Origin of the sequence: Halobacillus litoralis (assembly GCF_004101865.1) — a bacterium.
GTDB classification, from domain to species: Bacteria; Bacillota; Bacilli; order Bacillales; family Halobacillaceae; genus Halobacillus; species Halobacillus litoralis_A.
The window spans coordinates 403,700-519,042 of sequence record NZ_CP026118.1; the positions used below are offsets into that span (position 1 = coordinate 403,700).

The following is a 115,343-nucleotide window of genomic DNA, read 5'->3' on the forward strand; positions in this document are numbered from 1 at the left end:
GGTAAGAATCGTTTCTTTGGCTTTCCCTCCAGGTTCCCTTAAATGGACATGGACATCTACTAATCCCGGTAAAATCAGGTTACCCTTCGCATCAATCGTGGCATCTGCCTCTCCCACTTCTTCGCCAGTTTCGACGATCGTACCTTGATCGATCAGCACCTCACCGTTAATATAACTCCCATTTTCCAAGAGCTTTCCATTCGTTATTTTCATTTTCATTTATAGTTCCCCTTTCATAAGTGCTTCGATTACGGCCATTCTTACATTTACTCCATTGGCCATTTGCTTGAAAATCCTCGACTTTCCTGATTCGACGAGCGAGCCGTCAATCTCGACTCCCCTGTTCACAGGTGCTGGATGCAGGATAATGCTGTCAGGTTTCATTCGAGCTTCTCTTTCTGTCGTCAGGCCGAATTCCTTCAGGTAGGAAGATGTCGCATCCCCTTTCTCATGCCTCTCATGTTGGATTCTCAGCAGCATCAAAACGTCACAACGATCAACCGCCTCATCCATCGTAATGTAATGGTTGGAAAGTGAATCATCCTGCCATTCAGGTTTGGTTACAAAAAACACATTGGCGCCCAGCTGTTTTAATGCAAAGGCGTTGGACCTGGCTACACGACTGTGTTTCAAATCACCAGCTATGCAGACATCTAAGCCTTGGAAATATTGAAAATGTTCATGGATCGTGTACAGGTCGAGCAGTGACTGCGTCGGATGCTCCCCGCAACCATCACCGGCATTAATTAAGGAAAGGTTCAATCCTTCTGCACAATGGTCTAACAGCCCGGATTCCGATTGACGGACGACAGCGAGCTCCACACCTATGGACTCAAGTGTCTTCAAGGTGTCGTATAAACTTTCTCCTTTTACAAGGCTTGAGTCCGTACCGTCCAATTGGAGCACATCCATTCCAAGTCTCCGTTGGGCGATGTGAAAACTGCTCTTAGTCCTTGTGCTTGGTTCAAGAAACAAATTGGCAGCGAACTTCCCCTTAAAGGAGGGAATCTCATTCATCTGTTCCATTTTCCTTGCAATGGAAAACAGGTGGTGAATTTTGTCGTTCGTCATGTGTTTCATTGACAACAAGTGATGCAATCTCTTAATTGCAGGCATTCTCATCTCTCCGATCTATTATTAATAGATATATCAAAGGATAAAAAGAGCACCCCCTGGTGTCGGGGGTGCTCTGCTCGTCGCATGCCGAACGAGCCAATCCCTCGTACACCTTTTGAGCCTCACGGGACCCGGTTAAAACGTGTTTGAGTGTTGGTTGTATTTACGCTACATATTCCTTGTTCTTTTCATTTTCAAGCTCCGGCGCTTCAAACATGCTGCCGTTTCCACGCCCTTTCTCTTTACCTGGGAGGATCAGATTCAAAATAACTCCGATGATAGCTGCAAGAGCCATTCCAGCAATCTGCACCCGATCTGTCACTTGGATATATGCGCCGCCTACCCCGATGACCAGGATGACAGAGGCGACAATCAAATTCCTTTTTTCGCCGAAATCAATTTGATTGTCGATCAGCATACGGAGCCCGCTTGAGGCGATGATTCCGAAAAGCAGGATGGATACGCCTCCCATGACCGCCGTCGGGATCGAACTGATGACTGCGGTCACCATGCCGATAAATCCGAAGACTATGGCAATGACAGCCGCTCCTCCGATGACGAAGACGCTGTACACACGAGTGATAGCTAATACACCGATGTTCTCACCATAAGTCGTATTTGGCGGTCCGCCAAGGCATGAGGCGATGAATGTTGCGACACCGTCCCCAAGAATTGATTTATCAAGCCCAGGGTTTTTCAAAAAATTCTTCCCGACGACTTTGGATAAGACCATTTGATCCCCTGTGTGCTCGGTGATCGTCACAAGGGCGAATGGTACCATCAGAAAGGCTATTTCCCAGCTGATCACATCCATCGGAGAAAAATCGACGAAAGGGACGACAAACTCGGGCATTTTGAAAATGGCTGAAAGGAGACCAGCTAATGACCCCGCGCTGGTAATGGCATTCCATTCCGCTTGGATTGCGCTTGTATCGACAATTCCCTGAGTGAAGGCAAAGGCATATCCCCCGCAAATCCCGAAAAGAATCGGCAGTAAGGAGAAGAAGCCTTTAAAGAAAATCGAAGCAATGATCGTGATGCCTAAGGTCACTAAGGCGACCATGAAGTGTGTGCCGCTATACACATTTTCTTCCTGGCCAGGCAGATACATCGCCATGTCAATGGCAGTTGAAGCAAGCCCGAGACCGATCACAATAATGACTGGTCCGACAACAATCGGAGGAAGTAAATTCATCAACCATTTCGTTCCGAATATAGAGATTAAGAGTGCGACTAAACCGTAAACCAGACCTGCGAGGAAGCTCCCGACCATCGCTCCTGCAACTCCGCTTGATTTTGATACTTCGATGATTGGATAAATAAAAGCAAAGCTCGAACCCAGATAGGCTGGGACTTTTCCTCTTGTGATCAAAAGATAAGCAAGTGTACCAAAACCGCTTGAAACAAGGGCTACCGATGGTGATAATCCTGTTAAGAACGGAACGAGGATGGTCGCTCCGAACATTGCGAATAAGTGTTGTAAACTGAGTGTCAGCCATTTATGCATTTTAGGTACTTCATTTACATCCAGAGCTGCTTCGTGTTGTTTCATGATTCATTTCCTCCTTTGTAATCAATGAAGGCCGCCTTGGGAAGCGAGCCTTTCATTCCCATCCAGCAATATTTTTCCCTTTGACCATCCGTTTCCCATAAAAAAACCTCTTTGCGCTTAAAAGTACGCAAAGAGGTAGCCATGTACAAAGACATGAGCATCATTACGAACCTTTTAAGCCTCACGGGACTTCTATTAAAGGTCAGAGATTATTTACTTATCGTAGATTTTCACTTCATCCATCTCGTCTGTTTCAGAGAGCGTGACAGTGATGATCTCATCAAGCGATGTCGGTACATTTTTACCGACATAATCCGCCCGGATCGGCAATTCGCGATGGCCGCGATCCACTAAGACGGCCAACTGGATTTGGCTTGGACGTCCAAGGTCGATCAGTGCGTCCATTGCGGCACGCACAGTCCGACCTGTGTATAGCACATCATCAATAAGGATGATTTTTTTCCCGTCGATATCTGCCTGGATATTCGTAGCTTTCAATTGTGGCTCGGCTTCGTTTTCCTGTGGCGTCAGATCATCCCTATACAGGGTGATATCCAGCTCTCCGTCTGGCAGATCCGCCCCTTCTATTTCCTGGATTTTATGCTTTAACCGCTGGGCGATCGGAACACCCCTGGTTTTGATCCCGACTAGTACGAGGTCTTCAATTCCTTTGTTCTTTTCGATGATTTCATGGGATATCCGCGTTAATGCTCTGCGAATCGCTGCATCATCAAGTACGGTAGCTTTTGGATTCATAACTGTTTCCTCCCTCGTCATAGAAAAAGCCCCTCTTCCGCATAAAGGCAGAAAAGGGGCTCCTGATACACACAGTTTGTGCATCCATCGTCACCTTTCCAGCCTCACGGGACTGTGTTTAAAGGTCTGTTCAATTCTATTGATGATTATGTCAAAGCTTTCATGCTTTGTCAAGGGTGCTTTGTATGTTCCTACCGGTAAAGTCAGCAATAATATTCGGCGGCTTACAATTCTTTTGTTTCTAAATAGGAGAGCGTTTCTTTGAAGTCCTGCGGTGGTTCGACTTCGAATTTCTTCCACTCGCCCGTTCTCGGGTGTTCAAAACCAAGAGATTTGGCATGGAGCGCCTGTCCGTTCAGATCCAATGTTTTTCGCGGACCATATTTAGGATCACCCGCAAGCGGATGACTGATATAGCGCATATGGACCCGTATTTGGTGAGTCCTTCCTGTTTCAAGAGTACATTCTACCAACGTAAAGTCTGTGAAGTGACGCAGTACCCTGAAATGTGTAACTGCATCTCTCCCTCCATCCACCACCGCCATTTTCTGGCGATCTTTCGTGTCACGTCCGATCGGGGCTTCGATGGTACCATATTCGTGATGGATTTCCCCATGCACGATGGCTTCGTATTTCCGCTCCACTGTTTTCTTTGAAAGTTGTTCAGCCAAAGATTTGTGGGCACGGTCATTTTTTGCCACCATGATAAGACCACTCGTGTCTTTATCAATCCGATGCACGATCCCGGGACGTTCAACTCCATTGATTCCTGAAAGGTCTGTACAATGATAAAGCAAAGCATTTACAAGTGTTCCTGAATGATGCCCTGCAGACGGGTGGATCACCATCCCGGACGGCTTATTGACGACAATGACGTCTTCATCTTCATACACGATATGAAGATCGACTTTCTCAGGGAGAATATCCATTGGCTCCGGTTCAGGTACAGCCCAGGTGATCGTATCATCTGGCTGGACTTTATAATTACTTTTCACAGGTTTCCCATCTACAAGGACGACATGATCTTTCAACCAGCCTTGGATTTGGGACCTGGATGAATCTGGAATGACTTCAGTCAAAAGTTTATCAATTCGTTTGGATTGATCGTTTTCTGTTACCACATATTTTTCACTCAAGAGTTCAAACTTCCTTTCTTTTTCCGCTCATCAATGAATGTAGCGATCATTACGAAAATGACGCCGATTACCAGAGCTGAGTCAGCAACATTGAAAATGGGAAAATTATAAGAAAAGAAATACGTATTCGCGAAATCGACAACCTCTTTCCGGACCACACGATCGATGAAATTACCGATGGCCCCTGCCAAAATCAAAGAAAGGGCGATGCCGATAAACCGGCTTTCTTTTCCGTATTGATGGAGATAATAAATGACAAAGCCTATGACAACGACTGTAATGATATAGAAGAACCACATTTGGCCTTGCAAAATCCCCCAGGCTGCACCCTGATTCCTATGTGAAGTCAAATAAAAGAAGTTCTCAATGATTTGTATGCTTTGTCCGATATCCATTTTTGTCACTACGAGCCATTTTGTCCATTGATCGATAAAAATGAGCAGAATGGCGATTATATAATACACATGCATAAGCGTCCTCCATGAAACTTATTCCCAGGTTATTGTATCATAAAAAGATAGGCCCTGGCTTAAAAAAACAAATAGGAAAGGTGCCGCTCCGGGGCGGCACCTTAGTAAAATAAAATGGATGATTTCAAATATGTACACCAACTCTTTACGACTGTTGAGAACTGTACTCTTTTTCCATTTCTCTTTTGACTTCTGTCTCATCCTCGATTTCTGTGTCAAACAAATGGTCCCAGTCATCATTTTCAATCATGTCGATTTGGGCTTCAACAAGCATCCGTAATCTCATCTTGAACACTTTCGCCTGTTTTTTCATCTCTTCCACTTCAATTGAAATGCGGCGTGATTTTTCCAATGCTTCATTGATGATGCGATCTGCATTCTTCTCCGCTTCCTTGACGATCAGCTTCGATTCTTTATTCGCACTGTTCTTCACATCTTCTGCTGTTTCCTGGGCAACGAGGATCGACTTGTTCAAAGTCGTTTCGATATTATTGAAATGACCCAGCCGTTCGTTCAGCTGATCCACCTCACGTTCTAACTCTTTCTTTTGACGGATGACAATTTCATAATCTTTGATTACCTGGTCTAGAAATTCATTGACTTCGTCTTCATCGTACCCTCTGAATCCTCTTGTGAATTCTTTGTTATGAATATCCAGTGGTGTTAAAGGCACACCATCCACCTCCTCAACTCAATCCATTACGTTAATGGTTCGACATGAACCTACTAAATCCTGCTTTCCGTAACAATTAATTTAATTTAGCTGTCGTCACTTTATACTTCTCTTTCTTAGTCTGACCGAGAACGTCATCCAAACGGCTTCTCCCTTTTCCCCGGAGAGAAATGAGATCCCCTGCTTCTAATGAAAATGCGGTATCTTCAACCGTACGGAAGTTGACCTTCACTTGGCCGCTTTCAATAAAAAGACTCGCTTTTTTACGGGACATTCCATAAATTTCCTTCACCATTACATCAAGTCGCAAGGAGGAGACCGTTGTTTCTTTCGTCAACCAGGTCTCTTCACTTTCCAAACGTTCTGCCATCGGCTTTTCTTCAAACTGGACAGTTGAACGTTTGATACCTGTGAGGTTCATTTTGATGTAATCACTGATTTCTTCAGCTGTGGTGATTTGTATTTTTCCATCCTGGACCACAAGGTCACCCAGTTTCTCACGCCTTATCCCTAGGGACATGAAAGCACCAAGGACATCCCTATGTTCAAGAGTTATAAATTTTACAGGATAGGTGGCTTCAAGTAATGTGAGCTTAAAGTCATCTGTTTCGACGACTTCATAATCCGGAGCAATAATCGCCCGTTTTCGTTCGCTCTGTTCACCTCCACCCTCCATTCCATACACTAGATCCGCATCATTACCCATAATGGCATGGAGAATCATCTGCTCCCTCGGGTTTAAAAAATCAGTCAGTTTACGTTGGTACTTCATGCTGACATCATCTTGCCAGGAAAGGACCTGCTCGATAAATGGGCGCTCTTCTTTTCGAAAATGCTGATAAATGTCTGACATCCGCAACAACCTCCATAATCACTAAAAGGAACAGATACCAGAGCGAGGTTAGTTGCTCTACAATCTGTTCCTCGTATTAAAGTCCCATGATCATTTGATACAATTCACCAAGACCTGCTGACGCGAAACGCAGTACAAGAATGGCGACGATCGGTGAAATATCGATCATACCTAGTGGAGGGATAATCTTGCGGAACGGTTCCAGGAAGGGTTCCGCCAATTTAGCCAGGACCTCTCCGAAGCTGGACTCTCTCGCTCCAGGAAACCAGGACAGCAGGATATAGATAATGAGAATCCAACTGTATATTTGTAGTGCTGTCATTAAAATGTTAAACAAAAACGCCATGGGTTACCACCTTCTATTCATGTCATCGTCTTCCTGTGAAATTATTTCTGAAATGGAACCAGAAATCTCCACATTATCTGGAGTGCATAGGAATGTTTGAGACCCCAATTTTTGAATGTCTCCCCCTATAGCATATACCGTCCCACTCAAAAAATCTACTATCCTTTTCGCCTGTTGATGATCGACACGTTGTAAATTGATCACAACAGCTTTGCGGCTCACCAGCTGGTCGGCAATGTTTTGAGCTTCATTATAACTGCTCGGTTCACTCAATACCATTTTGGATGAACTTTTGGCACTCTTCAAGCTTACTACATTACCTTGGTCCTGTTTTTTTGCATTTCGCTTTTGGTTATAATCCTCTTCCATCTCATCTTCGACTTCTTCTTCAACGTACTCATATTCATCGTCCAGCGTGAAAAAAGAACGGAATTTATTTTTCATACTCATCATGATCACCTCTGTTTAGTTTTATTCCCCGACAAGGCTTGATCCTATCCGTATATGTGTAGCACCTTCTTCAATGGCAAGAGAATAGTCATTGCTCATTCCCATAGATAAATATTCGCAAGGCGCATGGGCATAGTTCTTGGCCCTGACCCTGTCCCTGAGTGCTCTCAACTGACGGAAAACACCCCGCAGCTGCTCTTCATCATCCGTATGAGGGGCCATGGTCATCAAGCCAACGATTTTGACATTTTCATAATTTTGAAGGGTTTCCACAAATGCTTCTACTTCAGATGCTTGTACACCATGTTTCGATTCTTCCTCACTGATGTTGACCTGTAAGAAACATGGCACCGGTGAAACCGCCCTTTTATTGATTTCTTTCGCCAGCGATTTCCGATCGAGAGAATGGATCATCGATACTTGCTCGATTACATCTTTCACTTTTCTCGATTGCAGCGTACCGATAAAATGCCATGTTGCATTTGCACCAATGGCTTCATACTTCTCAAGCAGTCCTTCTTTACGGTTTTCACCTAAATGCTTGATCCCTGCATCCAAAGCTTCCTGCGCTCTTTCAGTCGAGACATATTTAGTCACTGCTATGATAGTGATTTCATTTATAGGACGTTCACAATTCTTACATGCTTGTTTGATTTTTTCTTTAATGGCTGCCAAATTCTCTTCGACCGTCATTCCGATACTCCTTCCCGTCAAATCAAGTCCTCAAACCAATGAAACCGAGCATCCGCCCCGTTTTTCCCTGGTCCCGCCGATGGGAATAAAATAAATCATTTTCCTCGTATGTACAAAATCCCGATACCTGGATATTTTCAGCAGGTATCTTTTTTTCTATCATCATCTGCCGGTGGAGGGTTTTTAAATCCAGTTGATATTTTCCGTTGGTATTTTGCGTAATACACTTGTCCCTATGAACATCCGGCACTTTATCAATAACTTTTTGGTCGACTTCATAATGTTTCATCCCGATGGAAGGGCCGATTACGATATGAATGTTTTCACGTAGACAGCCTTGCTCTGCAAGCGCTTCGATCATCTCCCCGGCCATTCCGTCGACGGTCCCCTTCCACCCCGCATGGGCGACTCCCACCCACTCGGCTTTGGAGTCGTAAAAAAATAAAGGAACACAGTCCGCATAGAAGGCCGCTAATAAAAGTCCAGGCTCATTAGTGATCAAACCATCCACACCCTGGACAGCTGTACTCAACGAGTCAGTCCCTGCCCCGGCATATGTGTGACCGACAGCTTTCACTTCTGTACCGTGGACCTGTTCTCCGAGGACCCACTGATCAAGGGACACACCAAGCTCCTTTGCAAGTGTCCGCCTGTTTTCTAAAACATTTTCCTTTTCATCATCGACATGGAGCCCCATGTTTAATGTTTCATAAGGCTTTGGGCTATGCCCGCCATTTCTAGTTGTTAAACCTGCTAGCACTCTCGAAGATCGGTCAAAGCAAGTAAGTCGTCTGTTGGATTTCTGTTTGAAGGGTTCCACTTTTTCACCACCTCAATTTCACTCCATTTTAACACATAATTCAGCTTATTTCTTGTTTTATTCGTCTGAATCTGTCTTTTGGGATGTGGAAATACCTTTATAGGCGGACTTTTTCACTAAAATCACATCTGCACCGATGTTGACAATTTGGTCCCATGGAATCACCATTTCTTCTTCTTTTCCAAAAAGGCCCATCGCCTTCCCTTTAAGAGTCAACACGAGCCCTTGCAGCCGGCCTCGCTGAGTATCGATATCCAGGTCACTGATATAACCTAAGCGTTCTCCTGTTTCCATTGCAATGACATCTTTCATTTGAAGCTCCGTGATTTTCATATTTAATCACACTCCTTACTTTTACTATATGCAGAGATAGCCGAGAATAGAAAAGCGTAAATGGGGTGCTTAGAAAAGCTATGTAAGGTTGATAATCCATAAACTCTTATTCCACAAAGAAACACTTCTGCAGAGACGAGGCCGCTGAAAAATCCTTTTCAATCTAGAGGAACTGTTATTGTTTGGTGTTGCTTCTCACGAATCGCTTGTCGGTGGGTAGGTGCCCGAATGTTTCATAGAAATGAAAAGAAGCCGAATTGGACGATAAAATCGTCCGACTCGGCTTCTTTATTTGATGCATAACTCTAGGGCTCCTAGAGACAGAAGCGTTTTCCATTATTGAAACATGGAAGAATTCATCTCTTTGATGGCCGCTTTTTCTAAACGGGACACTTGTGCTTGGGAAATTCCGATTTCTTCTGCTACTTCCATTTGGGTTTTACCCTGGAAGAAACGTTTATTCAAGATCATTTTTTCTCGGTCGTTCAGTTTCTTCATTCCTTCTCTTAATGACAGTTCATCAAGCCAGACGGAATCCTTTTCACGATCATCTTTGAGTTGGTCGACGACAAAAATCGGATCTCCACCGTCATTGTAAATCGGCTCAAAGAGAGAAACCGGGTCCTGGATCGCATCCATCGCAAAAACGACATCTTCAGGTGGAACTCCCATGCGTTCAGCAATTTCATGTGGGGCCGGATCTTTACTTGTTTCACTGATCATCTTCTCGCGCATCTGCAAAGCTTTGTAAGCGATGTCCCGAAGTGACCTTGAGACACGGATAGGATTATTATCCCGTAAGTATCTGCGTATCTCCCCGATAATCATCGGTACCGCGTAAGTAGAAAATTTCACATTATGGCTCAAATCGAAATTATCGATGGATTTCATTAGTCCAATACAACCGACTTGGAATAAATCATCCCCGTATTCTCCTCGATTATTAAAGCGCTGAATGACGGACAATACTAAACGAAGGTTTCCGTTGACTAATGTTTCCCTGGCCTCAGTTTCTCCACTTTGCAAGCGTTCAAACAGGGCCCTCATTTCTGGATTCTTCAGTACCGGAAGTTTTGATGTATCTACGCCGCATATCTCTACTTTATGTCGTGTCAATGTAAGACCCTCCCAGGAAGCTGTAATCAGTTCTCAGTATCTCCCTGGGAGGAAAATTTATGCATGGCTCACGACATTATAATTACACCATCTTATCGAATTCGCGCTGCAGCCTACGGATGATTTTCTTTTCAAGCCTTGATATATAAGACTGGGAAATCCCCATCATATCTGCTACATCTTTTTGGGTTTTTTCTTTTTTACCAATTAGTCCGAATCGCAATTCCATGATTTGTTTTTCACGATCGTTCAGCTGCTCAAGGGCTGACAACAATAATTTTTTATCGATTTTCTTTTCAATTCCCTTTGTGATGATATCCTCATCAGTCCCTAAAATATCCGAAAGTAACAATTCATTCCCGTCCCAATCGACATTGAGGGGTTCATCAAAGGAAACCTCTGTCTTAAGTTTATTGCTTTTTCTCAAATGCATTAAAATTTCATTTTCGATACAGCGGGAAGCGTAAGTAGCAAGTTTGATTTTTTTCTCAGGATCAAACGTATTGACTGCTTTGATTAAACCTATCGTACCGATACTTATCAGATCTTCTATATTCAACCCTGTGTTTTCGAATTTACGAGCGATATACACGACGAGTCGGAGGTTGCGTTCGATCAACATCGCCCTCGCTGCTTTATCTCCCTTTGGCAGTAGTTCCAGCAATTCCTTTTCTTCTTCTCTGGATAGAGGTGGAGGTAAAGCTTCACTCCCTCCGATATAATAAATTTCGTCCTGTTTGATACCCAGCTTCATAAGTAAACGATAATACCATAACCTGGCCTTAAAGAACCACTTGAACATTGAATCCCCCTCCTGGATCATGCTGATTTCCCTTTTACCATCAAGTGCGGATGAATAAGCATTTGATAAAGACGATCATGGGTCAAATCTTGATGCTGCACCCCGAGTAACGGGTGCTTCATCTCTAAATCTCCTTCACTTGTTTTCACGCTGATCTTGTCGACAAGCAAAGTCACCAACAACTTTCCACTGACACCAGCGGCTTGATACGGAACTAAACGTATCGAGGATTGAACCTCTTCAGACAGCTTATCCATAGATGTGAGCACATTATCTACTTCTAAAAGGTCCAGCTCATCTTTTGTGAAAAATTGGTTCCACACAAACGTGTCTGCGAGAAATACCATTCGGCGGCTGACCGGATCTATCAATTGGTTTCCGCTATCAACCAACCCTTTACAATGCGCTGAACGTCCGTTCCATTCCACTGTTACCTCATAAATATCCTCAAGCTTCATACGATGAACACTGACTTGGCTCAAACGCCATTTGGTAAAATAATAAGAACAAGGAAACCCGACTAGAACAAACAACCAACTGATTGGATCACCGTACCCACCACTGAATGTAACGACTGTTCCTCCCTGGACGTTGATTTCTGTCGCTAGAAAATAATGTACGCCCATCATACTTCCACCGATGGCAAAGGTAATAAAATAAAAGCTGATCCATTGAACAAAAAACGCGCGGAGAGAGGTAAAAGAAAAGGTAACCCAAATGATGAGCATTGAAAAAGTGATTTTCCCTACACTGCTCACCAACCACGAATCAGGCATATAAATTGTAATCGGGACAATCGCCGAGGCGATAAAAGCACCTGAGATCATTCGTGTTCTTGATGATTTCGCTCTTGTTATCCCCTGTGTAAGCGATAGAATCATTCCATCCATCAACAGATTGAGCAACCAAACAGCATCAAGGTATATAATCCCCTCTCCTCCTTCCATGTCTGCTGTTACCAAAAGTATAAGCCTGTCCACTTAAAAAGTCTGTCATAATCTGAACCTGTCACTAGCAAGTTTTGTAGAAGCATGGAAAGAATATTCCCAGCCTTCCCATGAAGGTCTAACTTCCCTCAACATGAATACTCAGTTTCGAAATACCTTGGCTTGGAGAATGGGTTGCGGGGAACCACTCGCTTTCCGTGGGAGTGCGGTGAGTCTCTTCAGGCTAACGCCTTCCGGGGTCTCACCATGCCCTTTTTTCCCACAGGAGTCTCGCGGTTCCCCACAACCCATTAGTCTAATGAGAACATCGAAACTGCCCTGCAAAAGAGATAGGGAGCTTCCATAAAATGGCTCTATCTTAACGATAATTCTACACATGGCAAGGTGCACGAGGGAACGTCCAGACTTCTGCGGGATGAGCGATTCAGGTGAGAACCCGGAGAGCGTAAACACTTAGCTTTAAATGGGCTGGTGAAGAAGCGTCCTTTTTCCACGATGGTCTTCGCCATGTTCGGATTTTCGAAAAGGAAGCGAGACTCCCGGGAGAGAAGGAGGTAGGCGAGATTCCGCTCGAGGAAGCTTGCCAGATCCTCCCGCAGGAAAGTGTTCAAATGCGGAATCGTCCTGGTAGACACTCCATATGACATTGAACCCCGGTCACCCCGGAATCGAGCCTTACGCTATCCTGCCAGATAGTTGAATGAAATGAAAAAATATAGAAAACATAAAAAACCCGCTACACATGGGAAAGTGTAGCGGGTTTTCATGATATTATCTGCGACGATTACGATTTCTTAAGAAAGTCGGAATATCAAGAGTGTCTTCTTCTTGATTCGGCTTTTGTTGTGGTTGAGGAGCTTGCCGGCGAGGTTGTTCTTCTCGTACGGGACGCTCTTGCTGTTGTTCGATCGGCTTAGATTGTTGCACAGGATTTGATGTCGGGCGATTTTTCTGTTGACCCTGTTCGATTTGTGCTTCATCAAACCCAGTAGCGATCACTGTCACTACGATTTCGTCTTTCAAGTTCTCGTTGATCACTGAACCGAAGATGACATTCACTTCCTGGTCTGCCGCAGAGGTTACGATATCAGCAGCTTCCTGGACTTCATAAAGGCTCAAATTCGCTCCTCCACTGATATTCATCAAGACGCCATGCGCACCATCAATGGATGTTTCGAGTAGTGGTGAGGAGATCGCTTTTTTCGCTGCTTCAGCTGCTCTGCTTTCTCCTGTAGCGATACCAATTCCCATCAATGCAGAACCTTTGTCGACCATGATTGTTTTCACGTCAGCAAAGTCTACGTTGATCAGTCCTGGTACAGCAATCAAGTCTGAAATACCTTGTACACCTTGACGCAGTACGTTATCCGCTTCACGGAATGCCTCAAGCATCGGTGTGTTTTTGTCAACGATTTCTAATAGACGGTCGTTAGGAATTACGATCAATGTATCTACTGCGCCCTTAAGACTTTCAGTACCACCACTTGCTTGTGTAGAACGCTTACGGCCTTCAAATGTAAACGGACGAGTAACGACACCGACAGTCAAAGCACCAAGTTCTTTGGCAACTTGAGCGATGACAGGAGCCGCTCCTGTACCTGTTCCGCCACCCATACCAGCTGTTACGAATACCATATCCGCGCCTTGGAGAGCTTCTTCTAGTTGTTCTTTGCTTTCTTCAGCAGCTTTGCGACCGACTTCCGGATTAGCACCTGCGCCTAGTCCGCGCGTCAGTTTGCCGCCGATCTGCATTTTCACTTCCGCTTTAGAAAGGTTCAATGCCTGTGCATCCGTGTTGACAGCGATGAATTCCACGCCTTGGACACCGTGCTCGATCATTCGGTTGACAGCGTTGCTTCCGCCGCCACCTACTCCGATTACTTTAATGGTTGCTAGTGAGTCCATGCTTGTATCAAAATCTAACATCTTCCGTTCCTCCTAATACACGAGATTACAAGATTTATTGGTTCGTCCGTCCATCGACCGACTCAAACTTGTTCATTAATCAAAGAAATACTTCAAAAGATTACTGAAGCCAGATTCCTTTTTCTTCTCTGATTTTTCATTTTCTTCCTTAGGCTGTTGTTGCTTAGCCGTACGTTTTTGCTTTTTAGGTTGCGGTTTTTCATGGTAGTCATCTGATACGGAAGGAAACATCTCTTTTCCTTGTATTTTCGCATTACGATACGCGAATTGCAAGATTCCTACTCCACTCGTGAACTGAGGTTCACGTACGCCGATATAATCCGGGATGGCGAGTCTCACATTGGCATGAAATACATCCTGGGCAAGTTCAAGAACACCCGGCATATTCATTGCGCCGCCAGTCAGTACAAAACCACCTGGCAACTCCCGTACACCCATCCTTTGAATTTCTTCAGCAGCAAAGACCAAAATTTCTTCTAGTCTAGCTTCAATCATATCAGAGATTTGCAATTGATTGAATGCCTGCTGCCGATTACTTCCGATAATCGTGACAGAAAAATTTTCCTCTTCATTGGCATCATCAAAAAATGCATGGCCATGCTCGATTTTCACCTGCTCTGCTTCTTCGGTCGATGTCCGCAGCCCGATCGACAAATCTTTGGTTAGATTATCCCCGCCGAACGGCACCATGCTCGTCCCTTTCAAATGACCTTCTTCGAAAACGGAGATGGTTGTCGAACCTCCCCCTACATCAATCAAGGCGACTCCGAGGTTGGTTTCATCTCCAGATAGTGAGACAGTTCCAGAAGCTAACGGTTGCAAGCATACATCCAACACTTCCAGCCCTGCTCGTTCCACACATTTAAGCGTATTATGTAAAACGGTTTTCGCGCAGGTAATGATCATGCCTTCCATTTCCAGACGGACGCCAATCATACCGCGTGGATCTGTAATTTCATCTTGTCCATCCACGATGAATTGACGCGGGATGACATCAATGATCTCGCGTTCTGGAGGAATAGACACGACCTGGGCAGCATCGATGACTCTAGTAATATCTTCATTACCGATTTCTCTGCTTTCACTGGAAACTGCCACTACACCATGACACGGTTGAAGTTGAATATGGTTTCCGTTCACACCGACAACGACACGATCGATTGTCATATCCACCATACGCTCTGCTTGTTCAACAGCGGATCGTATCGAATTCACCGTTTGATCGATGTCTACGATCGCGCCTTTTTTCATTCCGTTCGATTTGGCAGTGCCCACCCCAATGATATTGAGGCTGTCATTCATAATTTCTCCTATGATCACTTTGATTCGACTTGTACCTATATCTAAACTTACTAAAATTTCATTTTGATTCACCAGTGACGCACCTCCTGTAACAAGCCATATGAGTAGTTCAAAGCATATCGAATTCACGTCAAAAAAACAATCTTTGAAATACAAACGTAAATGAATTGATATATTGTGTGGAAAAATTGACCGGTTTATGAGAAAAAAACTAGTTCAATAGTTGTTTTCCACAGACTTTCGTGAATTTCCTCTTAATTACGCTTATTTTTTTCTGATTTTCGTTAGTAATTTCTGGTCGATGAGTTTTCTTCGGATAATGGCTAAATTTTGAAACAGCCGAAAACCGAAAGCGAAGACAGCTGCCAAGTACAAATCCACTCCTAATTGGACACCTATGAAAGCCAATAACGCTGCCAAAGAAATATTAAAGAAGAACCCCGTCAGAAATACTGTTTCATCGAACGCCTTCTCAAGGTGTGCCCGAATACCGCCGAACAATGTATCGAAAGCTGCCAAAACGGCGATGGACAAATAATCCGAATAGGCATCAGGAATCCGCATATCTGTCAAGATGCCCAAAGATAGACCGATGACTAAGAATAAAATCGGCAACCACACATTAACCACCAGCTTCTTCTAATATTTCTAAATGGAGCGGTGCATCGTATTGTGGTAAAGTCACCTGCTCCTTCAGCTCAAATTGAATTTCCATGTTGTCCATATTGAAAATGTCCTGAGTGGGACTACCATTCATATAATCTCTTAACTTTTGTGGGTTTTCTGCAAGTACCTTCATGGTGACAGGCAGTGAACCGACAGGTCTGTTGTTGACATATGTCGCACCATTCACATCCCTGATCGGTGAAATGTTTGTAATACGCTCATTCCCTATACTGACATCTGTAGCACCATAAGTGTTGAGCTCATTCAACAAACGAGTCAGTAGGTGTTGGGAAAGTGAGGGATAGGTTTGTTCCGTCAAGCTTTCCTCGAAGATAGGAGCAATTGTGATCACTACCCCCTCCCCTTCCTTCTTTTCCAGGCCGATTCTCTTTTCCAAAGATGCTATCGATTCTTTCAAAGTCCCCATCTGTTCTTCGGAGGATTGTTCCTCATAATCTTCTATAGTCTGATCGGCGACTGATATTTTTTCAAGAAGATCCTGTTGGGCATCTTGCTGACGTTTAAGCTCTTCACGGACTTCCCATTTATCTCTCGTATCCCGTATATCAGCTTCATGCGATGTAGTTTGGAATTGAACTGCCACCATGAAGCCGAAGAAAAGACAGACGAAAGAAACCAGCCACTTTGTTCTTCTTGGCATGTTGTTCACCCTTCAGTCGACAGCCTTGCATCCATTTCGATGCGTTGTTCTTCTGTAATCTTGACTTCTACATTTTCATTGCCGAGTTGATCCAGGACACCTCTTGTCAATTTCAAACTGGAGGAAAGGACATCTGAATCGCCGATAGCGGAAATTACAAAAGGAGCAGGATGCTGAACACCATCCACAGTAATGACAGGACCGGTACATGCAATATAGCTATCTTTCATATACCGCTGACCATTTATAGCAACCGCTTTTGCTCCTGCGCTCAGGAGTTCATTAAGAACTTTGTGGATATGACTTTCGTGAACGATGTATTGATTTGCCTGATCCTCTTCAGGGATATACGCCGCATCGCTAAGGGTTACTTGTACTCCCTCTCCCTGGATAGGAATTTCGCCTGCGAGCATCTGCAGTTTCTTCTTTCGTTCAACAAAATCTACGACCACCTGTTCACGGTCGGCCCATTCTTTTTCATACCCTTGAATGTCTTCACGTTTGCTCTTCAGTTCATCGCGGAGTTCCTTGTTCCTTTCCTCCATATCCAGCAGCTGTTGTTGGTAGAAATATTCTTTTTCCCATTGGGAATCGTTCAGCTGCACCATTTCAGGCTCACTTTTCGTCTGTTGATAGCTGAAACTGATGAGAAACCCCGATACGAGCAAAACCAAAGACAGGATGACAGATCTACCCTTCCGCTTCATCTGTACTCTCCTCTTCCTCTGCCGCGTTACTTTCTTCGGTTGGGAATTCCTCAAAATATGCGCCTACATCAATGTGTATGACCCCTTCAGCCCCTTCATCCAATTGAGAAACGATCGAAGGATAGGATGGCATTTTTGTTGAAAAGCTCCGGATTGATGCTTCGACCTGAAATCCATCATTCATATAAAGCATGATTTGATAAGGGTTTCCATCTTTTGGATCCCAATGAATTTCAGAAATCAAATGGGAAACACTTGCCGGGAGATCCTTCAGTTCTTTGGACATTTCTTTCAAATATGTTTCTTTGTTAAAGCCGACAAGGATGGGAGCATCCCCGCCCTGGACTGATGTCGCATCATCCAGTTTGGAACCGTCTTCCAGAATGGCATAGAACCCACCATCCTGTTGCACATAGCCGATTCGTTCAGCCTCTTCCACCTCTATTTTCACTGTGTTCGGAAATGACCTATCCACGGAAACAAAAGTGATTTCTTTGTGTGATTCAATTTGATTCTTCAGTTCTTCTTCATCAACTTTCCAGTAATTCGTATCTGTCGTAATTCCAGCAAGCTCAATAATTTCTTCTTCAGAGACGTGATATTGGCCTTCTACGCTGATATTTCGAACATTACTAAGTGGCGACTGGAGATAAACCACTGTCGCAATCAGTATAAATAGAATAGTCAAATACAAGATCAACCGACGATTCGCCTTTTTGCGCCTCGTCTGCTTCAGTTTCGGTATGCGATCTTCTATGGAAACCACTTTTCTCTCTTCCATAACGGGCATTTCTCCTTATTTCCAGACACCCTTCCGATGCGTTTCTACAGCTGTTTGAAAGAATGATATTCCTTGAAAAGATGTCGAGATCCGACTCTACATCTAGATGTACCCATTATATCACAAAAACAGACTCGCAGATTGAGAGAGTTTTACTAGTTTCCCTTCAAATTTTATACATAAAAAAGCTTATTTCGAGGGGAGGTACAAGATTTCGCTAAATTCATGTACCCAGTATAACCAATGTTCAAACAACTATAAAATTGATGACGAACATTCACAGGTGGAATAATGATAATAAAAATTTACCCACAGGGTGTAATCTTAATTCCCTGACACAAAAAAGACGTCGCCGACGGCAACGCCTTTCATCGATTGGAAAACCTGCTGACACTTAATAAAAGCCCAAGTGATGCAAGAGTCAAAGTAAGTGAGGAGCCTCCATAGCTGACCAGAGGTAAAGTGATCCCTGTGACTGGAATCAGCCCTGTAACAACACTTACATTGATCATGACCTGGATGGAAATCATACCGACGATCCCAAGTGCAAGAAGAGATCCGAACAGGTCGGGGGCCAACAAACTTGTCCTGATCCCCCTCCACAACAAAATGAAAAATAGACTCAAAACCAAAAACCCACCCAAAAATCCGAGTTCTTCAGCAAGGACAGCAAATATGAAGTCTGTTTGGGGTTCGGGTAAGTAAAAGAATTTCTGCATGCTGTTGCCAAGTCCTAATCCAAGCAACCCCCCAGGCCCGATCGCATACAGGGATTGTATGATTTGGAAGCCCGCCCCCAGAGGATCTTCCCATGGATGTAAGAAGGCTGTAATTCTTTTTATCCGGTACGGTGCAGAAGCAATCAATCCGATCATTCCCGCCATTCCCGCTGCAGCAATCCACATGAAGTGGCTGATCCGTGCCCCTGCTGTGAACATCATGACAAGGCATGTCCCGACCATAACCACACCGGTTCCTAAATCTGGCTGCAGCATGATTAGGCCGAATGGGATGAGGATGAGAGCCAGTCCAGGTAAAAAACCTTCTTGAAATGAATTCATTTTCTTTTGGCGGTCCGATAAGAAACGAGCCAGAAAGAGAATCAACCCTAATTTCATAAACTCAGAAGGCTGGATACTGAACATGCCGACACCGATCCAACTCCTCGCCCCTCCTCTTACCATTCCGACCCCGGGGATCAGTACAGCCAAAAGGCACACCAGGCAGATGATCATAATGAGTTTCGAGTGCCGATGCCACACATAATAAGGAATTCGGGATAAGACTACCATGGCGATCAATCCAGCCGTAGCAAAAAGAATTTGCCTTTTAGCATAAAACCATGGATCATCGAATTTGTACTCAGACCAAATACTTGAAGAGCTGTACACCATCACGATCCCGATCACAAGGATTCCGATAATCGCAATGACCAACCACAAATCCGGCTTTTTCTGTTCTTCCATAAAAAAAGCCCCACCTCCCATCTTTAATGGAAAACAGGGCTTAAGCTTGTCACATAAAGCCCTTACTTCAGCTTATGCACAGCTTCTATAAACATGTCGCCTCTTTCTTCAAACGTACGGTATTGATCCCAGCTTGCACATGCGGGTGAAAGCAGGATCACATCCTCTTCTTCCGAAAATTGATAGGCTTGATCGACAGCTTCCTTCATTGTATCCACTTTAACAGTTTTTTCGATTCCCGCTTTACCAGCCGTTTCCAGCATCCGGTCAGCCGTTTCACCGAAAACGACCATCGCTTTCACTGCTTTCAAATGGGGTACAAGCGTCTCGAAGCTTGTGCCCCTGTCCAACCCTCCAGCTAAAAGGATGACGGGCTGTCGGAAGGACTTTAAGGCATAAGAAGTGGCAAGTATGTTCGTTGCTTTGGAATCGTTGTAAAAGAGCCGCCCATTTTTCTCCGTCACAAACTGCAAGCGATGGGGCACCCCTGTAAAAGTTTTCAGAACATGCTCGATCGACTCGTTACGAATCCCGTTCACTTTCACTGCTGCTACGGCTGCAAGAATGTTTTGCAGATTTTGCTCACCAACGAGCACGACCTCATCCTTATTCATGATGGGCTCTTCTTTAAAGTAAATCATTTCATCATCTGCCCAGGCACCTTGACCTCTTTCTTTAATACTGAAAGGCACAAGTTGTGCTTTGACCTCTGGTAAAAACGACTTGATTTTTTCATCATCTGCATTATATACAAGCGTATCTTCCGGTGTCTGGTTTTCTGTGATCTTCGCTTTGGCGCGATGATAATTTTCAAGTGTATGGTGATAATCCAAGTGGGCTTCATATAGATTCAGCCAAACCGAAATACTTGGCCGGAACGTCTCTGTCCCTAATAATTGAAAAGAAGAAAGCTCTGTAACCATTGTTTCGTCAGCCGTGGTCGAGCGGGCAACTTCACAGGAAACATGGCCGATATTTCCCGCGACAGCCACTGGTTGCTGATCTGCTTTAATCATTTCATGAATCAATGTCGTTGTGGTTGTTTTACCGTTGGATCCAGTGACAGCTATGAGCTGTCCTTCATGTAGAAAGCCGGCCAGTTCAATCTCGGTGACAATTGGTATTTGCCTTGTCACCGCTTCTTCAATAATCGGGTTTTCATAAGGAATGCCAGGGTTTTTCACTACATACTCGATATCATCAAGGACGGAAAGTGGATGTCCTCCAGTGACGATGTCTGCCCCCTGATCGATCAATTGCCGGACTGCCGGTTGGTCAATGTCTGCCTTCAAATCATTGATCCTGACTTTTACGCCGCTGTCCAATAAAAGCTGCGCTGCGGCCGTACCGCTTTTTGCAAGCCCTAATACAAGCACATGAGCATATGGAAAGTTTTTCAATGTTTTCATCCGAACATCACCTCAATATAAATCCCGAGCACAGCAAAAATCAGTCCTACACTCCAGAACGTCGTAACAACACGCCATTCAGACCAACCTTTGAGCTCATAATGGTGGTGAAGCGGACTCATCTTAAACACCCGTTTCCCTGTCGTTTTAAAAGATATGACTTGTATGATGACAGAAAGCGTTTCTAATACAAATACTCCGCCTATAATGACAAGAATCAATTCCATCTTCGTCAAAATCGCTATGATGGCTATTGCGCCGCCTAAGGCAAGGGAACCGGTGTCCCCCATGAAAACTTTAGCCGGGTGGGCATTGAAAACGAGAAAACCAAGCAATGCACCAACAATCGCTAAGGAAAAAATCGTGACTTCAACATTCATTTGCCCTGTCCAGGCAAGAATTCCGAAAGCACCGAAGGCGATAGCCGCCGTACCTGCAAGCAGACCATCAAGCCCATCCGTAAGGTTCACAGCATTGGATGCCCCCACAAGCATGAACAAAATGAGTAATGCATACCCCCACCCAAGCTCAAGATCAAAAGAGGTCCCCGGTATACTGATATATGTCGGAAAATCAGTTTGCCTTAGAATGAAGTAAACGACAAGAGCTATGACGATTTGACCGAGCATCTTCTGTTTGGAAGTCAAGCCAAGATTCCTCTTCAGGGCCACTTTAATATAGTCATCCAAAAATCCAAGCAGTCCATAACCGAATAACACAAATAAAACAAGGAACAATTGGATGCTCCCTGTGTCAGGATTGAACAAATAAGAAGCGATGAGTGTCGTGGCGAGCACCGATATGATGATCATCACGCCCCCCATCGTAGGTGTTCCTGACTTCTTCTGATGAGACTCCGGCCCATCTTCCCTGATGCTTTGACCGAATTTCAATCGTCTTAAAAAAGGGATGATCATCGGCGATATCACGACGGTGAGAGCGAATGAAATAGCCATAGTGATTAGTAGTATGTATTCGTTCATTTATCTTTCTCCTCCTTATGCTTCATCATCATCGCCTATCGATCAATCCACAAGACCTGTAAGCAGCTCTTCCAATTTCATTCCTCGTGATGCTTTGATGAGTACGACAGTGTCCGTCGTTAACAAAGAACGGACATGATGACTTAGAGCTTGTTTATCGTTGTAATGGTGTGTTTCAATTTCAGCATGATGGTCCCTCAAAGCTTTTGATATTTCCTCAGAATGTTCTCCGATTGTGAAAACTGTGTGGATGTTTTCATCTATAGCCGCAGCGACACTCGCATGAAGAACCCTTGAATGCTCTCCCAATTCAAACATATCACCTAATACTAACACTTTTTTGCTTTTAGATGTCAAATCACGAATAACTTCGATAATCGCTTTCATGGAGGTCGGTGACGCATTGTATGCATCATTGATAATCAATGACCCATTATGACCTTCATGTTTCTCGAAACGCATAGCTGACATTTGAAGCTTTTGGAAACCTTCCTGAATTTCCGCTGGTGTCAACTCGAGACGTTCCGCTAAAGCAATCACAAAAGAAGCGTTTTTCACATTATGTTTTCCTGCCAATGGAAGTTGATAATGGTGTTGCCCGATTGTGAATTTGCTCATATCATCGGTCATCTCTTCTATGACAGCCACATAATCCGCTTGTTCTTTAAACCCGCAGGAAATGGTCTGTTTCTCTTGGGTCTTCAATTCCAGTAAAGGTTCATCGCCATCAATGATCAAAAGACCACTCTCTGATAGCCCTTCCGTTATTTCTAATTTCGCCTGCGCGATCGCCTCCCTTGACCCGAGGTTTTCAATATGGGATTCTCCGATATTTGTAATGATCGCATGATCCGGATGAGCGATTTTCGATAACACCGCGATTTCACCTGCGCGGTCCATCCCCATTTCCAGCACAACAGCCTCTGTCTCTTTCTCCATAGACAAGACCGTCAGGGGGAGCCCGATATGGTTATTGAAATTGCCTGCTGTTTTATGCGTGACAAAGCGGGTCGCCAATACGGAAGCGACCATATCTTTTGTCGTCGTTTTCCCGTTTGAACCGGTCACCCCGATGACGACCGGCTTAACTTCTTCTAAATAATAGGAAGCCAAATCCTGCAATGCCTTCGTCGTATCCTCTACGAAAAAGACCGGAAAATCCGTCGGCACCAGCTTGGGGAGCGGTCGGTCATTCTGCCAAAGTGCAGCGACAGCGCCTTGTTTAATCGCTTCACCAATAAACTCATGGGCATCGAAATTTTCACCGACGATCGGCACGAACAAACTTTGCTTTGCCGTTTTTCTAGTGTCTGTCATTATCCCATCTATGGTGATCTGGTCCGTTGCGGCTCCTTTATATTGCGAAAACAATCGAGTCAATTCTTTTACTTCTAAAATCATGATGGACGCTCCTTCATATCCCTTAATATCTCTCTTGCAATTTCACAGTCATCGAAGTAATGACGAATGCCTTTGATTTCCTGATACGTTTCATGGCCCTTGCCTGCGATCAGTACTACGTCGCCTTTTTTTGCTGCTTTGAGCGCTTTTTGAATCGCTTCTTTCCGGTCTTCGATGATGTCATGATATCCTTTAAGATGGTTCGTCATGTCTCTGAAGATCTGCTTAGGATCTTCAGAACGCGGGTTATCATTGGTGAAAATGACAGAATCGGCGAATTCCATACTCACTTCTGCCATCAGTGGACGCTTACTCCGATCCCGATCCCCACCACAGCCGATGACTATGATGATGGAACCGTGACAAATTTCTTTGATTGTCTTCAAAACATTCTCTAAAGAATCAGGTGTATGGGCGTAGTCGATGACCACTCCGAAATCCTGCCCTTCTCTTACCGGCTCGAACCGGCCCCGGACGCCTTTCGTCTGCCTGAAGGACTGTTGAATGGCGGGTAATGAGACACCAGATAAGAGGGCAGCCCCGGCCGCAGCTAACATGTTATAGATGCTGAACATCCCCATCAAGGGGCTATTAATAGGTATAGAGCCGACCGGAGTGATCATTGTAAATGTGGTACCCGTTTCGGTCAACGAATAATCCTCCGCCATTACATCTGCTTCCTCATGGATCCCATAGGTGAGGAGACCCTGAGAAGTCGAGCGGATAAAGCGATGGGCAGAGGGGGAGTCTTTATTTATGACTGCAAATTTCTCACGTTCTTTATTATACCCATTTCCTAATTGGGCGAACAATAGGGACTTAGCACGAAGATAATCATCAAAATTTTCATGATAATCCAGGTGATCACGTGTGAGGTTAGTGAAGATAGCGATGTCGATATCACACCCATACACCCGCCCCTGGTCTAAAGCGTGCGAGGAGACCTCCATGATAGCCTGATCAACTCTTGCCTTACGCATTTTATGGAAATAACGTTGCAGAGTCAAGGCATCTGGTGTGGTATTTTTGACTGGGAATGTCTTTCCGTCGATGTTCACCTGTATGGTACCGATGATTCCTGTCCGTTTTTTCTGAATACGGAATATTTCTTCCAGCAGATAGGTGATCGTCGTCTTCCCATTTGTCCCTGTTACACCGATGACGCGCAGGTGCTCTGAAGGTGTTTCATAGAAAGCGGCAGCAATCATGGCAAGTGCACGAGATGTATCATTCACCAGAATCACCGGGACCGCCACATCGACCGGTTTTTCTGCCAATATGACAACAGCCCCTCTATTGACCGCATCCTCAGCATAGCGATGACCATCCACTTCCACCCCACGCATGCAAATGAAAACATCACCAGGCTCAGTGGTTCTTGAGTCCATGGAGATCCCGGTGACATTCAAATCAGAAATCGGTCGATTTTCTTTATAAAAAGGAATGAATCGCAGCAGCTTCTTCATTTTCATATGCGTCACCCTTACCTACATGCAAGTTTTATTATAACAAAACCGGGCTTAATCCCCGAGATACACACGAATCGTCGACCCACTCGGAACCTTCACACCTGCTTCAGGCGCCTGTGTAATTACTTTCGAACCACTGCCACTTGCTTCAACATTCAGGTTCATCAGCATTTGACTTAAGTCTTTTTTCTCCATTCCTGTCACTTTCGGAACTTCGACTAACGGTTCATCAGGCCAATCGTATTCTTTTTCCAAGCCATCTTCCCTAGGCTCAACACCCATCGCACGCAGGCTGTCCCCCATAATATTCCCAACAATCGGAGCAGCAACAACTCCACCGAATTGCACGGTGTTTTTCGGGTTGTCGATCGCAAGGTATACGACTAGTTCAGGATCATCAGCAGGGGCAAAACCAATGAAAGACACGATATGATTATTTTCCATGTATCTACCGTCTGGTCCGACTTTCTGCGCTGTTCCTGTTTTACCACCTACACGGTATCCTTCAACGTAGGCGCCCCGCCCTGTTCCTTTTGCGACAACACTTTCAAGAGCACGCCGGACTTCTGCAGACGTCTTCTCGGAAATGACCCGTTCTTTTAAGTTCGGTTCATTTTTTTCGAGCACGTCGCCGCTGATCGGGTCAAGCCAGGCTTCCTGAATATAAGGCTCATAATAGTATCCACCATTCACTGCAGCTGCAACAGCCATGACCTGTTGAATCGGCGTCACGGAAACCCCTTGACCGAACGCTGTGGTGGCCTGTTCGACAGGTCCGACATTTTCCGGTTTGAATAAGATCCCTTTTCCTTCACCTTCAAGGTCAATGCCTGTCTTTTCTCCGAAACCGAAGCGATCGATATACTCGAACAACTTCTCTTTTCCTAAACGTTGACCAAGTGTAACGAATCCAGGGTTACATGAATTTTGTACGACTTCTAAATACGTTTGATCGCCATGGCCGCCGCTTTTCCAGCAGTGCAATGTAGCACCATCGACTTTGATCGCTCCTGAATCATGGAAATGCTCTTCATCAAGGTCTACGAGCTGCTCTTCCAAAGCTGCAGCCAGTGTGATGATTTTGAACGTCGACCCTGGTTCATACGTACTCCAAACAGGAAGGTTACGGTTGTATACTTCTGGCTTCACTTCTTGATAGTTCGCCGGATTGAAGTTCGGCCTTGTCGCCATCCCGACCACTTTTCCTGTGTCAGGGTCGACTCCCAAAGCGACCGCCCCATCTGGATTGTATTTAGCTACGGCTATGTCCAGCTCGCGCTCCATGATCGATTGGACTTTATAGTCAATGGTCAACTGCAGATCCTTCCCATCCACAGGAGGCTTATATATGTCAGCCATGTCGGGCATTCGCTTCCCTTTGGCATCAGAGAAAAAAGAGAGCGCCCCCTTTTCTCCTTTCAACTCTTCATCATAATAAGCTTCCAAGCCTAATAAACCCTGATTATCAATCCCACTGAATCCAAGGACGTGGGAAAGAAATGAACCATGAGGATAGTACCTCTCTGAATCCTCAGCAATATAAACCCCCGGCATCTGCAGCGACTGGATCGCTTCCGCCTGCTGTTCACTGATTTTTCGACCTTCAGGGTGAATCCTTTCAATCGAAGTCACCTTTGTCACATGGGTATAGGCCTTCTCAACGCTCATTTCTAAAATTTGAGCTAAGTTCTGGGCGGTCTTGTCCGGTTCTTTCACTTGCCTCGGTACCACCATCACCGTGGGTGCCGACTGGTTGCCGACTAACACTTCGCCATTTGTATCAAGGATTTCCCCGCGCTCAGGTTCAAACGTGATGTCACGGCTCCACGATTCTTCTGCCTTCGAAATCAAGAAATCACTAAGGAAAAACTGGACGTACCCGAGCCTGCCTGCAATAACACAAAAAATAACCATTCCAACAAGAAAAACAGTGACTAATCGTTTCTTTACGATCACTTGTGATACTCGTCTCATCTCGATAACTCCTTTTGCTAGTCGATAGAGTCAGCTTGTATCACTATATGCAATCTGGAAACGATTAGAACACTGCCTGGAATGGTGTCACTCTGACTGAGGCGGCGATAATTCTACCACTAAATATCCGTCTTCTTTTATTTTTGAACCTGCAGGAATGCTTTGTTTCTGTACATACCCGTTGCCCATTGTTTCAATATTCAAGTTAAAGTGTTTAGCCAGCCGGTGCACATCCCTGACTGAGTACCCTGTCAGATCAGGCATTGTCGGTTGGTCGGTCACAAGGAGTATACGCTGGTTTTCAACCACCTTGGTGCCAGGGGCTGGTAACACAGCACTCACTTCGTTCCCATCACCGATGACTTCCACATTCTGGAACGTCTCTTTCAGTTTCTTCTCTGCTTCCTTGGCGCTTTGATTGCTCACATCAGGAAGAGAAATAGGCGAGAATGATTCATCCACTTCCTTGTCAGGTTGGATGTTCAAATAATGCAGACTGTTTTCCATAACGGTTCTGACAATATAAGAAACAGGCTCAGACCCGAGTTCCGTCGCTTCTAATTCAGGCTGCTGGACAGCGACATACATTAGGAGTTCCGGATCCTCTTTCGGAGCCATCCCCATAAATGAGAACACATAATTATCCCGACCATTCAAATAATTACCATTTTCACTGATCTGAGCTGTCCCGGTCTTGCCTGCCAATGAGTAGTCATCCAATTTGAATGATTGTCCTGTTCCATCTTCTGAAGTGACGACACTTCCTAACAAATCACGCATTTTTTCGGCAGTATCAGCTGAAATGGGCTCTCCGATCTTTTCCGGTTCACTTTCCTTCAAGACTTTACCAGTGTCACTTGAGGTGATTTTGGAAAGCATATAAGGTCGCATCATTTTACCATCATTGGCTATGGAGGTAGCTGCTGTCATCAACTGCATAGCTGTGAAAGTCGATCCCTGACCGAAGGAAGTCGTAATCTGTTCGATCGGCTTGTCAAAAACGAACTGTCCGATTTGTTCATTCGGTAAATCAATCCCTGTTTTCTGATCTAAATGAAAGTCAGTCAAATATTCGCGCAGCTTTGTTGGACCAAGTACTTCATAAGCGAGTTTAGAAGAAGCTACATTCGAAGAACGCCTGAAACCTTCATCATAGGTAATCATGTCCCAGCCCTTACCATTGTTATGGTCACCAATTGTCGGCGAGTTTTCCGTTACCTTGTAGGTGCCTGACTCATATAAGTCACTCCCGTTGTAAACCCCTTCTTCAATCGCACTTGCCCATGTGAACATCTTCATGGTTGAGCCCGGTTCAAATGGATAGGAAACGATGTCATTGTACCAGTTCTCTACATTTCCGATATCATTCGGGTTATAACTCGGACGGTTACTCATGGCAAGCACTTCACCGGTCTCAGGATCCATCACAGCTGCCATGATCTTTTCAGGGTTATATTGCTTGTGGACCTGTGACATGGCATCTTCTAAAAATGTCTGGATTTTTTGATCGATGGTCAAGTAGACATCATCGCCATCATCTGGTTCTGTCATCACTTCATTGGGGTCTAACAGCTTTGTGCCATATTTATCGCGCTCATAGCTGATTTTCCCTTTTTCTTCTTTTAAATACTTCTCCATTTGCTTCTCTATTCCCGTCACTCCGGAAATGTTACCATCTGTCGTCCGCGCAAAACCTATCAGGTGAGAAGCGAACAACCCGTTCGGATAGTACCTTTTCGATTCCTGCTTGAATTGGATTCCGTTCAGTTCCAAGTCTTTAATCTCTTCCATTTTCTCCTGGGAAATTTCTCGTCCATTTGGACCGAACTCGACCTGGAAGCGTTCATTTTCCTGCCCTTGTTCAATCTTACTCTCAATTTCATTCGCTTTCATATCTAAGAAAGGAGCCAACTTGGACGCTGTTTCATCTGGATCCGTCACATGCTTGGGCTCCTTCAGGTTCTCGGAATAGTTTGAATCCACAATGGCATACAGACGGTACGTTGGCCGATCATAGGCCAGGACCATGCCGTTCTTATCAAAAATCTTCCCTCGATTTGCATCGATTTCATAGGAGCTTGTCCGTATATCCTCCGCCCATTCTTGTAAATCGACACCTTCTATAGTCGCAGCCGTTTCAATATACAGAAAACGACCGCCGATGATGAGAAATATCACCGAAAATATAAGAATCAGAAAGGCTGCACTACGGTGCGTGTTTCGTTTATTCATTTCGCATCACCAATTATTAGTCATTATTGATTGTGCCTGCTTGTTTCACTTGTGCATTTTGAATGTCCAGTCCGTTTTCTTTCGCAATACTCAATATCCGGTCTGGATTGCTTAATTCTTTCACCTGATAAGCCAGGTTTTCATTTTGTGACTGCTGTTGTGAAATATCTTGTTCTAAACTGCGGATATCACGGTTAAGTGAATCTGTCGATGAAGAAAATTGCACGAAAAAAACGGAGGCTGCCAGAACACCGGCAGTTGTGATTGAATATAAGAACTTCTCGCCAGTACTGATCCATTTCTTTTTTTTATGTACCTTTACTTTCACCTGTTTCTGTTTGTCAGGCTGATGTAAAGGCTGTTGTTTTCTTATTTGCTCTGCGCTCATGTTTGCTTCCACCCTTCATTGAATTCGAATTCTTCATTCCAAGGCTTGACCTTCTCGATAATTCTTAATTTCGCTGAGCGTGAACGTCGGTTTTCCTCAAGTTCTTCCTCTTCGGCCACGATAGGCTTTCGGCTTACCAGTCGAAATGGCGGCTGTTTATCTTCTGGAATCATCGGTATGTTCTTCGGTAATGGAGGGTTCGAACTCCACTTCTTGAACGCTTGCTTACAAAGACGGTCTTCTAGAGAATGGAAGGTGATGACTGCGATTCTCCCACCCACACCAACTACTTCAGCCGCTTGATGAAGACTATCCTGGAAGGCACCCAGCTCATCATTGACAGCAATACGTATCGCTTGAAAAATCCGTTTGGCCGGGTGGCCTCCCTTCCTTCTTGCTGGTGCCGGAATGCCATCCTTTATTAATTCCACCAGCTCCCCCGTCGTCTCAATCGTCTTCGTTTCCCGTGCGGCTTCAATTTTCCTCGCGATCTGTTTAGAAAACTTCTCTTCGCCATACTTGAAGAAGATTCGGACGAGGTCCTCATAGGCCCACTCATTCACCACTTCTTTTGCACTCAGTTCTTCCGCCTGGTTCATACGCATATCCAAAGGAGCATCCTGATGATAGCTGAACCCGCGTTCTTCTACGTCTAACTGCGGACTTGAAACACCTAAGTCATAGATGATCCCATCCACTTCCGTAAACCCTAATTCCTCTAATTTCTCTTCCAACTGCCGGAAATTAGCGTGGACGAATGTGACACGATCTCCATATTCTCGCAAACGCTCTTTTGCTGCTTGGAGAGCGGTTTCATCCTGATCAAATGATAGAAGGTGACCTTTGTCGGACAAATGAGAAGCAATAGCTTCTGAATGGCCTCCGCCACCTAACGTACAATCGACATAAACGCCATCCGGGTCTACATTCAAATGTTGTATGGTTTCGCTTTTAAGTACACTATAATGTTCAAACATGATTTCACTCGTTTCTGATGGTCAGATATCAAAATCTAACATATTCTCTGCAATTTCTGAGAAGGACTCTTCCGATGCCTCGAAGTAACTTTCCCATTCATCATGACTCCAAAACTCAATCCGGTTCGATACGCCAATGACGACACATTCCTTATCTAATGAAGCATATTTTCGCAGTGGTGGTGGGATGTTGATTCTTCCTTGCTTGTCCACTTCACACTCTACTGCACCAGAAAAGAAAAAACGGGTGAAAGCACGGGCATCTTTCTTAGTAAGGGGGAGTTTCTTCAATTTCTCTTCAAGCAATTTCCATTCATCCATAGGATAAGCAAACAAGCATTGATCTAAACCTCGCGTCAGTACGAAGCTGTCCCCGAGGTCCGGTCGGAATTTCGATGGAACGATGATCCGGCCTTTCGTATCAATGTTGTGTTGAAATTCACCCATGAACATAGTGTTTCCCCACCTTCTGATTTCACCTTACCACATCGCCCCACTTTTCTCCACATACTTTTTATTCATTCTCCCTGCACAAAAAAAATCCTGCCCAAAAGGGCAAGATTTTCAAGGTTTTTCATGATTTTTTCAAGGTGGTGGGAGGTGGGGGACTTCACCTACAAATATACGACATAATGGTCGTGTTCAAAGCTCAAATCATGTCTGTTCATCTGTTGGAATAAGCCTTTTCCATATTGGTTGATCCATGGGACGATTCCCCACACCCGCTCTTGAAGTCCATTCAATGGATGGAGGGTCAATTCTATATCATCAAAAAGGTCCATTTCGTATTGATGACGTTCTTCCAATGATTGGTTAAGACGTTTCTCCATAAAATCGATGTTTTCAAGCAAATATTGAAGGTTTTTATCTGCCAGCTGTTCAAGGTCTGCTCCGAAGTCAGCGGATTTTTCTCTTATAGGGGCATGAACACGTGCAATTTCATGCTTCACCTGTCGACTGAGCTGCTCAATAGGCGGATAACTCATCGACGCCACCCACTTCAACTTCTGTTCTGCCACGCCATGACGAATGGCCTGATTTGCCTCGATCTGGAACTTTTCTAAACTCTGTTCCGTCTTTCTGTCTACCAAAGTGAAAGATATTCGTGGCAGAACAGGCGGCATACGCAGGTCTGCCGCGTCAAACGCAGGCTTGAGCGCAGACCAGTAATTGATTTCCCCCGGCCCTCCGATAAATGCAAGCACAGGGAAAAGCGCCTCCTGCATGAGCGGGCGAGTGACGACGTTGTTGCTCAATTGCTCTGGTGATTCCTCTGCCACCTGCAGCAATTCTTCCTTCGTGAAAGCCACTTCGTTATGTTTCCCGCGGAAATCCCCCTCCTCATCTCTCGTAAGAAGAATGCGTTCAATACCACGGTGGTAAAACAGATGGGCATCTTCCATCTCGCTATCCAAGAGGGTTTCGTACCCTTGCTGTCTATTTTTCTGCAAGGCGGCATAAACCCCTTGAGCCATTTTCTCATTCTGATTGATCATCGTTTTGAAATATGGGGATTCGATTGCTCTCACTGACGGGTCATGAGCATCAACGATCACTAGACCTTCGTCTGGGAAAAGCGCATAAACGAGTTTTGCGAAAAAGTCGCTGTAGGTTTCTGATTGAGTCAACAATCTTTGAACCTCAAGATAAAAATCCTGCGTGTATTCTGTTTCATTTACAGCCAGAAAAACATCTCTCAACCATTGAGGTGCTTTCTCCTGATCGATGGCAATGTCTGATACCGAAGCTTTCGTTTCCGGGATATGATCGATGGTCATCTTCTTCATCCGGCCTTCATTTTTCATCATCACATGGTTGATTTCATCAAAGTCATGGTCTTCCCCCGCCAGCCAAAAAACTGGGATGACAGGTTTACCCAGAGCTTTCTCTTTTTGCTTTGCAAGCTGAAGGACAGATATGATTTTATGAACTGAATACAAGGGACCTGTCAGTAAACCTGCCTGCTGACCGGCGATCACCACAACACTGTCTTCATCTCTCAGCTTCCCGATATTCTCCAGTGATTGTTCCGGTGCTTGCCAGCGAACATTCATCTCGTGCAAAACGTCAGCCAGCCCCTCCCTTGGATACGTTTGATTCTTCAAGTGGGATAAGCGTTCTTCCCACGTCCCCGCTTCATATGGGGAGTATGCAAACCTATCAGAAACAGCTTGGTAATTATATTTATAATCGTAAAACATGGATTGCTTCGAAGTTAATTGAATCGGATCGATACGCATCTTTATACGGCTCCTTTATCGGCAAAAGTTACATCAGTACTATGTATCTTCTTGTATTGTACAAAAAACGAACCAAGAGTTCACATTATCTGTTTGATAGTAAAAGGAAGCCCCCCTCGGTTCGGTCTGAGACGCTAATGCAATCCTGGAGGGAAAAGGACATTCCGCCACCTCCACAGGAAGGGGAAACAGACTGTAAGGAAGCAGTCTGAACTCCCGGGCGAATGCTTATCAGCAGAACCCGATAAAAGGAGAGAGAAGTTTTGCAGTGCTTATTCGTGAACAAGGAAACATAATCTCCCCCCTTCTATTTAGCTGCTATAAAACAGAGATACAAAAGACCATTCTTACTCAACTAAAGAAAAGCCTGTCAATCAACCCGAAAACAGACAGCCCCATATAAAAAAACATGAACAGAAGAAAACTGACTCGCCAGAAGCCTTTGAAGGCTCTGATCAAGCGCACCTCTTCATTCAATTTATATTGCGCTACCAACGACAACCCTAGTAATAACAACAAGAAAATGACGATTATTGGAAAGAAGCTGCGTTCAAACAGGACAATGAGGAGTACATGGGACGCCAAAATAAAGATCGGCGCGGTGAAATTTGCTGTCCGGTGAAGGGCTTTCAGTTTATGTCGACTCCATTTCCGAGCACAGAGGTAAAAGATGATCAGGAATGGAAGCGGGAGTGTCAAAATGATGGCAATACAAAAGGCGAATATATCACTCATAATTTCTCACCCCTTTCTCATGTTCGATGGCATGGATCGCGTGGACGATGAATTGATGATAAGGAAGCGGATCGGAACTGCGTCGTAATACATATCCGTTGATTGCATCAATCTCGGTCACCCTGTTTTCTATTAGATCCTTCAGCATTGAAGATTGATTGAGAGCGGTCTTCTCTGCAATCATCTTCACCCTTTCCCACTCCTCCGCAAATGAAAAGTCCAGTATGCCGCAAGCTTCACGGCAAAGTTCACGTGCGATTGTCTGGATATGGGGGTTATTTACTATGCTGCCGTTCTTAAGCTGAAAAAGAGCTGTGACAGGATTGATCACTGTATTGACGAGAAGTTTTGAAGCAAGCATCTTTTCGTAGTCTTCCTGCAGGAAAATAGGGAAGTTTTCTTTATGTAGAACATCGACCACTTTTGGAAGAGCGGATTCCTCTTCGTCGGAAATACGGGCGATTTGCACATTTCCTTTGCCGGTATGAGAGACGCTATTGTGACCTTGTTTCAATGCTCCGTGTTCTACAACTCCGACCCAGCAGGTGTAAGGAGACCGTGATAGCATGTCCAGATGGCCCATCCCATTTTGTAGAAACAGCAATGGTACATTGTGCGGGAAATCCAAATTCATCACTTGCTCCAGCTGGTGCTGTTTCACGGTGATGATCCATAAATCAAATCCGGCCTTGACCTCTTCGGTGTAATGAGCTTCTACTCTCGTAGGGTTTTGGAGAGCATCACAGACAATGCCATCCTTCTCAAGGCGATTTTTCTGCTGCTGATTTCGTACAAACATATGAACTTGGTGATCTTTACCTAAGTAGGCCCCGGTCAATAAACCTATGGATCCCGCACCTATAATTCCTATTTTCATGCTATTCTCCCTCTTTCATACCAATCTAATTTCCTATTGTAGCAGATTCCGTTTCTCTATTGCAGTCGATTCTTGTCCATATCATAATTGTTCATTCCATTCTGAATATTTTTATATTATAATGAGGATAGATACAGATATTAGAAAGGGGATTCTGGGATGATGACGAAAACAAAAGTCCAGCCATTATTAGTTAATTATAAAACGCTCGAAGAGTTCAAGCGTTTCAAAGAATACGGGAACCAGGAACTTGCCATGCTCGAGGATTTGGAGAGTAATATAGTTGAAAACGATAGCGAGTCGCCATTTTACGGGGTATATTATGGAAGCGCTTTAGTTGCACGCATGAGTCTTTATCGCGTACGTGCGAAATATGACAACTATTTCGTTCCCCCACAGGACTATTTAGCCCTATGGAAACTCGAAGTACTTCCGGATTATCGCGGCCTCGGGTACGGGAAAGCTTTGGTGGAATTCGCAAAAAGCTTCGAATTGCCGATTAAGACGAACCCACGCATCAACTCTCACGATTTTTGGGAAAAGATGGGCTTCCAAAAAGCCACCTACGATGTGGAGCGTGATTTAGGGGAGAATCCATTGATTTGGATGCCGTCTGGCGTAGAAGAAAGAGATGTAAACGCATAGAAACATGAATGAGGCCACTACACTATGTTGTAGGGGCCTTTTTTATGAAGATTTTATAATATTATGGAAGTGAATATTTGTTATTACTTGTGTCACATCTGTCTTAGAGGCGAAAATTCTAAACGCCACTTTCGCTTTTTCGCCGCTCCCTCACCCAATGTACGAGTTTATCCATTTCATTCCACGCCGTTTCCCACTGCTTTAACTCTTCTTTCAGTTTTTCGTTCGCCTCATTCAGCTGCTTGAGTTTTGATTCCAGGTTTTCTTTGCCTTGCGCTTCAAACTGTTTGATTTTCATTTCTTTTAAAAATGAAATAGCAGCATCCAGGGACATAGGGGTATCATCAGAAGTCGGCGGGGGTGTATATAGGGTGCGTGTGGCTTTTCTGCTATTTTTCGCTTCTTGAATCTCTTTCTGATATTCTTTTCTGACTGTAGCATTCCACCTGAATCCACATGCAGCCGGAGTGCGTTGCAGCTTGTCGGCGACTTCCTGGAAGGCTTCCAGCTGCGTTTTTCCTTCTCTAATATATTTCAGTACCGTCTTAGCCAGTAAAACGTCCTCTTCTTCCTTCCAGGCATCCTGTCTTGGGGCATCCATAGCATCCCTCCTCTATCGTTTGCTTATAGTTATGCGGGAAGGATGATTGATAGAATCGTATTTATGATCTTTTTCTCATCTGAGCGAAGTTACGTACCGCCGTTTTGTGTTCTTCCGACTCCCAAAGCTGCGAGCATGCATAGACCTCCTGATCCATCCGTTCGGACAAACCCTCTGTATGAATATGTGTCAAGTATTGCTGCTTGAAGACTTCCATCTGCTTTAATGTCTTATTTAAAAAGGAGGAAAATAAAACATTTTCAGCTTTTGAGTTGTCAGTAATCATCTTATGTAACCAACCGATTCGATAGACTTGCTCTGTTTGATACATTTCAGCATCCATTAACCAGTGTGCCGCAAAATCTGCTTTGATTCTTTGGTATAAAAGGGCGCCTCCACCCCAGCCCGGGGTTATCCCTAAATTGCCTTGAACAAATCCAAAAGAAGACGATTCCACGCCATACCTGAAATCACATGCCGTTGCTATTTCACATCCACCGCCGCGGGCCTGTCCATTCATCAGTGCGATTGTCGGTACAGGAAAAGTAGCCAACTCATATAAAGCCTGTTTCATCGGATGCAAGAGTTGATAGGCATCCTCGGCTGACATTTCGCCATGAAGCTCGTTTAAATCACCACCAGAACAAAAGGCACGCTCCCCCGCTCCTGTGACCACCAGGAACTTCACACCTCCATTTTGTTTCAAATCGACGATGGCCTGATAAAACTCTTGTGTCATCTGCTTTGTGATCGCATTCATTTTATGCGGTCGATTCAAAGTCAACACAACATATCCTTCTTGTTTCTTTTCTACTAACACTTGTGACATTTTCATCCACCATCCTTTACTAATAATGTATCAAAAAACAACTCATTGTGCGTTCATCATTAAAAGTTCCTCACCTTCCTACAATAAGAGATGAGAAACAGAATGACAGTGCGAAGTGCCGTTACGCCTGAGCTATTGTCTTTTATTTTGATGACCAGCCCACCTGAAATGCATATACATACCTTCTTTGAGACAAAAAAAAGAGACTGACCGAAGTCAGGCTCTCTTTTGAAGAACTAGTTGTTCACCACTTGTTTTCCATTATATTGTCCACAAGATTTGCAAACATGGTGGGGTTTTGAGTACTCACCACAGTTATCGCATTTTACCATACCAGGGGCATGTAGTTTCTTGTGAGTACGACGTTGGTTTTTAACTTTTTTAGACGTTTTACGCTTAGGTACTGCCATGTTGTACACCTCCTTTAATTTACGATTCTGAGAACCATGAAGATTTTCTTAGTCGTTCTCTTCTTCATCTAATAATGATTGCAGTTTAGCCATTCGAGGATCCACTTTCTTTTCCTCAGGTTCCTCTGTAACCACCTGCCAGCCTTTCCCTTCATGGGGGGCTGCTTCATGAGCCTCATCATCTTCGGAAAATACGCGAGTCGGAATCTCCAACTGTACATTTTCCTTGATATAAGGCGTTAAGTCAAGCACTTCTCCATTCACGGAATGAACTTCAGAGTCATCTTCTTCTGTATGGTAAGGTGACAGATTGAATACCTCTAGAGCATCAATGTGAAATGGATAAGTCACATCGACTAACGTCCGGGCACAAGGCAACACCATTTCTCCATCAATCGAAAAAGTTACCGTTATATCATTTCCTCGTGTAATTGCTTGACCTTCGACATGAACAGGGGAAATCCTGCGAATGTCATTGTTCAATTGTTCTAATTCGCGAATATCTACATCTTCCTCAAATACGAACGGTTCCTCGCCCGTTTGTTTGAGCTTTTGTAGAGGAAATTTCATAGTTATCACCTCATGGCAACAAGAGTTATTGTAAAAGGATTCAGCTGATTTGTCAACATTTTTTCTTTACAGCTATTCTCTTTTTGATGCCGGATTTAATTAAAATAACACATTTCAGCTGGAAGAAGCGAATTTTTCCTTCTTCCATGATAAAATAAACCAAACACTTGTTCAATAGAAAAGAAACGATCTAGGAGGATTTCTATGAAATCATGCGGTGTGGTTGTCGAGTACAACCCCTTTCATAATGGACATCTTTATCATCTGGAAAAATCCAAAAAACATACAGAGGCCGACTGTATGATAGCCATCATGAGCGGAAATTTTCTGCAGCGGGGCGAACCTGCCATTATCGATAAGTGGCACAGGACGGAGGCAGCGCTGAAAGGGGGCGCAGATCTTGTTCTTGAACTCCCTTTTCTTTTTGCCGTCCAACATAGCGACTACTTCAGTCAAGGGGCAGTGGCTACTTTAGCGGCCATTGGTGTCGAGTCCCTTTGCTTCGGTAGTGAAAACGGCAAAATAGAGGCCTTTACGAAAGCGTACTCACATATGAAAAACAACAAAGAAGATTATGATGTCACCGTGAGAAAATACTTGAATGAGGGATACTCTTTTCCTGAAGCTTCACGCCTGGGCTACGAAGCAGTTGAATTCCCCACAAACACCATCGACTTATCTCAGCCGAATAATATTCTTGGCTACAGCTATGTAAAACAAATCCTTACCCATGCACCTCAGATGGAACCTTTGACGATTCAAAGAAAAAACAACCATTATCACGAAGATACAATTTCAGGATCGATAGCCAGCGCCACAAGCATTCGCAAAGAATTATTGAAACAACGCACCCTGACCTCCCAGGCGACTCAATCTATACCGAATGATACTGCCGAACGACTGACCGCGTACAAAGGAAAAACATCCATATGGCACGACTGGGAAGCATATTTCGACCTTCTTCAGTACAAAATCTTGACCATGGACGAAAGTACGCTGCGGTGCTTCCATGGGGTTGATGAAGGATTAGAATACCGCATGAAACGCACTATGAAAGAATCGACTTCCTTCAACGGATTCATGAACGCGTTGAAAACCAAGCGTTATACATGGACAAGATTGCAACGTACTCTTGCCCATATCCTGGTCGGCACTGACAAAGAGGAAGTAAGACAAGGTCTGCGAGAAAATCCTGTACCCTATGCCCGGGTCCTCGGCATGACAGCCCGAGGGAAAGAATATTTACGCGCAGCAAAAAAACAAACAGATATCCCTTTGATCACCCAGCCCCAGCAATTGGAGCATCCGATGCTTGATCTAGAAGAGCGGGCTTCTGCTGCCTACTACAGTGTTTTAAGCCCTGAATTAAGGGTTGAACGGATGAAAAGGGAATACGGAGCTCCTGTCATCTTGTAAGCTTTTTATGACTTTATAAAAGAAAACGGAGCTGGGACAAAACACTAACTGCCACAGAAAAAACGAACAATAGGTGGGATGGATCAAATGGAGCGTAGGTAACAGTCGTAGACGCCCTCCGGGAACAGCACGAGCAGAGGAATACGCCGGAAAGCCGTCTTTGCTTTCTGAGGGGGCTGAGGCCGTGCCCGCGGCAAGCACCCACCGACAAGCGATCCGTGAGAAGCAACAACAAACTTTAACAACTCCTCTAGATTGAAAAGTGTTATTCAGTGGCCTCAAGTATGTTGCCGGAGCGGCGTATGCATTTATGGCTCCATTAAGAAAACCCGAACGAAATTCGTTCGGGTTTTCCAGCGAAAAAATTCTTTTGTCCCAGCCATGTTCTCGTTCAGGCCTTTTTCGCTTCCAATTCTTTAAGATAGTCAATCGCATCCTGGAAAGAATCTACAGGAACAACTTTCATATCTGTCCCTATATCTTCAGCAGTTTCTTTGGCAACTTCATAATTAGAACCTTCCCGTCCTTCTTCATTAGGAGCGAAAAATATTTGAGCACCGTGATTCGAAGCAGCGACGACTTTCTTATCAATGCCGCCGATCCGACCTACTTGCCCTTCATAATTCACTTCACCGGTCCCTGCGATCTCGTAGCCTTTGGTGATATCTTCCTCAGTCAATTGATCATAAATTTCTAGTGAGAACATCAAACCTGCACTAGGGCCACCGATTTCACCACTTTTCACTTTCACTTTCGGACTCACTTTGACGGAACGATCCGTGACCAGCGAAATACCGACGCCCACTTTTTCGGGATTGTCAGGAAATGCAGCAAGTTCAATATCTTTTTCTATCGTTTCTTCCTCCCTGACAACCGTCAAGGTAACAGATGATCCTTCTTCCATGTCACTGACATAGTCGATAAGGTCGCTTGTCTGTTCAATTGTTTGTCCGTCCACTTTGGTAATCTGATCACCTGTTTCAAGCACATCCGCAGCGGGCATCCCCTCAATTACATTCATGACGAAAACACCTTCATAATTAATTTCGATATCTTTGCCTGCCGCTTTATAGGCGACTACTTTTGAAGCTTCTTGAGAAGAATCCATCATTTGGAGCTGAGCATGAAAATACTCTTCTTCCGTTACACCTTCAGGACGGATTTGATCAAGTGGATAGATCTGATGGTATGACCGGAACTGTGCAAGAATCCACTGCATCGGAGTCGCCTGCCCGCCCCGGACGGTAACGAGATGCATTTCTCCTTCGCTTTGATGGCCTCCAGACACTTCGACAATCTCATTCAAGGGATCGGCCGTTCCCGGTTTATAAATGTAATATGGAAGCTGATAAGCTCCTAAAAATGCGACGATCACAATCGTTATGATTGCTGTGATTATGAGTCTTCTATTTGCTTTCATTTGTTCATGACTCCTTCCATTCAGACAGCTTCGTTTGTATTTCTTTGATGCATTCCTCCGCTGCCTTCTCTCCTGCCCTAACGATTTCCTCGATGTTGGTAAACGCCCTTGAGCTGTATTTTGATACATCCGGACGGATCATCACGTCCGTATCTGAGGATACCCCCATGACCGTTGCCAATTCATCCTGCATGATATCAATGCTCTGGGTGATCACATCATAGATAGTATTGATATTCGGATCAGCATCAAAATGAGCACAATCAACAGCGATTACAAAATCTGCCCCCATTTCTTTCGCGACAGATACAGGGACACGGTCAATGACACCACCATCTATGTAGAGTCGACCATCAATTTTCTCCGGCACGAAAATCCCGGGGATCGCGATACTTGCCCTGACTGCCTCACTCGCAGGACCTGTAGTAAACACTTTCTTTGCCCCCCCATATAAATCAGTCGCCACAATGGACATCGGGAGTTCAAAGTCTTCTAAATTCTTTCCGAACGTAAATAAACGAATATATTCCTTGATTCTTTTCCCCTGGATAAATCCCATTTTAGGAACGGTGAAATCCAAGTAATACTTCCGCTTGAAGGTGAAAGCCAGCTTGTATAGATCATCAATCTTCTGTCCAGCAGCAAAAAAAGAGCCGACTAAAGCTCCCATACTGCTTCCTGCAATCATATCGACGGGAATATCGTGATCCTGAAGGACTTTCAGAACTCCCAAGTGTGAAAAGCCACGAGCACCACCAGAACCTAAAGCTAAACCTATCGTCGGTCTTCCCACTTGTCATCCCTCCTTCTCACATCTGGTTTATTTTATGGAATAAACCGCTCCCTTATGAGCGTACACATGGAATATAGACAAACCTATGTGTTCATGCAGAAATATAATCTCATTCTACTATGTCTATTTCTATAAGTACAGAAAACTGTGACACCCAAGGAGGCGTTCTCGATTTCTAAGCTAAAAACCATCGGGTTGACGCTGCTTACTTCAGCTCTCGCCATTTCTCTGATCATTTTTCCTCGTGACGCATTATCTGCAAGCTTGAGAGGATTGGATTTATGGTGGGAAATCGTCTTCCCTTCCCTGCTCCCCTTTTTCATTACGGCAGAGTTTCTGATCGGTTTCGGTGTCGTTCACGGACTCGGGGCCCTTAGTGAGCGTTTCATGCGACCGTTATTTAATGTACCGGGCTGCGGCGGGTTCGTTTGGGTGATGGGGATGGCCAGCGGATATCCCTCTGGTGCCAAATGGACCGCTGACTTGAGAAGCAAGGGACAAGTTACAAGAATAGAAGCAGAACGACTGGTCGCTTTCACTAATGCTTCAAGCCCGTTATTTATCTTCGGGGCGATCGCCGTCGGTTTCTTCCATGATGCAAACCTCGGAATCATTATTGCTCTCGCTCATTATGGAGGCAACTTCCTTGTTGGGATCGGTATGAGATTTTATAAAAGAGATGAGGAACGTTCGAGGACTGACATGAGATCATCCACATGGAAAGATGCGTTTTGGAAAATGCACCATTCAAGATTAGAGGATGGACGCACAATGGGAAAGCTGATGGGAGATGCTGTTACACGCTCAGTGGACACGCTGTTAATGGTTGGAGGTTTCATCATGCTTTTCTCCGTTTTGACAGAGCTGTTAAAACAAACGGGTGCGATACATATTTTCTCGCATCTTCTCGCACTCACCGGCCTTCCCGGGAATTTTCATGTCCCATTCACTGCCGGCATGCTTGAACTCACTACAGGGATTGGAGCTATTACCGAAACCCATGAACCTTTGTTGGCCCAATTGATGATCGTCAGCTTCATTCTCGGCTTCCACGGTTTTTCGATCCAAGCTCAAATCGCCAGCATCCTCGCAGAAACAGATATTCGTTTCATACCTTATGCGCTTGCCCGGATTGCTCATGGAGCTATAGCGACACTGCTCATTTTTGTGCTTTATTTTGTTTATCTCCCTTTTCAATCGCAAAGTATGCCGATTTGGAATCCTGACGAAAACTTCACCACACCGATCATCCAGTTTTTCCATCATTATGGACCGCCGATCACACTGCTCATGATTATGCTCATGATTATTGTCAAATGGAATAGCCACCAGCAAAAAAAAGACAACCCCGGCAAACATCGTGTGTAGGGGGTTGTCTTTTCATTTAAAAATCCTATCAGCCGGAAGAGCCCGGTTCTTATTAAAACTTCTGAGAGAGTGCTTTCTCAACAGCTGGAGGGACTAAATCGGATATGTTCGCGCGATATTTAGCCACTTCTTTTACAATACTTGAACTCAAAAATGAATATTGGTTATTCGTCATTACAAAGAAAGTTTCGATATCCTCATTCAGCTTGCGGTTCATGGATGTGATTTGCATTTCATATTCAAAATCACTGACCGCACGCAAACCTCTGATGACAGCTTGAGCACCTTTCTCCTCTGCGTAGTCCATCAATAAACCACTGCAGGCATCAACAGAAACATTATCAAACTCCTTTGTGACTTCCTTTAATAAAGCTAAACGTTCTTCTACATCAAAAAGCGGTGCTTTGCTCTGGTTGTTAAAAACGGCTACTATGACGTGGTCGAATACTTTTGCACCGCGTCGGATGATGTCTACATGACCATATGTAACGGGATCGAAACTACCCGGGCAAATTGCTAAACGTGTCATGACATTCCCTCCTCATTCAAAAATGGATACACCGATATTACTGCCATAATAATCGGTTTTCAAGCGTTTCAAGTGACCGACCTCTTCTGGAATTTCCTCTGAAGCATCATGTTCGCAAATGATTGTCGCACTTTCCGCTATTAAATCATTTTCTAAAAGCGCTTCCATTAGGTCCTTGTAGGAAAACTTATTATAAGGTGGGTCCAAGAAGATATAATCGAAAGTCAATTCACGTTTACCTGCTGCTTTAATCGCACGCATCGCATCCGTTTTGAAAACTTCCACACGCTCTTCGATGTCGAGCTTCTTTATGTTGTCATATATCGTCTGAATCGCTTTAGGCTGTTGATCGACGAATATACAGGATTCAGCTCCACGGCTTAACGCTTCAATTCCTAATCCGCCACTTCCTGCGAACAAATCCAGGGCCTTGCCGCCTTCAAAGTAGGGGCCGATAACATGAAAGACGGCTTCTTTCACTTTATCGGTCGTTGGCCTGGTTTTATGTGTGGGAACAGACATCAGCTGCCTCCCTTTAAAGTCACCTGCAATCACTCTCATTATGTGTACACCTCTTTTGTCAGCATTCCCCATAATCCTACCATAAATTTATCTCGTCCGGAAATGTTTGAATAAAAGGATCCGCGGTCTTATGTTGTCGATGATGAAAGCCGGTTTCAAGAAAGACCTTTTTCCTGAACTTGGCTTGATAATCGATTAAGAGCCAGGTCACATATTGACCGCCACCAAAAAAATTCATCCCGTGATGAATAAACGAATTCCTCTACGTACATACTAGCATTTGAAGCGGATGATACTGCTTCTGAAAACGGAGAAGGCTTACATCCCCATAAGTTCTTCCTCCGGTTTCTCCTCTCCCTTTACTTTTTTGTTTCATTTTTAGATGTTACAAAAAAGCGGGGCTGCCCGTTATGGGCAGCCCTATTTTTTATGGACAGAAATAACCTCGTCTTCCTCAACTACTTCAAGATCTAATAAATCTTCTATATATTCTTCCTTCATATAAACTTCCCCGTCCATGAGTTTCAACAAGTCTTTACCAGTCCCGAAGCTTTCCTCATTTATGATAAAAGTAGCTTGGTCAACATAAAAGCGGTAACTTTTCGTTGGCATCGATATCCGGTAGACGTCGGCTTCTTCCAATACAGTATAAGAGTACTCTGCCTTTTCAGCTAATGATAGGACAGGCAAGTATCTAACTCCATGATAATGAAGAATCTTACCCTCCAGTTTTTCTCCTTCAAAAGCCAAAATTTCCTCTGAAGTGAAGTATAAAGGTGCTGTGGAATTCTGATCGTTTCGTTGAAAATAGGTTGTTGGCATTCCATATAACCCGGACATCTCTTCATCCAAAAATTGCTCGATGTCGACATTTCCTGTTTCATCAATCAGCTTGTTTCGTAACACATCCAACTGCTCTCCACTGAAGGTTGAGCGGATTTCCTCAGCCCTCATGCTCACTTTCGGCTCTGGATCTGCTGTTTGGTAATAAACTTCATTCAGTACAGGTAAAATCCACTCCTGATCGTCGTTTGAAATGGAGCGGACATGGGAGGTGAATAACGCCTTTTCGAGGGCATCAAGATTTCTCCCCTTTGAAGCTATATATTGATCTTCCAAGACTGTATTTGAGTGATCCAGATGTAAAATGGCAGGTCCATAAGCAGATGAAATTTTTGCCAGTCTCTCTTTCATTTCATCTGTGAGTGGATCTTCTTTGTTGTATGTAACAACACTTCTGTCCTGACGCCATTGAGAATTCTCCTTTGGCTGGAGCATTAAGGGAGGTGTCTCTGTAGTTGGCCCGAAGTGAAAATAACGGACATTTTCCAGCGTGACTTCACTATTTTTCTTTAATGGGGCAAGCCATGTATTCCTTTGTAATGTGTAATCTTTTATAGTCAGATCATATGGAACCTTTTGTGCTTTTCCGTCTTTTGATACATTCAATTTCCATTCCTTCAATAAACCTTGCGTATCGATTGGAAGAAAATAGTCCACTTTGACCGGCATCGCGGATTCCTGATTCAACTGGTACCCTCCGGATTGTACGATGTGACACTCGGTTTCCCCTTCATAAGCACATGATAGCGACTCTGCTTCTTCAGGTGGGTCGAGCTTATAAATCCCAGGCTCTAATTGATCATATGTAAGAACAATCTCCAACCCTGCCTCTTCTACATTAACGGTGACATGGAGGGGGATGGATTCTTGCTGGCTTGTCTCTTTCTCTTGCTGGTTTGAAAAGTCTACAATACTCCACTGATAGAGGAGAAGAAGTGTCGAAAAACTGAGGAGTAAACAAAGTGGCATCCATATGCTCCTCAAGTCAATCTCCCCCTTTTTTTCTTGTTGATAAATCATAAGAAATCCGCCTGATCGTTCACATTTCTCATTTTTCATGCTAAAGTTATCCTGATTATAGTTTGAAAGGACGGACAACTCTATGATACAAAAATTCATCGAACTCGGCGAAGGGTATGCGGACATTTATGAATTGATCCACCTTGGCTCAAGAATGCCGGAACGCATCCAGCATGCCATCGCTTTTTATAGCGAAAAAAACGGGAAACCCGTCGCTTCTTTATCTCTTGTCATGAAAGCTGCCCATCAGGATAAATTCCAGCCCATCTACATTTGCCGTGAAGGAATTCCGAATCCCCACGAACAGCCGAACCAGCGTTTTGAATTGTATAAAGAAATGGTGGAGAAAGCTGGAAAAGAAGTGAGTGAATTCACTATCAAACCTTCGGACCTGTTCCCAGAAACCGAATTATTCTATCAGCACTTGATCGGCATTCTGAGAATGAACAAATTCATCGCTCCCCTATCATAAGCTGACCTATTATTAAAAGCGTCCGTTGAACACGGACGCTTTTTTAACTGAGCATTTATAAAGTCATCCGCTTCAGTTCCGCGAATGTTCAGAATAAGCATAGCGAAGGACGCTCAAGGGCAGACTGGGTGCACACACTAAGTAATACACCGTGCTTATCCACTCTCTCAAATCCCCATTTTGTAATCGTATTGCTTGGCTTTGTCTGGTTTGGCGTTTTCATAATCAGTACGGATTTCGGGTTTATGAGAAGACGTTACCCGGGAAACGAATGGTAAACGTTCAAGTTTCTCCTTTTTAAATTCAATATCTTCTTGATTTACGTACAATAGTGCATATTTCATTTTTTTAGAGGCGTGAATCAAGTGTCCATGCTTTTTAATCTGTCTTATATTTTTCATATGTTGAAAATATACAATGATTCCTTGTCGTTTCGTTCTGTTCATAATATGTCTCTACTCCCCATAGAACTTATATATTAACGTCAGTTTACCAAATGACAGCCTAATCGGCAATGGCTCTTTCCAATCGATTGTGCTGTAGAAGAGGTGATGGAACCTTATATGAAAACAGATCACGAACAGGCTTTTGAAATTTTTGATGAGACCTTATCTAATTCGGAGCTATTCGACCATGTCGAATTCAAAAAGGTGGCAGGGCTGCCCTTTGTCTATTTGACAGTGAAAGATAGGGTTGAGAGGAATGAAATCGAAGCAGCTTTGAAGCAATGTGCTGCAAAGGCGATGAGAGGAAAGCGCCTGACCCTTGCGATGAGCTATGTACGCAAGAATCAGGCGCTCCAAGTTTACAGAGTTCGTTTTTTAGTTCCTCAAAGGAAAATGTTCTGCTGCGGCAATCTTTGTGATGACTGCATCCGCTTCACAGACCCTTGATGTCAGGAAGCACAGCCACAGCTGCCGCCGCTTCCGCACCCACCACTACAGCCGGAGTCGGTTAAAGCCATTCCGTTTTTCGGGACTTTGATTTGTTCACTGACGCTGAAAGCCACATTTTCGCTTACTTCATCCAACAGTTTTTGTATTTCCCGTTCCGCCTTTTTAAAATGAGCTACCGTTTCATGCATGTCCATTTCCCGTTTTACAGCACGGACTTTCTTCATGATGGTATTATAATCCGGGTGGTAACGGCCAAAACGTTGGACGTCCTCGTAGTGTTCTTTCATATCCGCAAAATTTTTGATGAGTCTTTGCGCCTCTTTATCGTTCTCAAGAGCCGTTTTCGCCTCTTGATAAAATTCCATTGTATCTGAACTCATGACCATGCGGCCAATCGATTCTGAGCGGTCAAGTAGATCGACAATTTCCATTGTAGCTAACATATAACATGTCCACCTCCACTACCATCTTATCAAATAGGAAGGCAGATGGAAATAAAGGATATTTTCCACCTGCTGATTGAGCCCTTAATAATACGGGTATTCCATCTCTTTTTGATTTTTTCCGGCGTCCTTCTTCACATTCGTGATGAGCTGTTGAAACTGACCGATCGCCCCATTCAATTCATCAATATGACGGGAAACATCCTCCCAATTCAAGTCCTCCATCAACTCACCCAATTGCTTGATCCATTCCATTTTAACTGTAGAAGTTTCTTTTTTTGCTGCAGGTAAAGAAGTCCAAAACGGGTCATCTTCGCCTAAGATCATCCACTTCTCGTAATAGCTTTGGATGAGTTTATGGTTCTTTCTCAACTGACCTTTGACATTTGGGTTTTTGTCGACAAATGCTTTAAATTGCTGGACGCTCGGGTGCAATTCATTCGTACTCATATCCTCTACACCTCACTGTTAGAACTACTCTATAGCCTATGCATCTGTATTGGAGACGTTCATGGCAGCGTCAAGAAATTTTGGGTGTAATACCTTTCGTGCACGCCAACACCGATGTGTGTGTAGTCAGGGTCCAGCAGTGCTTTCCGGTGACCAGGGCTATTCAGCCAACCATGGAGGGCAGCTGCAGCATCTGTATATTGTGCCGCAATATTTTCCCCTGCCCGAACATAAAAAATATTTTCAAGACGCTCTTTCAGTCCGTTACCGTTTGGAGAGTAATGAGAAAAATAATTATTCTCGTCCATATCCCGACTATGTAAGAAGGCAGCTTGTGAGGCAGCGGTGTGGTGTTTCAATTCACCCAGGCCTTGATTGTTCCGAATGAAATTCGTCATCATCAGAATTTGTGCTTCCACGCCCTCTTGAACAGCTTCCCACTCTTCATTACTCAACCTTTCCTGTGTTGGTAAAGTTCCGCGATACACGACTTTATAAGGCTGCATCTTAAGTAAATAATCATTTCTGATCATTCGGATCGCAGATACTTTTTCCGTGACATCGTCAAAATAGATTTGAGCAGACCATTTGTCATCCAATGAAATCACTGGTCGGTCTTTCACATCTTTTTCAGTCAGCTCCAAGCTATAGGCTCCCTCGCTTTCCAGTCTTAGAGTAGAAGGGAATTGCTTCTTTTCCATCACTTCATTATATGACTCCCCTACAGTAACAGGACCTTCCTCCTGGTGAAATAATACGCCTGTAACCACTTCATGATCAGCTATTCCTAATTGGAAATATCGCCCTTTTTCTGTTTCATATAGCCACCACTCATAGCCGTACACGCTTGGAAACATATGATCGGGTTCTCCTAATAACGTAAGGGTTTCTTCAGAAGATTTTCCTTTCATTGAAAAAAACAGTGGATCATCCACTACCTGGCCTTCCTTACTCGACCCAGTTGTTTCAATCGATGGTTCTATTTTTTCTGAGACAGGCGGGTCATCAGGGGCATCTGACCTTTCACTCCCCATCCACACTACAGATCCCACTAATAAGATCAATATACAGAAGAATATTTTTTTCAAATGAAAAACCCCTTATGGACTGTCTTTATATTATGTATAAGCTCTCTATCAGAGGGCTATGATTAATTATCGTGTGTCCTTACAGTAAACAAAAGGGCAGCCTGCATTCTCATCCTCTTTAACAAAAAAGTCTGCAAATATGGTGGCCACTGAAAAAAATATTTCAATCCAGAGGAGCTGTTAATGTTTGTTGTTGCTTCTCACGAATCGCTTCTCGTGGAAGCAACGAGGTCCATCTGAAAAGAGTGATGTTCTTTGATTTATAAAAGAATATCACTCTGCGTGTACAAGAGCCGGCGGCGATATTCACCGTCAATATCAAACGAATACTAAAGATCATGGAAAATGTCTCATCGAAATAAAGAAACCGAGTAGGACGATAAAAAATCGTCCTACTCGGCTTTTTCTTTGATGCATCACTTAGAAAGTTGCAGTTCTTCATCAGCCTCCGAATATGCAGGCTTTTTTTGAAATCAGTGCAGTTCAGGGCGTTCGGAAATATCTTGTAAAGCAACACCTGCTGCGTGGTCGGACATATCTTCAACAGAAAGGTCGCCCAATGAAAGAATACCTGTCAACTTACCATTTTCTACAACAGGCAGTCGACGGACTTGATGTTGAGCCATGATTTTGCTCGCTTCCTCTAATGAAGTATCTGGAGCACAGCTATACATCCGATCACTCATCACTTGCTGGATCGGTGTACTTTCCGCTTTCTTATCTGCATAACCCCTGATGACAAGGTCACGGTCAGTTACCATTCCCATTAGGTTCCCTTGGTCATCACAAATCGGGAGCGCTCCGACGTTCTTCTCTTTCATCATAGAAGCAGCGTCACTCAGCTGATCGTTTGTGTGACAAATGGAAACATCGCTTGTCATTATGTCTTTTACAGTTTTCATGAAAGATCCTCCTTTAAAAGTCATGATCAATCATTATTGTCCCCTTTTTGACAAAATTATTACATGCATCCCTCTACCTTTTATAGTATAATGAATAGGTAATCGCCTATATTAAAGATGTAGTGCAACAACAATCACGACAATTGCAACCTTTACCGTTTCATACTAAAATGAAGAACGATACATAACTATTGTGAGGTGGAAAGAAATGAAATTAGAAGGCACTGGTATAGAAGGTCTCGTCGTTGACTACAAACCATTGACAGAACTTATGGAAAGTAACGGGTTCATCCTTGGTGGTGCGTGGGACTACGAACGAGTGACTTATGATTATAAGTTGATGGCACCAGAAAAGAACGTAACACACTATATCCGCATCCAGGGTTTTGCTATTGAAGGGGATGTCGATAAAGGGGATGCCGTCATTCGTCTGATGAAGCCCCTCCTTGGCCGTCACTACTATCCACACGGCGTAGAGTATGGCCATCAAGAAGGTTTCTCTGATGACATGGTTCAAAAAGCGAAAGACCTTGTCGCCAAAGTAACCGAGCCTGCCCAGAAATATCATAACCAGGTTCCGGAACATGTCGTTCTTGAAAAGCTGAAGAAATGGGCGGAAGAAAACCAGAATCAAGAAGTGCTTGCGAAAGTGAATGAACTTTCCAACGACCCAGATCAACGAAAATAATCGTTCCTCCAACTATGGTTGAAATCGAGTCGCACATCATTGAATGGTGAGCGGCTTTTTTAAAAAATTCTTTAAGTGAACTCATCTTCGATCTACGGGGAAAGGAGAAACATACATAAATTGTTCCGTTATCTTTCAAAAAAGCAGTGGATTTTAATAATCATTTCCGCCTTGCTTATCATAGCCGGCTATTTCATATTACCTGTATCCATTCCATTGATCCTTGCGTTTGTAACCGCCTTATTCTTAAATCCAGCGGTCCGGCTGATGCAATTCCGTTTTCGAATCAACAGAAAAATGTCGGTCACGATCGTTTTCCTGTTGTTTTTAGTATTCCTGGGATTGCTCGGGACATTCGCTGTGACGAGGGCCGTAACACAGATTCTTGAGCTTGCGGATAATGCACCTGAATACATCAATCAAATTAATAATGTATTGCTTAACTGGCAGAATGACATGGTAAGATTCACACAAAACATGCCAAAGGAATTCGTTGACAAAGTTTCGAATGAAATCACTAATACCGTCGACCGTACATCTACTGCTCTATCTGAAAAACTTCAAATCGGTAACATTGCTGCAGTCGCTGCCAAGATACCAGAACTTCTGGTGAGTTTTCTCGTTTATTTAATCGCCCTTTTCTTGTTCATGCTTGAACTTCCCCGCTTGCGGGACAAAATGCATGACGGGCTTACAGAAGCGACTTCTGAGAAAGTGAAGTTCATGAATGCACGCCTTTCCTATGTCGTTTTCGGATTCTTGAAAGCTCAGTTTTTAGTAAGTATTATCATCTTTTTCGTATCACTTGTCGGACTATTATGGATTGCACCAGAGGTAGCACTCATCATGTCTCTGATCATCTGGGCCATCGATTTCGTGCCGATAATCGGCTCGATTGTCATTTTGGGACCCTGGTCCATTTACATGCTTATAATCGGTGATATAGCCATAGGTACAAAGCTCGGGGTTCTTGCTATCGTCCTGCTGGCCATCAGAAGAACTGTCGAGCCAAAAGTGATGGGACGCCATATCGGCCTCTCCCCTCTTGCAACATTGATTGCCATGTACTTAGGCTTGCAACTTATCGGACTTCTTGGGTTCATCCTTGGGCCCCTTGTGGTCATCGCTTTCAATTCAGCCAAAGAAGCCGGTATTATCAAATGGAACTATAAGATATAAAATCATACCGGAGATGCCCTGATAAGCTCAGTCAGCACATATGTTATTCAGATGTGAGCGGTGTTAGTTTGTAAAATGAAAAATGCGTGAAGCAGTGGCTTCACGCATTTTTGTTATAATCCTTCTTTATAAATATTCTCTTTTTGATCATTCACCGTTTTTCCTTTTTTGAATACGAGGATGTCCTGATTTTTTCCTGTATGGACAAATCCATTATTGATGAGTACTTTTTGAGAAGGGATGTTGCTTTTATCACATTCAGCTTCTACCCCTTCAACCCCACCTGATTGAAAGGCCCATTGGCATAACGCATCTACTGCTTCTGATGCATAACCGAAATTCCGCTCGGACGCAACCACTTGGTAACCGATTTGGATGTTACCCTCATCATCCGGCTTCCCTTTGAACCCGATATCACCGATGACATGTTCTCCTTTCTCATCCATGATCACCCAGGGGCCAAAGCCTAATTCCTCAGCATCATTTTCCAACCGCTCAGCATACATCGGTAGCAAAGCTTTCAATCCATCATGCGGCCAGTTTTTATTCCATGGCAACTGAAACTTATAATAAAAAGCTAAAGAATTTTTCATAAGTGTCTGGGCCAAATCAACGGTTATCGGGAATAGCTGCAACCTCGCTGTCTTCAATTCCATTAGTGATCCATCCCTTTCATTTATGTAACGTGAATGATGCTCATACAATTCGTTATACCTTATATTCACAATAATTAAACAAAAAAAACAACGAATCGATCACTCCGATTCGTTGTTTATCTCATGTTCCCAATATAGCTTTAATCATACTCGTTGTCGTGCCCCCATCATAAATGATGTAGAGCAGAAGATAAACCGCTACACCTGTAATGGCTGTACAAAACCAAATCACACTTGTAACAGGACCTAACTTCCTATGTTTGGCGATTTTCCTTTTATAAGCAAGAGACAGGGTGACAATTCCGAAGACAGCCCCCACTGTTGCAAGGAAAATATGAAAGATCAGAAAAATCGTATAATAAATCTTAATATCATCAGGACCACCGAAGCTTGTATTCCCCACGAATATCGTCCGGCTCAAATAGATGATAAAAAATGTCAATGCACTGATCGCTGCTGCAATCATAACCTTTTTATGGGCTCTTCGCCGATCTTTTATGATCAAAGCCCAACCGATAGCAACAAGTACGGCACTCAGGACTATGAATACCGTGCTCAAAGTCGGTAGTAATGGCATACCTACACCTCTTTCTCTTTACAAACAATCGATCAAGTCTCAGATGTCGCCTGATCCGGCAGTGGATCGATCGTATCACGTTCCCGGTTGAACCAACTGAAGAATACATACGCGATGACCGCACCGAAAATGATTTCCTGTGTAATTTTCATGATGATTCCACCTAATTGCTGATCTTCCACCAATGGCATAGGAGTAAAGTAACTCGGGCCACTTAAACTTGAAGCAAGATCGTTCAATACGTTTGCTGGCACACATAAACTCATTGCCTGCATCCAAGCTCCAGATTCAGAATAGGTTTCATATAATGGGGACCCAGCAAAAATAATCAGTCCACAAGCAGGAGTAATCAGTACCCCGTTAGCAAAAATAAAACCTATTTTCATGATCGGGCTTAACCTGTCCATTTTCTCTAATGGAGGGAAAACTGAAATCCACATGAAAAATGCCGTGAACAATATGACCGTTGTAATTATCGTATGTGCCAAATCACTCGATTTAGAAAAGTCAAAAATGGAAGGCATATGGTAAATCGAGAAAAGACCATTGAAAAGAAGCAGTGAAATAAGCGGTTTTGTCAATAAATTGAACAGAGGACGTAACCCTTTAGCTTCCAGTACCTGCTCCCAAATCCATGTTGGAATACCTTTGATGACGAGTATCGGAAAAAGGAGGTAATACAAAGCCATCTGAGTCATGTGGGCAGTGAACATGATGTGCCCTAACAGATCGACAGGAGAACCTTTCACCAAATATAACAACAGCATTCCACTATAGAACATCACTTGTTGGAAGGCACTCGGATGCTCTGTTCCTTTCTTTCTCCCAGGACCAGTGAAATAAAAATATAAAGCCGACAAAATCAGCACAAAAAGAAAATAATACGGACTCCATAATGCACGGAAACCGAATATTTGAAGTTCTAACCACATAGGTGTCTCACCCCAGATTGTTTACTTTTACCTCTTCATTTTACCTAATTTCCCACCAAAAAACGAGTGTTCGTGCAAGATAATCCTTATTGTTCATAAATTAGTCAAAACTTTGGATTATATAGAAAAAGACCGGAGCACCGGTCTTTTTCCTTTTTCAAGCGCTGAGCGCATTCAATTTTTTATTTACCACCAGATAATTGATGTGAAAGTGATGATTGTCAAAGCACCTACGGCTGCCCCGCCATACATCATCATAGCAGGCATGTCGTGTCCTTTATTTTTCATATGCATGAAATAATAAAGTTGGAATGCCACTTGAACAACAGCTAAGATGATCAGCGTAGGAATGACGAAGAAGGAGCTGATCTCCATTATGACCATTCCGAACGCGATGAAGGTGAACAAGATCATCAGAGCGAAACTGATGACTTGCTGCTTCATTTCCTCGCGGTGCTGTTTCTTTTCATATTCTGCTTGATGTGCAGGTCTGGAATGTGTGTTATTCTCCATTGATTAACCCACCTTTCCCATAAGGTACACAACTGTGAAAATGAATACCCATACAACGTCAATGAAGTGCCAATACAAGCTGGCAATATAGAACTTAGGTGCGTTATACAAGTTCAAGCCACGCCTTTGGTTACGAAGCATCAAAGCGATGATCCAACTTAAACCGAAGACTACGTGTCCTCCGTGGAAGCCGACCAATGTATAGAAGGCTGAACCAAAGGCAGATGATCGGAATGTGAATCCGTATTCATGGATATAGTGATAAAACTCATAAAGCTCACAGCTCAGGAATCCTAGACCTAATAGAACTGTAATCGCCAACCATTTCTGCATTTTAGCAAAATCATGGTTCTTCATATGGTACATGGCGTAAACACTTGTCAAAGAGCTTGTCAGCAGCAGCATCGTCATAATGAAGACGAGCTCTAAGCCGAATAAATGCTCAGGAGTGTTTTCCCCTTGCGTCGAGCCATTCAACGCAATGTAAGTACCAAATAAGCTGGCGAACAATACTGTTTCTCCGCCTAGAAAAAACCAAAAGCCTAAAAATTTGTTCTTACCTTCAAGGGTGGCTTTTTCCGGATCATGCGGCATTTGTTTTGGATTGAGAACATCTTCATGACTCATTTATTTGCCAGCCCCCTTCTTAATATCTTCTTCTAGCTCTTCTTTATGAATGTGGTGTCCAAGATCGTCTTTAAGAGATCGTGTCAGCATCGAACCTAGAGTGATGCCCATACCTACGAACACTAAGATCAACCATGTCGGGTCATCCACTTGATAAATGAAACCGAATCCTGCAATGAATGTACCTAGAGAAATCATAAATGGAAGGATGGATGCATTCGGCATGTGGATATCGCCAAGCGGCTCTGCAGGTGTCATCCCTTCTTTCCCGTCCATTTTCTCTATCCATAACGGATCCAGACCACGCACAAGTGGTGTCTGAACAAAGTTATAGTGTGGTGGTGGAGATGGAATCGACCATTCAAGTGAACGTCCGCCCCAAGGGTCTCCGCCTACTTTCTTCTCTTTGACTGCTGTATAAATGATGTTGTAAAGGAAAATCAGTGTACCGATCGCCATTAAGAAAGCACCGATTGTACTGATCATGTTACCTGTTGCCAGTCCTTGACCATCCAGGAATACCCAGTAACGACGTGGCATTCCCATCAAACCTAGGAAGTGCTGGATGAAGAATGTCAAATGGAAACCGATGAAAAATGGCCAGAACGCCAATTTCCCAAGTTTCTCATTAAGGACTTTACCGAACATCTTAGGCCACCAGTAGTGTAGTGCAGCAAAAATACCGAATACCACACCACCAACGATTACATAGTGGAAGTGTCCTACTACAAAATAAGTATCATGATACTGGAAGTCAGCTGCTGCTGCGGCAAGCATGACACCAGTCATACCACCGATCGTGAAAGATGGGATGAAGGCAACGGACCATAGCATCGCTGAAGTCATCTTGATCTGCCCGCCCCACATCGTGAACAACCAGTTGAAAATTTTAATACCCGTCGGTACTGCAATCGCCATAGTAGCTACTGCGAAAATAGAGTTAGCGATTGGCCCCATTCCTACAGTGAACATGTGGTGGGCCCATACCATGAAACCTAAGAAACCGATTAAAACGGTTGCAAATACCATAGCAGAGTATCCGAATAAACGTTTTTTAGAAAACGTTGAAAAGATATCACTGAATGCCCCGAATAACGGAAGGATCAATATGTAAACTTCCGGGTGACCGAAGATCCAGAATAAGTGCTCCCAAATAATAGCATTACCACCAAGTCCTACATCAAAAAACGCAGAACCGAACATACGGTCGAACATCATAAGGAAAAGTCCTACTGTCAAAGCAGGGAATGCAAATAAAATTAATGTACTGGTTACAAATACAGACCATGTGAACAGAGGCATACGCATATAGGTCATACCTGGCGCCCGCATGTTTACGATAGTGACGAGGAAGTTTATCCCCCCGATCAATGTCCCGGCCCCTGATATCTGGAGTCCCATGACATAATAATCAACACCGTGTCCAGGTGATGTCGTCGAAAGTGGTGCATAGTTCGTCCACCCGGCATCCGGTGCGCCGCCTGTGAACCAGGAAACGTTTAAAATCAGTCCCCCGAACAAGAACAACCAGAAACCTAAAGAGTTCAAGAATGGAAATGCTACGTCCCTTGCTCCTATTTGTAAGGGGACAACAGCATTCATCAATGCAAAGATAAGCGGCATAGCTGCCAAGAAAATCATTGTTGTACCATGCATCGTAATCATTTCGTTATAAAGCCCAGCGGAGATGAAATCATTGTCCGGTTTCATCAATTGGATTCGAATTATCATGGCTTCTAGCCCACCGATTAGGAAGAATAACCCCCCAGAGACCAAATAAAGATGTGCAATCTTCTTGTGGTCCACTGTTGTTAAGTAATCCCAAATCACAGCGCCGAGCCCACGTTTTTGTGCAAGTGCAGTACTCACGCTTTAACCTCCCTTTTCAACCTCTTTCTCATAATAGATCACTCATCCTCGTTCTGAGTAGGAACATCTGTACCTACATCAGAGTGTTGCAGTTGTAATAGATAATCGGCAATTTTGCTTGCTTCTTCTTCTGATACAATTTCAGTCGGCATTTGGTTTCCAGGCTTGATTTCATCAGGATGGACAATCCAATCTACCAAGTTTTCTTTAGTCGGCTCTAAGATTCCGGCAATCTTTTCACGGTTACCGAAATTGGCCAAGTTAGGACCTACACCAGCTGACGCGCCACCAATAGCGTGACAACTCATGCAATTGTCATTAAATAGTTGTTGACCTTCTTGAGCTGTAGTCGTTTCAGGCGCTGCTTCCGGGTCTATGTTCTTCATATCTTCAACCCACTGGTCATACTCATCCTGACTGACAGCGATCACCCTGAAATCCATCAATGAGTGGGATGGCCCGCAAAGCTCAGCACAGTGCCCCCAGTATACGCCTTCTTCATATGCTTCTAAGTACATCGTGTTCATGTTTTCACCAGGATTGGTATCCATTTTACCTGCAATTGAAGGTAACCAGAAAGAGTGGATAACGTCACTGGATTTCATGTTTAAGTACACTCGCTCACCTGTCGGGATGTAGAGCTCCTGACTTGTAGCGATTTCTTGGTCAGCATAGGTGAATTGCCACCAATATTGGTTTGCCGTCACATCAATTGTGATGACACCTTCATCACCCTGCGTAGATTTATCCGCAAGATCGAAGGTTGCTTGCACAGTCGGAATTGCCAAAACAAGCAGCAGGATAATCGGAATGACTGTCCAGATCACTTCCAAAGCTTTGTTTCCTTCTGTTTGTTTAGGAATGGTATGTTCCTGGCCTTTCTTCTCACGATATCGGACAAGAACAAAGGCATAAATTGCCATGACGATAATAAATACAAAAATCATTATCGCAATACTGATCAACATAAGATCTAATAATAATTCCGCTCCATAGCCTTTAGGCTTCAAAGCACTCAGGTTTTCTTCTCCACAACCCGCAAGGAGCAGGGTCAGAGCACCAAAAAGAAATAATGAACGGAATTTTCCCATCCAACCTCTCATGTGTGATACCTCTCTTTCTCTTGTAGTGACATTTTTTATTTTGGACTGACCCCAAAAGGGGTCAGTACATTAAAAAGGGAAAGGCAATGTGACGATGACCATCATGAAGAACATGATTGTCAGATAGTTCAAGGAGTAAATGAACATCCATGTCGCCCATTTGTAATCATCCTTCATAAAGAACCCTGAGATCCCCAGAGCCAACCAACCGAAGGATAGTACGAATGCAGTAACTAAAAAGATACTGCCAAGCGATGCCAGATAAATAGGCAGCGGGAGAAGACAAGCGACATAAATCACAATTTGTCTTTTGGTCATTTTGAACCCATGCACTACAGGCAGCATCGGGATACCTGCCGCCTTGTATTCATCTTTCTTTTTCATAGCGAGCGCCAAGAAGTGAGGCGTTTGCCATATGAACATGATCAAGAATAATATGACGGCTTCAAGTTGCAATCCAGGATCGACCGCTGACCAACCAATCAATGGCGGAACGGCTCCTGAAAAGCTGCCGACTACGGTATTGATCGTATACTTTCTTTTCGACCACATCGTATAAAGGACTACATATACAAACCACCCGAACGCCCCCCACAAAGCTGCTTGCCATGTGGTGAAGAGCAGAGTGACAAATCCTAGTATTGAAATGCCGATACCCAGCGTTTTGATCAACGATAATGACATGGTGCCAGTCACTGTCGGCCGGTTGCTCGTCCTGGACATAATGGGATCTATGTCCCTGTCAAACCAATTATTGATTATACAACCGCCTGCGATTACGAAAGCGGTTCCGAGCATCGTCAACAGAAAAGTTATCCACTGGTTTGAGAAAGAAGTACCAGTAAAATATACAGCAAGCCAAAACCCTGTAAAAGTAGTAATTAGATTAGAGTTGATGATTCCGACTTTGATCAAACTTTTAATATCAGCTAATAAAGAAGTTTCACGGGCATTCGTTTGGATCATTTCTGTAGAAGCAGACTCGACTGTTCTCGGATTGTCCATCGTATTATCTTCCTCCTTCTACCTCCCCAAACCCATTCATGCGAATCACCAGGATCCACTAAGAGCTGAGGGCTGTTTCTATCTTCATATAATATATAATGACAAGAAACATCAAAATAATTGTATCATGTTATTGTAGTTGTATCTATTTAAACTCATCAATTTTATTTATTTGTGACAACTTTGTGAAATGCTTCCACCCCCTAGTATCAACCACTATTCAGGTTTTTAACGCATCACAGGTGAATCAATATCTTAATGAGGAACATTTCAATAAAAGCGCACCCTTATATTTCTAGCAAATCCCCGTGAACAATGCAAGTTTTTTTGGGAATTGGATTGATTTTGAACGAAGAAGATAAATCACTCACTTGTATTGTTTATTAGTATGATCGACCACTTTATTAGGGTAACCAAAGAACGTTCTAGTGATAATGTGATAAGTTCACCATCATTTTACTACCTTTAAATTCCATCGAGAAGTTCAACATGTGAATAATTGATGACACAATAAAAAAAGAGACAGCTGGAATAAACCGGCTGCCCCTTTTCTTATCATTCGCTCATTCAAATTCAAGTAATAAGTCTCCGACATGAATCGCTTCATTATTTTCTACATGAATATTTTTGATGACCCCATCAAAGGGAGCTTGTACGGTTGTTTCCATTTTCATCGCTTCTGTAATCATCAGGTGGTCCCCTTTCTTCACTTCTTCTCCTATTGTTGAAAGGACCTTGATGACCGTACCAGGCATAGTCGCACCGATGTGTTTTTGATTAGATTTATCCACCTTTGGCCGCTCTTGTACGGAAGCATTGACATTTTCGTCACGAACCACGACTTCACGCGGCTGACCATTCAGTTCAAAGTAGAGTGTTCGTGTTCCGTCAACTTGCGGTTCGCCAACAGAAACTAATTTCACAATCAATGTTTTACCTTGTTCGATTTCAACTTCCATCTCTTCCCCTAATCTCATTCCATAGAAAAAGGTCGGGGTATCCAAAGTAGACAGATTTCCATACTTCTCTGTGAATTTCTGATGATCCATAAAGACTTTCGGATACAAAGCATAGCTGATCATATCAAAGCTCGTCACTTGACGGTCCAATTTATGGAACAGCGTTTCCTTTAAGCCATTGAAGTCCACTGGTTCCAAAAGTTCTCCTGGCCGTACTTGAATAGGTTCACGGCCCTTGAGGATGATACGTTGCAATTCGGCTGGAAATCCACCATATGGCTGTCCTAAATATCCTTGGAAAAATTCAACGACACTATCAGGGAAATCTAATGAATCCCCTTTTTCATAAATATCATCTTCATTCAGATCGTTTTGGACCATATAAAGGGCCATGTCTCCGACAATTTTAGAAGATGGTGTCACCTTGACGATATCGCCGAACATATCATTAACGCGGCGATACATCACCTTCACTTCGTCCCAGCGTGAACCAAGACCGACTGCTTTTGCCTGTTGCTGCAGATTGCTGTACTGCCCCCCAGGCATTTCATGGTCATATACTTCTGTATGAGGGGCCATCATGCCACTTTCAAAGTCTTGATAATACTTCCGTGTATCCTCCCAGAAACGGCCCAGTTTTTCATATGCGCCGATATCAAGATCCGGTTTACGTCCACTGCCTTCCAATGCATAATATAAGCTGTTAGCACTCGGCTGGGAAGTTAAGCCGGCCATGGAACCCGTGGCTACGTCAACGACATCGACTCCAGCTTCGATCGCTCTTGCATAGGTGAATAACCCATTGCCGCTTGTATCGTGTGTATGCAAATGAATCGGGATGTCTATCGTTTCCTTCAGGGTAGAGATAAGCTGGTAAGCTGCTTCAGGTTTTAACAGACCAGCCATATCTTTTATGCCTAGGATATGCGCACCTGCATCCTGCAGCTCCTGGGCAAGGTTTTTATAATACTCGAGATCATATTTGGGACGGCTGGAATCCAGGATATCCCCTGTATAACACATAGCCGCTTCCGCCACTTTTCCACTTTCACGGACAGCATCGATCGTCAGCTTCATACCCTCGACCCAGTTCAAACTGTCGAAAATACGGAAGACATCAATACCGGCACTTGCGCTCTTATCGACAAACTCACGAATTAAATTGTCTGGATAATTTTTATATCCGACTGCATTGGAAGCTCTCAAAAGCATCTGGAAAAGCACATTCGGCGCCTTAGCCCTCAGCTTCAATAAACGTTCCCACGGGTCTTCATTCAAAAAGCGGTAAGAAACATCAAAGGTTGCTCCTCCCCACATTTCTAGCGAAAACAGATCAGGAAGCAGCCGGGCAGTCGGTTCAGCAATATTCTCCAAGTCTTTTGTACGGACCCTTGTCGCAAGCAATGACTGATGGGCATCTCTGAAAGTCGTATCTGTCAAAAGAACTTCGTTTCTTGCTTTCAGCCAAGAAGCCAGCCCTTCTGGTCCGCGCTCATCCAAAATCTGTTTTGTTCCCTTTGGTATCGGCTCAGAATGCTTGATTGCAGGAATCCTCGGTTTGGAGTAGGTCGGCTTCCTTCTGCTGCCATAACCCTCAAATCCGTTGATCGTCCGGTCTGCAATATATGAAAGCATTTTTGTTCCGCGGTCTTTTCTTTTCGGAAAGACAAAGAGCTCTGGAGAACGGTCGATGAACATCGTGTTATATTCACCAGATAAAAACTGCTTATGCTGGATGACATTTTCTAAAAATGGGATATTCGTTTTGATCCCGCGAATCCTGAACTCTTTCAAGTTTCGCACCATTTTATGTGCTGCTTGATCAAAGCTCAGCGCCCATGTCGATAATTTCACAAGCAACGAGTCATAATAAGGTGAGATGACAGCTCCCTGGAAGCCATTCCCCGCATCAAGACGGACACCGAATCCCCCACCTGTCCGGTAAGCCATGATTTTACCTGTATCGGGCATGAAGTTGTTTAAAGGATCTTCGGTCGTAACTCGTGACTGGATCGCATATCCATGTGTCCGGATCTCTTCCTGTAAGGGGATAGCGATCTGTTTGCTATGTAAGTCATAACCTTCCGCCACCAGAATTTGGGTCTGTACGATGTCGACCCCTGTGATCATCTCTGTGATGGTATGTTCGACCTGGACACGTGGATTCACTTCAATAAAGTAAAAATCATCCCCTGTCACGAGAAACTCCACAGTACCTGCATTGACATATTTCACATTATCCATCAGTTTGACTGCAGCCGTACAGATATCTTCCCTTACCTGTTCAGTAAGACTCACACTTGGTGCGATCTCTACCACTTTTTGATGTCGGCGCTGTACGGAGCAGTCTCGTTCATAAAGATGGACGATATTCCCGTCAAAGTCACCGAGGATTTGAACTTCAATATGTTTTGGTTCTTCAATCAACTTTTCTACATAAACTTCATCACTGCCAAAAGCAGCACGCGCTTCTGAACGAGCCCTTTCATAAGACTCCTCCAAAGTATCCGCATTTCTTACTACTCTCATCCCGCGGCCGCCACCACCCATTGCGGCTTTGATCATCAAAGGAAATCCGTGTTCATCTCCGAATTCTTTGATTTCCTGAATACCACTCACTGGACCATCAGTACCCGGAATTACAGGAATATCTGCCAGTACGGCCTGATCCCGCGCTTTCACTTTATCCCCGAACATATTCAAATGCTCGCTCGTCGGCCCGATGAAGGTGATCCCTTCTTGTTCACAACGTCGTGCGAATTCGATATTTTCCGAAAGAAAACCATAACCGGGGTGGATGGCGTCTACTCCGACGCTTTTGGCTATTTCAATGATTCCTTCAATATCCAAATAAGCATCGATCGGTTTTTTCCCTTCACCCACTAAATAGGCCTCATCAGCTTTATAACGATGATAAGAGCCAGTATCCTCTTGAGAATAGATAGCTACGGTCCGTATGTTCAGTTCTGTACATGCTCGAAAAACACGAATAGCGATCTCGCCGCGGTTCGCCACCAATACCTTATTGATTTTTTTCACTTCTGCCATGAATCACACGCTCCATTTCTTTCTATATCTTTATTACTGTATTTGATCTTCCGCTATATTACATTCGCCATTCATTTGCAAAATTCCTTTTTTTCAGACATTAAACAGTATGTAAGTTTAAAAACTCATAGGATCTGGAAAGATTCAACATTTTTACTTTTAAAGGGAGATTGTTGAAGGCTCCGTATCGTGGCTTTTGTCTTAGGCGATGGTGGGTGGGAAAACGGATCGCTTTCCGCGGGGATGGCGGCAAGCCTCCTCGAGCAGGAGTCTCACCGTTTTCCCACCCACCATACTGCCACCATACTTTGGCACGTGCTCTAAACTACCTTCATGGTTAGGAGCATTTTTACTTAAAATGCTATATGCATGACATGGAAGGATAAATGATTTAATGTAGAAAGGTCAAAATGAGATATGAAATTTTCCACAAAAAAACTCAAATCACAACAGGGACGTGTCGCAATTTGAGTTTACATATTATGACTTTTGGGCAGCCTCATGCAAAACATTCAATTGTTTTTCCAGGTTATCCAATAGTTGTTTACCTTCTTCATCGCTGATTAAATTCAAGCGAACTGCAAAGTGAATTTCTCGGGATAATCCGAACATCTGTGTATCTAAAACCTCTTCGTAAAGTGGACATTGAGGCATAGTCAAGTTGTCCATCTGTACTTTTATCAACCTTAATATTTTATCAGCGTCAGCTTTTAGAAGGGCATAGGCTTTTTCACGATGATCCACAGCCACATCAGACAACATCAAAAATCCCCTCCAATATACAAGTCTTTCTTTTTATAATCTTATCGTTAAGCGGGGAAAATTGCAACATTGTTATGGGACAAGTTCAAAAAATTGAGAGGTCATATCGATTGGATAATGTCTCTAATAACCTTAACCCGACGACGCTGTTCCCTTTTTCATCAAGGCTAGGTCCGTAGACTGCTATCCCACCAAAATCATTCAATGATGCTAGCACCGATCCTGACACACCACTTTTTGCTGGTATGCCTACTTTGATGGCAAACGAACCTGATGCATCGTACATCCCACACGTCACCATGAATGTTTTGCAAATTCTTGCGAGATGTTTCGGTATGATCCGGCGTCCTGATTCAATATCAATCCCGCCATTCGCCAACAAGGCGCCTATCCGGGCTAACTGACAGACGTTCACTTCGATCGCACATTGTTTCGTATACGCATCTAATGTTTCTTCCACACTGCCGGTCACGATTTGGTGTTGTTTCATATAAAAAAGCAGCGATCTGTTCAAAAAGGCTGATTCAAATTCAGAGACAGCTACTTCTTCGTTGTATCTGATCGAGTGATCATCTGTCAATTCATGGATAAAACTGAGCAAGCGGCCAACTTTTTCATCAGGAGTATCGCCATGAATCATATTCGTAACCGCTAAAGCTCCCGCATTGATCATCGGATTTAATGGCTTGGAAGGACTCTGCTCCAAACGATAGATAGAATGAAAAGGGTCGCCGGTCGGTTCCATCCCCACACGGTCAAAAACATAGCTCTCTCCATTATCCATCAGTGCCAAAGCAAGGGCGATCACTTTTGAAATACTTTGAAGCGTGAACCGTACTTCCACTTCCCCTGCTTCTACTGTATTGCCATCGATATAATGGATAGCTACCGCCAAGTCCTCCGGGTTTTGCCTCGATAAGGCAGGTATATAATTGGCTACCTGTCCGTCATATGCATAAGGACGGACATTGTTTAGCCAATCGTTCAAAACATCACTTGAAATATCTTTTATCAATGGATCCAGCCTCCTTTTAATGAAATCGAATTCATTTTTTGCTATGATTTGGATGGATGACTTTTTACTAATCGAAAGGTGGCTCCAGCCATGATTGTTCAAATAGCAGGAAATGTTAAATTCCCGATCACGCTAGATCCGACTGTATGGATTTTTGATGATCGGAAGATGACCTTAACAGAAGCATTCCAACCAGAAAAAGCAGAACCATCTGCAGAAGAAGAAGATGAACTGAAACGCCAATCGCTGCGTTTTGACAGGGAAGTTTATCAACAGAAACTTAACCCGCCTGTCAATAAAAGTATCAACAGATACGAAAAGCAGCGCATTATGAACGGGACATTTCTCATGCCATTGAAACCATTCCTTCATACAAGTGAACCAAACAAAGACGTTGAGAAAGCGACACTTCTCACAGATGAAGGAGAACAGGTCATTGATGCTGATGATTTAGCAGAGTCTCTCCTTCTCTTTTCTGAAAATGGCAAGCCATTAAGAAACGAAGGTCCTGTGCATCTTTATTATAAAGACGGGTCGAATAAATCCTCCCCCATCAAGGGGATTAAAAAAATTGTATTACAGTAATGATTTGGGCAGCTCTTGAAGCTGTCCTTTTTGTATATTATCTACAAGGTGACACAGGCTATAAATAAAAAAAGTGGTGTTTCCTTTGAAAAAATTATTATTGTTGATGATCCTTATGCTTTTAGCCGCTTGTCAGCAAAATGGCGAAGAGTCCTTATTAGAAGAACGCCAAGGAGATTCAGAAGTAAAATATGTGACGGATTCTGAACCAGTCAAGAAAAAAGACATGACCAGTCAGCAAGCTGCACGGCATCTGGCTAAACTAGCTGTAGAAGTACCAGATGTCCACGACGCGACAGCTATCGTGCTAGGAAATTATGTAGCTGTCGGAATTGACGTTGACAAAGATCTGGATAGGTCACGAGTCGGAGTCATCAAATACTCAGTTGCAGAAGCGCTCAAGCATGACCCGTATGGAAAGCAGGCGACCGTCATTGCTGATGCAGATGGTGTAGAGCGCCTGCGTGGTCTCGGCCAGAAAATTTCTGAAGGGCATCCAATCGAAGCTGTAACCGATGAACTCAGCCAGATTGTCGCCCGGTATATGCCAGAAGGTCCGATCAATGAAAAACCTCATACAAACAAGAATCAAGACTCCGTCCCTGAAAAAGAACAAGAGCAATTAGAAGAAATCGAAAAAGAACAATCTAAACAAGAGTGACAGAAAAACAGCTAAATCCCCGAAAGGATTTAGCTGTTACTTTTTTCTAGGATTTCTCTTTCTTTTTCAGTTAATTCGTTATAGTATTGAACACCGAACTGCGAACCTTCCGCGACCATATCCGCATTATCTTGATGGGATACTTCCGGTTTACCCGCTTCTTCAATCGGCAAATCAGCTTTCTGTCCGAAGCTTCCTTGGATAGATCTTGCTTTGTCTTTCACCTGTTCTCTTTTCTCCTCATCTTTCAGGAAATACGCAATCGTACCTCCAGCAACTGCACCAACTGCTGTAAAAATCCAACGTTTTCTCACAAAATCATCCCTTTCTTTTGCTTCTTTAATTACATTTCCCGAACTACTCCTCCATCAAACGTGGAAACTTCATCTATTTATAAAAGTCATATTATGTTAAACTATACGTAATCGTTTTAAATAATAGAGGTGAAAAGATGCGTGTACAATGCGTAATTTGCGATAATATCGAAAAAATAGACAGTTATTGTCTTCAGGCAAAAAGGCTGAGAAATCGACGGATTCACACGTACATGTGTCAATCCTGTCACGATCGAATTGAAGAAAAAACAAATAAACGACTCTCCACAGGCAAATTCCGGTTCAACAGAGAACGCAAAAAGGAAAAGCATTTATCTTAAACTGGATGAATCATGTGACTCTGTAAGCACTCATTTCGATTAAAATCTCAACAACATCATAAATCAATTCCCATACTATAAAAAATCCCTTCCGAATGACCGGAAGGGATTTTTTTATGAAGATTCATTCTGTTGACGGCCCCCGCGTTCTTTATGCAAGCGCAATCGGTAAATACCCAGGATCAGGGCAGCAACCAGCAAACTCTCTGGGAGCGGTAAGTTCAATCCTAGAATCAATGTCAAAATGAATGTACCGATCACTAGAAAAGCATAGACTACAATCGTTTTCATCAATGGCAGTTTCCTTGCGAAACCCAGCTTGAAAGTAATGATTGCCAATGCAACCGTTGTTAAGTATAAAAGCATAAATGAACGAAATAACATCGCTACTTCATCTTCATCATTTAAATTGACTTCATTTCCCATTCCTTTAAAAAAGAAATCTGCTACAGGCCATAAGTCTGTAGGCACAGGTAATGTTGATGTATCTTTCATGACGTTCCTCCTCGTGATTCCCCTGTTCTCTTCCATCTATGATACTAGAATCATCCACCATATGCCACCCATACCGCCATTTTCATTATTTGGACAAATCCTTTATAATAATGATGAATAGAGGTGACGCTTGTGAAAAATAATCAATGGAACCCAGGCTTCTTAGCCTTTCTTGTCATTTTATCCTTTGTTGCTGTCGGGTTTGCTCTTGGGCAGGAGATTTTTTGGCTTGCAGCTGTACTTTTCATTCTAGGCTTTGTCTTAATGAGCTTCGGTTTGAAACGCAAACGCCAGCAACAACAAGAACAAGCATGAAGAAAGCGACCTTATCCGGGTCGCTTTCTTTCATTTTTTCAGTTGGACATAGTTCTCAGAGATCTCTTTATGAATGTTGGCACGGCTTGCGAGGACCGTCGTGGAATTTAAAAGATCCAGCTCTTCCTGGTCAGCCCGGGTGACGATTCCACCTACTTCGCGAACAAGTATGCTTCCCGCAGCATAATCCCAGGGCATCAGCGTCATAGTTAAATATCCATCAAGTACCCCTTCTGCGACAAAAGCGAATTCTAAAGCGGCTGATCCATAAGATCTTGTGCTGCGTAACGTTTTAACAAGCTCTTCCATACCATTATGCTCCACGTGTGGATTTTCTGGTATCAACCAGCTTGTGTTCAATGCTAGAATGGATTCTTTCAATGGTCGTTTTTCACTTAAATCCGGAAGCCGCTGGTCATTCTTATACGCACCTTCTCCACGCTTGACTGCATAAAGAACATCTTCCATTACGTTGTAGATTAAACCGACTTCTCCGATCCCCTCAAAATAAACACCGATGGAAATAGCAAAATTCCTTTTTTGATGGACGAAATTCATTGTTCCATCAATAGGGTCGATAATCCATACTGTTCCACCTAAGTCCTCTATTTCATCGCCGAATCCTTCTTCTCCGAAAAGATAATGTTGCGGGTAAGTATCTTTAATCTTTTTCGCAAAAAATTGTTCTGTTTCCTGATCCATCTCTGTTACAAGATCGTTCGCATTGGACTTCGTCTCGATGGATCTTGGTGAATCGATTTTTGAACGAATCCGTTCACCGGCTTCCAGAATCCATGCTTTTGCATAATCGAATACCTCGTTCTTTATATGTTGATCCATGTCATCGTACCCCTTTTATAAGTCTCATCGTTTATCGTATCAAAGTCCGTTGATTATTTCATGTCTCAAAGCGCGTAAATATAATGGAGAAGGTTTTCCTTACCTGGCTTGTCCTGCTGAAATCAAAAAAGCGCGAGCAACTATATTGTTGCTCGCTACTCTATAGACCATTCAATCAATTGCTTACGAAGTTCAGAGAGTCGTTTTTTTGTCTTTTTAATTTTTTCAACATCTTCTGCGATCATTGCATCATGCAATGTAACCAATTCGTAATCAATCTCCATACGGATTACCGGGAGCTTTTCTTCAGCTTCTCGTTTGCGCAACGCTTCCATGACATGTTTCACTGCCAATCCCTCCCTTTCAAATCCTTACTATATATATATGTGATTATTGCTACAGAAGTTTCAGTTAGATTACTTATATGTAACCCATTTTTACATCATTCAAACCATCGGAACACATCACTTAGAAACGCCTTGCCTTTATGGTAAAATAAGACCGAGGAAATTGGAGGAGTTGATAAAATGACGACTTTTACTGGGTTCACCCAAGAAGATTTTGACGTATTTTCCATTCCGGGTTTGGAAAATAGAATGGAAGCTCTAAGAGAACGGATTTCGCCTAAACTGGAAGCCGTCGCCACGGAGCTCGCTCCAGATGTAACGGCTATGACAGGTGATGAGATGTTCGTCCATGTCGCGCGGCACCTTCGCAGGAAGACAAATCCACCGAACGACACATGGGCTGCACTTGCTTCAAATAATAGAGGCTATAAGAAACTGCCGCATTTCCAAATCGGCCTGTGGGAATCTCACGTGTTCATTTGGTTTGCAGTCATTTACGAAAGCCCGATCAAACAGGATTTCGCCTATAAATTAGAGGAAAACAAAAAGGACATCCTTGATCACATCCCTGAAGATTTTGTATGGTCCGTAGATCACACGAAACCTGAAGCGATTCCGCAAAGCGATGTTGATAGTGAGAAGTTCTCTAACATGACCGAGCGATTGAAGACAGTTAAAAAGGCCGAAATCCTTTGCGGACGGCACATAGCAAGAGGTGACGGCCGTTTGAAAGATCCCGGTGCTTTCCTCGACCTTTGTAAAGAGACTTTCCAAACACTTGAACCGCTTTATCGTTACACAAAACAGCTTGATTAATTTTCCACGTTGAATACCTGATTGAATTAAGATATTCAAGCATTGAATTGTACGCAATTCAATGCTTGCTGTTCTTCTCCCCCTCGAATATATTTCCCCATGAAAAAGCAGTTCAGATTTTGGGAAACAGTGCGTACGGCACTTCCAAACTGAACTGCTTTCTTCTGGCAAATCTCACTCTCGGCTCACGACATCTTCACTTTATCTCCAGGACTTAAAGCCTTGGCTTGTTTAACAGTCCGATAACAGGAATAACCCGACTCTTTCTCAAATTGGCTGCAAAGTGTTTTTTCTTCACTCTTTGAAGGGACAATTTGTTTGAATCTCGTATAGGCCATCAACAAGTCGTCACGTTTGATTCCTTTTTCATATGCTTGTTCGACCAAGCTGTAAAAATTGACCACATCTATGATTTCTTCTTTTGTCCAATATACTTCATCGATGGGATAGGTGTAGCTCATCCTTTTCCTCCTTTGTTAATTCCAACGTATTCGGATCTCCTCAGCATCTGTAATCATACGGTGGATCATTTCATCTACTGTTGGTACATCATGTATTCTGGATGCGACTTGACCAGCCCACCCGAAGCCGGATGTCTGCTCACCGTCATGGATGAATTTTCGATTCGCTTGCCCGCTGATGAAGGATTTCAGTCCCTCATAACCCGCTTTTTCTTGTTCAAGTTCCAGAATACGATCTGTCCAACTGTTTTTCAATGCGCGGGCAGGTGCTTTCAGACTCCTTTTAATAACTGTCGTCGAAGTTTCATCCGCTTCAATGAGGGCTTTTTGATAAGCCGGATGGGCATGGACACATTCTTTAGTAGCAATGAACCTCGTCCCCATTTCGACCCCTTCCGCTCCAAGTGATAACGCAGCCATCAAGCTTTTCCCGTCGCCGATGCCACCGGAAGCAATTACAGGGATATTGACAGCGTCGACCACTTGGGGGGTGAGGACAAATGTACCGACATCATCCCGCCCAAGATGACCTCCGCCTTCGTGGCCAACCACCATGACAGCATCAGCACCGAGTTCTTCTGCTTTGACCGCCTGTCTTCTGGCCGCTACGAGCACTAATGTTTTAATCCCTGTGCCGCGAACCATATCTAATACTGGCTTGGGGTTGCCTCCTGTCACGGATATCACCGGAACTTTTTTATTGATGGCTACGTCTACCATCGTTTCAAATGGCCTTCCGTGCTGACCAATGGCAAAATTGATACCGAATGGCTGCTCAGTCATTTGTCTGAGCCTGTCGATTTCCTCTGCTAATTGTTCAGGTCCATCCATGCTCATCGCTGTCAATTGACCTAATCCTCCAGCGTTCGAAACTGCTGCTGCCAGATCCGAGTAAGCTAAATGAGCCAACCCTCCCTGGATGATCGGGTATGTAATATCCAACAACTCTGTCACGCGTGTTTTCCATTGCATTTCATCCCCTCCTCTTTCTGTTCATTTTATCACGATTGGAAAAAGGATACACAAAAGACTAGCCAGCTATCCGGGACTCTGCTATAATTCATTTGCTTTTCTATTTGTAAAGAGGTGTAAACGATTTATGAACCAACATGAAACCCCCTTATTCACAGGGTTGAAAAAACATAGAGATCAAACCCCCATCCAGTTCCACATTCCTGGTCACAAGGGCGGAAAAGGGATGGACGAGGAGTTCCGCGAATTCATGGGCGAAAATGCTCTTTCGATCGATTTGATCAACATCGAACCCCTTGATGACCTCCACCACCCACAAGGAATGATTAAAGAAGCTCAAGATCTTGCCGCAGAAGCTTTCGGGGCTGACTATACCTTCTTCTCTGTCCAGGGAACATCAGGTGCAATCATGACGATGATCATGAGTGTGTGCCAGCCTGGAGATAAAATCATTGTACCAAGGAACGTTCATAAATCAATTACGACAGCCATCATCTTTTCGGGAGCTAAACCTGTTTTCATCCACCCCGAATTGGATGAGCGATTCGGGATCTCACACGGCATCACCTCGCATGCCGTAAAGAAAGCTTGCGAAGCCCATCCAGATGCCAAAGGCGTGTTGGTCATCAATCCTACTTATTTCGGTGTAACCGCTGATTTACAGGAGATTGTAGAGATCGCTCATAATTATGACATACCCGTCCTTGTTGATGAAGCCCATGGTGTCCACATTCACTTTCATGAACGGCTCCCCCTTTCTGCCATGCAGGCAGGAGCAGATTTGGCCGCAACAAGTGTGCATAAGCTTGGTGGTTCATTAACACAGAGTTCAGTGCTGAATTTGCGGGAAGGCCTCGTTTCCCATGAGCGCGTACAATCCATCTTGTCCATGTTGACAACGACATCAACTTCATACATTTTACTTGCATCATTGGATACTGCCAGAAGACACCTTGCCATCAACGGACATGCATTAATGGAAGAAACTCTCCGGTTAGCTGATCTTGCCCGTCAACAATTGAATGAGATCCCTTCCATCTATTGTCCTGGAAATGAGATTCTGACCAGTGATGCGACCGTCGATTATGACCCGACCAAATTAATTATCTCAGTGAAAAAACTTGGTATGTCAGGCTATGATGTCGAAGTTTGGCTGCGTGAGAACTATCATATTGAGGTTGAATTATCCGATCTTTATAATATCCTATGTATTGTAACACCAGGAGACAGAGGGTCAGATATCGAAAAACTGGTAGTAGCCCTCAAATGTCTTGCCGACCAATGTGTCAGCGTGGATGATGTGGCCAGTATCCCTGTGAAAGTTCCGGCTATCCCTGTCCTTTCCTTATCACCAAGGGACGCCTTCTATGCGTCCACCGAAACCATTTTGTTAAAAGAAGCAGTCGGCCGCATAAGTGCTGAATTCGTTATGGTTTACCCCCCAGGCATTCCAATTTTCATCCCAGGGGAGATCATCACATCCGACAATATCGATTATATTCACGAAAACATTGAAGCAGGATTACCCGTTCAGGGCCCAGAAGACGACACTCTTGAGAAAATCCAAGTCATCCGCGAACAAAAAGCATTTAAATGATGACTCAAAAGCGCAAGCGCCTTGAAAGACACGAAACGCATAAGACAAGCAACGAAGTGGAGTGACCTTTCTCCACGCAGTTGATTGACTTATGACCTCGAGCGTCTGGACGCTGGAGCTGGATGAAGGCAAAAAAGAATCAAGCGCTCATTGCAGCGCTTGATTCTTTTCTTATTTATTCTTCCTTTTCAGAAAGAGAGCCCCTATTCAATAGATTAATGTAATTATTATTTTTTCTCTGGTTTGTTACAGGTCGGACATGTGCTGTAAAGAGTAGAAACCTTTTCATTTTCGTAATGTTCGATCACCTTTTGACAGTCTTGACAGACGATTGTTCCCATCTCATATCCACTCCTTGTTTTGTAATCGCTTTCAATATAATTATATTTTATTATGACACATTAAAAATTGCAACCCTAAAAGTATAACTTTTTTAAAAATGTGTCATACTAATAAATCACCTTCTAATAAATATATGAGCTTACTTGTAAAATTAGTCCAGGAAAAAAGCTCGCCCGTCAACTTCATGAGAACTTAAAGTGATTTTTTCATAAAACTTTTCAAGAAACCGACAATCATTTCAGACCCTTGAATAACCCATAAAAAAAACAGGTCATCAAAAAGACGACCTGCCTGTACAAATATCTTCTACGGGGTTTGAATAAGGGCTGGATCAAGTAATTCAAAACCTTTCCCCCGAATTCCCTCAACTATTTCGTCAACTGCTTCATACGTCCATTCCCTATCATGCATGAGTAAATTTGCGCCATTCCCCAGAAGTGGAGTATTAACCATGATATCTGCCAATGCCTCTGCATTCTGGTATTCTGCCTCCCAATCATAGCCATACGTCCAGTTCATGACAAGCATGTCTTCTTCGGCCGCCAGATTCTTAGAAAACTCAGTGTTTTGACCGAATGGAGCACGGAAGAAATCCGGACGCTCTCCAATGATTTCTTCGATTTCATCATTCAATCCAACAATCTCTTCTTTTTGTTGTTCTTCGGTCAAGTCAGGCAAAGATGCGTGTGTCGCTGTATGATTACCGATTGGAAAACCAAGTTCATGGATTTCTTTTAACGCCGCTTTTTCTTCTTCGGTATCAATAAAGTGACCATTCACGAAAAAGATAGCAGGTGCATCTAATTCTTTCAGCGTTTTCGCCATTTCCACTGCGTATTGATCAGGAGCATCATCAAAGGTCAATAAAGCAACCTTTGGATTCGCATCAGCAATCGGTTGGAATGACCAGTTGCCAGTGATTTCATACTGTGGTTCTTTTTCCACTACCGTTTCTTCACTTTCTTCTGCTGATTCTGAATCAGTATTTTCCTCTGTATCTTCTGCTTCTTCTTCAGCAACTTCTTCCTGCGCCTTCTCCTCTGTTACAGGCTCTTGCTCCTCTTCCTCCTGGCTTTCTTTACTCTCCACTCCTGAGCATGCAGCCAGCAAAAGAGTAAGAACCAAAAATAAACCAATCCACTTTTTCATCGATGTCCCTCCACTGTTATGTATTTCCACTTCCTCCATTATATAAGAAGTTTCTACATTTTTTCTATCGTTTTCGGGAAATTTATTATATAATATACTATCGTGGTCTTCTTGACTTCTAAATATATGGGTGATGGTGATAAAAATGTTTGACACATTAAAAAAATTCAAAATTATGGGTAGCCGCACACTCAAGACGGGTATTTCAGTCTTTTTGACTGCATTGATTTGCGGTTTTTTTAATTTGCCTATCATTTTTGCAGTGATTACCGCCATCGTAACAATCGAGCACACCGCTGCAGATTCTATCAAAAAAGCAGCTGTTAGATTTCCTGCTTCAGCCATCGGAGCATTGCTTGCCACCACTTTTTATGGATTGTTCGGTAAAGGTGCACTTACTTTCGCTTTGGTGGCAATGGCTACGATTGCTGTCTGCCACAAACTGAAACTGGATGATGGGATTTTAGTGGCTACAATCACCGCCACAGCCATGATTCCCGATTTTCAGGATCATCATATTGTTTCGTTTTTCATGAGACTGGGTACTACATCCATTGGAATCATCATCTCGACTTTTGTGAATTTTTTCCTATTGCCACCCAATTATTCCCCCATGATTTACAAAAACATCAATGGTTTGTATAATCATGCTGGTCTGCTCGTTAAACGAATAATTAATGAAGTTACGGCAGAATCTAAAGAGAAAACTCGCGGAATTCACCGTTCCTATCGGCAATTGACTGCCCACTTAGAAAAGACCTTTCAATTATCCCGATATCAGCGAGAAGAATGGAAGTATCATCGCCATTCAAAAGAAGAGATGGTCGCTTTTCAACTTTCTCAACGAAAGCTGGGGGCATTTCAACAAATTGCCTATCACTTGGGGAACATTCAATACGTCCAAACCAAGGCGGCTGATTTCACGGAAAGCGAAAAAGGACTTTTACACTCTCTGTCTGATGAATACGCCAGAGTACTTCACGATCCCACCCATAAAATCAGGGAAGAGCAGTTCCAGATGGTTGACCAGTTGGATGATGTATTCTGGAAATGGAAAGAAGACCATGTCGAGAAAGAAACTGGTTATCGCCATCATTTACCCCCGCAAACCATTTTGATTTATGAAATGCTTTGTTTTCATGACGTTTTGGAGGAATTGCAAAATTTGTCAGAAAAACAGCGGCATATCGTAGAAAAATGTTACGTAACACAAGAAAATTAGAAAAAGGGGAATGTTAACACTACTACTACTATTAGGAGGGATGTTAGTTATGAATCAAGTAACAAAAGTCTTCTACATTTCCGTCGTAGCTGCAGTTTTGTTCATCATTTGGGGAATAATCCCTGAATCGACGCTACCGACGTGGAACTTATCGAACATAACATCGAACATTCAAGGATTCTTAACAGAAAAATTCGGATGGTTTTATTTACTATCAGCAACTGGATTTTTAATCTTTGCTATCTTTTTGGTCTTTTCTAAGTATGGTAAATTAAAACTAGGTAAGCCGGAAGATGAGCCGGAATACCCATACATCACTTGGTTTGCTATGTTGTTCAGTGCAGGTATGGGAATCGGGCTTGTTTTCTGGGGAGCAGCTGAACCACTCTCCCACTTCCACACGCCACCGCTAGTCGATCAAGAATCGATGAGTGAAGAAGCGGCACAATCGGCAATGAAGTACAGTTTCTTCCACTGGGGACTTCACCCATGGGCGATTTACGCTGTACTAGCTTTGGCCCTGGCTTACTTTAAGTTCAGAAAAGATGCGCCAGGCGTCATCAGTGCTGCGCTCACTCCCGTCTTAGGTGAAAAGAGAGTCAAAGGTCCGCTCGGCACACTTATCGATTTCATTGCTGTATTCGCAACAATTTTCGGTGTTGCTACTTCTCTAGGTCTAGGTGCTCTGCAGATTTCCAGTGGACTTGCCTTTACTGTTGATGGTTTAGAGGACACATTCGGTTTGCAGCTGACAATTATCGCAGTTGTTACCGTATTATTTATGGTTTCTGCTATGACAGGGTTGAATAAAGGGATTAAGTATCTCAGTAATACGAACATTGTTCTAGCCCTTTTATTGATGCTGTTCATGCTTTTCGCAGGACCGACCAATTTCATTATGGATTACTTCACGACAACGTTCGGTTCTTATGTACGTGATTTACCTTACATGAGTTTCCGTCTGACGCCATTTGCTGAAGATAGTTCATGGGTACAAGGCTGGACGATTTTCTATTGGGCTTGGTGGATCTCCTGGGCCCCGTTCGTCGGAACATTCATCGCCCGTGTTTCCAGAGGGCGTACCATCCGTGAATTCATTCTAGGGGTATTGCTCGTACCGACCGTATTCGGAGCTCTATGGTTTTCCGTCTTCGGTGGAACAGCCATTTCTCTTGAGTTCTTTGATGGTGTGGACATTTATTCTGATGTGAGTGAACTAGGTACAGAAGTTGCCTTGTTCTCTATGATGGAACATGTACCGCTTGGAATGTTCATGAGCATCATCGGTCTTCTGTTGATCAGTACATTCTTTATCACTTCAGCGGACTCTGCAACCTTCGTACTAGGAATGCAAACGACGAATGGCAGCTTGAATCCGAAGAACCAGGTTAAGTTCACTTGGGGAATCATTCAAGCAGGTGCCGCCGCCGTGCTTCTATGGCAGGGGGGACTGCAGGCATTACAGACGGCTGCCATCATTGCAGCATTCCCATTCACGTTCATCATGATCTTGATTTGCTTCTCCCTACTCAAGGCTTTCCAGGAAGAAGCTAAGAAAGTTGATTTGAAGAAGAAAACCAAATAAAGTTGCAGGAAGACATGGAGGAATTCATTCCTCCATGTCTTTTTTTCAATTTTTAACAGCAGATGTCAAAATGAGACATCAGGCTTTCATTCTGATGACATTTCAATAACAGCGGCGCTTCAGGCTGATCCTTTTGTTACACTGAACGTGGATCAACAGACAAGGAGTGGTGAAGAATGCTGAACAGAATACTTTTAGCTTTTGTGACCATATTGTTATTGGCGGGATGCTTCCCGCAATCAGAAGATGTACAAGTGTTCACTGCCACACCACTCGATTATGAATTATACTTATATACAGAACCTGATAAAGAAGAAGAAGCTCAAAACTACTTAAGTGCTTTATTAGATTGGAAAATGAAGCAGAACGACGGGCAAAAACTTGAGTTCAAACAAACGGAAACAAACGCCGATGACTTGAAGGTATCCAAAGATCAATTGCCTGTTCTTGTCGTAAAAGAAAAAGGAAAAACCTTGACTACGATTTCAGGAGAGAACCCACGTAAAGAAATTTTAATGACGCTTGAGAACTCAATCACTTTCGCTCAAAAATAGGAAAAAGAGCCTTCGCGACGAAGGCTCTTTTTCTATGAGTCAATTTAAGAATCGCTTTTTGAATGAGTACTTTCCCTACTGGGAAATAGTGGGATATATCTATTTAAAAGGCTCTGTTACATTTCATTACGATTAGGAAGATTCTCGAAACTACATCTCAAGGGGAGCATTCATGAAGGACACCCTGTAATTAAGCGTAAGATGTTTGATTCTCACCCAAATATGACAGTATTTTTTCTGAACGAATTTCGAGAAAAACACATAGCAAGGGGCGGCAGGGAAAGCGAAGCATCCCCCATCTGTTCAAGACACTTCGCTTTCAATTCAGGAGTCTCCCCGTTTCCCTCCGCCCCTTTACCATATAAGGTTCTCGAAACGACTTCTGGAATAAGCATCTATGAGCTTAAGGGAAGTAGAGATTGACACTTCCAAGGAAGGTATTCTGATCAAGAGAGCTTGATATAAAGCATTTTACGACTATAACACAAGGATAGAGAAGAGAAGACAATCCCCCTGAGTAAGGGGGTTCGTTTCTCACATACATCGGATGGGTTGGTGGGGAAGCTGCGAGACTCCCGTGGGAGAAGGAGATAGGCGAGATCCCGCAGGGCTTTAGCCCGAGGAAGCTCGCCAGGTCCCCCACAGGAAAGCGAGTTGCTTCCCAACCAACCCTGAAGCTCAATATGGCAACGAACCCTGAGTATCTCGGAATCGAGTCTTCCATAATACTGTTATAACTGAATAACTCTCATATGAAAAATCAACAACAACCTTTAACATAGCCATTTAAAAAAAGAATCGGTTAATTCATATAGCGGTATTCCAATAGCCTATTCAAGATGTACACTTCCTCCAATAGCTTCTCTCCCACATTGGTTTCCATCACTTTCTTCCTCTCCAGTTCTTCGTCTACCAGTCTTTTTACTGATAAAACATCTGTGCCATCCCTGAGGACTTCTTCTTTAGAGTTAAAATGTTTATGCGCCACAAGCTGCATGCCGTACGAATTATATAATAACGTATATCCTGCGATCCCTGTCTTTGATTGATAGGCCTTAGAGAACCCTCCATCAATGACCACCATTTTCCCATTCGCTTTGATTGGATTTTCTCCTTCAATTTCCTTTATCGGTGTATGGCCGTTTATAATATGACCGTGATCAGGGTTGAGATCGAATTCATTAAGGATTTTACGGCAGGTTTCTTCATTTTCGCGTAAATAATAATAAGGGTTCTTTCTTTCTCTGTGCGTTTCCTTATCTTTAATGAAGTATCTTTCAAATGTCGTCATTTCTCTCTTACCAAAGAGTGATGAATATTCTCCTGTCCACAAATACCAGACCATATCTGTGGCAAGGTCGTCGCTTTCTTCTGGGTGAGCAAAAGCATGCCGTAAGTAGTGTTCAAAAATATCAAGCAATTCACGACCCGCATACGTTCTATTTTCAATTTTCATTTTTTCCATATTTCCCTGTTCATCCAATGGAATGCAGCCATGGATTAACAAGTTTCCGTTATATTTCAGATAAAGACTGCCTTTTTTCATTAAAAAGTTCATATGTCTAGAGAGTTTTTCTGAATGACGGATCGAAAACAACAGTTTGTCCAACACCCGCTCCTCTTCCTCTAATAACAGGTCAGGTCGATCTCTATCTATGGTTGTAAAACAAGTGTGTTCCAGGAGATGCTTCTCGTCACCAATCACTATTTCGCTTTGCTCATAATCCACTTTATCAAGTAAAAGCCTTTCAGACATATTGAAGTACGGACGTCTCTTAATAATAGAACTTTCCAGTTTGAATTGAATCATGGCGATAGCCTGGTGAATCTTAGTGATTTGTTCAATTTCATGCGGAGGTGTGTTGTCATCTGCACTTACTTTCGGCCTGAAGGCAGGGTTGTCCTCATAATATTTCTCGGCAAGATTGAGCAGGGGCCTTAAATTTATCCCATAGACGTCTTCAATAATTTCCAAATTGTTATATCGAGCACAGATACGAATAATATTAGCAAGACAAACCTTTGAACCGGAGAAAGCACCGATCCATAAGACATCATGGTTCCCCCACTGGATATCAACGGAATGATAATTAATGAGAGTATCCATGATTTTATCAGGGTCCGGTCCGCGATCATAAATATCCCCTACGACGTGAAGGTGATCCACCACCAGTCTTTGGGTGGTATAGGCAAGACCTGTAATGAGCTTGTCCGCCTGGCCGAGAGAATTGATTTGCTGGACGATTTTCGTATAATAGGATTCCTTATTAATAAAATCGTCAGTTTTATACAGAAGCTCTTCTATAATGTAAACAAACTGTTCTGGTAAAGCTTTACGTAGTTTCGAGCGGGTATACTTAGAGGAGGCATAGGAAACAAGCTTGATCATCCGTTCAATAGTTCGCGTGTACCATTGATTCAAATCGCTTTTATTATCAAATGCATTTTTCATTAATTTTATTTTTTCTTCAGGATAATAAACCATTGTGGCAAACTCATTTATCTCTTTTTCTGATAACTCATCGCTGAAAAGATCTGTAATCTTCTCTTTCACTCTCCCTGAACCATTTCTTAACACATGTTGGAATGCTTGATATTCCCCGTGTAAATCACTTACAAAATGCTCGGTTCCCTTAGGGAGATTAAGAATAGCCTTAAGATTAATAATTTCATTAGCCACTTTTTCTTCACTATCATATTTCTGAGCCAGTAAATCTAAGTATTTTGTGTTCAAGATTATGTATCCCCTTTCAAAATTCCTCGCCATCAAACTTGCCTCGTTCTCCAACACAGCTATTCTTTTGTAAATAAACCTACTCGTTAGTCAGACGCTTGTTCATAGCTCCTTAATACCATGAAATATTACAATTTAAGATTAACATATTTATTCTATGAATCGATTCAATTTTTCAAAATCCAACCATTTGCCATTTAATTCCACACTTTCATTATTAAACGCTCAATACTATAATAAGGAGTTCCCGGCGATCGGGAACTCCTTAAAAAGCTTTGAGAAGATATTTTACTGCATATAATTACTTGTTTCTCCTGTATGAGGGTTTACTAAATACCATCCTTTTGTTGCCGTATGATTATCAACTACATTGTAGACGTGAACCAGATATTTGCCGTCAACTACATTATCGTAGACAACGTTTGTGCTTTCTTCAATATCATAATTGTCCCTGACGATTGTTTCAGCCTCATCTTTACTTATATGAGGTTCTGAAGCACCGGTTTCTCTTACTTTCACTTCATCTCCAGCTTGTAAATCATAAGGGTCGATTCCAGGGTTCAATTCATATAGTTCATCAAGCGTAACATTTGCATGAAGGTTGGCAATACTGTACAAAGTGGAACCTGGTGTTACGGTGTGATAGACCTCTCGTGAACTATCTTGTTCTGCATTTACTTTTAAATGGGAGCCTACTTCTAAATTGAAAGCTTCTACATTCGGGTTCATTTCGTATAATTCATCAACCGTTACTCCTTCATATAGTTGAGAGATGCTCCAAAGCGTGTCTTCCGGTTTAACTTCAACACTGTGATCCGATTGTGCTGAGACACTACCAGTTACTCCAAAGCTGACTCCTAAAGCTATCAGGGGCGCTAAATATTTTGTTGTTTTTTTCATCTTAACTCCTCCTTTATAATAGCTTCTACTATATGTGTCCCCGCCTCATTCGGTAATTTAAACATAATATTATTGTCATTTTGTAATCTATTTGAAAGACTCCGATAAGCTTTTGGATGAATTCATGAAGTATTCATCTGCTCAAAACAACGAGGCAGTGACAAAAGTATTTTTCCACTGGGAAACCCTATTCAATCTAGAGGAACTGTTAATGTTTGTTGTTGCTTCTCACGCATCGCTTGTCGGTGGATGCTTGCCGCGGGCACGGCCTCAGCTAACTTGGTCAAGAAGATCACTTGACCAAGTGGATCTTCGGCTCGCGCTCTTCCCGCAGGCGTCACCACCGAGAACTCCTCGTGGAAGCAACGAGGCCAATCTAAAAAGAGTGATTTTCTTTGATTTATAAATGTCTCATCGAAATAAAAAAGCCGAGGGAACGATAAAATCGTCCTGCCCGGCCTTTCTTTGATGGATAACTCAGAAAGTTGCAGTTCTTCATTAGCCTCAATATACTTCACTTTCAGCGGACACGGCCTCAGCCCCTCAGAAAGCAAAGACCGCTTTCCGGGGTCTTGTTTCGTGCTGTCCCGAAGAACTCTAAGTATGTTGCCTACGCTCCATATAATCCATTCCACCCTATTGTTCGTTTCTTCCAGAGGCAATTAGTGTTTTCTCCCAGTCCCATTTTATTATAAATCATTAAAATATCACTTATATAGAATTCGAATTGCCCTGAAAAGATAATAAGCTGGATCTAATTGACTCGTGTTGCTTTTGCAGTAAACATTACGCTACAACTCATGTTCCATCCAGACATTCGGTTCAATGTAATGGGCTTCATCAACTTCTTTGTCTACTTCCAAAGGAACTAACCCATCCTTTATAACATAGCTTCCGGAAGATAATAATTTCAAGCCTGTCCATTCTTCCCATTGTGATATCGAACCTGGGATTTCCATCGACCTTTCAGCAATTTTAATGATGCGGGCTCCTGTCTTCCAGTGTGTTCTTATCCAATGGTCAAAAGGCTTACCATCTTCTCTCTTCCACCAGATATAATCCTCCATAGGTATAAGAGGATAATCGGATTTCAATGATGGGCGTACAGGGGCGATCATTTGTTGAATATTATGGTCTATCGCCATCTGCTTCATTTTCCTTACCATGACTTCACTTAACCCTGTGCCTCTATGTTCAGGATGGATGACTATCGCTATGGCCGACAAAGTATTAAATGAGATATTATCTAACCGCTCCAACACCCCTTTTTCAAGGGCTGAAGACCACCCAGGAGGTAATTCGCTTGGATGACCGTTCCAGTGAAAGGGAACCGAATTGCCACAAGCGATTGGTTCTTCTGACCCGTTTAAAAGCAAAAATTGAAATCCTGGACATAAAGAAAGTAGTTCATCCCAGTATCGATCCCCTTTTGGATCCTCCCTCATAAAATCAGGCCACCCCAAACTATGCAGACCATTTAATGATCCCTTTAGTTCAGGACGATCCTTTAAGGTCACAAACTTATAATCCATCATCAGTAAATCCATCCTTTATTCAGGTTAGTATTTATTACAGCCAAATTCGACTTATCTAAATATAAAGCAATGATTTAGCAGCTTTTCTGATCATTTCCGCCTTATCCATATGTATACTATGACCTGAATTTTCAGCCAAAAAGTATTCAGTTTGAGTATTGAACTTCGTTTGACGTCGAATCAAGTATTGCCAAATCCTCTCTATTTCTTATGCTTCTGACCTATGTAACCCCTCGGTGATTATCATTTCTTCCACCGATACCTTTGGATCCCTGCCAATAATTATTGTAGACGTTTCAGGAAAGTCTTTTCTTTGATTGGTTTCCCCGCTGGACAAAAGGTCATAGTGCAGTTCTTCACCAACTGATGCGAACATGATCGGGTTACTCATAAACTCTAAAATTTCCGTAGGTTTGCTTTCTGAGACGAATTCTTCCTGTTCACTTATCCAATCTTTCACTTCCTCCAGAAGATCTTCCTTCGAAAGGGTGGCATACCATTTGCATTTCTCAATCCAAGCTTCGGTACTATTTCCATCTTCCCCTTCGATTTCAACATCCTCCAGCATATGAGCATCCATGGATGTTGAATCTACAAATATAAACCCTGCAGCCAAGTTTGGGTAATCCAATGCAAATTGCTGGAGAATAAGGCCACCATAAGAATGGCCAATGATAACAGGAGATGTTATACAAAGTTTGTCAATTAGAGCTTTTAAGTCCTTTGCATTCTCGTTACGGTTTCTCGGTTTTATACCTTTGTCACTCTTTCCACAGCCAGCCCTATTGTAAAGAATGACTCTTGCCTCAGTTGAAAGATCTTCACATAAGGGCTCCCATTCAGGTAAAGGGCTGATCATAACTGGTTGGATGATTATTGTCCTCCCTTTTCCTTTCATCCACACCTCAAGCTTTTTGTCACCGATATCTACCATTGTTTTGATATTAATCACCTCTGTATTTCATTTAATCTCAATTTGCTTCCAAATAGGTAATCGCATCATTAGGCATAATTTATCCAATGAATATCGATTAATAACGGATATGGAAAATTTGCAGTCTGGTTTTAGCATAGACAAAAACGAATAAGAAAAGGTCTGATTCAATAATTGCGCCGCTTACGAGTCGACGAATATGTGTGGGTGCTAACATCATCCAGCACCTATATGAATATGATAGGTGAATAACAGCTATTTTTATTTTGGAAAGGAGCAACCGTATGATCCAGGTATCTGGAAGGCCTTTTCAACCTAGTGAATCATGGAAAGCTGATAAAGTCGAGAATCTTATCATCGATTCTTTACAAAAGGCCCAAAACGTCTACTCTTATTCGTCAGAACAGGAACTTTTATTTGAAATTAAAGCCAGAAAAAACATCATCATAAGTGCGCAAGATATGGATGGTGGTAAAGCAGCCTTTGCCACTTTCAAAAATGCCCAGTGTAATTCTGATTATTGGATTTTGACTAAAGAAGGCGGATTTCTGTTGAAACGTCAAGTGAGACCGGCAGATGCGATTATCGATATTTTCAAAAACAGCGCTCTCTACAGATTTGAATGTGCGACCGCTTGCGTTATCATTTTTTATCACGGTCTATTGCAAACGATGGGCAGCAACTCTTTTAACACCCTTTTTCCAAATCTCTATTTGTACAGTTGGCACACTGATGATGACCTCGGACTGCATTCTGTATTTGCGAATGCTTACATTCCTGGAGATGTCGTCTATTTCAATAACCCTGATGTGGACCCAACCATACCATGGTTTCGAGGGGTCAATGCAGTAACCCTGGGAAATGATCTTTTTTTCGGACATGGATTCAGTATCAGGACAGAGAATAAGATGATTGAGGGGCTGAATAATAAACGAAAAGCGGATAGTCAGCAATCGGCCTATTTGACAAGCTTAATCACTAAACCTTCTTTCAATCAACCCGCAAGGTTCTTCAGCACACAAAGCGGCCGAACTATTCATAAAACGACACCATTCCTCGTACATCACAATAAGACATCTGTATCTTTCAAACATTACCTGGTTGAGCTGAGTTATAAATCTAAGCTTTGAAAACTCCTGATTTGTGTAGTCGTGACAGACACCCATTTTTTGGGTTGACGGGCTCATCTTTGTACCAGGCGAGTACTATATAGTGACGAACACACAAAAACGAAAGGATGTTTTCAGATGGAAAATACAAATTCTCCTTATATGGGTGCTAATGCGAATGCTCCATATTCCATGGGCGCTAACGTGAATGCTCCTTATATGGGTGCAAACGCCCCGCACATGGCTTATGCTCCCGCATATAAATGCCCACCACCCCGCAGAAACAATTTCATTTTGATTGTTGTGTTGTTTATCTTATTGATCATTGTCGGCTGCAGCGTACCAAAATGGTAATCGATTTATTATTTGGTGAATAGCATCTTGGCGAATGAAGATGACAGCAAACCTTGCTGAATAAAGGGATCACGATTCACTCAATAGTAGCAAACAAAACTTATAACAGCTCCCTTTTCCGAAGGGGGCTGTTTTATGGTGAAAAGTTAAAACAACCTTCTATAATATAGACCGGCAAATTCAGGAATGAGGAAATTGCGACTATCCTTTTAGAATTTCCGCTGGTAGTCCTTCTATATAGGTTCAAGGTGTTTTATCCTTTTATTTCTACTTAATCATCATTTATTTATAGAGTCTCCCCCTGTTTTTTAAATCGCCTTCTTGATATATGAAATGGTGCTTCAAAGATAATAGCAAGCAGGCATGAGGGAACTGGATCATAAAAAACACAGCATTCTAATATAATGAAGTGCAATAATCCCGATATGCCGGCATTTCCCCACGGACTATCTGATTGTAAATTTGTTGGATCTTCAAAGTAACCGGTCCTATCTGCCCGTCGCCGATCACCCTTCGATCAATTTCCACGACTGGCTTGATTCCAATAGCTGTGCCTGTAAAGAACACTTCATCTGCCTCATACAATTCTACCCTTGCCAAACTTTGTTCAATGACCGGTATGTCCATCTCTTCGTGTAATATCTGAGCGACTGTCCCCCTCGTAATGCCTGCCAGGATATCATCTGACATAGGAGGTGTAAGTACCTCTCCCCTTCGCACAATGAAAATATTCGCTGTAGCTGCTTCACTGACGTTACCCTCTTTTGTTAAAAATACCGCTTCATCATAGCCATCCATTACAGCTTCATTGTTTGCCAACGCAGAATTCATGTAGCCTGCTGAAGGTTTAGCTTGTGGTGGAATCATATTACTTCCTATTCTAGTCCATGAGGAAATGCATACTTTCAGGAATGGCTTCGGTTCATATTCCGACAGATCCGTGTAGACAGCCAGATGATTAAATGAGCCGTTTAATTTAGGTCGTAATGTGTTTGACCCTTTAAAACAAATAGGGCGTATATAGACATCCTGTGTGACCTGATTCAGCAAAAGCAATTGTTTGGTGATATGGGAAAGTTGCTCTACCGAGAAAGGAATGTTTATGAACAAACTTTTCCCAGAGTCATGAAACCTTTTCAAGTGTTCTTCTAGTCGAAAGATGAACAATTGCTTTTCCCGGTCATTCCAAAAAGCTCGAATCCCTTCTATACAACCTAACCCATAATTCAGCCCTTTATTTTTCACACTGACACTCAAAGAACGCTCATCCACGAATCGATCTATATCGAACATATAGGCCATGGCATTCACACCTTTTTATAAGACTATATGCAGAAATGGTTGTCTATACACTATAAATTTGAAACTCCGCTTAGAATTTGATAATAAACCCGAAACCCTATTCAGAAGAAATGCTGATAGAAATCAAATCTCTCTTATACTAACGCTGCCTTTAAGTTTATCCTGAATTTAAACAACATCCCCTGACATCTGGTGATCGATCGCTTTTCTTTTTTTTTTTAAAATCCTGCAGTTAATACAAATACTCCAGTTAAACATAAACTCGTCCCGAGAAGGACGGCTAAATATAGATATGCAAACCCGTTACTCAAACCTTCAATGAAAAAAATGAATGTGAGAACAAGTGAAGAGATGGTTATTATTGTCCCGTAATATATTCGTTTCTTCCTCATGACGGTAACAAATCCTAAGAGTGTTGAAGAAAAAAACAAAGTGAAGGAAGCTATAATCATGATAATTAAAAACGATAACAATACAGCCACCTCCATAAGCCTATCAATTCAGACTAGATTTTTAACTATTCTGTGACTCATTCCAGGCTTTAAATTCGTTTGGATATCCAGATAAGGAAACCACCGGATGCGATCGCAAGCAATGAAACCAAGAGAAAAAATCCCCCAAGTAATATAGAGGGAATGAAATAACAAATAGCGACAACTACTACAAACCAGCCAATTACAAAAGAAAAGCTGGATAATAAATCAGCAAAGTTCATCAATAAATCCCTCTCCTAAAACTACAGTGCAACATTCAAGTCGTTTAATCGACCCTTCTCCAATTTGTTACTATTTTTCATCCGATAGACTCAACCATCACTGCTGTGACTCTATTTCCTTGAAATCCAAATTCGATATTCATCTCATTTTCTTTATCAAAGTACCCCATCATATGTAAACCACTTTCTTCTCTTTCATAGTAATTCCGGCCATATTCTTCGATTACTTTTTCTTTAGTATCTCCATCTTTGATTTTTCTGGTCGTTTGATGATTACTATTGAAGTAATAGCGAAAAACGTGGCTTTCCATCAGGCCGAACTCAAACCCATCATAACTTAAATATTGGGACTTGGGGGTGGATATTTCTTCAATATTATCGGGTTTTCCGAAAGTGGCAAGGATAGTGTCCTTATCTGAATGTATTGATATAGAATCGATCATTTCACTGGATAGGTCAATACTTTTTGTTTGTTGATAGAACTCCATCTTGTCCTTTGTTGTTGGATCACAGCTAAATAGAACGATACATGAACTTAAGATCACTAATGCAGCTTTTATATGCTTTTTCAAAGGAATCCCCTCCTATCCACAAACATTGCCCTTTATATAATTTCAAAAAATCTGTTATACTAACAAACAAAATTTTACATATGAAAAGGAGATGAAAACTTTTGCCTTTCCAGCCGATCGATCACCTGCAGCCTGCCCTGTTAATTTTAGCTGCCATTCTACTGCTCAATATTGTGTACCTCTTATTTCTAAAAAAGAAAATTTCCATTGGCGCTTTCATTATGATGAATACTGGCTTAGTCGTACTTGCCGGCATCAATCTACTATTTAGCATCGGTACATTAGCCGATGAATTCAACCGCACAGGCGATTCTATATCTACATTACTGCTTATCATCATTTTTATTCTCGGAGCCATATCCGCGTTAATATGTATAAGGCATTTAAACAAGTTGAAACAGTAGTCAATTTTTCAGGAGGTGGATTCTTATTAAAGAGGTCCACCCTCGACAGTCTCAAGATCATTTAGAAACCTGTCTGGACTCCAGGTTCTTTATCAACCTGGCCCCCCAGTATAAAACAATCCAGGGCAATATGAATTTCGTTATCCATTCAACTGCTCCCATTAAAATCCCCATTAGGATACTTACTATATAAAAGGGATTTATGCCAAAGTACGGCAGCGTGAAATAAAGCACAATGATAAATGTCAAGCCGATGAGAGCGTCCTTCCAGGATATTTTCCTCAACCTATTCCGCATTTTTCTTCACCTCTCAAGCACTATGTATTAACTTAAGTTACTGGTTGTGGGATTCAACCCATCTGTAATGGGAGATTGCAGCATCAAAAGTCGAACTGCTAATTTCTTTGCCATACCAATTGCAATCAATGACTTGGTGGCTGGAAGTCCCCTTCACAAACTCCAATTTTTTAAAACCTAATACTGGCATGTCAATTGAAAAAGTGAAGAGAATACAACCTATTATAAAGATCGCATTTCGGGACACTGTCTTTTTTTTCAGAAAAAACCCCTCCTCCATTATGACACCCTATGCATTTTTCCATCATCAAGGAAGCTCCCCCGCAAAAGGAAAAAATTACAATAAAATCATATCATAAAATGTATAAAACCCATATAGTTTACAAGCTGCTCCACTCAATCACCCAAAATGCTGGGAATTATCAACTGTTCTGTCCTATTATTTTCAGAAAGTAAAAAAACGGGAAAAGCGTTTAGCTTTTCCCGTTTATCTGTCATTACTATTATTTAACGATGTGAATCGGTTGTCCGATTGCTACTTCAGCAGCTTCCATCGTAATTTCACCGAGTGTCGGGTGAGCATGAATAGTCAGAGCTAAGTCTTCTGCTGTCATTCCAGCTTCGATAGCTAAGCCAAGCTCAGCAATCATATCACTGGCATTCGGTCCTGCGATTTGAGCACCGATGACAAGATCGTCATCTTCACGCGTGATCAGTTTCAGGAAGCCTTCACTGTCGTTAAGAGACAGCGCACGGCCGTTTGCGCCGAATGGGAATTTAGAAGCTTTCACTTTGTATCCAGCGTCTTTTGCTTCTTGTTCCGTATATCCGACAGAAGCGAGTTCTGGATCAGAGAATACCACTGCAGGAATTCCAAGATAATCAATCTCAGACTTCTCACCGGAAATAGCTTCAGCAGCTATTTTACCTTCATAAGAAGCTTTGTGAGCAAGTGGCGGACCATCGACGATATCACCGATTGCATAGATATTATCAATGCTTGTACGGCACTGTTTATCAATTTCGATGATTCCTTTATCGCTCATTTTGACTCCTACGTCTTCAAGACCGATCTCGTCAGTGTTCGGACGACGACCGACTGTTACTAATACGTAGTCAGCATCGATGGTTTTCTCTTCACCCTTGACTTCGTATTTGACCGTAACACCGTCTTTTGTTTCTTCTACGCCTTGAGCCATTGCTTCGGTTACGACGTCAACGCCTTTTTTCTTCAAGCGTTTTTTGACGAGAGAAGACATTTGCTTCTCAAATCCGCCTAGAATATCTTTTGTTCCCTCAAGGATGGTTACTTCGGTATCGAAGTTTGCATAGGCAGTACCAAGTTCAGTACCGATGTATCCGCCACCGATGACTACCATCTTCTTAGGAATATCCTCTAAATTCAAAGCACCAGTAGAATCAAGAACACGATCAGAATATTTGAAGTTAGGGATTTCGATTGGACGAGAACCTGTAGCAATAATACAGTTATTGAACGTGTACGTTTGAGAGTTCTTTTCGTCCATGATACGGACAGTGTTTTTATCTACAAAGTAAACTTCGCCTTTTACAATATCCACTTTGTTACCTTTAAGAAGGCCTTCAACACCGCCAGTCAGTTTGTTGACAACGCCACTTTTCCATTCTTGTACTTTGGAAAAGTCGACAGTTGTATTTTCAGACTTGATCCCCATATCATCAGAACCTTTGGCATGTTCAAAACGGTGACCGGCTTGAATCAATGCTTTAGATGGTACACAACCAACGTTCAAGCATACACCGCCCAAATTGCCTTTGTCGACGATTGTTACATTTTGACCAGATTGAGCAGCACGGATGGCAGCTACATAACCGCCAGGACCCGCACCGACAACCAACGTATCTAATTCAATTGGAAAATCTCCTACTACCATACTTTACGCCTCCATCATGATTAGTTGTGGATCGTTCAGTAAACGCTTGATGTTATTCATTGCGTGCTGAGCTGTCGCACCATCGATGATACGGTGGTCGAAGCTCAAGGAAATCGCAAGAACTGGAGCAACAACTACTTCGCCATCACGGACGATCGGTTTATCAGCGATACGGCCGATTCCAAGGATTGCAACTTCTGGGTGGTTGATGACTGGTGTAAACCATTGTCCACCGGCAGATCCGATATTTGTAATTGTAGTGGAAGCACCTTTCATTTCTTCAGATGAAAGTTTACCGTCACGAGCTTTCACAGCTAGTTCGTTGATTTCGCTTGAGATAGAGAATACGGACTTGCGGTCTGCATCTTTTACGACTGGAACCATGAGTCCTTTCTCCGTATCTGCTGCGATACCAATATTATAATAGTGTTTCTGAATAATTTCATCCGTATTGTCGTCAATTGACGTATTTAGGACTGGATATTTCTTCAGTGTAGAAACAAGAGACTTCACGACATATGGAAGATACGTCAGCTTGATCTCCTGCTCAGCTGCGACTGACTTGAACTTCTTACGGTGAGCTACAAGCTCAGAGACATCCACCTCATCCATAAGAGTTACGTGAGGAGCTGTATGCTTGGAGTTAACCATAGCTTTGGAAATCGCTTTACGGATTCCGCTCATCTTCTCGCGTGTTTCTGGATAGGCTTCTCCAGCAGCAGGTGCTGCTTGTTGAGTTGAAGTTTCTGCACTTTCTTCTTGCTGTTGATCAGCAGATCCTTCTGATGCTGCTTCTGCTTGTCCGCCGTCCATGAAGCTTTCCACGTCTTCTTTAAGAACACGGCCGTTTTTGCCGGATCCTTGAACTTTGCGGATGTCTACTTCATTATCACGAGCAAATTTGCGTACAGAAGGCATCGCTACGACACGCTTGTCTTCATCAACATCGCTATCGTCGGAAGATGCAGCTGGTTGATCAGATCCACTATCTTCTTTTTCTTCTTTGCTTTCTTCTTTTGGTGCCTCTTTTTCTTCTTCTTTCGGCTCCTCTTCTTCTTCAGAAGAACCAGTATCTTCAGAACCATCATCAATTGTAATGATGACTGTTCCTACAGTAGTTGTTTCGCCTTCGTCTACATGGATTTCTTTGACAGTTCCATCTACTTGAGAAGGGATCTCAACGACAGCTTTATCATTTTGCACTTCACAAAGGACATCATCTTCTTTGATTTCATCGCCAGGTTTTACGAACCATTTTGCGATTTCACCTTCGTGGATACCTTCACCGATATCAGGCAGCTTAAATTCAAATGCCACGGTTATTACCTCCTATGATTAGGGATGATTAAAAGTTCATAACGTCGTTGACTTTTTCAACGATCGTATTGTGATTCGGCAACCAAACCTCTTCAGCTTGAGTGAATGCATAGACTGTATCTGGTGCTGTTACACGCAATACAGGTGCTTCAAGATGAAGGATGGCTTTTTCTTGAATTTCGGAAACAACATTCGCAGCGATTCCTGCTTGTTTTTGCGCTTCTTGAACTACAACAGCGCGGTTTGTCTTCTTGACAGATTCAAGGATTGTTTCATAGTCGACAGGGCTTACAGTACGAAGATCGATGACTTCAGCACTTACGCCGTCTTTTTCAAGTTCTTCCGCAGCTTTAAGGCAAGAATGCACCATAGCACCGTACGCAACCAATGTAACATCATTACCTTCACGCTTAACGGCAGCTTTGTCCAGTTCTACTGTATATTCCTCTTCAGGCACTTCGTCACGGAATGAACGGTAAAGTTTCATGTGCTCAAGGAAAATAACTGGATCGTTATTACGTATGGAAGAGATCAAAAGACCTTTAGCATCGTATGGGTTTGATGGAATGACCACGCGCAGACCTGGCTGCTGTGCCAATAGCCCCTCAAGGCTGTCTGCGTGGAGTTCAGGTGTGTGGACACCGCCGCCGAAAGGAGAACGAATCGTAATCGGCATTTGACGGGTACCACCAGAACGATAGCGATAACGTGCCATTTGTCCACTGATCGCGTCCATTGTTTCATATACGAAACCAAAGAACTGGATTTCAGGTACAGGACGGAAATCTGTAAGGGCTAGCCCGATGGACATCCCGCCGATTCCTGATTCAGCTAGTGGTGTATCGAAAACGCGCTCTTCACCGAATTCATCTTGAAGACCTTCAGTAGCACGGAAGACTCCGCCGTTTTGACCAACGTCTTCACCGAAAACCAGCACGTTTTCATCATTTTTAAGTTCTGTGCGCATCGCGTCTGTGATGGCTTGGATCATTGTCATTTGTGCCATGATTTACTTCGACTCCTTTTCCTTGTATTCTTCCAATTGCTCTTTCAGGTTAGATGGAAGTTCATCATGCATGATACCGATCAAGTCAGCAACTGATTGTTTATCAGTACCGTCAGCTTCTTTGACTGCTGCTTTGATTTCTTCCTTCGTTTTTTCAATCAATTCGTTTTCTTCTTCTTCTGACCATAGATCTTTCGCTTCAAGGAATTTACGGAAACGAACGATCGGATCTTTTTTCTCCCACTCATTATCTTCGTCTTCTGTACGGTAACGAGTCGGATCATCTCCAGCCATTGTGTGTGGACCATAACGGTAAGTCAATGTCTCGATCAACGTCGGACCTTCACCGTTCACAGCACGTTCACGCGCATCTTTCGTAGCTGCGTAAACTGCAAGTACGTCCATACCATCCACCTGAATGCCTTCGATACCTGCAGCAACTGCTTTTTGGGCAATTGTTTGAGCAGCTGATTGCTTCTCAACAGGTACAGAAATTGCGAAACGGTTATTTTGAACAACGAAAATTGCTTGCGCACCGAAAGCACCTGCAAAGTTGATTCCTTCATAGAAATCCCCTTGAGAGGCGCCGCCGTCACCAGTGTAAGTGATGGCTACAGCATTTTCTCCGCGTTTTTTATATCCAAGACCGACACCGGCTGTTTGGGTGATTTGTGCTCCGATGATGATCTGTGGGCTTACGGCGTTAACTCCTTCAGGCATTTGATTCCCTTTGTAATGTCCACGGGAAAACAGGAATGCCTGGTAAAGTGGAAGACCGTGCCAGATCAACTGTGGTACATCGCGGTAACCTGGAAGAATGAAGTCTTCTTTCTCAAGTGCGAATTGGCTTCCCAACTGGGACGCTTCCTGTCCAGCCGTCGGCGCATAGAAACCAAGACGTCCTTGACGGTTAAGTGCTATAGAACGCTGGTCCAGAATACGCGTATAAACCATACGACGCATAATTTCTTTTAAATCATCATCTGATAAGTCAGGCATGAAATCATCATTTACGATTTCGCCTTCTTCATTAAGGATTTGAAACGTTTCGAACTGATTTTCAATGTTCTCAAGAGTTCGTTTCAAAATATTTCACCCTTTCCTTCGAATTTTAAAATGGATGCTGTGAGTAGCTTTCCCAATTATGAAAAAAAACTGTACCGATTTTCTCTTTACGTTTTACCCTGTACATAACTTTATTAATCATGCATAGAAGCTGAACATAACTGTTACATTCATGAAGCAAGATTCAATGGTACAATGTCAATCCACTATGTAGTTTAGCTCAATTCGTCATTGTTCGTCAATCACTTCGCATACATAATCTCCATACATACTTAGAGTATAAACGCCACACTCAGAAAATGGCTCATTCTGTCAATGGAAAGCCTAAGACTGTACCACCCTAAAAATTGTTCCTGTATTAATACTACGATTTTTCATCCATAGAAGCAAATGATTAAACTTGTTTTGGATACTTGTCTGAAATGAGCAACCTGTTTAATAAGTAAGAAGAAAAATTTGAAGATTGAAACCATTAAAATACCCATTACACAGCAATAAGGTTCAGAGACAAGCTGTTCTAGTACGAGCTATGGATGCCAGAAGATAGAAAACTGTTAGTGCTTTAAGCACCACATGAAAGCATCAGCTATTTCAGAGCACAAAAAAACCGCTGAATAAGTCAGCGGTTCCTTCAACTATTCTTCAGAAGAAGCGTCCGTACCGTCTTCTCCCTCTTTTTCTTCGTCATTTGTTTCTTTCTCCCCGGACTCCTCGTACGTGACATCCAGTTCTAATGCCTCATAAAGCTCTTTTTTCAATGTATTGTATTTCTCAGTATGTTCATTGAATGTTTTATTCATTTCAATGACCTTGTTATAGCTTTGATTGATTTCTTCTATCTGACCTTGCAGCTGTTCTTCCGTCAAATCTTCTTTCTGCATCATTTCATAAAGCTCAGCATCAAGCGTAAGTGCTTCATCATAAGAACTATAGAGATCTTGATAAGCATCGTAACGCTTGTTCATCGTATCGATCAATTCCTTGGCTTTATCTTTTGCGTCTGCTTTTTCTTCATCCAAATCTTCAACAAGAGGCTCTATTTTATCGAACTCTTCCTTAGCAGAGTCGATACTTTCTTTTTCAAGCTCAAGCTTTTCCCTGCGTTCTTCTACGATCGCGGCCGCTTGTTGAGATTTCTCTTTAATCTCTTCGAATTGGTCCATGTTCAAATCGATGATTTGTTCATAAAGCTCCTGCTCTTCTTTCTCCAGCTCAACCATTGGTTGCTGCTGCTCCCTGAAAGCATCTTCCAAAGTAACGGCTTTTTCTAGGTGATCATACATCTCTTCTTTAGCTGACTGGCCTGTACATCCAGATAAAATTAAGACCGCAGCAGCCAGAAGTGCCATGAGCATACGTACTTGCACAACTTTTCCCCCTCGTATTACATGAAACATCATTGTAATCTTGTCATATCTACAATAGTATAATAAATGAAAATAAATTGGAAGTGCCTTTTTCACAAATGTTACCATTAACATACTCATTAAGGTTGACTTCACTTTTATAAGAAATCGTTGGAGAGTTTCTGCTTAGAAAGGATGTTGTTGATGATCACAATGGACGATATTGTTCGTGAGGGTCACCCCGCTTTAAGAAAAGTAACGGAAGAGGTTTCTCTGCCTGCTTCTGAGGGGGAAAAAGAGACTTTAGAAGCTATGCTTCAATATTTGAAAAACAGTCAAGATGATCAGGTATGTGACCGTTACGGCTTGCGTCCTGGAGTGGGCTTAGCTGCACCGCAAATCAACGTAAACAAACGTATGCTTGCGGTTCATTTTACAGATTTGAAAGATAAACTTTATAGCTACGGTCTGTTCAACCCACGCATTATCAGTCATTCGGTTGAACGTACTTACCTTTCAACAGGCGAAGGTTGTTTATCAGTTGATCGTGAAGTACCTGGCTATGTGCCGAGATATAGACGAATTACTGTGAAGGCGATTGACCTGGAGGGAAATGAAGTGAAGCTGCGTCTGAGGGATTATGCCGCCATCGTTTTCCAACATGAAATCGATCACTTGCACGGTGTCATGTTCTATGATCATATCGATCAAGATAATCCGTTCAAAGAACCAGAAAACGCAATCCCAGCAGATCGCTGAATTAGAACAAAAGCGCAAGCGCCTTGTCACCCCCGACAAGCATAAGCAAACCTTTGAAGTGGCGGTTTGTGCCACAGCAAAGGGCTTGCTAATGACCTCGAGGGGGTAGGCGCTGGAGCTGGACGAACAAAAGCGCAAGCGCCTTGATCAGCCTCGACAAGCTTAAGTCCATTACTCCTGTGAAGCGATCTTTCTTTACAGGAGTAATGGACTTAAGACCTCGAGAGGCTAGGCGCTGGAGCTGGATGAAACAAAAGCGCAAGCGCCTTGATCACCCCCGACAAGCATAAGCAAACCTTTGAAGTGGCGGTTTGTGCCACAGCAAAGGGCCTGCTTATGACCTCGAGGGGGTAGGCGCTGGAGCTGGATGAATCAAAAGCGCAACAATCCTGAATAATTAGAAAAGGCGCCTGATTTCGTTGAGGAAACTGAAGAACGGCATCTTTTGAGGTATTCATCCAATAAAGAAGCTGAGTTGGACGATTTTATCCTTTAACTCGCCTTCTTTCAATGGACAAGAAAAAAGAGTGAATTTCTTTGTTTTTATATCAAAGAAATTCACTCTTTCTAAATGGGCCTCTGTTGATTCCACGATGAGCGTTCGGTGTGACGCCTGCGGGAACAGCACGAGCTGAAGATCCACTTGGTCAAGTGATCTTCTTGGCCAATTCAGCTGAGGCCGTGCCCGCGGCAAGCATCCACCGACAAGCGATTCGTGAGAAACAATAACAAACATTAACAGCTTCTCTAGATTGAGAAAGGTTTTTCAGTGGTCATTTTTCATTCAGGCGCCTTTTAATTTCCATCATTTCAATAAACCGAGTTCGTAAATCGCATGGACAAGTCCGCCTTCTCCGACATCTGTCGAAACAAAGTCACTGACTGCTTTTGTTTCAGGGACAGCGTTCCCCATAGCAACACCTGTGCCAGCTTCACGGATCATTTCGATATCATTTAAACCATCACCAAAAGCATAAGTATCTTCCAGATTAAGTCCGGATGCTTCTATCATTTTCTTTATGCCTTCCGCTTTCGAGCCACCTTTTGGCAGAACATCACAGGAGACAGGGTGCCAGCGGATATAATCGAACGCATCATAAGCTGTCCGGTACTCCTCGATTTCATCCCCTTCACAAAACAACAGCGATTGATAAATGTTTCTTCCTTTAAAGAAAGACGCATCTTCAGTCGGGTGTTCAATGTATAATGTGCCGAGGCTTTTTGTGATATGAGAATGATTCAGTGTAGATGCTTTCATTTCTTCATCATTCATAAAAACCATTGGATGGTCGTTTTCTTCTGCATGTTGGTGAAGTTTTTCTAAATCAGGTTCTGAAAGAGGGTTCGTATAGACTTCCTCTCCTTCAAATACCACATACTGACCATTGAAACTAACGAAGGAATCGATTCCAAGCTCTTCTCTCAGTTCTTTGTACATGAATGGGGCCCGTCCTGTTGCGATGGCACAATAGACACCTTCGTTTTGTAAGTCCTTGATGGCTTTTTTCGTCTTTACCGGAAGTTTCTTATCATGATCAAGCAAGGTTCCATCAATGTCGAAAAAAGCGATTTTTTTGTTCATTCTACATATCCTCCTAAAATTGCTGCCATTAATATTTTGTATTTATATTAGTATGGTCCATTCTTTGGCTATACTGTAGCATGAGTGGATAGGTTTGAGAAGAAAAACACACGATAATGACAAAATATAATATGTAAATGTTTCATTCTTCCACAAACCGTATTATACTAGAAGTAACAGGGATTGGGCGGTTTAACGTTTTTGGCGCATTTCTTCATCAAAGAAAGGGGATAGATGCAAATGATGAAGCGTCTACGAAGAAAGCTTAGAAAACGTTGGAAAGATTTCATGGAACGAAAAACATACGCGTAAATCATTACTCCGAAGGTGCAGCGAACACCTTCGGAACACTACTATCATTACCATACATGAAATAAACGTGCTATGATGATGACAGGACAAGAATGTGGAAATAATATCTAGTTAGGAGCGATAGAGCAATGATATTCAAAGTATTATATCAGGAACTGTCGAAAGAAGTTCCTGTCCGCGAACGTACAGACAGTATGTATGTAGAAGCGGAAACAGAGAGAAAAGTTCGAGAAAAATTAAAAAATAAAGGATTCAATATCGAATATATACAGGTGCTTGATGAGGATCACCTGGCATATGAAAAGCAATCCGAAGATTTCGCTGTGGAGAATCTTTAATCGATGAAATTCGTGAAAAATGACCAAACAGCCGTATTCGCCCTCGGCGGACTCGGAGAAATTGGTAAAAACACTTATGGTGTACAATTCCAAGACGAAATCATCCTCATTGATGCAGGTATTAAATTCCCGGAAGATGAACTGCTCGGTATCGATTATGTCATTCCGGATTATACCTATTTAGTACAAAACCAAGATAAAATCAAAGGGCTATTCATCACCCATGGTCACGAAGACCACATCGGTGGAATCCCTTACTTGTTACGTGAAATCAACATCCCTATTTACGCTGGCAAATTAGCGATTGGCCTGCTGCGTAATAAGCTGGATGAACATGGTCTTTTGCGGAATGCAAAGTTGAACACGATCCAAGAGGATGATGTCATCAAGTTCCGTAAAACCTCTGTGTCTTTCTTCCGTACAACGCACAGTATTCCTGATTCATACGGAGTCGTCGTTAAGACTCCTCCAGGCAACGTTGTGCATACCGGAGACTTCAAATTTGATTTCACCCCTGTCGGAGAACCCGCTGACTTAGCTAAAATGGCTGAGATCGGTAGAGAAGGTGTTCTCGCCCTGTTATCAGATAGTACCAATAGTGAAGTGCCTGGTTTTACAAAATCAGAGCGTGTCGTTGGTCAAAGTATTCATGACATTTTCTCGCGTATGGAGGGACGTTTGATTTTCGCTACGTTCGCATCAAACATCCACCGTTTGCAACAAGCTGTAGAAGCTGCAGTTAAAAACAATCGAAAAATCGCTGTATTTGGCCGCAGTATGGAATCTTCCATCAGAATCGGTCAAGAGCTTGGATATATCCGTGCCCCTAAGGATACATTCATTGAACCACAACAAATCAACAAGTTGCCGGCTAATGAAGTCGCTATTCTCTGTACGGGGTCTCAAGGTGAGCCGATGGCTGCCCTTTCTCGTATAGCAAATGGGACGCACCGCCAAATTCAAGTACAGCCTGGCGACACTGTCGTGTTCTCTTCTTCCCCAATCCCTGGAAACACGATTAGTGTCAGCAGAACCATCAATAAACTTTACCGTGCCGGAGCAGATGTCATCCACGGTCCATTGAATGATATCCATACATCAGGTCACGGCAGCCGCGAAGAGATGAAGCTTATGCTCAGTTTGATGAAGCCGAAGTACTTCATGCCTATTCACGGTGAATACCGTATGCTTAAAGAGCATGAGAAATTAAGCTATGATTGTGGAGTTGAACCGGATAACTGCTTTGTCATGGATAACGGTGATGTACTTGCTCTCGGTAAAGAAGAAGCGATGGTTGCTGGAAAAATCCCATCCGGAGCCGTCTATGTCGATGGCAGCGGAATCGGTGATATCGGAAACATCGTTTTACGTGACCGCCGCATTCTTTCTGAGGAAGGTCTCGTGATTGTCGTGGTCAGCATCAACATGAAGGAATTCAGAATAGCTTCTGGACCTGACATTATCTCACGTGGATTCGTTTATATGAGAGAATCCGAAGACTTGATCAAAGAAGCACAGAAATTGGTCAGTTCCCATGTTGAAAAAGTCATGGAACGCCGCACAACTCAATGGTCAGAGATTAAAAACGAAATTACGGACACAATTGCACCGTTCTTATTTGAAAAGACGAAACGTCGTCCGATGATTTTACCAATCATTATGGAAGTATGATATTAAAAAGCCCCGCTGGCAGACGCCAGCGGGGCTTTAATTTTTATCTCAATCGTTGAATTGATTTTTTCATGTCAGGCAAGTCAAGAGATCCTGATTCAAAGAAGTTTTTCACGATATATTTTGAAAAATTAACAGCCGATTGATATCCGATTTTACCTGGTAGAGGGGCTTGATCCTCGATAGCCACATCGATGATCACCGGTTTGTTTGAAACAAAAGCCTGTTTCATCTTTGGCGCAAGTTCTTCATACGATTCTATCCGGTACCCTTCTCCACCGCACGCTTCTGCGAACTTGGAAAAATCCACTTCTCCTAAATTCGTTGCGTAATTCAAGTGCCCCATTTGTTCTTGCTCGTATTTGATCATGCCGATTTTACTATTATTCAGTACAATCATTTTAATAGGCAAATCATATTTAACAGCTGTGACAAAGTCATGCATCACCATGGAGAAACCTCCATCTCCTGATACGCCGATCACCTGTTTTTCTGGATAGGCTTTCTTGGCAGCAATCGCACCAGGAAGTCCGCTTCCCATGGTCGCAAGCCAGCCGGACAATACAAACTTCTGATTGACTAGGTGTAAAAAGCGTGCCAACCATACCGTGACATTTCCGACGTCTCCGGAAATGACCGCTCCGGGTTCCATGTGCTTCTCAAGCTCATACATAACCTGGGGAGCGTGAAGAGGGTCCTCGGTTGAACGTTTCTCCTCCTGGATAGCAATTCTCCAATCATTCATTTTTTCCTGGTAATATTCAAGGTAAGACCGCTTCTCTACAGGACTAATGAGTTCAGACAATGCTTGCAATGTTTCTTTGCTGTCCCCTGCCAGACCTAGTTTGATGGGGTAGTACTTGCCGAGGTTATCCGGCTTATTATCAATTTGAATCGCAGGTACATCCTCTGGTAAAAAGTCACGATAAGGAAATTGTGTCCCTATCAGAATCAATAGATCTGTCTCTTTCATCGCATGATAGGCAGGTTTCGTTCCTATCTGACCAAGTTGCCCCAGACAATATGGGTGGTTATCCGGAATCATTCCTTTGCCAAGCAAACTTAGAATGATTGGCGCCTTAATCTTCTCAGCAAAATCTATCAATTCATTCTGTGCATCTTTCGTCCCTTGTCCTGCCAGAATGATCGGTTTTTCAGCTTGTTCAATAAGACTGCGTGCCTCTTTCAAATGAGCTGGTTTAGGGATCATTTCCGGCTTATAATGCTCTCCCGACGTGAGCATCACTTCACTGGTCTGTTTTTTGGCGAACAAATCATCAGGCACGATCAAGACGGAAACACCTTTATTCGTATAGGCTTCTTTAATTGCTTGGTTCAGCAAATCCGGGAGCTGCTCTTCTGTAGCTGCACGTTTATTGAATACGGCGACATCATCGAACATACGCTCCAGATTAATCTCCTGGAAGGCTCCTGTTCCGACTTCCTCACTTTGGACTTGGCCAACAAGGGCTAGCACAGGCGCTTTATCTGCTTTCGCATCATAAAGACCATTCAGCAGGTGAACTGCGCCAGGCCCTGCAATCGACAGAGTGACACCGAGTTTACCAGTTAACTTTGCATAAGCTGAAGCAGCCAATGCTCCTGTTTCTTCATGTCGGATCTGCATGAAAGAAATCTCTTCCTGTCTTTTTCTCAAGTCATCGATCAGTTCATTGATTGAATCTCCGGGCATTCCGTAAATGTGGTCGACGCCCCAATCGATCAATTGTTGTGTAATGACTTCTCCGGTTCGCTTTTCAAACATGTATACTCATCCTTTCGGTATCTCCTAGTATGATTAAAGGTCTATAACTTTTCTTATTTCCTTTCCCACACCTCTTTAAACAAAACAAGCGGAACTTAAATTGTTTATTCTTAATTAGTATTGATGATTGTAGAAATATTATTTTCCTGAACCCTCTCAAGTTCAATCCAATATCCGATGAAAAAAGAAGGCTAGGCAACGAAAATGGCTTTGGTGCTGGGGCTGGAAGAAAATCCTTTATCCGGTTATTTGAATAATACTTATACAAACAAAAAAACCTACCCAGACAGGTAAGTTAATAAGGGGGAAATCGTTATATCATTCTTTGGAATGTCCATTTTTACTTTCTTCCACCTCTAAGGCAAGGATCTCTTCTCCGAGCTGTTCCACCTTATTTTCCAATGCTGTCATGAATACGATTTTAGAATCCAACTCTTCCTCATACTCAAAAGTTTGACCGAGAAGTTTCTTTATTTCCTGATCTAAAAGGCTTAGAATGTCCTCAGATCCGGACTCTTCACCAGAGCCTTCTTCTGGAAATACGCCTAATATTTTCTCATTTTGCTTTTTGAGTTGTTCATTTGCTTGTTTCAGATCATTAATCAGTCCAGCTTTTTTGTCCAGCTTTACATTCAAGTCTTTTTGCTGCTTTTCATACTTCTGCCTTTCTTTTGCCCAGGCTTTCGCTTGTTCTTGATGGGTACGTTCTGCATCTTTCCATTCCTGTTGTTGATTTTTCAGTTGGTCATACGCTTGTTTCAACTCATCAAGCTTTTTGTCCCTTTGGCTCAGTTTTTCAGTCCACTCGTTTTTGTTCTTTTCATATGTTCTTTTTTCCTCATCCCACGTTTTGGCTTTTTGTTGAAAAGTGAGTTCTTTCTCTTTCCACTCCTCTTGAGCTTCGCATAGGAAGGATTTTTGTTCTTTCAATTCTACTTCCGCTTCTGACAACAGGTTTCCTAAGCGCTTCACTTGATGATAATAGCTTCGGGCATCAACTGAAAGGGTCTCATTTTTATCTTCGAGTACATTTATTTCTTCAGTCAATTGCTTCAGATGGTAGTCTTGCTCTTCGTTTTTAGCTTTTACTTCTATGATTATTCCATCTGCTTCTTCCAATCGTTCTTTTAGATTTTGTGATATTGCTTCATATTCTTCAATGCGTGAACAATAATCATCTTCTGTTTTTTCAAAGTGCTGTTTTTGCTGGTACAACTCTTCATTTCTTTTTTCAAGTTCGTCTTCTTGCTTTTTCAAGCGGTATTGCAAACTTGATGCTTCCTTTTGCAAGTCAACTACTCGTTGGGAGGTCTCTCTATAATCCTCCTGGAACCGATTCGCCTTTTCTTTCCAAAGTTCTGTTTCCTGAACCTGTTTTTCCTGCAGTCGTTTCACATTTGATAATTGCTGTTCGAGGCCTTGCATTCGTTTGTTGGCCTCTTGAATTGATACATTACGATCCCTTTTCAACTCTTCTTGCTCTTCGATCAGGTCTGCGTTTTCTTTCTTCAACTTTTCGAGCAAAGCATAATGGTAATTTTCCTGATAATCCTTCACCTTTTCTTTATATTTTGCCAATTCAGATTTGAAATGAATGATTTTTTGTTGCAATAAAACCGTATTTTTTTCCATTTGCAAACCTCCTTGTGAAATGGTCTTTCACTTATAAGCCCCAACGGTTATATATATATGAACATAGGCGCAATGAATGAACCCTCTACTTTAATAGATCTCTGATTTCTTTAAGAGCTTTTTCGTTTTCTTTCATAAGTTCTTCCCATTCTCTGCTTGTTCCATTGCCTGATGAATGAACTTCATAGGACGGAGGGTTTTTATTCATCATCAACATCATCAATAACATTTGGATGGTTTGATCATCGAGAAAAACAAAACTTTGATTTTTCCTGTCTGCACTACCCGCTTTTGCTTCCTGCAACTGTCCATTCATCCATTCTTTGAGCCATTTTTTCAACAATAGCTGAAGTTCCCGATCATCCATCTGACTCCCCCTCCTGAATGATGTTGGTACCACTTATATTAATTTGGTTCAGCGACGGTGTTCCATTTTTATTCTCTTCTCCATAGGTATAACCAAGCAAACTCCCGGAATATTTCTGATCTGCGGACCATTTGAGTTGAAAATTGGAAAAAGAAAGAGTCTCATTTGGTTCTATTTGTGCTGTACCTGAAGGCTGCAACCAAAATTCTTCCTTATCGGTATGTTCATTCATTCGCTCCCAGGCGCCTTGCATTTTCATTTTTTGGAGCGAGTCCTTATACACATATTTACCTGAAAAGTGAAAAGGTGCTTCCGAGGAAATTTTCAAGCATATATAAGGAGAAGGAAAAGGCTGATCTCCGATGTTGTGAACATGATAACTCCCGAGTACCATGCTATCCATCTTGGGGTCATGAGAAAAATGGATCGCATATGTAAAATAACTAATGAGCTTCCACCCTTCAGTCTGCTTTAACTTAGAAATCAACTGTTTGATTTCATCGAAATACTGATCATTCTTCTTTTTCCATAACGATATTTCCTGGGATGAATCCATAATTTCACCTCCGAAGTATCTAATGCGCAAGCGCCTTGGTCACCCCCGACAAGCTTAAGACAAGGCTCGCCGTGACGTTCTTTGTCACAGAGAGAATTGACTTAAGACCTCGAGGGGGTAGGCGCTGAAGCTGGATGGATCTAATGCGCAAGCGCCCTGAAAGACACGAAACGCATAAGCAAAACGGCCTGTGGAAGGTGCTCTCCCCTTCCACAGGACGGGTTGCTTATGTCGCGAGTGGCTGGGGGCTGAAGCTGGATGGATCTAAGCGCAAGCGCCTTGGTCACCCCCGACAAGCTTAAGACAAGACTCGCCGTGACGTTCTTTGTCACAGAGAGGATTGACTTAAGACCTCGAGGGGGTAGGCGCTGGAGCTGGATGAATCTAATGCGCAAGCGCCTCAAAAAATTCCTGGCCAACAAAAAAAGAGAGGACATAATCCTCTCTTTTAATATATGCGATGAAATTACCCGTTAGTACCGTCGTCTCCGTTAGGGAACAACACTGGGCATTGTGGTGGCATCATAGGGGCAGGGCATGGTGGGATAGGAAGCTGATCTCTTGGCTCACAGAAGTCAGCTACGATTTCAAGTGTTACGTCGAATGTAGATTGAATGCTCTGGCACAATCTTACAGATACAGTGACATCGTCTAATGTGTCTGTTTCTGTACCATTTTCTTCACAAGTAAAGTTACAGATGAAGCAATCCAAATCCGTGTAAGTGACATCCACATCTGTTCCTTCAGGTGCACATAACAGGACTTGCTCACAACGTGTGAAGTCTACCTCACCAACTTCAACGAGTCCTCCCCCTAGTTCTGGAACCAGTTCGACAAATACTGTTACCGTAAAGTTTTTACGGATATTAACAAGTTGGAGCGTCAACATTGTTCCATCGACAACAAGCTCCTGGTTCACTCGCCCGGCAATTTCAATCGGGTCTACTTCCGCTGGTTCTACTGTACATGAAACATTTACAATGTCATCACACTCAATAGGATCTCCAGTCGGTCCAAGTGGAAGATCGAAATCACCTAGAGTCAAATCAAATGACGCTTCATTGATGATCCAATCATAAACTTTTTCTGTGTTGATACATAGGAGCTCTTGGCCCCCTGTTAAATTTTTTGCTTGCATGATTTGCAAACACCTCCGAATAAGATTTTTTCTTTCATTCGTAGCATATGAACAAATGTACAGTTGGGTCTAGTACTATCGCTGATATTTGATATTTTTTTGCATTTTGTGCGAACACCTATATTAGATTCATAAAAACGAAAATTGGTGACTGTCCCCTTGCAGAAACATCTAATAAATACGATGTTCAAGCATAGAATGATAAGTAAAAGAAAAGAACGGAAATTACGCTTGTAAGCAAGGCTTCGATATTCTGCACATTTGTCACGTATTGGTGAATTATCAATAGTATATTAATGTGCTGAAAAAGGGTGATGAGTGATGGACCGATACAGATTGTATAGCACAGATGAAATGCAGACATTAAAGGAGAAATTACGCCTTTATAAAGAAATTTTGTATTTCATGAAATCAGGCAGTGTCACAGACGACTACCTTCTTACAAAAATGGAATCGAATGATTTCAAGTTTAATTTAGAAGGAGTAATGAATAAAATGGAAGATTATAATTACGAAGCAGGGGAAAAAACAAAGCTGCTCTCTGCTCAGCTTCAATCTGTAAATGAAACGGTGAATGTATTGAAGAAAGACCTTGAGGCCATTAAAGACAAGATGGATCGCCTGCAAATCCACGACTTAATGGAAAAAATGAACCGTGTCATCGATACTCAACAGACTTCAGTAAAACAAGAAACAACCTCTGAGGTCGATCGCCTAAAAGATGAAATTACCTATTTAAAGGGCCAAATACAATCAGCCCCTCAACAAACAATGCCAGAAACTCCTGTTCCTGTTCAGGAAAGCAGGCAGGCTCCTGCAAGGACATCGGAATACCGTAAATTGCAAAATATGCTCCAATCATCCCGTTCCTACACTTCAGCAAGAAATGACCATTATCCACCAATGAGCAACAGGCAGGCTGGTAATCAATCGTCTTATTATCAAAACCAACAAGCTGCTAATCAGACCTCTTTTCCTAACCAGAGTATGAATGATGGCAAAAGGAAGAAATACAACAATCCGCAAATGGATATGAACAAAAATACGATCATTCGAAAAAAAAACGCTGAAGAATCCGCCCAGTCAATAACAGATAGTGACAACACAGGTGAAAATAAACTCCAATTCCATTATTTAATAAAGAAAGCATTGGAAAATGGACCTATGTTGCAGAAGACCGAGGAGCAGAAAAATCTTTCAAAAGATTCAGCAGAGCCAACCGAGAAGGTCGAAGAGAAAAAAAAGGAAAAGCAGGAACAGCATTCTATAAATGAAGAAAACCATCCCTCAGTGACAAATGGCAAGGAAAATAAAGAACCAGGAAAAAAGATGGAACTCTCCTCATTATTTTCGATCTTCCAGAAACGGAATTGATGGAGATATGATGAAGATATCTAAGACCCTGTACGACCAAATGATTAATCATGGGCTGCAAGAATTGCCTTATGAAGCTTGCGGACTACTAGCCGGAGCGGAACAAGGTCATATTCGATCTGTATGGCCATTAAAGAATGAATGGAAATCAAGCACTCGTTTCTATGTAAGTAAGAAGGTCGTTGAAGAGACACTGGAACAAATTGGTTTGAAGGGACAAAAGGTGTTGGCTGTATATCACTCACACCCTGCAACAGCACCTTACCCCTCATATACCGACCTTAAGAATCACACCGAGTATGGAGTGAAGATGGTGATCGTTTCTTACAAAACAAGCTACCCCCACACCAAATGCTTTTCAATCAGTGAGAAATCCTATGACGAACACCCATTTCTTATAGATTTTTCCTAATCGCCCTCCCTTTTTTCATCAAAATACTTATAATACAATATAAAGAATAAGGAGAGGTAGTCGTGAAGGCTAAAAGAGTGAAAAGACAAGTTCAGAGTAGTCGTGTCAGAAAACCCAATGGACCGATTGTCATCAACACATCACCAAGCGACCGTAAAGTGAAACGTGGCGGATGCTGCGGTAAGAAAAGAGCTTAAGACACATTTTCTCACCTCCGAATGAGATGAATGGACGTTCTTATAAAATTATAAAATAAGTGTTAACTTCTTTATTACTGACAAGAAGTTTTATCTATAGATCAGAACAAAAGCGCAAGCGCCTTGCTCAGCCTCGACAAGCTTAAGACGATCCTCGCCGTGACGTCCTTTGTCACAGAGAGGATGGACTTAAGACCTCGAGAGGCTAGGCGCTGGAGCTAAATGATAAAAAAACCACAGATTAGCGCTCTGTGGAAGGTGAAAAATATACTTTATAATCTTTTAAAATAAGCCCCTCTATCAATAAGGATAGAGGGGTTTTTTACATCAATCTTCTACAACTAATCTCTTTTCAAAACGGCTGATATCCTTATCGGCTCCAATGACGATGAGAATATCGCTTTCTTTGATTTCTTCTGTTGCCATCGGCGAAACGATGACATCTTTATCCCGTTTGATAGCGACGACGTTACAGCCGTACTCGGCACGAATATCCAGGTCAACAAGCGATTTACCGCCCATTTTACTACCAGCTTTGACTTCTACGACACTATGGTCGTCGGATAGCTCGATATAGTCAAGAATATTGTTGGAGATGATATTATGCGCAATCCGTTTCCCCATGTCCCGCTCCGGGTGGACAACCTGGTCCGCTCCGATTTTATTGAGAATTTTCTCGTGATAATCATTTTGGGCTTTCACTGTAATGGTTTTGATGCCGAGTTCTTTTAAAATCAAGGTTGTCAGCATACTTGCCTGGATGTTGTCACCGATGGCTACAATCACATGATCTATATTCCGAAATCCTAATTCTTTCAAAACATTTTCATCTGTCGAATCGGCGATGACCGCGTGTGAAGCAATATCGCGATACTCGTTCACTTTATCCTCGTCCAAATCCAATGCAAGGACTTCCATGCCTTCCGTACTCAATTCCCGGCATATACTTCCGCCAAATCTTCCTAGACCTATAACTGCGAATTCTTTCTTCATATCTGCTCCTCCATCCGTTCACCAAAATCTATTCCTATTCTATCATAAAACTTCAGTTAAACTGAACAACAGTCCAGTCCCCTACCCTTTATCGATGTTATATTTTGATAGGCAAAAAAATAGAGCGGCATAAATGCGTGGCCACTGAAAAAACCTTTTCAATCTAAAGGAGCTGTTAAAGTTTGTTGTTGATTCACACGAATCGCTTGTCGGTGGATGCTTGCCATAGGCCCGACCTCAGCTAACTTGCTCAAGAAGATTCCTTGACCAAGTGGATCTTCGGCTCGCGCTGTTCCCGCAGGCGTCACCACCAAACGCTCATCGTGGAATCAACGAGGCCTATCTAAAAAGAGTGATTTTCTTTTATTAATCAAAAAAACAGCCTGCGTGTACAAGGGTCAGGGGGTATATTCACTGTCAATATCAAACGAATACTAAAGCTCATGGATGATTTCCTCGGAATAAAGAAGCCGAGTTGAACGATAAAATCGTCCTACTCGGCTTTTTTCTTTGATGCATAACTCAGAAAGTTGCAGTTCTTGTAGCCTCGCGTAATGCCTGCTCTATTTTTTCCCTTTCACATAATCCGCATCAAAGAGGAACATGCGCATCAACAGAATCAAGGATGGAATCAAAAGCAGTAAACCGGCGATGAAAACGATGATCAGTGCGACGGCCATCGCTTCGTTCGTCACCCCGCTCGTAAGCGTTACATAGGGTTTTAATAGATACGGCAGGTGTGACGCTCCATAACCGAAGAAGGCGACAAAGAACTGCATCATCACAGCAATGAAAGCCCATCCGTAATATTTCCCTGTATAGACGAGAAAGACAGCGATCATGAAGAAGCCGACGGAAATTCCGAATACCCACCATAGCTCGATGGCGCGTTGGAAATGATCCATATTTTGCTGGCTTAAAGCGATGAACGTCGTCAAACTGGCAATAATCGTTGGTGAACTCCAGAACAACGCATATTTCCGAACGATTTCAAGAGCTGGTTCATCTCCTGCCCGATCGGCGTAATAAGTGAGAAACATGGAACTTATATAAAGTACCGAGACTATCGCGAGAAAGACAACACTCCAGGAATAGGGGCTCGTTAATAATTCTCCGAATAACAACTGTACTCCATTGGCTGTTTCTTCAATATATCCGCCTTCTGAAATCGTCAGCGCAGTCGATAATGAAGCAGGAATCAGAAGTCCTGTCGCTCCATAGAGGAACATGTAAAAATGGTTATTCTTCGATCCATAGTTTTCAAACGCATAAAAGGAACCACGGATGGCAAGGAGTACGATTGCAATACTACCTGGAATGAGTAAAGCTTGACCAAAATAGTAAGCCATATCCGGAAAGAAACCGATCAATCCGACGAAGAAGAAGACGAAGAAGACATTCGTCACTTCCCACACCGGTGATAAATATCTGGAGATCAGCTGGTTGATCAAGTGATCTTTCTTGGTGAGTTTTGCATAATAGGCGAAAAAACCAGCACCGAAATCTACAGAGGCTACAATCAAATATCCATAAAGGAATAACCAAAGCACTGTAATTCCAATCAATTCATAACTCATGTGCGCTCATCCTCCTTAGTTGCAGTGGCTGTATGAGGATAACGGTGTTCCAGTTCAAGCTCAGCCGGTTTGTTTTTGAATATCTTTCTAAGGGCGATAATACATCCGATTGCCAGGACTACATAGAGCGCAGCAAATAATACGAACATTTCAAACACATAAGGAGATGTAGTCGCTCCTTCTGCTACAGTCATGAAACCCCTTAAGATCCATGGTTGACGTCCGACTTCAGCGAAAACCCAACCGAACTCGACGGCAAGCATGGATAACGGACCTGCCAAAGCTATAGCCCATAATAAAATCGGGTGGAATGGGTTCCATTTCTTCACCTTCCAGAACAATAGGAAGAGAAATGAAATGCCCAGTAAATAAAAACCGATGCTGACCATTAAATCAAACATATAGTGAATCCAAAGTGGCGGTTGTTCATCAACCGGTGTTTCGTCAAGTCCCTCAACTTCTGCGTTAAAGTCTCCGTGTGCAAGGAAGCTCAGTGCATTCGGAATCCGTATGGCGTTTTCCACTTGATTATTTTCGTTCAACGTACCGAAAACAACAAGGTCTGCGGCCTCTTCTGTTTCAAAGTGCCACTCTCCAGCGGCCAATTTCTCAGGTTGGTGCTCAGCTAAGAATTTCGCTGACATATCACCGGCGACAGCAGTCAAAATAGCAAACAGGAACATCATCGAAACCGTAAGCTTCAATGCTTTCTTATGGTATGATGTTCCTTTTTTCATCAAAATGATGAAGGCAGCGATTCCAGCCAGGATCGCCGCTGCTGTCAAATAGGATGAAGAGATGACATGAAAGACTTTTGTCGGTGTAGCCGGATTGAACATCGCTTTCAGAGGATCGACAGACGTAAACCGACCTCCTTCAAGGTCGAACCCTTGTGGTGTGTTCATGAATGAATTCACTGTCGTAATGAAAAAGGCCGACATCGTGCCTCCGATCACGACAGGAATTGAGAGCAGCCAATGATAGATCGGCTTTTTGAACCGGTCCCAAGTATAAAGGTAAATACCTAAAAAGATCGCTTCAAAAAAGAAGGCGAAAGTTTCCATGAACAATGGCAGTGCAATCACATTCCCTGCGATTCGCATGAAACTCGGCCAAATCAGAGAAAGCTGCAAACCGATCGCCGTCCCTGTCACAACCCCGACGGCAACCGTTATGGTGTACCCGCGTGTCCAGCGCCTGGCTAGTAATGTATAGTGTGAATCCTTTTTCTTAATTCCTATTAATTCAGCGGTAGAAACCAGAACCGGCACGCCTACGCCGATAGTGGCAAATATCGCGTGGAAGATCAGCGTCATGGCCGTGAGCGCTCGGCTCATCGTGACCGTATCAAATTCAAACATCTTTCTCCCCCTAACTAAAAAATGGTCATAACCAGTCGTTCAATAATAGTATAAAACTTATAAATGGCTTATGGGCACATCGTTGTTGACGATTTTGTGACATCCTTCACAAACTTTTATTTGATATTTATTTTATATAAATAAGCTTACTTTGTCGACCATTCTGCCTATCACCAATTCTGTACCCTTTTTCTCTTTTCCTTTAACAATATGTCTTTATGAGTTTTCATGTAAGTATTAGGGCCGGGGTTTCTACTTTGCTGCTCCTAATCGACTCTGTGGCTTCAGTATTGATGAAATAAACGATAGGAATATACCAACAGAAAGCACTCCCTCCTTCCCTCGTACAAAATATAAGCTGCTTAACTGGCACGTGACTGGATTTGGACACCCCATCCCCCAGATTGTTTTTATTACCAATCATATTTATCAAAACCTAAAAGTAAAAAACACCGAGGTACCGAGGCTCACTGAATATCTATGAAAGATAGAATAAAAAAAGTGGTATGGGTGGACCTTGATTTCCTACAGCTTTTCGTACGACTCAAATTCATGGATAGTTGACAGTCTATCAGCGAATCCCTCATTTTTATGTAGTATTTACTTTGTACAAGTAAAAAGAGTGATTTTCTTTTATAAATAAAAGAAAATCACTCTTTTTAGATGGGCTCGTTGATTCCACAATGTGCGTTCGGGGGTGACGCCTGCGGGAACAGCACGAGCCGAAGATCCACTTGGTCAAGTGATCTTCTTGACCAAGTTAGCTGAGGCCGTGCCCGTGGCAACCATCCACCGACAAGCGATTCGTGAGAAGCAACAACGAACTTTAACAGTTCCTCTAGATTGAAAGAGTTTTATAGTGGACTCGGGGGACCGGTGCCTTTTCGTCATTTCTAAATCGCATCAAGCATTTGAAATTGAGATTTGACTAATTCATAATATTCACCTTGTTGGTCCATTAATTCATCATGAGAACCCTGCTCGAGGATGCGGCCATTTTCTAATACGAAAATGTTATCTGCTTCCCGAATGGTCGAAAGGCGGTGGGCAATCATAATCGCTGTCCGGCCCTTCAACAGTTTCTGTAATGCTTTCTGGATTTTGAGTTCTGTTTCTGTATCAATACTTGCGGTTGCCTCATCCAGGATAAGAATTCGCGGATTGGCAAGCAAAGCGCGAGCGAAGGACAGCAGTTGTCGTTCACCTGCTGACAAAATGTTCCCCCGTTCCTCGACTTCTGTTTCATAGCCATTATTCAACCGCTGAATGAAATCATCCGCTCCTACAACTTTAGCTGCCTCTATGACATCTTCATCGGAAGCATCGGGGCGGCCGAAACGGATATTTTCCATAATCGTACCTGAGAAAATGAAAGTATCCTGAAGTACGACACTGATTTGCTGACGTACACTATCTATCGTGGCATCTTGCAGGTCGACACCGTCAATTTTCACAGATCCTTTGGTAGGGTCATAAAAACGGCTGATCAAGTTTGCGATCGTCGATTTTCCTGAGCCCGTATGACCGACAAGAGCAACTGTTTCCCCTTGTTTCATCTCCAGATTGATGTCGTGAAGGGCGATTCGCTTATCATCGTAAGCGAACTGCACATGATCGAACTCGATATGTCCCTTCATATCTTTCAAATGCTTGGCGTCGTCCTTCTCTTTCACATTCGGTTGCTCATCAAGAAATTCGAAAATGCGTTCAGACGCCGCCATCGCCATGAGGAGCTGGTTATACATCATTCCAAGTCTTGAAATCGGCTCCCAGAACATGCCGAGAAAGAAGGCGAATGATACAAATGTACCAGTTGTAATATCACCTTGTATAATCATATAGGCACCAAAAGCAACAAGTATCACGGTACCAACCGCATTACTCATCTCAACGAATGGCCGGAACATCGCACTCTTCCGTGTCGCTCTATTCCAGGATTGGAAGGTATCTGTGTTCACTCCATCAAAATACTCTGTGTTCTCTTTCTCTTGAGAAAATGATTGTGTGATGCGGATCCCTTGCAGACTTTCATTCAAATGTGAATTCAAGCGGGACTGTTGGATTCTGACATCCTGCCAGGATCTGCGGATATTTCGTCGCAGTTTGGTAGAAATGTAGAACATGATCGGCATGATGATCAAAATCGCCAGCGCCAGTTTCGGGCTGAGCGCAAACAATATTACGATAATTCCTGTCAGCATGACGACATCCATCAACAAATTGATGATTCCATTCGTAAACAACTCTTGCAGTGAATTGATATCGTTCATGATCCGGACGAGAATCGAACCGGCCGATTTAGAATCAAAAAATCGATGGGATAACCTTTGCACGTGTGAAAACAAATGCTGTCTTAAATCATAGATGACATTTTGACCAAGAATGTTTACATACTTGATCCTGAGTGCATTTCCTATATAACTCAGTAAATATAAAACGGCAATACCGATAACCAGTTGAATCAAGAGATTCGCATTGGCATCTGCAATAGCGACATCAATGGCCACTTTACCAATCAAAATCGGCACGACGAGGCGGACGATTGTCGAAACGAGCATGGCAATGATAGAGATCGGCAGCAATTTTTTAGCGTAAGGTTTAATATATGTCAGCAGACGCCACATTTGTGACCAGTTGAATGATTTTTCTACTGCCTGGTCTTGGGTGTACTTGAAACGGTTCAAGTGTTTATTCGTTTCTGGTTTATGCTTCGGTTTTTTAGCCACGGTCACCCCTCCTTCAGGAAACACTCGACGTGTTAATGATTTTCTCTTTATCTTGATACTGGATATCGTAGATTCTTTGATATGGCCCGCCATTATTGAGCAACTCGTCATGGACGCCCCGCTCCTTAACAGCTCCATCCTCAAGGACTAATATTTCATCAGCATGTTTCAAGGAAGAAATACGGTGCGCAATGATAAAGGTCGTGCGCCCTTTCATTACATCTTGGAGTGCTTTTTGAATTTTGAACTCTGTTTCCATATCAACTGCTGATGTCGCATCATCAAGAACCAAAATGGCAGGGTCGATCAGAATCGCGCGGGCAATCGCAATCCGTTGTTTCTGACCACCCGAAAGGCCCATGCCGCGTTCTCCCAGCAACGTATCATACCCCTCAGGCATTTCCATAATGAAGTCATGCGCTTGTGCCCGTTTGGCAGCATCCATCACGTCATCAAGGTCCGCATCAGGGTTTCCGTAGGCAATGTTTTCCTTTATTGATGTGGAAAATAAGAATGATTCTTGTAAAACAAAGCCGATATTTTTCCTTAGTGTTTTGAGACCATAATTCTGGACTGGCTCCCCGTCCACGAGTACTTCCCCTTGTTCAGGCTCATAGAAACGAGTGATCAACTGGGTGATACTCGTTTTCCCGGCACCTGTAGCTCCGATCAAGCCTATCGTTTTTCCAGGCGGTGCATCAAAAGTGATGTTTTTAAGTGCAGAATCATCGTCTTCGACGTACGTCAGTGTCACATCTTCAAAGGATACGTGCCCTTGCAGACGATCTGTGACGATCGCGTCTTCTTTTTCAGTGATTTCTTCATCAGCTTCTAAAATTTCCAACAGCCGTTCTCCTGATGCCTTAGCCTGTGAAAACAAGTTGATGACGAAACCTAAGTTCATCAATGGACCGAGAATGTACCAAACAAGGCTGAAGAACGCGACAAGTTCGCCTAGTTGCAGGGCGTTATTCATGACCAAATATCCGCCGTATGCCAGTAAAGCGACAACCGAGACATTTCCGATGAATTCCATCAAAGGAAAGTACTTCGACCAAATGTTTGAAGTCGTAATGAATTTGGTCCGGTAATCGTCGCTTCTATTGGAAAAGCGGCCGATCTCAAAATCCTCGCGGGACAATGATTTGACTGTATTCATCCCACTGATATTTTCCTGGACTCTTGTATTCAGTTTACCGAAAGATTTACGGATTTTTCTGAATGCCGGGTGCACTTTCCGATCGAAACGATAGACGACAATTGCCAAAAATGGCATAGCTGCCATAGTAACGAGTGCAAGTGGAACCGAAAAGTAGAACATGACACTCAAACTGATGACGATCAACAAAACGATACGGACCAGTTCTGAGAATCCCATTGAAAGAAAGAAGCGGAACCCTTCTACATCGGCAGTCAACCGGGACATCAAGTCTCCCGTCTTAGCATTGTCATAATAGCGGAAAGGAAGACGCTGCAGCTTTTGATAAAGTGCATCCCTTAGTGTATAAACGGAGCGAATACCAAAAAAATCACCTAAATACTGATGGAAGTATGTAGCGATTCCCTTAATGATCATTAGGATAATAAATGCTGCACAAAGATATGGAATAAGGTTGTATCTTTCCTGGCCCACTACATCATCAATGGTGATTTTCAGAATGATTGGATAGGCTACAGTGATTCCAGTCACGAACAAAAGTGAAAAAAGCGACCAGAAGAAAAACTTCCTATATGGCCAATAAAATTCCTTTAATTTTTTAAATGTATCCATAGGTGTCCCTCCTTTTAAGAATTTCAACGTAACTATAAATATATCGGGTATCGAAATAAATTTCCACCCATTTGTAAAAATTTTTTAAATTTTCCGACCTGAAGTGGATATGATTTCGTTCTTCAGACCGAAGTCTTAGCTTCACATCATCCTGCGAATCTAAAACGTCGGAAAGGCTGGGGGATGGAGCTGGAGGATTTATAGGGTAAAGCGTCTTGATCACCCGCTGCAAGATAAAAAAGCAGCCCTTCCATTTCTATGGGGGCTGCTGACATCCTATACTTTATTTTTGATTGACGCCTAATA

General features: G+C 42.9%; 123 protein-coding genes (2 of these 123 running past the window's edge). 28 read left to right on the forward strand and 95 right to left on the reverse strand.

The window, feature by feature from the left end:
* The 35 genes from HLI_RS02050 to HLI_RS02220 form a co-directional block, all read right to left on the reverse strand.
* Positions 1–219, reverse strand: partial view of a dihydroorotase gene (locus HLI_RS02050; protein WP_128522836.1) — the 5' portion only. It extends 1,071 nt beyond the left edge of the window; only the first 219 of its 1,290 coding nucleotides appear in the window; the start codon lies at positions 217–219; the stop codon falls past the left edge of the window.
* Positions 220–1,098 (reverse strand): aspartate carbamoyltransferase catalytic subunit, encoded by an 879-nt coding sequence (locus tag HLI_RS02055; protein WP_128526791.1) that lies wholly within the window; start codon positions 1,096–1,098, stop codon positions 220–222.
* A gap of 181 nt (positions 1,099–1,279) precedes the next feature.
* On the reverse strand, positions 1,280–2,668 hold the full coding sequence (locus tag HLI_RS02060) for a solute carrier family 23 protein (protein WP_128522837.1): 1,389 nt from the start codon (positions 2,666–2,668) through the stop codon (positions 1,280–1,282).
* A gap of 213 nt (positions 2,669–2,881) precedes the next feature.
* Positions 2,882–3,424: a bifunctional pyr operon transcriptional regulator/uracil phosphoribosyltransferase PyrR gene (gene pyrR / locus HLI_RS02065; protein WP_128522838.1), complete on the reverse strand. Its 543-nt coding sequence runs from the start codon at positions 3,422–3,424 to the stop codon at positions 2,882–2,884.
* A gap of 224 nt (positions 3,425–3,648) precedes the next feature.
* Positions 3,649–4,560 (reverse strand): RluA family pseudouridine synthase, encoded by a 912-nt coding sequence (locus tag HLI_RS02070; protein WP_128522839.1) that lies wholly within the window; start codon positions 4,558–4,560, stop codon positions 3,649–3,651.
* Positions 4,557–5,030 carry a signal peptidase II gene (gene lspA / locus HLI_RS02075; protein ID WP_128522840.1) on the reverse strand — a complete coding sequence of 158 codons (474 nt, stop codon included), beginning with the start codon at positions 5,028–5,030 and terminating at the stop codon, positions 4,557–4,559. The genes HLI_RS02070 and lspA overlap by 4 nt, the downstream gene beginning before the upstream one ends.
* Before the next feature lie 145 nt (positions 5,031–5,175).
* On the reverse strand, positions 5,176–5,703 hold the full coding sequence (locus HLI_RS02080) for a DivIVA domain-containing protein (protein ID WP_128522841.1): 528 nt from the start codon (positions 5,701–5,703) through the stop codon (positions 5,176–5,178).
* Between the two features lie 76 nt (positions 5,704–5,779).
* Positions 5,780–6,556 carry a YlmH family RNA-binding protein gene (locus tag HLI_RS02085; protein WP_128522842.1) on the reverse strand — a complete coding sequence of 259 codons (777 nt, stop codon included), beginning with the start codon at positions 6,554–6,556 and terminating at the stop codon, positions 5,780–5,782.
* 76 nt (positions 6,557–6,632) lie between these two features.
* Entirely contained in the window at positions 6,633–6,902 is a 270-nt protein-coding gene (locus HLI_RS02090) for a YggT family protein (protein ID WP_128522843.1), read from the reverse strand.
* 3 nt (positions 6,903–6,905) lie between these two features.
* Positions 6,906–7,352, reverse strand: a complete 447-nt coding sequence (locus HLI_RS02095; protein WP_128522844.1) for a cell division protein SepF — start codon at positions 7,350–7,352, stop codon at positions 6,906–6,908.
* Positions 7,353–7,373: 21 nt separating this feature from the next.
* Positions 7,374–8,045, reverse strand: coding sequence for a YggS family pyridoxal phosphate-dependent enzyme (locus HLI_RS02100; RefSeq protein WP_128522845.1), 672 nt, complete (start codon positions 8,043–8,045; stop codon positions 7,374–7,376).
* A gap of 22 nt (positions 8,046–8,067) precedes the next feature.
* Positions 8,068–8,865 carry a peptidoglycan editing factor PgeF gene (gene pgeF / locus HLI_RS02105; RefSeq protein WP_128522846.1) on the reverse strand — a complete coding sequence of 266 codons (798 nt, stop codon included), beginning with the start codon at positions 8,863–8,865 and terminating at the stop codon, positions 8,068–8,070.
* A 57-nt stretch (positions 8,866–8,922) separates the two neighbouring features.
* A complete protein-coding gene (locus HLI_RS02110) occupies positions 8,923–9,198 on the reverse strand; it encodes a YlmC/YmxH family sporulation protein (RefSeq protein WP_128522847.1) in 276 nt (91 codons plus the stop codon).
* 336 nt (positions 9,199–9,534) lie between these two features.
* Complete coding sequence (gene sigG, locus HLI_RS02115; protein WP_128522848.1) at positions 9,535–10,314, reverse strand: RNA polymerase sporulation sigma factor SigG; 780 nt, start codon at positions 10,312–10,314, stop codon at positions 9,535–9,537.
* An 82-nt stretch (positions 10,315–10,396) separates the two neighbouring features.
* Complete coding sequence (gene sigE / locus HLI_RS02120) at positions 10,397–11,116, reverse strand: RNA polymerase sporulation sigma factor SigE (protein WP_128522849.1); 720 nt, start codon at positions 11,114–11,116, stop codon at positions 10,397–10,399.
* 17 nt (positions 11,117–11,133) lie between these two features.
* The gene (spoIIGA, locus tag HLI_RS02125) at positions 11,134–12,063 is read right to left on the reverse strand and encodes a sigma-E processing peptidase SpoIIGA (RefSeq protein ID WP_128522850.1); all 930 of its coding nucleotides are present in this window, start codon (positions 12,061–12,063) and stop codon (positions 11,134–11,136) included.
* 771 nt (positions 12,064–12,834) lie between these two features.
* Positions 12,835–13,989 (reverse strand): cell division protein FtsZ, encoded by a 1,155-nt coding sequence (gene ftsZ / locus HLI_RS02130; RefSeq protein WP_128522851.1) that lies wholly within the window; start codon positions 13,987–13,989, stop codon positions 12,835–12,837.
* Between the two features lie 75 nt (positions 13,990–14,064).
* A complete protein-coding gene (gene ftsA / locus HLI_RS02135) occupies positions 14,065–15,363 on the reverse strand; it encodes a cell division protein FtsA (RefSeq protein ID WP_128522852.1) in 1,299 nt (432 codons plus the stop codon).
* 192 nt (positions 15,364–15,555) lie between these two features.
* Positions 15,556–15,912, reverse strand: coding sequence for a small basic family protein (locus HLI_RS02140; protein WP_128522853.1), 357 nt, complete (start codon positions 15,910–15,912; stop codon positions 15,556–15,558).
* Between the two features lies 1 nt (position 15,913).
* A complete protein-coding gene (locus HLI_RS02145; RefSeq protein WP_128522854.1) occupies positions 15,914–16,618 on the reverse strand; it encodes a DUF881 domain-containing protein in 705 nt (234 codons plus the stop codon).
* 5 nt (positions 16,619–16,623) lie between these two features.
* Entirely contained in the window at positions 16,624–17,325 is a 702-nt protein-coding gene (locus HLI_RS02150) for a DUF881 domain-containing protein (RefSeq protein WP_128522855.1), read from the reverse strand.
* The gene (locus tag HLI_RS02155; protein WP_128522856.1) at positions 17,309–18,106 is read right to left on the reverse strand and encodes a cell division protein FtsQ/DivIB; all 798 of its coding nucleotides are present in this window, start codon (positions 18,104–18,106) and stop codon (positions 17,309–17,311) included. The genes HLI_RS02150 and HLI_RS02155 overlap by 17 nt, the downstream gene beginning before the upstream one ends.
* A 368-nt stretch (positions 18,107–18,474) precedes the next feature.
* Positions 18,475–19,572, reverse strand: a complete 1,098-nt coding sequence (gene spoVE / locus HLI_RS02160; protein WP_128522857.1) for a stage V sporulation protein E — start codon at positions 19,570–19,572, stop codon at positions 18,475–18,477.
* A 62-nt stretch (positions 19,573–19,634) separates the two neighbouring features.
* On the reverse strand, positions 19,635–20,981 hold the full coding sequence (gene murD / locus HLI_RS02165) for a UDP-N-acetylmuramoyl-L-alanine--D-glutamate ligase (RefSeq protein WP_128522858.1): 1,347 nt from the start codon (positions 20,979–20,981) through the stop codon (positions 19,635–19,637).
* Entirely contained in the window at positions 20,978–21,964 is a 987-nt protein-coding gene (mraY, locus tag HLI_RS02170; RefSeq protein ID WP_128522859.1) for a phospho-N-acetylmuramoyl-pentapeptide-transferase, read from the reverse strand. Before mraY ends, murD begins: the two co-directional genes overlap by 4 nt.
* Before the next feature lie 42 nt (positions 21,965–22,006).
* Positions 22,007–23,365: a UDP-N-acetylmuramoyl-tripeptide--D-alanyl-D-alanine ligase gene (locus tag HLI_RS02175; RefSeq protein ID WP_128522860.1), complete on the reverse strand. Its 1,359-nt coding sequence runs from the start codon at positions 23,363–23,365 to the stop codon at positions 22,007–22,009.
* Positions 23,362–24,837, reverse strand: a complete 1,476-nt coding sequence (locus HLI_RS02180; RefSeq protein WP_128522861.1) for a UDP-N-acetylmuramoyl-L-alanyl-D-glutamate--2,6-diaminopimelate ligase — start codon at positions 24,835–24,837, stop codon at positions 23,362–23,364. The genes HLI_RS02175 and HLI_RS02180 overlap by 4 nt, the downstream gene beginning before the upstream one ends.
* Positions 24,838–24,885: 48 nt before the next feature.
* The gene (locus HLI_RS02185; RefSeq protein ID WP_128522862.1) at positions 24,886–26,808 is read right to left on the reverse strand and encodes a stage V sporulation protein D; all 1,923 of its coding nucleotides are present in this window, start codon (positions 26,806–26,808) and stop codon (positions 24,886–24,888) included.
* A gap of 87 nt (positions 26,809–26,895) precedes the next feature.
* Entirely contained in the window at positions 26,896–29,040 is a 2,145-nt protein-coding gene (locus tag HLI_RS02190; protein ID WP_128522863.1) for a penicillin-binding protein, read from the reverse strand.
* 16 nt (positions 29,041–29,056) lie between these two features.
* The gene (gene ftsL / locus HLI_RS02195) at positions 29,057–29,428 is read right to left on the reverse strand and encodes a cell division protein FtsL (protein WP_128522864.1); all 372 of its coding nucleotides are present in this window, start codon (positions 29,426–29,428) and stop codon (positions 29,057–29,059) included.
* The gene (gene rsmH, locus HLI_RS02200; protein ID WP_128522865.1) at positions 29,425–30,405 is read right to left on the reverse strand and encodes a 16S rRNA (cytosine(1402)-N(4))-methyltransferase RsmH; all 981 of its coding nucleotides are present in this window, start codon (positions 30,403–30,405) and stop codon (positions 29,425–29,427) included. Before rsmH ends, ftsL begins: the two co-directional genes overlap by 4 nt.
* A 21-nt stretch (positions 30,406–30,426) precedes the next feature.
* Positions 30,427–30,858 carry a division/cell wall cluster transcriptional repressor MraZ gene (gene mraZ, locus HLI_RS02205; protein ID WP_128522866.1) on the reverse strand — a complete coding sequence of 144 codons (432 nt, stop codon included), beginning with the start codon at positions 30,856–30,858 and terminating at the stop codon, positions 30,427–30,429.
* 161 nt (positions 30,859–31,019) lie between these two features.
* Complete coding sequence (bshC, locus tag HLI_RS02210; RefSeq protein WP_128522867.1) at positions 31,020–32,645, reverse strand: bacillithiol biosynthesis cysteine-adding enzyme BshC; 1,626 nt, start codon at positions 32,643–32,645, stop codon at positions 31,020–31,022.
* A gap of 351 nt (positions 32,646–32,996) precedes the next feature.
* Positions 32,997–33,380 carry a DUF3397 domain-containing protein gene (locus tag HLI_RS02215; RefSeq protein WP_128522868.1) on the reverse strand — a complete coding sequence of 128 codons (384 nt, stop codon included), beginning with the start codon at positions 33,378–33,380 and terminating at the stop codon, positions 32,997–32,999.
* Positions 33,373–34,257 (reverse strand): 2-dehydropantoate 2-reductase, encoded by an 885-nt coding sequence (locus tag HLI_RS02220; RefSeq protein WP_128522869.1) that lies wholly within the window; start codon positions 34,255–34,257, stop codon positions 33,373–33,375. The genes HLI_RS02215 and HLI_RS02220 overlap by 8 nt, the downstream gene beginning before the upstream one ends.
* A gap of 159 nt (positions 34,258–34,416) precedes the next feature.
* Between HLI_RS02220 and HLI_RS02225 the strand changes: the two genes are divergently transcribed.
* Positions 34,417–34,902: an N-acetyltransferase gene (locus HLI_RS02225; RefSeq protein ID WP_128522870.1), complete on the forward strand. Its 486-nt coding sequence runs from the start codon at positions 34,417–34,419 to the stop codon at positions 34,900–34,902.
* 118 nt (positions 34,903–35,020) lie between these two features.
* Here the strand turns inward: HLI_RS02225 and HLI_RS02230 are convergent, their stop codons facing one another.
* The 4 genes from HLI_RS02230 to HLI_RS02245 form a co-directional block, all read right to left on the reverse strand.
* A complete protein-coding gene (locus HLI_RS02230; protein WP_128522871.1) occupies positions 35,021–35,503 on the reverse strand; it encodes an RsfA family transcriptional regulator in 483 nt (160 codons plus the stop codon).
* A gap of 61 nt (positions 35,504–35,564) precedes the next feature.
* On the reverse strand, positions 35,565–36,332 hold the full coding sequence (locus HLI_RS02235; RefSeq protein WP_128522872.1) for an enoyl-CoA hydratase/isomerase family protein: 768 nt from the start codon (positions 36,330–36,332) through the stop codon (positions 35,565–35,567).
* A gap of 236 nt (positions 36,333–36,568) precedes the next feature.
* Positions 36,569–36,742 (reverse strand): 50S ribosomal protein L32, encoded by a 174-nt coding sequence (gene rpmF, locus HLI_RS02240; RefSeq protein ID WP_128522873.1) that lies wholly within the window; start codon positions 36,740–36,742, stop codon positions 36,569–36,571.
* A 48-nt stretch (positions 36,743–36,790) separates the two neighbouring features.
* Positions 36,791–37,312, reverse strand: a complete 522-nt coding sequence (locus HLI_RS02245) for a YceD family protein (protein WP_128522874.1) — start codon at positions 37,310–37,312, stop codon at positions 36,791–36,793.
* A gap of 204 nt (positions 37,313–37,516) precedes the next feature.
* Here HLI_RS02245 and HLI_RS02250 point away from each other — a divergent pair, with 204 nt between their 5' ends.
* Positions 37,517–38,728 carry a nucleotidyltransferase gene (locus HLI_RS02250; RefSeq protein ID WP_128522875.1) on the forward strand — a complete coding sequence of 404 codons (1,212 nt, stop codon included), beginning with the start codon at positions 37,517–37,519 and terminating at the stop codon, positions 38,726–38,728.
* Positions 38,729–38,801: 73 nt separating this feature from the next.
* Positions 38,802–38,987 (forward strand): hypothetical protein, encoded by a 186-nt coding sequence (locus HLI_RS02255; RefSeq protein ID WP_128522876.1) that lies wholly within the window; start codon positions 38,802–38,804, stop codon positions 38,985–38,987.
* 132 nt (positions 38,988–39,119) lie between these two features.
* Here the strand turns inward: HLI_RS02255 and HLI_RS02260 are convergent, their stop codons facing one another.
* Together HLI_RS02260 and HLI_RS02265 are read right to left on the reverse strand one after the other, a co-directional pair.
* On the reverse strand, positions 39,120–40,148 hold the full coding sequence (locus HLI_RS02260) for a SepM family pheromone-processing serine protease (RefSeq protein WP_128522877.1): 1,029 nt from the start codon (positions 40,146–40,148) through the stop codon (positions 39,120–39,122).
* 4 nt (positions 40,149–40,152) lie between these two features.
* Entirely contained in the window at positions 40,153–40,941 is a 789-nt protein-coding gene (locus HLI_RS02265; RefSeq protein ID WP_128522878.1) for a patatin-like phospholipase family protein, read from the reverse strand.
* Between the two features lie 147 nt (positions 40,942–41,088).
* Here HLI_RS02265 and ylbJ point away from each other — a divergent pair, with 147 nt between their 5' ends.
* On the forward strand, positions 41,089–42,309 hold the full coding sequence (ylbJ, locus tag HLI_RS02270; RefSeq protein ID WP_241655918.1) for a sporulation integral membrane protein YlbJ: 1,221 nt from the start codon (positions 41,089–41,091) through the stop codon (positions 42,307–42,309).
* A 52-nt stretch (positions 42,310–42,361) separates the two neighbouring features.
* Here ylbJ and coaD read toward each other — a convergent pair whose 3' ends face one another.
* The 3 genes from coaD to HLI_RS02285 all read right to left on the reverse strand — a co-directional run bounded on the left by coaD (position 42,362) and on the right by HLI_RS02285 (position 45,223).
* On the reverse strand, positions 42,362–42,838 hold the full coding sequence (coaD, locus tag HLI_RS02275) for a pantetheine-phosphate adenylyltransferase (protein ID WP_128522879.1): 477 nt from the start codon (positions 42,836–42,838) through the stop codon (positions 42,362–42,364).
* 12 nt (positions 42,839–42,850) lie between these two features.
* The gene (rsmD, locus tag HLI_RS02280; RefSeq protein ID WP_128522880.1) at positions 42,851–43,399 is read right to left on the reverse strand and encodes a 16S rRNA (guanine(966)-N(2))-methyltransferase RsmD; all 549 of its coding nucleotides are present in this window, start codon (positions 43,397–43,399) and stop codon (positions 42,851–42,853) included.
* Positions 43,400–43,780: 381 nt separating this feature from the next.
* Positions 43,781–45,223, reverse strand: coding sequence for a hypothetical protein (locus tag HLI_RS02285; RefSeq protein ID WP_128522881.1), 1,443 nt, complete (start codon positions 45,221–45,223; stop codon positions 43,781–43,783).
* 82 nt (positions 45,224–45,305) lie between these two features.
* Between HLI_RS02285 and HLI_RS02290 the strand changes: the two genes are divergently transcribed.
* Positions 45,306–45,695 (forward strand): DUF7147 family protein, encoded by a 390-nt coding sequence (locus tag HLI_RS02290; protein ID WP_128522882.1) that lies wholly within the window; start codon positions 45,306–45,308, stop codon positions 45,693–45,695.
* Between the two features lie 167 nt (positions 45,696–45,862).
* Here the strand turns inward: HLI_RS02290 and HLI_RS02295 are convergent, their stop codons facing one another.
* The gene (locus tag HLI_RS02295; protein ID WP_128522883.1) at positions 45,863–46,141 is read right to left on the reverse strand and encodes a YlbG family protein; all 279 of its coding nucleotides are present in this window, start codon (positions 46,139–46,141) and stop codon (positions 45,863–45,865) included.
* A 117-nt stretch (positions 46,142–46,258) separates the two neighbouring features.
* On the opposite strand from HLI_RS02295, the gene HLI_RS02300 reads away from it, so the two are divergent.
* Positions 46,259–46,588 (forward strand): hypothetical protein, encoded by a 330-nt coding sequence (locus HLI_RS02300; RefSeq protein WP_128522884.1) that lies wholly within the window; start codon positions 46,259–46,261, stop codon positions 46,586–46,588.
* Positions 46,589–46,590: 2 nt separating this feature from the next.
* Here the strand turns inward: HLI_RS02300 and HLI_RS02305 are convergent, their stop codons facing one another.
* The 5 genes from HLI_RS02305 to HLI_RS02320 all read right to left on the reverse strand — a co-directional run bounded on the left by HLI_RS02305 (position 46,591) and on the right by HLI_RS02320 (position 49,474).
* Complete coding sequence (locus tag HLI_RS02305) at positions 46,591–47,034, reverse strand: YlbF/YmcA family competence regulator (protein WP_128522885.1); 444 nt, start codon at positions 47,032–47,034, stop codon at positions 46,591–46,593.
* 84 nt (positions 47,035–47,118) lie between these two features.
* The gene (gene ylbD, locus HLI_RS02310) at positions 47,119–47,484 is read right to left on the reverse strand and encodes a spore coat protein YlbD (RefSeq protein ID WP_128522886.1); all 366 of its coding nucleotides are present in this window, start codon (positions 47,482–47,484) and stop codon (positions 47,119–47,121) included.
* A 59-nt stretch (positions 47,485–47,543) separates the two neighbouring features.
* Positions 47,544–48,572: a CAP domain-containing protein gene (locus HLI_RS02315; protein ID WP_128522887.1), complete on the reverse strand. Its 1,029-nt coding sequence runs from the start codon at positions 48,570–48,572 to the stop codon at positions 47,544–47,546.
* A 163-nt stretch (positions 48,573–48,735) separates the two neighbouring features.
* On the reverse strand, positions 48,736–48,912 hold the full coding sequence (locus HLI_RS21375; protein WP_164908447.1) for a hypothetical protein: 177 nt from the start codon (positions 48,910–48,912) through the stop codon (positions 48,736–48,738).
* Positions 48,913–49,045: 133 nt separating this feature from the next.
* The gene (locus tag HLI_RS02320; RefSeq protein WP_128522888.1) at positions 49,046–49,474 is read right to left on the reverse strand and encodes a CBS domain-containing protein; all 429 of its coding nucleotides are present in this window, start codon (positions 49,472–49,474) and stop codon (positions 49,046–49,048) included.
* A gap of 208 nt (positions 49,475–49,682) precedes the next feature.
* Here HLI_RS02320 and HLI_RS02325 point away from each other — a divergent pair, with 208 nt between their 5' ends.
* Both HLI_RS02325 and ytvI read left to right on the forward strand, forming a co-directional pair.
* Positions 49,683–50,162 carry a YugN family protein gene (locus HLI_RS02325; protein ID WP_128522889.1) on the forward strand — a complete coding sequence of 160 codons (480 nt, stop codon included), beginning with the start codon at positions 49,683–49,685 and terminating at the stop codon, positions 50,160–50,162.
* 120 nt (positions 50,163–50,282) lie between these two features.
* Positions 50,283–51,341 (forward strand): sporulation integral membrane protein YtvI, encoded by a 1,059-nt coding sequence (gene ytvI, locus HLI_RS02330; RefSeq protein WP_128522890.1) that lies wholly within the window; start codon positions 50,283–50,285, stop codon positions 51,339–51,341.
* A gap of 113 nt (positions 51,342–51,454) precedes the next feature.
* Here ytvI and HLI_RS02335 read toward each other — a convergent pair whose 3' ends face one another.
* The 11 genes from HLI_RS02335 to glsA all read right to left on the reverse strand — a co-directional run bounded on the left by HLI_RS02335 (position 51,455) and on the right by glsA (position 64,407).
* Positions 51,455–51,997, reverse strand: coding sequence for a GNAT family N-acetyltransferase (locus HLI_RS02335; protein WP_128522891.1), 543 nt, complete (start codon positions 51,995–51,997; stop codon positions 51,455–51,457).
* A 121-nt stretch (positions 51,998–52,118) separates the two neighbouring features.
* Positions 52,119–52,574, reverse strand: coding sequence for a DUF420 domain-containing protein (locus tag HLI_RS02340; protein ID WP_128522892.1), 456 nt, complete (start codon positions 52,572–52,574; stop codon positions 52,119–52,121).
* Between the two features lie 32 nt (positions 52,575–52,606).
* Positions 52,607–53,506, reverse strand: coding sequence for a cytochrome c oxidase assembly factor CtaG (gene ctaG / locus HLI_RS02345; RefSeq protein ID WP_128522893.1), 900 nt, complete (start codon positions 53,504–53,506; stop codon positions 52,607–52,609).
* A 186-nt stretch (positions 53,507–53,692) separates the two neighbouring features.
* Entirely contained in the window at positions 53,693–54,019 is a 327-nt protein-coding gene (ctaF, locus tag HLI_RS02350) for a cytochrome c oxidase subunit IVB (RefSeq protein ID WP_128522894.1), read from the reverse strand.
* 3 nt (positions 54,020–54,022) lie between these two features.
* Positions 54,023–54,646, reverse strand: coding sequence for a cytochrome (ubi)quinol oxidase subunit III (locus HLI_RS02355; protein ID WP_128522895.1), 624 nt, complete (start codon positions 54,644–54,646; stop codon positions 54,023–54,025).
* Positions 54,647–56,515, reverse strand: a complete 1,869-nt coding sequence (gene ctaD, locus HLI_RS02360; protein ID WP_128522896.1) for a cytochrome c oxidase subunit I — start codon at positions 56,513–56,515, stop codon at positions 54,647–54,649.
* A 38-nt stretch (positions 56,516–56,553) separates the two neighbouring features.
* Positions 56,554–57,618 carry a cytochrome c oxidase subunit II gene (coxB, locus tag HLI_RS02365; RefSeq protein ID WP_128522897.1) on the reverse strand — a complete coding sequence of 355 codons (1,065 nt, stop codon included), beginning with the start codon at positions 57,616–57,618 and terminating at the stop codon, positions 56,554–56,556.
* A gap of 69 nt (positions 57,619–57,687) precedes the next feature.
* Positions 57,688–58,623, reverse strand: coding sequence for a heme o synthase (gene cyoE / locus HLI_RS02370; protein WP_128522898.1), 936 nt, complete (start codon positions 58,621–58,623; stop codon positions 57,688–57,690).
* A gap of 563 nt (positions 58,624–59,186) precedes the next feature.
* Positions 59,187–62,630 (reverse strand): pyruvate carboxylase, encoded by a 3,444-nt coding sequence (gene pyc, locus HLI_RS02375; protein WP_128522899.1) that lies wholly within the window; start codon positions 62,628–62,630, stop codon positions 59,187–59,189.
* Between the two features lie 480 nt (positions 62,631–63,110).
* Complete coding sequence (locus HLI_RS02380) at positions 63,111–63,392, reverse strand: Fpa/YlaN family protein (RefSeq protein WP_128522900.1); 282 nt, start codon at positions 63,390–63,392, stop codon at positions 63,111–63,113.
* An 85-nt stretch (positions 63,393–63,477) separates the two neighbouring features.
* On the reverse strand, positions 63,478–64,407 hold the full coding sequence (gene glsA, locus HLI_RS02385) for a glutaminase A (RefSeq protein WP_128522901.1): 930 nt from the start codon (positions 64,405–64,407) through the stop codon (positions 63,478–63,480).
* A gap of 90 nt (positions 64,408–64,497) precedes the next feature.
* Here glsA and HLI_RS02390 point away from each other — a divergent pair, with 90 nt between their 5' ends.
* Both HLI_RS02390 and HLI_RS02395 read left to right on the forward strand, forming a co-directional pair.
* Entirely contained in the window at positions 64,498–64,992 is a 495-nt protein-coding gene (locus HLI_RS02390) for a hypothetical protein (protein WP_128522902.1), read from the forward strand.
* Between the two features lie 76 nt (positions 64,993–65,068).
* The gene (locus HLI_RS02395) at positions 65,069–65,653 is read left to right on the forward strand and encodes a YhcN/YlaJ family sporulation lipoprotein (protein WP_431357397.1); all 585 of its coding nucleotides are present in this window, start codon (positions 65,069–65,071) and stop codon (positions 65,651–65,653) included.
* 29 nt (positions 65,654–65,682) lie between these two features.
* Here the strand turns inward: HLI_RS02395 and HLI_RS02400 are convergent, their stop codons facing one another.
* Complete coding sequence (locus HLI_RS02400; RefSeq protein ID WP_128522904.1) at positions 65,683–65,967, reverse strand: hypothetical protein; 285 nt, start codon at positions 65,965–65,967, stop codon at positions 65,683–65,685.
* Between the two features lie 137 nt (positions 65,968–66,104).
* On the opposite strand from HLI_RS02400, the gene HLI_RS02405 reads away from it, so the two are divergent.
* The gene (locus HLI_RS02405) at positions 66,105–66,308 is read left to right on the forward strand and encodes a YlaI family protein (RefSeq protein ID WP_128522905.1); all 204 of its coding nucleotides are present in this window, start codon (positions 66,105–66,107) and stop codon (positions 66,306–66,308) included.
* Positions 66,309–66,422: 114 nt separating this feature from the next.
* On the opposite strand, the gene HLI_RS02410 is transcribed toward HLI_RS02405, so the two are convergent.
* Complete coding sequence (locus tag HLI_RS02410; protein ID WP_128522906.1) at positions 66,423–66,803, reverse strand: YlaH-like family protein; 381 nt, start codon at positions 66,801–66,803, stop codon at positions 66,423–66,425.
* Positions 66,804–66,935: 132 nt separating this feature from the next.
* On the opposite strand from HLI_RS02410, the gene HLI_RS02415 reads away from it, so the two are divergent.
* Positions 66,936–67,118 (forward strand): DUF5325 family protein, encoded by a 183-nt coding sequence (locus tag HLI_RS02415; protein ID WP_128522907.1) that lies wholly within the window; start codon positions 66,936–66,938, stop codon positions 67,116–67,118.
* Between the two features lie 30 nt (positions 67,119–67,148).
* On the opposite strand, the gene HLI_RS02420 is transcribed toward HLI_RS02415, so the two are convergent.
* Complete coding sequence (locus HLI_RS02420; RefSeq protein WP_128522908.1) at positions 67,149–67,958, reverse strand: inositol monophosphatase family protein; 810 nt, start codon at positions 67,956–67,958, stop codon at positions 67,149–67,151.
* Positions 67,959–68,113: 155 nt separating this feature from the next.
* On the reverse strand, positions 68,114–68,305 hold the full coding sequence (locus tag HLI_RS02425; protein WP_128522909.1) for a hypothetical protein: 192 nt from the start codon (positions 68,303–68,305) through the stop codon (positions 68,114–68,116).
* Positions 68,306–68,485: 180 nt separating this feature from the next.
* Here HLI_RS02425 and HLI_RS02430 point away from each other — a divergent pair, with 180 nt between their 5' ends.
* Entirely contained in the window at positions 68,486–69,121 is a 636-nt protein-coding gene (locus tag HLI_RS02430; RefSeq protein WP_128522910.1) for a YktB family protein, read from the forward strand.
* Positions 69,122–69,306: 185 nt separating this feature from the next.
* Here the strand turns inward: HLI_RS02430 and HLI_RS02435 are convergent, their stop codons facing one another.
* Positions 69,307–69,582, reverse strand: coding sequence for a UPF0223 family protein (locus tag HLI_RS02435; RefSeq protein WP_128522911.1), 276 nt, complete (start codon positions 69,580–69,582; stop codon positions 69,307–69,309).
* Positions 69,583–69,597: 15 nt separating this feature from the next.
* Entirely contained in the window at positions 69,598–70,554 is a 957-nt protein-coding gene (locus HLI_RS02440) for an NAD(P)H-dependent flavin oxidoreductase (protein WP_128522912.1), read from the reverse strand.
* Positions 70,555–70,681: 127 nt separating this feature from the next.
* Here HLI_RS02440 and HLI_RS02445 point away from each other — a divergent pair, with 127 nt between their 5' ends.
* Complete coding sequence (locus tag HLI_RS02445; RefSeq protein ID WP_128522913.1) at positions 70,682–72,151, forward strand: aminotransferase class I/II-fold pyridoxal phosphate-dependent enzyme; 1,470 nt, start codon at positions 70,682–70,684, stop codon at positions 72,149–72,151.
* A gap of 227 nt (positions 72,152–72,378) precedes the next feature.
* Here HLI_RS02445 and HLI_RS02450 read toward each other — a convergent pair whose 3' ends face one another.
* Together HLI_RS02450 and HLI_RS02455 are read right to left on the reverse strand one after the other, a co-directional pair.
* Positions 72,379–72,492 (reverse strand): GapA-binding peptide SR1P, encoded by a 114-nt coding sequence (locus HLI_RS02450; protein WP_128522914.1) that lies wholly within the window; start codon positions 72,490–72,492, stop codon positions 72,379–72,381.
* Between the two features lie 307 nt (positions 72,493–72,799).
* Positions 72,800–73,642, reverse strand: a complete 843-nt coding sequence (locus HLI_RS02455; protein ID WP_128522915.1) for a polysaccharide deacetylase family protein — start codon at positions 73,640–73,642, stop codon at positions 72,800–72,802.
* Positions 73,643–73,787: 145 nt separating this feature from the next.
* Between HLI_RS02455 and HLI_RS02460 the strand changes: the two genes are divergently transcribed.
* From HLI_RS02460 to HLI_RS02470, 3 genes are all read left to right on the forward strand, one after another.
* Positions 73,788–74,864, forward strand: coding sequence for an FUSC family protein (locus HLI_RS02460; protein WP_128522916.1), 1,077 nt, complete (start codon positions 73,788–73,790; stop codon positions 74,862–74,864).
* Positions 74,865–74,913: 49 nt separating this feature from the next.
* Positions 74,914–76,449, forward strand: coding sequence for a glycine betaine uptake BCCT transporter (locus HLI_RS02465; RefSeq protein WP_128522917.1), 1,536 nt, complete (start codon positions 74,914–74,916; stop codon positions 76,447–76,449).
* A gap of 176 nt (positions 76,450–76,625) precedes the next feature.
* Positions 76,626–77,003, forward strand: coding sequence for a hypothetical protein (locus tag HLI_RS02470; RefSeq protein WP_128522918.1), 378 nt, complete (start codon positions 76,626–76,628; stop codon positions 77,001–77,003).
* An 802-nt stretch (positions 77,004–77,805) separates the two neighbouring features.
* Here HLI_RS02470 and HLI_RS02475 read toward each other — a convergent pair.
* The 5 genes from HLI_RS02475 to HLI_RS02490 form a co-directional block, all read right to left on the reverse strand.
* Positions 77,806–79,737, reverse strand: coding sequence for a fructose-1,6-bisphosphatase (locus tag HLI_RS02475; RefSeq protein ID WP_128522919.1), 1,932 nt, complete (start codon positions 79,735–79,737; stop codon positions 77,806–77,808).
* A 288-nt stretch (positions 79,738–80,025) separates the two neighbouring features.
* A complete protein-coding gene (locus HLI_RS02480) occupies positions 80,026–80,637 on the reverse strand; it encodes a LysM peptidoglycan-binding domain-containing protein (RefSeq protein WP_128522920.1) in 612 nt (203 codons plus the stop codon).
* Between the two features lie 191 nt (positions 80,638–80,828).
* Positions 80,829–80,981 carry a hypothetical protein gene (locus HLI_RS21380; RefSeq protein WP_164908448.1) on the reverse strand — a complete coding sequence of 51 codons (153 nt, stop codon included), beginning with the start codon at positions 80,979–80,981 and terminating at the stop codon, positions 80,829–80,831.
* Positions 80,982–81,428: 447 nt separating this feature from the next.
* Entirely contained in the window at positions 81,429–82,172 is a 744-nt protein-coding gene (locus HLI_RS02485) for a GNAT family N-acetyltransferase (protein WP_128522921.1), read from the reverse strand.
* Positions 82,173–82,380: 208 nt separating this feature from the next.
* The gene (locus HLI_RS02490) at positions 82,381–83,124 is read right to left on the reverse strand and encodes an alpha/beta fold hydrolase (RefSeq protein ID WP_128522922.1); all 744 of its coding nucleotides are present in this window, start codon (positions 83,122–83,124) and stop codon (positions 82,381–82,383) included.
* A gap of 266 nt (positions 83,125–83,390) precedes the next feature.
* On the opposite strand from HLI_RS02490, the gene HLI_RS02495 reads away from it, so the two are divergent.
* Both HLI_RS02495 and HLI_RS21940 read left to right on the forward strand, forming a co-directional pair.
* Positions 83,391–84,236 (forward strand): protein-glutamine gamma-glutamyltransferase, encoded by an 846-nt coding sequence (locus tag HLI_RS02495; RefSeq protein ID WP_128522923.1) that lies wholly within the window; start codon positions 83,391–83,393, stop codon positions 84,234–84,236.
* Between the two features lie 117 nt (positions 84,237–84,353).
* Positions 84,354–84,569: a YjcZ family sporulation protein gene (locus HLI_RS21940; protein ID WP_241655919.1), complete on the forward strand. Its 216-nt coding sequence runs from the start codon at positions 84,354–84,356 to the stop codon at positions 84,567–84,569.
* A gap of 396 nt (positions 84,570–84,965) precedes the next feature.
* Here HLI_RS21940 and HLI_RS02505 read toward each other — a convergent pair whose 3' ends face one another.
* The 3 genes from HLI_RS02505 to HLI_RS02510 form a co-directional block, all read right to left on the reverse strand.
* Positions 84,966–85,871: a branched-chain amino acid transaminase gene (locus HLI_RS02505; protein WP_128522924.1), complete on the reverse strand. Its 906-nt coding sequence runs from the start codon at positions 85,869–85,871 to the stop codon at positions 84,966–84,968.
* Between the two features lie 541 nt (positions 85,872–86,412).
* Positions 86,413–86,589 carry a hypothetical protein gene (locus tag HLI_RS21385; protein WP_164908449.1) on the reverse strand — a complete coding sequence of 59 codons (177 nt, stop codon included), beginning with the start codon at positions 86,587–86,589 and terminating at the stop codon, positions 86,413–86,415.
* 74 nt (positions 86,590–86,663) lie between these two features.
* On the reverse strand, positions 86,664–87,158 hold the full coding sequence (locus HLI_RS02510; protein ID WP_128522925.1) for a hypothetical protein: 495 nt from the start codon (positions 87,156–87,158) through the stop codon (positions 86,664–86,666).
* A 101-nt stretch (positions 87,159–87,259) separates the two neighbouring features.
* Between HLI_RS02510 and HLI_RS02515 the strand changes: the two genes are divergently transcribed.
* Positions 87,260–87,562, forward strand: coding sequence for a hypothetical protein (locus tag HLI_RS02515; RefSeq protein ID WP_128522926.1), 303 nt, complete (start codon positions 87,260–87,262; stop codon positions 87,560–87,562).
* Positions 87,563–88,362: 800 nt separating this feature from the next.
* On the opposite strand, the gene lpdA is transcribed toward HLI_RS02515, so the two are convergent.
* From lpdA to HLI_RS02540, 5 genes are all read right to left on the reverse strand, one after another.
* Positions 88,363–89,772 carry a dihydrolipoyl dehydrogenase gene (lpdA, locus tag HLI_RS02520; RefSeq protein ID WP_128522927.1) on the reverse strand — a complete coding sequence of 470 codons (1,410 nt, stop codon included), beginning with the start codon at positions 89,770–89,772 and terminating at the stop codon, positions 88,363–88,365.
* A gap of 3 nt (positions 89,773–89,775) precedes the next feature.
* On the reverse strand, positions 89,776–91,089 hold the full coding sequence (locus HLI_RS02525) for a dihydrolipoamide acetyltransferase family protein (protein ID WP_128522928.1): 1,314 nt from the start codon (positions 91,087–91,089) through the stop codon (positions 89,776–89,778).
* A gap of 28 nt (positions 91,090–91,117) precedes the next feature.
* A complete protein-coding gene (locus HLI_RS02530) occupies positions 91,118–92,095 on the reverse strand; it encodes an alpha-ketoacid dehydrogenase subunit beta (protein WP_128522929.1) in 978 nt (325 codons plus the stop codon).
* A 3-nt stretch (positions 92,096–92,098) separates the two neighbouring features.
* Positions 92,099–93,181 (reverse strand): pyruvate dehydrogenase (acetyl-transferring) E1 component subunit alpha, encoded by a 1,083-nt coding sequence (pdhA, locus tag HLI_RS02535; protein ID WP_128522930.1) that lies wholly within the window; start codon positions 93,179–93,181, stop codon positions 92,099–92,101.
* Between the two features lie 614 nt (positions 93,182–93,795).
* Positions 93,796–94,527, reverse strand: a complete 732-nt coding sequence (locus HLI_RS02540) for a YkyA family protein (RefSeq protein ID WP_241655920.1) — start codon at positions 94,525–94,527, stop codon at positions 93,796–93,798.
* A gap of 183 nt (positions 94,528–94,710) precedes the next feature.
* Between HLI_RS02540 and def the strand changes: the two genes are divergently transcribed.
* Complete coding sequence (gene def / locus HLI_RS02545) at positions 94,711–95,265, forward strand: peptide deformylase (protein ID WP_128522932.1); 555 nt, start codon at positions 94,711–94,713, stop codon at positions 95,263–95,265.
* A 606-nt stretch (positions 95,266–95,871) separates the two neighbouring features.
* Positions 95,872–95,994 carry a hypothetical protein gene (locus HLI_RS22090; RefSeq protein ID WP_277750301.1) on the forward strand — a complete coding sequence of 41 codons (123 nt, stop codon included), beginning with the start codon at positions 95,872–95,874 and terminating at the stop codon, positions 95,992–95,994.
* A 76-nt stretch (positions 95,995–96,070) separates the two neighbouring features.
* Here the strand turns inward: HLI_RS22090 and HLI_RS02550 are convergent, their stop codons facing one another.
* Positions 96,071–96,847 (reverse strand): Cof-type HAD-IIB family hydrolase, encoded by a 777-nt coding sequence (locus HLI_RS02550; protein WP_128522933.1) that lies wholly within the window; start codon positions 96,845–96,847, stop codon positions 96,071–96,073.
* Between the two features lie 440 nt (positions 96,848–97,287).
* Here HLI_RS02550 and HLI_RS02555 point away from each other — a divergent pair, with 440 nt between their 5' ends.
* Both HLI_RS02555 and rnjA read left to right on the forward strand, forming a co-directional pair.
* Positions 97,288–97,497: a DNA-dependent RNA polymerase subunit epsilon gene (locus tag HLI_RS02555; protein WP_128522934.1), complete on the forward strand. Its 210-nt coding sequence runs from the start codon at positions 97,288–97,290 to the stop codon at positions 97,495–97,497.
* A gap of 3 nt (positions 97,498–97,500) precedes the next feature.
* Positions 97,501–99,168, forward strand: coding sequence for a ribonuclease J1 (rnjA, locus tag HLI_RS02560; RefSeq protein ID WP_128522935.1), 1,668 nt, complete (start codon positions 97,501–97,503; stop codon positions 99,166–99,168).
* A gap of 43 nt (positions 99,169–99,211) precedes the next feature.
* On the opposite strand, the gene HLI_RS02565 is transcribed toward rnjA, so the two are convergent.
* From HLI_RS02565 to HLI_RS02585, 5 genes are all read right to left on the reverse strand, one after another.
* Positions 99,212–100,933: a pyruvate oxidase gene (locus tag HLI_RS02565; protein ID WP_128522936.1), complete on the reverse strand. Its 1,722-nt coding sequence runs from the start codon at positions 100,931–100,933 to the stop codon at positions 99,212–99,214.
* A gap of 318 nt (positions 100,934–101,251) precedes the next feature.
* On the reverse strand, positions 101,252–102,565 hold the full coding sequence (locus tag HLI_RS02570; RefSeq protein WP_128522937.1) for a hypothetical protein: 1,314 nt from the start codon (positions 102,563–102,565) through the stop codon (positions 101,252–101,254).
* Between the two features lie 85 nt (positions 102,566–102,650).
* The gene (locus tag HLI_RS02575; protein WP_128522938.1) at positions 102,651–102,932 is read right to left on the reverse strand and encodes a hypothetical protein; all 282 of its coding nucleotides are present in this window, start codon (positions 102,930–102,932) and stop codon (positions 102,651–102,653) included.
* Entirely contained in the window at positions 102,925–103,488 is a 564-nt protein-coding gene (locus HLI_RS02580; protein ID WP_241655921.1) for a hypothetical protein, read from the reverse strand. The genes HLI_RS02575 and HLI_RS02580 overlap by 8 nt, the downstream gene beginning before the upstream one ends.
* A 466-nt stretch (positions 103,489–103,954) precedes the next feature.
* Positions 103,955–104,626 carry a BMQ_0737 family morphogenetic spore coat protein gene (locus tag HLI_RS02585; protein WP_128522939.1) on the reverse strand — a complete coding sequence of 224 codons (672 nt, stop codon included), beginning with the start codon at positions 104,624–104,626 and terminating at the stop codon, positions 103,955–103,957.
* A 321-nt stretch (positions 104,627–104,947) separates the two neighbouring features.
* Between HLI_RS02585 and HLI_RS02590 the strand changes: the two genes are divergently transcribed.
* The 3 genes from HLI_RS02590 (at position 104,948) to HLI_RS22095 (ending at position 106,609) form a co-directional block, all read left to right on the forward strand.
* Positions 104,948–106,000, forward strand: a complete 1,053-nt coding sequence (locus HLI_RS02590; protein ID WP_128522940.1) for a hypothetical protein — start codon at positions 104,948–104,950, stop codon at positions 105,998–106,000.
* A gap of 10 nt (positions 106,001–106,010) precedes the next feature.
* Positions 106,011–106,412 (forward strand): M67 family metallopeptidase, encoded by a 402-nt coding sequence (locus HLI_RS02595; RefSeq protein WP_164908450.1) that lies wholly within the window; start codon positions 106,011–106,013, stop codon positions 106,410–106,412.
* 62 nt (positions 106,413–106,474) lie between these two features.
* A complete protein-coding gene (locus HLI_RS22095; RefSeq protein ID WP_277750302.1) occupies positions 106,475–106,609 on the forward strand; it encodes a hypothetical protein in 135 nt (44 codons plus the stop codon).
* A gap of 327 nt (positions 106,610–106,936) precedes the next feature.
* Here the strand turns inward: HLI_RS22095 and HLI_RS02600 are convergent, their stop codons facing one another.
* The 4 genes from HLI_RS02600 to HLI_RS02610 form a co-directional block, all read right to left on the reverse strand.
* A complete protein-coding gene (locus HLI_RS02600) occupies positions 106,937–107,602 on the reverse strand; it encodes a potassium channel family protein (RefSeq protein ID WP_128522942.1) in 666 nt (221 codons plus the stop codon).
* A 158-nt stretch (positions 107,603–107,760) separates the two neighbouring features.
* The gene (locus HLI_RS21390; protein ID WP_164908451.1) at positions 107,761–107,913 is read right to left on the reverse strand and encodes a hypothetical protein; all 153 of its coding nucleotides are present in this window, start codon (positions 107,911–107,913) and stop codon (positions 107,761–107,763) included.
* Positions 107,914–108,165: 252 nt separating this feature from the next.
* Positions 108,166–109,179: a cytochrome d ubiquinol oxidase subunit II gene (locus HLI_RS02605; protein ID WP_128522943.1), complete on the reverse strand. Its 1,014-nt coding sequence runs from the start codon at positions 109,177–109,179 to the stop codon at positions 108,166–108,168.
* On the reverse strand, positions 109,176–110,540 hold the full coding sequence (locus HLI_RS02610; RefSeq protein WP_128522944.1) for a cytochrome ubiquinol oxidase subunit I: 1,365 nt from the start codon (positions 110,538–110,540) through the stop codon (positions 109,176–109,178). The genes HLI_RS02605 and HLI_RS02610 overlap by 4 nt, the downstream gene beginning before the upstream one ends.
* A gap of 697 nt (positions 110,541–111,237) precedes the next feature.
* Between HLI_RS02610 and HLI_RS21395 the strand changes: the two genes are divergently transcribed.
* Positions 111,238–111,387 carry a hypothetical protein gene (locus HLI_RS21395; RefSeq protein ID WP_164908452.1) on the forward strand — a complete coding sequence of 50 codons (150 nt, stop codon included), beginning with the start codon at positions 111,238–111,240 and terminating at the stop codon, positions 111,385–111,387.
* 46 nt (positions 111,388–111,433) lie between these two features.
* Here the strand turns inward: HLI_RS21395 and HLI_RS02615 are convergent, their stop codons facing one another.
* The 3 genes from HLI_RS02615 to HLI_RS02625 all read right to left on the reverse strand — a co-directional run.
* On the reverse strand, positions 111,434–113,266 hold the full coding sequence (locus HLI_RS02615; RefSeq protein WP_241655922.1) for an ABC transporter ATP-binding protein: 1,833 nt from the start codon (positions 113,264–113,266) through the stop codon (positions 111,434–111,436).
* 13 nt (positions 113,267–113,279) lie between these two features.
* Positions 113,280–115,037, reverse strand: a complete 1,758-nt coding sequence (locus tag HLI_RS02620; RefSeq protein ID WP_128522945.1) for an ABC transporter ATP-binding protein — start codon at positions 115,035–115,037, stop codon at positions 113,280–113,282.
* 283 nt (positions 115,038–115,320) lie between these two features.
* Positions 115,321–115,343: the final stretch of a redoxin domain-containing protein gene (locus tag HLI_RS02625; protein ID WP_128522946.1), read on the reverse strand. 430 nt of this gene lie beyond the right edge of the window; 23 of the gene's 453 nt are visible here — the last part of the coding sequence; its start codon lies beyond the right edge, outside the window — the gene reads right to left on this strand; it ends in the stop codon at positions 115,321–115,323.

What these genes read in the sequence shown, in the direction of transcription:
- HLI_RS02485 (WP_128522921.1), bottom strand. Translation starts at nt 82,172, where the DNA reads ATGATGGATTATAAGTTTGTGACCTTAAAGGATCGTCCTGAACTAAAG.
- HLI_RS02110 (WP_128522847.1), bottom strand. Translation starts at nt 9,198, where the DNA reads ATGAAAATCACGGAGCTTCAAATGAAAGATGTCATTGCAATGGAAACA.
- HLI_RS02410 (WP_128522906.1), bottom strand. Translation starts at nt 66,803, where the DNA reads ATGAAAGATACATCAACATTACCTGTGCCTACAGACTTATGGCCTGTA.
- HLI_RS02355 (WP_128522895.1), bottom strand. Translation starts at nt 54,646, where the DNA reads ATGAGTCATGAAGATGTTCTCAATCCAAAACAAATGCCGCATGATCCG.
- HLI_RS02230 (WP_128522871.1), bottom strand. Translation starts at nt 35,503, where the DNA reads ATGGATGCCCCAAGACAGGATGCCTGGAAGGAAGAAGAGGACGTTTTA.
- ctaG (WP_128522893.1), bottom strand. Translation starts at nt 53,506, where the DNA reads ATGTGGTTAGAACTTCAAATATTCGGTTTCCGTGCATTATGGAGTCCG.
- HLI_RS02180 (WP_128522861.1), bottom strand. Translation starts at nt 24,837, where the DNA reads ATGAAAATGAAGAAGCTGCTGCGATTCATTCCTTTTTATAAAGAAAAT.
- ylbD (WP_128522886.1), bottom strand. Translation starts at nt 47,484, where the DNA reads ATGAGTACGAATGAATTGCACCCGAGCGTCCAGCAATTTAAAGCATTT.
- HLI_RS02390 (WP_128522902.1), top strand. Translation starts at nt 64,498, where the DNA reads ATGATTGTTCAAATAGCAGGAAATGTTAAATTCCCGATCACGCTAGAT.
- HLI_RS02480 (WP_128522920.1), bottom strand. Translation starts at nt 80,637, where the DNA reads ATGAAAAAAACAACAAAATATTTAGCGCCCCTGATAGCTTTAGGAGTC.
- pyc (WP_128522899.1), bottom strand. Translation starts at nt 62,630, where the DNA reads ATGGCAGAAGTGAAAAAAATCAATAAGGTATTGGTGGCGAACCGCGGC.
- HLI_RS02470 (WP_128522918.1), top strand. Translation starts at nt 76,626, where the DNA reads ATGCTGAACAGAATACTTTTAGCTTTTGTGACCATATTGTTATTGGCG.
- cyoE (WP_128522898.1), bottom strand. Translation starts at nt 58,623, where the DNA reads ATGGACAATCCGAGAACAGTCGAGTCTGCTTCTACAGAAATGATCCAA.
- HLI_RS02590 (WP_128522940.1), top strand. Translation starts at nt 104,948, where the DNA reads ATGGACCGATACAGATTGTATAGCACAGATGAAATGCAGACATTAAAG.
- coaD (WP_128522879.1), bottom strand. Translation starts at nt 42,838, where the DNA reads ATGACACGTTTAGCAATTTGCCCGGGTAGTTTCGATCCCGTTACATAT.
- sigE (WP_128522849.1), bottom strand. Translation starts at nt 11,116, where the DNA reads ATGTTCAAGTGGTTCTTTAAGGCCAGGTTATGGTATTATCGTTTACTT.
- HLI_RS02335 (WP_128522891.1), bottom strand. Translation starts at nt 51,997, where the DNA reads ATGGAATTGAAGACAGCGAGGTTGCAGCTATTCCCGATAACCGTTGAT.
- HLI_RS02555 (WP_128522934.1), top strand. Translation starts at nt 97,288, where the DNA reads ATGATATTCAAAGTATTATATCAGGAACTGTCGAAAGAAGTTCCTGTC.
- ftsZ (WP_128522851.1), bottom strand. Translation starts at nt 13,989, where the DNA reads ATGTTAGATTTTGATACAAGCATGGACTCACTAGCAACCATTAAAGTA.
- HLI_RS02420 (WP_128522908.1), bottom strand. Translation starts at nt 67,958, where the DNA reads ATGGATCAACATATAAAGAACGAGGTATTCGATTATGCAAAAGCATGG.
- HLI_RS02260 (WP_128522877.1), bottom strand. Translation starts at nt 40,148, where the DNA reads ATGAAAGCAAATAGAAGACTCATAATCACAGCAATCATAACGATTGTG.
- HLI_RS02145 (WP_128522854.1), bottom strand. Translation starts at nt 16,618, where the DNA reads ATGCCAAGAAGAACAAAGTGGCTGGTTTCTTTCGTCTGTCTTTTCTTC.
- HLI_RS02585 (WP_128522939.1), bottom strand. Translation starts at nt 104,626, where the DNA reads ATGCAAGCAAAAAATTTAACAGGGGGCCAAGAGCTCCTATGTATCAAC.
- HLI_RS02580 (WP_241655921.1), bottom strand. Translation starts at nt 103,488, where the DNA reads ATGGATTCATCCCAGGAAATATCGTTATGGAAAAAGAAGAATGATCAG.
- HLI_RS02600 (WP_128522942.1), bottom strand. Translation starts at nt 107,602, where the DNA reads ATGAAGAAAGAATTCGCAGTTATAGGTCTAGGAAGATTTGGCGGAAGT.
- HLI_RS02610 (WP_128522944.1), bottom strand. Translation starts at nt 110,540, where the DNA reads ATGTTTGAATTTGATACGGTCACGATGAGCCGAGCGCTCACGGCCATG.
- HLI_RS21940 (WP_241655919.1), top strand. Translation starts at nt 84,354, where the DNA reads ATGGAAAATACAAATTCTCCTTATATGGGTGCTAATGCGAATGCTCCA.
- HLI_RS02285 (WP_128522881.1), bottom strand. Translation starts at nt 45,223, where the DNA reads ATGATTTATCAACAAGAAAAAAAGGGGGAGATTGACTTGAGGAGCATA.
- def (WP_128522932.1), top strand. Translation starts at nt 94,711, where the DNA reads ATGATCACAATGGACGATATTGTTCGTGAGGGTCACCCCGCTTTAAGA.
- HLI_RS02085 (WP_128522842.1), bottom strand. Translation starts at nt 6,556, where the DNA reads ATGTCAGACATTTATCAGCATTTTCGAAAAGAAGAGCGCCCATTTATC.
- HLI_RS02225 (WP_128522870.1), top strand. Translation starts at nt 34,417, where the DNA reads ATGATGACGAAAACAAAAGTCCAGCCATTATTAGTTAATTATAAAACG.
- HLI_RS02155 (WP_128522856.1), bottom strand. Translation starts at nt 18,106, where the DNA reads ATGGAAGAGAGAAAAGTGGTTTCCATAGAAGATCGCATACCGAAACTG.
- HLI_RS02565 (WP_128522936.1), bottom strand. Translation starts at nt 100,933, where the DNA reads ATGTTTGAAAAGCGAACCGGAGAAGTCATTACACAACAATTGATCGAT.
- HLI_RS02430 (WP_128522910.1), top strand. Translation starts at nt 68,486, where the DNA reads ATGACGACTTTTACTGGGTTCACCCAAGAAGATTTTGACGTATTTTCC.
- HLI_RS02150 (WP_128522855.1), bottom strand. Translation starts at nt 17,325, where the DNA reads ATGAAGCGGAAGGGTAGATCTGTCATCCTGTCTTTGGTTTTGCTCGTA.
- rnjA (WP_128522935.1), top strand. Translation starts at nt 97,501, where the DNA reads ATGAAATTCGTGAAAAATGACCAAACAGCCGTATTCGCCCTCGGCGGA.
- HLI_RS02440 (WP_128522912.1), bottom strand. Translation starts at nt 70,554, where the DNA reads ATGCAATGGAAAACACGCGTGACAGAGTTGTTGGATATTACATACCCG.
- HLI_RS02190 (WP_128522863.1), bottom strand. Translation starts at nt 29,040, where the DNA reads ATGAATAAACGAAACACGCACCGTAGTGCAGCCTTTCTGATTCTTATA.
- HLI_RS21375 (WP_164908447.1), bottom strand. Translation starts at nt 48,912, where the DNA reads ATGATCTTTAGTATTCGTTTGATATTGACGGTGAATATCGCCGCCGGC.
- HLI_RS02185 (WP_128522862.1), bottom strand. Translation starts at nt 26,808, where the DNA reads ATGAGACGAGTATCACAAGTGATCGTAAAGAAACGATTAGTCACTGTT.
- HLI_RS02325 (WP_128522889.1), top strand. Translation starts at nt 49,683, where the DNA reads ATGAAATTAGAAGGCACTGGTATAGAAGGTCTCGTCGTTGACTACAAA.
- HLI_RS02175 (WP_128522860.1), bottom strand. Translation starts at nt 23,365, where the DNA reads ATGATTTTAGAAGTAAAAGAATTGACTCGATTGTTTTCGCAATATAAA.
- HLI_RS02380 (WP_128522900.1), bottom strand. Translation starts at nt 63,392, where the DNA reads ATGTTGTCTGATGTGGCTGTGGATCATCGTGAAAAAGCCTATGCCCTT.
- HLI_RS02505 (WP_128522924.1), bottom strand. Translation starts at nt 85,871, where the DNA reads ATGGCCTATATGTTCGATATAGATCGATTCGTGGATGAGCGTTCTTTG.
- HLI_RS02465 (WP_128522917.1), top strand. Translation starts at nt 74,914, where the DNA reads ATGAATCAAGTAACAAAAGTCTTCTACATTTCCGTCGTAGCTGCAGTT.
- lspA (WP_128522840.1), bottom strand. Translation starts at nt 5,030, where the DNA reads ATGCATGTGTATTATATAATCGCCATTCTGCTCATTTTTATCGATCAA.
- HLI_RS02620 (WP_128522945.1), bottom strand. Translation starts at nt 115,037, where the DNA reads ATGGATACATTTAAAAAATTAAAGGAATTTTATTGGCCATATAGGAAG.
- HLI_RS02295 (WP_128522883.1), bottom strand. Translation starts at nt 46,141, where the DNA reads ATGAACAGAACGAAACGACAAGGAATCATTGTATATTTTCAACATATG.
- mraY (WP_128522859.1), bottom strand. Translation starts at nt 21,964, where the DNA reads ATGAACGAATACATACTACTAATCACTATGGCTATTTCATTCGCTCTC.
- HLI_RS02455 (WP_128522915.1), bottom strand. Translation starts at nt 73,642, where the DNA reads ATGAAAAAGTGGATTGGTTTATTTTTGGTTCTTACTCTTTTGCTGGCT.
- HLI_RS02570 (WP_128522937.1), bottom strand. Translation starts at nt 102,565, where the DNA reads ATGGAAAAAAATACGGTTTTATTGCAACAAAAAATCATTCATTTCAAA.
- HLI_RS02320 (WP_128522888.1), bottom strand. Translation starts at nt 49,474, where the DNA reads ATGAAAACTGTAAAAGACATAATGACAAGCGATGTTTCCATTTGTCAC.
- HLI_RS02250 (WP_128522875.1), top strand. Translation starts at nt 37,517, where the DNA reads ATGAAATCATGCGGTGTGGTTGTCGAGTACAACCCCTTTCATAATGGA.
- spoIIGA (WP_128522850.1), bottom strand. Translation starts at nt 12,063, where the DNA reads ATGGAAGGAGGAGAGGGGATTATATACCTTGATGCTGTTTGGTTGCTC.
- ftsL (WP_128522864.1), bottom strand. Translation starts at nt 29,428, where the DNA reads ATGAGCGCAGAGCAAATAAGAAAACAACAGCCTTTACATCAGCCTGAC.
- HLI_RS02095 (WP_128522844.1), bottom strand. Translation starts at nt 7,352, where the DNA reads ATGAGTATGAAAAATAAATTCCGTTCTTTTTTCACGCTGGACGATGAA.
- HLI_RS02575 (WP_128522938.1), bottom strand. Translation starts at nt 102,932, where the DNA reads ATGGATGATCGGGAACTTCAGCTATTGTTGAAAAAATGGCTCAAAGAA.
- HLI_RS02605 (WP_128522943.1), bottom strand. Translation starts at nt 109,179, where the DNA reads ATGAGTTATGAATTGATTGGAATTACAGTGCTTTGGTTATTCCTTTAT.
- lpdA (WP_128522927.1), bottom strand. Translation starts at nt 89,772, where the DNA reads ATGGTAGTAGGAGATTTTCCAATTGAATTAGATACGTTGGTTGTCGGT.
- HLI_RS02060 (WP_128522837.1), bottom strand. Translation starts at nt 2,668, where the DNA reads ATGAAACAACACGAAGCAGCTCTGGATGTAAATGAAGTACCTAAAATG.
- HLI_RS02235 (WP_128522872.1), bottom strand. Translation starts at nt 36,332, where the DNA reads ATGTCACAAGTGTTAGTAGAAAAGAAACAAGAAGGATATGTTGTGTTG.
- bshC (WP_128522867.1), bottom strand. Translation starts at nt 32,645, where the DNA reads ATGCGTATCGATCCGATTCAATTAACTTCGAAGCAATCCATGTTTTAC.
- HLI_RS02305 (WP_128522885.1), bottom strand. Translation starts at nt 47,034, where the DNA reads ATGTTAGCTACAATGGAAATTGTCGATCTACTTGACCGCTCAGAATCG.
- HLI_RS02090 (WP_128522843.1), bottom strand. Translation starts at nt 6,902, where the DNA reads ATGGCGTTTTTGTTTAACATTTTAATGACAGCACTACAAATATACAGT.
- HLI_RS02460 (WP_128522916.1), top strand. Translation starts at nt 73,788, where the DNA reads ATGTTTGACACATTAAAAAAATTCAAAATTATGGGTAGCCGCACACTC.
- rsmD (WP_128522880.1), bottom strand. Translation starts at nt 43,399, where the DNA reads ATGAGAGTGATTGCAGGTGACTTTAAAGGGAGGCAGCTGATGTCTGTT.
- HLI_RS02450 (WP_128522914.1), bottom strand. Translation starts at nt 72,492, where the DNA reads ATGGGAACAATCGTCTGTCAAGACTGTCAAAAGGTGATCGAACATTAC.
- mraZ (WP_128522866.1), bottom strand. Translation starts at nt 30,858, where the DNA reads ATGTTCATGGGTGAATTTCAACACAACATTGATACGAAAGGCCGGATC.
- HLI_RS02290 (WP_128522882.1), top strand. Translation starts at nt 45,306, where the DNA reads ATGATACAAAAATTCATCGAACTCGGCGAAGGGTATGCGGACATTTAT.
- HLI_RS02530 (WP_128522929.1), bottom strand. Translation starts at nt 92,095, where the DNA reads ATGGCACAAATGACAATGATCCAAGCCATCACAGACGCGATGCGCACA.
- HLI_RS02100 (WP_128522845.1), bottom strand. Translation starts at nt 8,045, where the DNA reads ATGACGGTCGAAGAGAATTTGGCAGCCATTAAAGAAAAAATCAAACAA.
- HLI_RS02340 (WP_128522892.1), bottom strand. Translation starts at nt 52,574, where the DNA reads ATGCCATTACTACCGACTTTGAGCACGGTATTCATAGTCCTGAGTGCC.
- murD (WP_128522858.1), bottom strand. Translation starts at nt 20,981, where the DNA reads ATGAAAACATTGAAAAACTTTCCATATGCTCATGTGCTTGTATTAGGG.
- HLI_RS02300 (WP_128522884.1), top strand. Translation starts at nt 46,259, where the DNA reads ATGAAAACAGATCACGAACAGGCTTTTGAAATTTTTGATGAGACCTTA.
- coxB (WP_128522897.1), bottom strand. Translation starts at nt 57,618, where the DNA reads ATGAGAGGTTGGATGGGAAAATTCCGTTCATTATTTCTTTTTGGTGCT.
- rpmF (WP_128522873.1), bottom strand. Translation starts at nt 36,742, where the DNA reads ATGGCAGTACCTAAGCGTAAAACGTCTAAAAAAGTTAAAAACCAACGT.
- HLI_RS02215 (WP_128522868.1), bottom strand. Translation starts at nt 33,380, where the DNA reads ATGAGTGATATATTCGCCTTTTGTATTGCCATCATTTTGACACTCCCG.
- ctaF (WP_128522894.1), bottom strand. Translation starts at nt 54,019, where the DNA reads ATGGAGAATAACACACATTCCAGACCTGCACATCAAGCAGAATATGAA.
- rsmH (WP_128522865.1), bottom strand. Translation starts at nt 30,405, where the DNA reads ATGTTTGAACATTATAGTGTACTTAAAAGCGAAACCATACAACATTTG.
- HLI_RS02245 (WP_128522874.1), bottom strand. Translation starts at nt 37,312, where the DNA reads ATGAAATTTCCTCTACAAAAGCTCAAACAAACGGGCGAGGAACCGTTC.
- HLI_RS02435 (WP_128522911.1), bottom strand. Translation starts at nt 69,582, where the DNA reads ATGAGCTACACCTATCCCATCGATGAAGTATATTGGACAAAAGAAGAA.
- HLI_RS02445 (WP_128522913.1), top strand. Translation starts at nt 70,682, where the DNA reads ATGAACCAACATGAAACCCCCTTATTCACAGGGTTGAAAAAACATAGA.
- pyrR (WP_128522838.1), bottom strand. Translation starts at nt 3,424, where the DNA reads ATGAATCCAAAAGCTACCGTACTTGATGATGCAGCGATTCGCAGAGCA.
- HLI_RS02405 (WP_128522905.1), top strand. Translation starts at nt 66,105, where the DNA reads ATGCGTGTACAATGCGTAATTTGCGATAATATCGAAAAAATAGACAGT.
- HLI_RS02595 (WP_164908450.1), top strand. Translation starts at nt 106,011, where the DNA reads ATGAAGATATCTAAGACCCTGTACGACCAAATGATTAATCATGGGCTG.
- HLI_RS02495 (WP_128522923.1), top strand. Translation starts at nt 83,391, where the DNA reads ATGATCCAGGTATCTGGAAGGCCTTTTCAACCTAGTGAATCATGGAAA.
- HLI_RS02550 (WP_128522933.1), bottom strand. Translation starts at nt 96,847, where the DNA reads ATGAACAAAAAAATCGCTTTTTTCGACATTGATGGAACCTTGCTTGAT.
- spoVE (WP_128522857.1), bottom strand. Translation starts at nt 19,572, where the DNA reads ATGGAAGAACAGAAAAAGCCGGATTTGTGGTTGGTCATTGCGATTATC.
- HLI_RS02220 (WP_128522869.1), bottom strand. Translation starts at nt 34,257, where the DNA reads ATGAAAATAGGAATTATAGGTGCGGGATCCATAGGTTTATTGACCGGG.